The sequence below is a fragment of the Novipirellula caenicola genome (assembly GCF_039545035.1).
GTDB lineage: Bacteria > Planctomycetota > Planctomycetia > Pirellulales > Pirellulaceae > Novipirellula > Novipirellula caenicola.
Genome location: NZ_BAABRO010000004.1, coordinates 115344 through 230686, shown reverse-complemented (window position 1 = coordinate 230686; position 115343 = coordinate 115344). Strand labels below are relative to the sequence as shown.

At 55.5% G+C, this 115343-nt stretch carries 75 protein-coding genes and 1 riboswitch; of the genes, 32 read left to right on the top strand and 43 right to left on the bottom strand.

Going from position 1 to position 115343, the window contains the following annotated elements; translation table 11 throughout:
- Window positions 1–246: 246 nt before the first annotated feature.
- The 3 genes from ABEA92_RS10565 to pdxA all read right to left on the bottom strand — a co-directional run bounded on the left by ABEA92_RS10565 (window position 247) and on the right by pdxA (window position 3689).
- Window positions 247–813, bottom strand: a complete 567-nt coding sequence (locus ABEA92_RS10565; protein WP_345683792.1) for a hypothetical protein — start codon at window positions 811–813, stop codon at window positions 247–249.
- Window positions 814–1011: 198 nt separating this feature from the next.
- Window positions 1012–2676, bottom strand: a complete 1665-nt coding sequence (locus tag ABEA92_RS10560; protein WP_345683791.1) for a DUF6798 domain-containing protein — start codon at window positions 2674–2676, stop codon at window positions 1012–1014.
- 53 nt (window positions 2677–2729) lie between these two features.
- The gene (gene pdxA, locus ABEA92_RS10555; RefSeq protein WP_345683790.1) at window positions 2730–3689 is read right to left on the bottom strand and encodes a 4-hydroxythreonine-4-phosphate dehydrogenase PdxA; all 960 of its coding nucleotides are present in this window, start codon (window positions 3687–3689) and stop codon (window positions 2730–2732) included.
- Between the two features lie 119 nt (window positions 3690–3808).
- Here pdxA and ABEA92_RS10550 point away from each other — a divergent pair, with 119 nt between their 5' ends.
- The 4 genes from ABEA92_RS10550 (at window position 3809) to ABEA92_RS10535 (ending at window position 18346) form a co-directional block, all read left to right on the top strand.
- On the top strand, window positions 3809–5362 hold the full coding sequence (locus ABEA92_RS10550) for a C25 family cysteine peptidase (protein WP_345683789.1): 1554 nt from the start codon (window positions 3809–3811) through the stop codon (window positions 5360–5362).
- A gap of 503 nt (window positions 5363–5865) precedes the next feature.
- Window positions 5866–6894, top strand: coding sequence for a ferrochelatase (locus ABEA92_RS10545; protein WP_345683788.1), 1029 nt, complete (start codon window positions 5866–5868; stop codon window positions 6892–6894).
- A gap of 329 nt (window positions 6895–7223) precedes the next feature.
- Window positions 7224–11918 (top strand): MupA/Atu3671 family FMN-dependent luciferase-like monooxygenase, encoded by a 4695-nt coding sequence (locus tag ABEA92_RS10540; RefSeq protein ID WP_345683787.1) that lies wholly within the window; start codon window positions 7224–7226, stop codon window positions 11916–11918.
- Window positions 11915–18346 (top strand): SDR family NAD(P)-dependent oxidoreductase, encoded by a 6432-nt coding sequence (locus tag ABEA92_RS10535; RefSeq protein ID WP_345683786.1) that lies wholly within the window; start codon window positions 11915–11917, stop codon window positions 18344–18346. The genes ABEA92_RS10540 and ABEA92_RS10535 overlap by 4 nt, the downstream gene beginning before the upstream one ends.
- Before the next feature lie 125 nt (window positions 18347–18471).
- On the opposite strand, the gene ABEA92_RS10530 is transcribed toward ABEA92_RS10535, so the two are convergent.
- The 4 genes from ABEA92_RS10530 to ABEA92_RS10515 all read right to left on the bottom strand — a co-directional run bounded on the left by ABEA92_RS10530 (window position 18472) and on the right by ABEA92_RS10515 (window position 22141).
- Window positions 18472–19158 carry a lysophospholipid acyltransferase family protein gene (locus ABEA92_RS10530; protein ID WP_345683785.1) on the bottom strand — a complete coding sequence of 229 codons (687 nt, stop codon included), beginning with the start codon at window positions 19156–19158 and terminating at the stop codon, window positions 18472–18474.
- 171 nt (window positions 19159–19329) lie between these two features.
- A complete protein-coding gene (locus ABEA92_RS10525) occupies window positions 19330–19617 on the bottom strand; it encodes a hypothetical protein (protein ID WP_345683784.1) in 288 nt (95 codons plus the stop codon).
- Window positions 19618–19718: 101 nt separating this feature from the next.
- Window positions 19719–20726 carry an N-acetyl-gamma-glutamyl-phosphate reductase gene (gene argC / locus ABEA92_RS10520; RefSeq protein ID WP_345683783.1) on the bottom strand — a complete coding sequence of 336 codons (1008 nt, stop codon included), beginning with the start codon at window positions 20724–20726 and terminating at the stop codon, window positions 19719–19721.
- A 116-nt stretch (window positions 20727–20842) separates the two neighbouring features.
- Window positions 20843–22141 carry a putative sugar nucleotidyl transferase gene (locus ABEA92_RS10515; protein ID WP_345683782.1) on the bottom strand — a complete coding sequence of 433 codons (1299 nt, stop codon included), beginning with the start codon at window positions 22139–22141 and terminating at the stop codon, window positions 20843–20845.
- A gap of 134 nt (window positions 22142–22275) precedes the next feature.
- Here ABEA92_RS10515 and ABEA92_RS10510 point away from each other — a divergent pair, with 134 nt between their 5' ends.
- The 5 genes from ABEA92_RS10510 to ABEA92_RS10490 all read left to right on the top strand — a co-directional run bounded on the left by ABEA92_RS10510 (window position 22276) and on the right by ABEA92_RS10490 (window position 27495).
- Window positions 22276–23619, top strand: a complete 1344-nt coding sequence (locus ABEA92_RS10510; protein WP_345683781.1) for a hypothetical protein — start codon at window positions 22276–22278, stop codon at window positions 23617–23619.
- A gap of 343 nt (window positions 23620–23962) precedes the next feature.
- Complete coding sequence (locus tag ABEA92_RS10505) at window positions 23963–25081, top strand: hypothetical protein (RefSeq protein ID WP_345683780.1); 1119 nt, start codon at window positions 23963–23965, stop codon at window positions 25079–25081.
- A 154-nt stretch (window positions 25082–25235) separates the two neighbouring features.
- Window positions 25236–26081, top strand: a complete 846-nt coding sequence (locus ABEA92_RS10500) for a hypothetical protein (protein WP_345683779.1) — start codon at window positions 25236–25238, stop codon at window positions 26079–26081.
- 50 nt (window positions 26082–26131) lie between these two features.
- Complete coding sequence (locus ABEA92_RS10495) at window positions 26132–26887, top strand: SGNH/GDSL hydrolase family protein (protein ID WP_345683778.1); 756 nt, start codon at window positions 26132–26134, stop codon at window positions 26885–26887.
- Window positions 26888–27162: 275 nt separating this feature from the next.
- Entirely contained in the window at window positions 27163–27495 is a 333-nt protein-coding gene (locus ABEA92_RS10490; protein ID WP_345683777.1) for a tetratricopeptide repeat protein, read from the top strand.
- Window positions 27496–27829: 334 nt separating this feature from the next.
- On the opposite strand, the gene ABEA92_RS10485 is transcribed toward ABEA92_RS10490, so the two are convergent.
- A complete protein-coding gene (locus ABEA92_RS10485) occupies window positions 27830–29629 on the bottom strand; it encodes a TolC family protein (protein WP_345683776.1) in 1800 nt (599 codons plus the stop codon).
- A gap of 351 nt (window positions 29630–29980) precedes the next feature.
- Between ABEA92_RS10485 and ABEA92_RS10480 the strand changes: the two genes are divergently transcribed.
- A complete protein-coding gene (locus tag ABEA92_RS10480) occupies window positions 29981–31321 on the top strand; it encodes an efflux RND transporter periplasmic adaptor subunit (protein ID WP_345683775.1) in 1341 nt (446 codons plus the stop codon).
- 123 nt (window positions 31322–31444) lie between these two features.
- A complete protein-coding gene (locus ABEA92_RS10475) occupies window positions 31445–34582 on the top strand; it encodes an efflux RND transporter permease subunit (protein ID WP_345683774.1) in 3138 nt (1045 codons plus the stop codon).
- 265 nt (window positions 34583–34847) lie between these two features.
- Here ABEA92_RS10475 and ppnP read toward each other — a convergent pair whose 3' ends face one another.
- Window positions 34848–35228 carry a pyrimidine/purine nucleoside phosphorylase gene (ppnP, locus tag ABEA92_RS10470; RefSeq protein WP_425572422.1) on the bottom strand — a complete coding sequence of 127 codons (381 nt, stop codon included), beginning with the start codon at window positions 35226–35228 and terminating at the stop codon, window positions 34848–34850.
- A gap of 343 nt (window positions 35229–35571) precedes the next feature.
- On the opposite strand from ppnP, the gene ABEA92_RS10465 reads away from it, so the two are divergent.
- On the top strand, window positions 35572–37863 hold the full coding sequence (locus ABEA92_RS10465) for a glycoside hydrolase family 2 protein (protein ID WP_345684033.1): 2292 nt from the start codon (window positions 35572–35574) through the stop codon (window positions 37861–37863).
- 739 nt (window positions 37864–38602) lie between these two features.
- On the opposite strand, the gene ABEA92_RS10460 is transcribed toward ABEA92_RS10465, so the two are convergent.
- The gene (locus ABEA92_RS10460; protein WP_339936500.1) at window positions 38603–39544 is read right to left on the bottom strand and encodes a putative bifunctional lysylphosphatidylglycerol flippase/synthetase; all 942 of its coding nucleotides are present in this window, start codon (window positions 39542–39544) and stop codon (window positions 38603–38605) included.
- A gap of 308 nt (window positions 39545–39852) precedes the next feature.
- Between ABEA92_RS10460 and lpdA the strand changes: the two genes are divergently transcribed.
- Window positions 39853–41244 (top strand): dihydrolipoyl dehydrogenase, encoded by a 1392-nt coding sequence (gene lpdA, locus ABEA92_RS10455; RefSeq protein ID WP_339936502.1) that lies wholly within the window; start codon window positions 39853–39855, stop codon window positions 41242–41244.
- Between the two features lie 401 nt (window positions 41245–41645).
- Here the strand turns inward: lpdA and ABEA92_RS10450 are convergent, their stop codons facing one another.
- The 3 genes from ABEA92_RS10450 to ABEA92_RS10440 all read right to left on the bottom strand — a co-directional run bounded on the left by ABEA92_RS10450 (window position 41646) and on the right by ABEA92_RS10440 (window position 44888).
- Window positions 41646–41921: a hypothetical protein gene (locus ABEA92_RS10450; RefSeq protein ID WP_345683773.1), complete on the bottom strand. Its 276-nt coding sequence runs from the start codon at window positions 41919–41921 to the stop codon at window positions 41646–41648.
- Window positions 41921–42607: a hypothetical protein gene (locus ABEA92_RS10445; RefSeq protein WP_345683772.1), complete on the bottom strand. Its 687-nt coding sequence runs from the start codon at window positions 42605–42607 to the stop codon at window positions 41921–41923. The genes ABEA92_RS10450 and ABEA92_RS10445 overlap by 1 nt, the downstream gene beginning before the upstream one ends.
- A gap of 457 nt (window positions 42608–43064) precedes the next feature.
- Window positions 43065–44888 (bottom strand): hypothetical protein, encoded by a 1824-nt coding sequence (locus ABEA92_RS10440; RefSeq protein ID WP_345683771.1) that lies wholly within the window; start codon window positions 44886–44888, stop codon window positions 43065–43067.
- 1 nt (window position 44889) lies between these two features.
- Between ABEA92_RS10440 and ABEA92_RS10435 the strand changes: the two genes are divergently transcribed.
- On the top strand, window positions 44890–45072 hold the full coding sequence (locus ABEA92_RS10435; protein WP_345683770.1) for a hypothetical protein: 183 nt from the start codon (window positions 44890–44892) through the stop codon (window positions 45070–45072).
- A 664-nt stretch (window positions 45073–45736) separates the two neighbouring features.
- Here the strand turns inward: ABEA92_RS10435 and ABEA92_RS10430 are convergent.
- From ABEA92_RS10430 to ABEA92_RS10400, 7 genes are all read right to left on the bottom strand, one after another.
- Window positions 45737–48514, bottom strand: coding sequence for a BatD family protein (locus tag ABEA92_RS10430; protein WP_345683769.1), 2778 nt, complete (start codon window positions 48512–48514; stop codon window positions 45737–45739).
- Between the two features lie 3 nt (window positions 48515–48517).
- A complete protein-coding gene (locus tag ABEA92_RS10425) occupies window positions 48518–49645 on the bottom strand; it encodes a prolipoprotein diacylglyceryl transferase (RefSeq protein WP_345683768.1) in 1128 nt (375 codons plus the stop codon).
- Between the two features lie 26 nt (window positions 49646–49671).
- Window positions 49672–50718, bottom strand: coding sequence for a vWA domain-containing protein (locus ABEA92_RS10420; protein WP_345683767.1), 1047 nt, complete (start codon window positions 50716–50718; stop codon window positions 49672–49674).
- Window positions 50719–50744: 26 nt separating this feature from the next.
- Window positions 50745–51833, bottom strand: coding sequence for a vWA domain-containing protein (locus ABEA92_RS10415; protein ID WP_345683766.1), 1089 nt, complete (start codon window positions 51831–51833; stop codon window positions 50745–50747).
- Window positions 51833–52870 carry a hypothetical protein gene (locus ABEA92_RS10410; RefSeq protein ID WP_345683765.1) on the bottom strand — a complete coding sequence of 346 codons (1038 nt, stop codon included), beginning with the start codon at window positions 52868–52870 and terminating at the stop codon, window positions 51833–51835. Before ABEA92_RS10410 ends, ABEA92_RS10415 begins: the two co-directional genes overlap by 1 nt.
- Window positions 52867–53742, bottom strand: coding sequence for a DUF58 domain-containing protein (locus ABEA92_RS10405; RefSeq protein ID WP_345683764.1), 876 nt, complete (start codon window positions 53740–53742; stop codon window positions 52867–52869). Before ABEA92_RS10405 ends, ABEA92_RS10410 begins: the two co-directional genes overlap by 4 nt.
- Before the next feature lie 201 nt (window positions 53743–53943).
- Window positions 53944–54972, bottom strand: coding sequence for an AAA family ATPase (locus tag ABEA92_RS10400; protein ID WP_425572421.1), 1029 nt, complete (start codon window positions 54970–54972; stop codon window positions 53944–53946).
- A gap of 180 nt (window positions 54973–55152) precedes the next feature.
- Here ABEA92_RS10400 and ABEA92_RS10395 point away from each other — a divergent pair, with 180 nt between their 5' ends.
- The 5 genes from ABEA92_RS10395 (at window position 55153) to ABEA92_RS10375 (ending at window position 61868) form a co-directional block, all read left to right on the top strand.
- Window positions 55153–57483, top strand: a complete 2331-nt coding sequence (locus tag ABEA92_RS10395; RefSeq protein ID WP_345683763.1) for an efflux RND transporter periplasmic adaptor subunit — start codon at window positions 55153–55155, stop codon at window positions 57481–57483.
- Window positions 57480–58448, top strand: a complete 969-nt coding sequence (locus tag ABEA92_RS10390) for an HlyD family secretion protein (RefSeq protein ID WP_345683762.1) — start codon at window positions 57480–57482, stop codon at window positions 58446–58448. The genes ABEA92_RS10395 and ABEA92_RS10390 overlap by 4 nt, the downstream gene beginning before the upstream one ends.
- A gap of 199 nt (window positions 58449–58647) precedes the next feature.
- Complete coding sequence (locus ABEA92_RS10385) at window positions 58648–60663, top strand: site-2 protease family protein (RefSeq protein WP_345683761.1); 2016 nt, start codon at window positions 58648–58650, stop codon at window positions 60661–60663.
- Window positions 60650–61252, top strand: coding sequence for a peptide chain release factor family protein (locus ABEA92_RS10380; RefSeq protein WP_345683760.1), 603 nt, complete (start codon window positions 60650–60652; stop codon window positions 61250–61252). The genes ABEA92_RS10385 and ABEA92_RS10380 overlap by 14 nt, the downstream gene beginning before the upstream one ends.
- Before the next feature lie 316 nt (window positions 61253–61568).
- Window positions 61569–61868 carry a hypothetical protein gene (locus ABEA92_RS10375; RefSeq protein WP_345683759.1) on the top strand — a complete coding sequence of 100 codons (300 nt, stop codon included), beginning with the start codon at window positions 61569–61571 and terminating at the stop codon, window positions 61866–61868.
- 116 nt (window positions 61869–61984) lie between these two features.
- Here ABEA92_RS10375 and ABEA92_RS10370 read toward each other — a convergent pair whose 3' ends face one another.
- Window positions 61985–62761, bottom strand: a complete 777-nt coding sequence (locus ABEA92_RS10370; protein WP_345683758.1) for an NRDE family protein — start codon at window positions 62759–62761, stop codon at window positions 61985–61987.
- 300 nt (window positions 62762–63061) lie between these two features.
- On the opposite strand from ABEA92_RS10370, the gene ABEA92_RS10365 reads away from it, so the two are divergent.
- Complete coding sequence (locus ABEA92_RS10365) at window positions 63062–63325, top strand: FliM/FliN family flagellar motor switch protein (RefSeq protein ID WP_345683757.1); 264 nt, start codon at window positions 63062–63064, stop codon at window positions 63323–63325.
- Here the strand turns inward: ABEA92_RS10365 and ABEA92_RS10360 are convergent.
- The 4 genes from ABEA92_RS10360 to ABEA92_RS10345 all read right to left on the bottom strand — a co-directional run bounded on the left by ABEA92_RS10360 (window position 63322) and on the right by ABEA92_RS10345 (window position 68477).
- A complete protein-coding gene (locus tag ABEA92_RS10360) occupies window positions 63322–64137 on the bottom strand; it encodes a TIM barrel protein (RefSeq protein WP_345683756.1) in 816 nt (271 codons plus the stop codon). The two genes, ABEA92_RS10365 and ABEA92_RS10360, sit on opposite strands and share 4 nt — an antisense overlap.
- A 189-nt stretch (window positions 64138–64326) precedes the next feature.
- Window positions 64327–65277, bottom strand: coding sequence for an aldo/keto reductase (locus ABEA92_RS10355; protein ID WP_345684032.1), 951 nt, complete (start codon window positions 65275–65277; stop codon window positions 64327–64329).
- Between the two features lie 222 nt (window positions 65278–65499).
- Window positions 65500–65796, bottom strand: coding sequence for a BON domain-containing protein (locus tag ABEA92_RS10350; protein ID WP_345683755.1), 297 nt, complete (start codon window positions 65794–65796; stop codon window positions 65500–65502).
- Window positions 65797–66086: 290 nt separating this feature from the next.
- Entirely contained in the window at window positions 66087–68477 is a 2391-nt protein-coding gene (locus tag ABEA92_RS10345) for a dienelactone hydrolase family protein (RefSeq protein WP_345683754.1), read from the bottom strand.
- Window positions 68478–69213: 736 nt separating this feature from the next.
- Here ABEA92_RS10345 and ABEA92_RS10340 point away from each other — a divergent pair.
- Entirely contained in the window at window positions 69214–72990 is a 3777-nt protein-coding gene (locus ABEA92_RS10340; RefSeq protein WP_345683753.1) for an efflux RND transporter permease subunit, read from the top strand.
- A 381-nt stretch (window positions 72991–73371) separates the two neighbouring features.
- Window positions 73372–74205, top strand: coding sequence for an HAD-IIA family hydrolase (locus ABEA92_RS10335; RefSeq protein WP_345684031.1), 834 nt, complete (start codon window positions 73372–73374; stop codon window positions 74203–74205).
- A gap of 223 nt (window positions 74206–74428) precedes the next feature.
- Here the strand turns inward: ABEA92_RS10335 and ABEA92_RS10330 are convergent, their stop codons facing one another.
- The 5 genes from ABEA92_RS10330 to ABEA92_RS10310 form a co-directional block, all read right to left on the bottom strand.
- Complete coding sequence (locus ABEA92_RS10330; protein WP_345683752.1) at window positions 74429–75424, bottom strand: DUF6807 domain-containing protein; 996 nt, start codon at window positions 75422–75424, stop codon at window positions 74429–74431.
- Window positions 75425–75587: 163 nt separating this feature from the next.
- Window positions 75588–76463, bottom strand: coding sequence for an EamA/RhaT family transporter (locus ABEA92_RS10325; RefSeq protein WP_345683751.1), 876 nt, complete (start codon window positions 76461–76463; stop codon window positions 75588–75590).
- 48 nt (window positions 76464–76511) lie between these two features.
- Window positions 76512–77558: a glycosyltransferase family 9 protein gene (locus ABEA92_RS10320; RefSeq protein WP_345683750.1), complete on the bottom strand. Its 1047-nt coding sequence runs from the start codon at window positions 77556–77558 to the stop codon at window positions 76512–76514.
- Between the two features lie 279 nt (window positions 77559–77837).
- A complete protein-coding gene (locus tag ABEA92_RS10315) occupies window positions 77838–81593 on the bottom strand; it encodes a serine/threonine-protein kinase (RefSeq protein ID WP_345683749.1) in 3756 nt (1251 codons plus the stop codon).
- A gap of 365 nt (window positions 81594–81958) precedes the next feature.
- Complete coding sequence (locus ABEA92_RS10310) at window positions 81959–83236, bottom strand: HD-GYP domain-containing protein (protein ID WP_345683748.1); 1278 nt, start codon at window positions 83234–83236, stop codon at window positions 81959–81961.
- Between the two features lie 358 nt (window positions 83237–83594).
- Between ABEA92_RS10310 and ABEA92_RS10305 the strand changes: the two genes are divergently transcribed.
- Window positions 83595–84638, top strand: coding sequence for an acyl-CoA desaturase (locus ABEA92_RS10305; protein ID WP_345683747.1), 1044 nt, complete (start codon window positions 83595–83597; stop codon window positions 84636–84638).
- A gap of 171 nt (window positions 84639–84809) precedes the next feature.
- On the opposite strand, the gene ABEA92_RS10300 is transcribed toward ABEA92_RS10305, so the two are convergent.
- Together ABEA92_RS10300 and ABEA92_RS10295 are read right to left on the bottom strand one after the other, a co-directional pair.
- Window positions 84810–85826: a rhomboid family intramembrane serine protease gene (locus ABEA92_RS10300; RefSeq protein ID WP_345683746.1), complete on the bottom strand. Its 1017-nt coding sequence runs from the start codon at window positions 85824–85826 to the stop codon at window positions 84810–84812.
- Window positions 85827–86088: 262 nt separating this feature from the next.
- Entirely contained in the window at window positions 86089–86535 is a 447-nt protein-coding gene (locus tag ABEA92_RS10295; protein ID WP_345683745.1) for a YkgJ family cysteine cluster protein, read from the bottom strand.
- 259 nt (window positions 86536–86794) lie between these two features.
- On the opposite strand from ABEA92_RS10295, the gene ABEA92_RS10290 reads away from it, so the two are divergent.
- The 3 genes from ABEA92_RS10290 (at window position 86795) to ABEA92_RS10280 (ending at window position 90660) form a co-directional block, all read left to right on the top strand.
- Complete coding sequence (locus tag ABEA92_RS10290) at window positions 86795–87721, top strand: SHD1 domain-containing protein (RefSeq protein ID WP_345683744.1); 927 nt, start codon at window positions 86795–86797, stop codon at window positions 87719–87721.
- Window positions 87722–88071: 350 nt separating this feature from the next.
- Window positions 88072–89433: a sigma-54-dependent transcriptional regulator gene (locus ABEA92_RS10285; protein ID WP_345683743.1), complete on the top strand. Its 1362-nt coding sequence runs from the start codon at window positions 88072–88074 to the stop codon at window positions 89431–89433.
- An 81-nt stretch (window positions 89434–89514) separates the two neighbouring features.
- Window positions 89515–90660, top strand: a complete 1146-nt coding sequence (locus ABEA92_RS10280) for an SGNH/GDSL hydrolase family protein (protein WP_345683742.1) — start codon at window positions 89515–89517, stop codon at window positions 90658–90660.
- Here the strand turns inward: ABEA92_RS10280 and ABEA92_RS10275 are convergent.
- From ABEA92_RS10275 to ABEA92_RS10240, 8 genes are all read right to left on the bottom strand, one after another.
- Window positions 90657–92033 (bottom strand): methyltransferase RsmF C-terminal domain-like protein, encoded by a 1377-nt coding sequence (locus tag ABEA92_RS10275; RefSeq protein ID WP_345683741.1) that lies wholly within the window; start codon window positions 92031–92033, stop codon window positions 90657–90659. The genes ABEA92_RS10280 and ABEA92_RS10275 overlap by 4 nt on opposite strands.
- Window positions 92030–92326, bottom strand: coding sequence for a hypothetical protein (locus tag ABEA92_RS10270; protein WP_345683740.1), 297 nt, complete (start codon window positions 92324–92326; stop codon window positions 92030–92032). Before ABEA92_RS10270 ends, ABEA92_RS10275 begins: the two co-directional genes overlap by 4 nt.
- A 198-nt stretch (window positions 92327–92524) precedes the next feature.
- Entirely contained in the window at window positions 92525–93139 is a 615-nt protein-coding gene (locus ABEA92_RS10265; protein WP_345683739.1) for a septation protein SpoVG family protein, read from the bottom strand.
- 110 nt (window positions 93140–93249) lie between these two features.
- Window positions 93250–94284, bottom strand: coding sequence for a 4-(cytidine 5'-diphospho)-2-C-methyl-D-erythritol kinase (locus tag ABEA92_RS10260; protein ID WP_345683738.1), 1035 nt, complete (start codon window positions 94282–94284; stop codon window positions 93250–93252).
- A gap of 235 nt (window positions 94285–94519) precedes the next feature.
- A complete protein-coding gene (locus ABEA92_RS10255; RefSeq protein WP_345683737.1) occupies window positions 94520–95437 on the bottom strand; it encodes an LpxI family protein in 918 nt (305 codons plus the stop codon).
- Between the two features lie 2 nt (window positions 95438–95439).
- Entirely contained in the window at window positions 95440–96540 is a 1101-nt protein-coding gene (gene lpxD / locus ABEA92_RS10250) for a UDP-3-O-(3-hydroxymyristoyl)glucosamine N-acyltransferase (protein ID WP_345683736.1), read from the bottom strand.
- Between the two features lie 508 nt (window positions 96541–97048).
- The gene (locus ABEA92_RS10245; protein ID WP_345683735.1) at window positions 97049–99352 is read right to left on the bottom strand and encodes a SulP family inorganic anion transporter; all 2304 of its coding nucleotides are present in this window, start codon (window positions 99350–99352) and stop codon (window positions 97049–97051) included.
- Window positions 99353–99778: 426 nt separating this feature from the next.
- Complete coding sequence (locus tag ABEA92_RS10240) at window positions 99779–100030, bottom strand: hypothetical protein (RefSeq protein WP_345683734.1); 252 nt, start codon at window positions 100028–100030, stop codon at window positions 99779–99781.
- 614 nt (window positions 100031–100644) lie between these two features.
- Between ABEA92_RS10240 and ABEA92_RS10235 the strand changes: the two genes are divergently transcribed.
- Window positions 100645–102714 (top strand): hypothetical protein, encoded by a 2070-nt coding sequence (locus ABEA92_RS10235; protein ID WP_345683733.1) that lies wholly within the window; start codon window positions 100645–100647, stop codon window positions 102712–102714.
- An 82-nt stretch (window positions 102715–102796) separates the two neighbouring features.
- Here ABEA92_RS10235 and ABEA92_RS10230 read toward each other — a convergent pair whose 3' ends face one another.
- Both ABEA92_RS10230 and ABEA92_RS10225 read right to left on the bottom strand, forming a co-directional pair.
- Window positions 102797–104617, bottom strand: a complete 1821-nt coding sequence (locus ABEA92_RS10230; protein WP_345683732.1) for a hypothetical protein — start codon at window positions 104615–104617, stop codon at window positions 102797–102799.
- Between the two features lie 304 nt (window positions 104618–104921).
- The gene (locus ABEA92_RS10225; RefSeq protein WP_345683731.1) at window positions 104922–106820 is read right to left on the bottom strand and encodes a tetratricopeptide repeat protein; all 1899 of its coding nucleotides are present in this window, start codon (window positions 106818–106820) and stop codon (window positions 104922–104924) included.
- Between the two features lie 391 nt (window positions 106821–107211).
- On the opposite strand from ABEA92_RS10225, the gene lepB reads away from it, so the two are divergent.
- The 4 genes from lepB (at window position 107212) to ABEA92_RS10205 (ending at window position 113681) form a co-directional block, all read left to right on the top strand.
- On the top strand, window positions 107212–109275 hold the full coding sequence (lepB, locus tag ABEA92_RS10220; RefSeq protein ID WP_345683730.1) for a signal peptidase I: 2064 nt from the start codon (window positions 107212–107214) through the stop codon (window positions 109273–109275).
- Window positions 109276–109320: 45 nt separating this feature from the next.
- Complete coding sequence (gene lptB / locus ABEA92_RS10215) at window positions 109321–110202, top strand: LPS export ABC transporter ATP-binding protein (protein ID WP_345683729.1); 882 nt, start codon at window positions 109321–109323, stop codon at window positions 110200–110202.
- Between the two features lie 44 nt (window positions 110203–110246).
- Complete coding sequence (locus ABEA92_RS10210) at window positions 110247–112292, top strand: thioredoxin domain-containing protein (protein ID WP_345683728.1); 2046 nt, start codon at window positions 110247–110249, stop codon at window positions 112290–112292.
- Window positions 112293–112835: 543 nt separating this feature from the next.
- On the top strand, window positions 112836–113681 hold the full coding sequence (locus tag ABEA92_RS10205; RefSeq protein WP_345683727.1) for a zinc ribbon domain-containing protein: 846 nt from the start codon (window positions 112836–112838) through the stop codon (window positions 113679–113681).
- A 144-nt stretch (window positions 113682–113825) separates the two neighbouring features.
- On the opposite strand, the gene ABEA92_RS10200 is transcribed toward ABEA92_RS10205, so the two are convergent.
- Window positions 113826–114194 carry an Hpt domain-containing protein gene (locus ABEA92_RS10200; RefSeq protein WP_345683726.1) on the bottom strand — a complete coding sequence of 123 codons (369 nt, stop codon included), beginning with the start codon at window positions 114192–114194 and terminating at the stop codon, window positions 113826–113828.
- 409 nt (window positions 114195–114603) lie between these two features.
- A riboswitch (cyclic di-GMP riboswitch) is annotated at window positions 114604–114718 on the top strand.
- Window positions 114719–114899: 181 nt separating this feature from the next.
- On the opposite strand from ABEA92_RS10200, the gene ABEA92_RS10195 reads away from it, so the two are divergent.
- Entirely contained in the window at window positions 114900–115085 is a 186-nt protein-coding gene (locus ABEA92_RS10195; protein ID WP_345683725.1) for a Flp family type IVb pilin, read from the top strand.
- Window positions 115086–115343 lie beyond the last annotated feature (258 nt).

The window sequence follows — 115343 nt, the reverse complement described above, 5'->3', positions numbered from 1 at the left end:
CGTTTTTGCCAAAACAAGCACAAAAGTGCCATTCGCTTCGGTTTTTCGTAATCGCGGATTGGACGCTGGCGATTCGCTCGAGCCGATCCCAAGGCAGGTGGCGTCTCTAGCGAGTCGTCGGTCGCCTTAACTGCCGCTCGCTTTTGAAAAGAAGGGCGCCGGTTGCAATTGCGGTTACCGCGACCGAACCGACGCAAACATCACAGCATGGAGCCGCCTCATTGCTGCAGTGAGGCAGTCAATAGACTATTGCTCTGAAGGAAATTCAAGTTTTTTGAGCGAGTGCTTGATCGCTCCTAGCAGCTTCGACGCGTTGATCGAGAAGCGATAGGTGTCCACTTTGTCCTTGGTTTTGTTCTCGAGTTCAATGAATTTTGTTTCTGCCTGCGACTTCGACTTTAGTCCCCAGTCGGGGCCTTGGATCGAAGTTGCGATCGGAACGCGTTGCTGTTTGTCTGTGGATCCTTCGGCAATTTTTCCTTCGATGGCTTTCACCAACGCCTTCGCTTGGTTTGGGGTCATCATCAACATCCCGCCTGCGGCCGGTACTGTTTCGCCCGGCTGCAGCGGCACCATCAGCGAGACCTGCAACGCCGGATCCATGCCTTCGTAATCGGTCGCGTTCACGTACGTGTAACCGGTTCGAGACGATTCCGAGTGGACGAACGGTGATGGATCACCGATCCACGATCGGTCGCCGATCACAACCGATTGAAGATTGGGATCAAACGTATCGTCATTGGGATTCCAATCTTCCGCCAATAACGGGGCTGTGATCATGCAAAGCAGCACGCATGTGATCATCCGATTCACTGAGAGGCCTCATTTAGCTGGGTGTCGAAACGATGTTGTGGATACAAAAACGATAATGTCAAAATTAGCGTGTTTTCGCGGATTTCGCGGGTTATTTGGCAAAATGATGTTGCGATGCCAAACCGACCAGTTTAATCGGATCGCCACCCGAAGAAATGCATTTTCTCGTCAATATTGCGACGTCGAGGGATGCCGCGATCATGGCATCGCGTACGGCAACTCGTAGACCGCGTAAGTTTTGTTCTCGTGCTCTGCGAGCGGATAGACGCGGACCAACGGCATGTGTTGGCCTGTGATCCGTCGATCGACGATGATGTAGTTCACACCATACTTCTTGCGGTAGTCGAGCAACGATTGATAGTGGATCGTGACGCGAATCGTACTGAGCCGCTCCGGATAGATCTCGCGAAAACGCGTGTACCACTGATCCAAGCTTTTCGAATCCTGAGGCACGTCCTTCCAATTCACCACCTCCGCTCGTTCGGCGTACCATTTAAAGCTTTGCTGATGACGCGGCGTCAAAAACACTTCATCACGATCGGTGGCCAAGCGAACCCAATCGCATACCTTTAGCCAATCCTCAAACACTTGCTGTTGTTTGGCGGGCGAGGCGTTGACGTCCCAGCCCAACGTCGCATTGCTGGCCGAAGGTGGGACTGCCAATCTCATTCGTTCGAAACTGCTGATTCCCACCAAAACCAAACAAACCGCCAGTCCTGCGACCCCCGAGATCCAGATCGCTTTTGATTCGCGACGCAGAGCGACACAACGCAACAACAGAAGGGCAAACCACAAAGCGACCACGGCATCGGATAGCCGGAACCAGTAATACCGCAGCAATTTGGCCGCCAGATCGGGGGCGTACGCTTTCAGCCCGCCTAGGAACAATCCGAACACGGCAATCAAAATTGCACCGATCGCAAACGCGCGGAAACGATTCCAGCCTTCGTGGTCACGGGTTTCAGCATGAATGGGCCGACGCGTGATCCAGGCAAGTGTGATGGCGGCGATCAGCAATACCGCGTGCCGCACATACCAATGAAACTGAAAATTCGATGGCAACAAATGATGTGGCAATCGATAGAAGGTATAGATCCGGGCGACTCGCACCGAGTCCACGGCCCCGCCATCCATCGTCAACCACAATGCCGGTAGCACTCCGATCAATGCGATCGCGCCCCCAAGAAATAGTGCGGGGGTAAAAAACGCCTTGCGATCTTCTCGAGCGCGCAGCCGTTCGCAGAACAGCCACGCGATGGCGGCTGCAACAACGGACCATCCGCCCGAGAGCACGTGAAATGCCGAGGCGATTCCCAGCAGGATCCAAACACGGTTCCAGCGTCGGTACACCAATTCTGCGAGCGCTGCCAGGACGAATCCGTACGCGGGCACCTTGGCTTCGATCCCGCCAATCACCCATTCGCCTGCGAGGTTTCCGTACTCGATTGCCGCGATCCACGCGACTGCCACCCCCAGCGTGGCAAATTGCAGCGGAATCAGTGCGGTGGTCAATCGATACAGCCCGATGGCGATCAAGGTCCAACCGACGAAGCGGCCGATCCACGCGGTGGCTTCAAGTGACACAAAGAGCGTCGGCCAACCAAAGGCAAAATAGAAGGTCGTGTGCGCCTTGCCCGATGCCGTAAACAAATCGTTTGCACACCAATCGGGTTGCCAGAAATTCTTGGCCTTCACCAAATAGTGAGCTTCGTTCACCATCGGCGGTGCATCGGCGGCGTAGATGAAAAACAACGCGACCACCGCGATCACTTCGACTGCCGGCCACCAGCTTGCCCGAGGACCTTCGGTCAATGGTTCCGCAGTCGCAATTGTCTCACTTGCCGACTCGTCATCGTCTGGCATTAAATCCGCTACCTCAAAATCAGGTGCCACAAACTCGATATCCCTTGCTCTTTCTAGCCGCTACAAAGATCGGCCGCCATGCGGATCGCCGACATCATGCTGGTATGATTCGCAATCCCTTTCCAAGCCAAGTTCATGGCGGTGCCGTGGTCGACGCTCGTCCGCACGATGGGAAGCCCCAGTGTAACGTTGACGGCATCATCAAATGCGAGCGCCTTCAGCGGTATCAAGCCTTGATCGTGATACATGCAGACGTAGACATCGATCTTGTTTCGCATTGCCGGCGTGAATGCGGTATCCGGGGGCAAGGGGCCGATCACCTCGTGTCCTTCTTGGCGAGCTTGATTGATCGCCGGTTCAATGATCTGCGATTCTTCGCCGTGGCTGAACAATCCGTTCTCGCCGGCGTGCGGATTCAACCCGCACACCGCAATCCGCGGCGGGCGTTTCAATCGTCGCTGCAGTGCGTCGGCCCCCATTCGGATCGCGCGAAGTATCCCTTGACTCGTTAACGACGTGGGCACGTCGGCCAGCGGGATATGGATGGTGGCTAGCACACACGAGATCGCTTCACTGGTCAACATCATCGAAAAATCATGGGTGCCGGTTCGTGCCGCCAGCAATTCGGTGTGTCCCGGAAACTCGATTCCGGCGTCGTGCCAAGCTTCCTTTTGGATCGGGCCGGTGACGATCGCCGCGGTTTGCTGGTCTCGCGTCGCATCGATCGCGGCACACACCGCTTCAAACGACGCGCGTCCGGTATCGGCACTGAATTGCCCCGGGACCAGGGCGTCAAGATTAGCAAGCGGCAGGTCCACCACCGAGGGCATCGGCAAATCAAATTGGTTGGCGGCTCGCTCTAGCACCGCCTTGGGCCCAAACAGGATGGGGGTACAGATAGCAGTGATTTCGGTTGATGAAACGCATTTTAAGGCGATTTCGGGGCCAATTCCGGCAACGTCTCCGACGGTAATGGCGATTTTTTTGCGAGGCGTCGTGACGTCGTCGGACATTGATCTAGCGTAAAAAACTTGGATTCGTTGAGATAAGGACGGCTGTCGCACTTTACAATTGAGCCGTACGACCAGGAACGCAGCTTAGCTGATCTCTATCCCTTTCTAAAATGGCCGGTATGTTCTCTCGAAAAGCCTTTTTTTCACTTTCCGCCTTGCTGCTGGCCCTCGGAAGTGGATTCGCAGAACGACCGGTGTTGATGGCGGCCGATATTTTGGCGGTCTGTCCCCCCACCTATCGCGGTCAATTGCGTGATTGGATCGATCATCGCCAACGCGACGGATTGAGTGTGTCGATCGTTGAAAATCAACCCGATGCCAAGTCGTTGCAGGCGGCGATACAGGCTTCGGCCGATCCGTCGACTCGGTATGTATTGTTGGTGGGGGATGCCCCGTCAATTGGAACCACTTGCAATCCGCTGCTTGAAATTCCGACCACCTACTGCGCGACCACGGTGACCGCCAAATACGGCTCGACCGCGACGTTATCAAGCGACATGCCATTTGGCGATTTTGATGGCGACGGGGTTCCCGAAGCGGTCGTGGGCCGATTTCCAGTCAAAGCGGAATCGGAATTGAAATCGCTTGTCCAGCGGATCATCCGCTATGAACAGAATTCGGACTTTGGGCTATGGCGAGGCAATCTGCAATTGGTCGGTGGCATCGGCGGCTTTGGTGGGATGATTGACACCGCAATCGAATCGGTCACGCGAACGATCCTGACGGGAGTCCTGCCCGCGGAAACTCGCACCACCGTGGCTTACGCCAGCCCCGATCATCGATTCTTTCCGAAAGCCAAATCGTTTACCGAAGCGGTGATCGAAAACTACAACCGCGGCGCTCGGTTTTGGGTGTACGCAGGTCATGGCCAAGTCACTCATCTCGACCGAGTTCCATCCAACGCGGAAGGGCAACCGGTACTCGATTGCGATAGCGTCGGGCAATTGAACTGTGGTGGTGCGGCTTCACCCATTGCATTGTTGTTGGCATGTTACACCGGAGCGATCGACGCCCCTGAGGATTGTTTTGCCGAACGAATGTTGCTGGCCGACGGAGGTCCGATTGCGGTGATTGCAGGGACTCGCGTGACGATGCCGTACGGCAACGCGACGGCCGCGCTGGGATTGATCGATGGCGTCTATCACCAGAAAGAAGCTCGGCTGGGGGACGCGTGGCTGAGAACCCTGGTGCAAATGCAGCGAGAAACATCCAACGATCGATCGGCGACACAAATGATGATCGATTCGCTTGCGGCATTGATTAGCCCTGCGGGAACCGACTTGGTGGATGAACGTCGCGAGCATGTTCGGTTGTACAATTTGCTCGGCGATCCGACGCTGCGTTTGCATCCGCCGGAACCGGTCGATATCAAAGTCGCTCCGGGCTACAACCCCGGTGAAACGATCACGATCGAGTCGACTTGTTCGATCGATGGGGAATTGACCATGACGCTCGATCGACCGTTGGGATCCGCTTCGGGCGACGACGATCCAAACGAAACCTCGATCGCTTCGCTGACGCAGCCGGTCACCGCCAATCAAACGCATCAGTGCGTGTTTGTGCTGCCGACGGACGTTAGCGGCCCGTTGACGGTGCGTTGTTTGGTTGCAGGTGAGCAGACCTGGGCCACGGCGTCGGCGTCGACCATCGTTCGCCAGCCCGCAAAACAATAAGTTGGCTTGCCCGGGCGGCTTTGGTTTGCAGAGGGGAAATTGTGATTCACCCTTATCTGTGGGAGGTCCGAGTCGGCGCCGGCGGGCTTCGGGGTGGGGACGCAGTACGGTTGGGTAGATGGTGCAAGAAAGAAGTAGCCACCCTCCCCGGAAAACTCGCTGAAGGCTCTTTTCCGACCCTCCCGACGCAAGCTGGGAGGGTGAATTGGGAATCCGCTCTTCTTTGGCAAAGTCAAATGTTGGCGCCGGCGGGCTTTGGGTGGGGACGCAGTACGGTTGGGTAGATGGTGCAAGAAAGAAGTAGCCACCCCTCGCCGGAAAACTCGCTGAAGGCTCGTTTTCCGACCCTCCCGACGCAAGCTGGGAGGGGGAATGATGGGGTGGCTGCGTTATCGACACATGCTTGCCAATCTTCTAAAGTTCAGGAGCGATGATCGCCCGATTCGTTTGATCGCCTGTTGCTCCACTCGAAGACTTGCTCCCTCTCGAAGCCTCGCTGCTGTATGTCTGACACAATGCCACCGTATGACTCGTTCTTGCTCGTTTCCTTTGGTGGTCCCGAAGGCCCCGACGACGTCATTCCTTTTTTAGAGAATGTCTTGCGTGGTAAGAATGTGCCGCGGGAACGGATGATGGAAGTCGTCGAGCACTATCAACATTTCGGCGGCGTCAGTCCGATCAACGAACAGAACCGTCAGCTGCTTGCGGCAATCAAGGCCGAATTCGAAGAGAGTGGAATTGACTTGCCGGTCTATTGGGGCAATCGCAATTGGGCTCCGTATTTTGAGCACACGCTGCGGCAGATGCGAGACGACGGCTGCAAACGCTCGCTCGCTTTCTTTACTAGCATGTTTAGTTCCTACAGCGGTTGTCGGCAGTATCGTGAAAACATCATCGCGGCACAGCAAGCGGTCGGCGAAGGTGCGCCGGCGGTCGAAAAAGTGCGAATGGGATTCAACCATCCGCTGTTCATCGAAACGTTGGCCGAAAATCTGCGTGCAGCCGCCCAATCGATTGATGCCGACCTCATGACAACTCAAGTGTTGTTTACGGCTCACAGTATCCCGTATTCGATGTCCGATCATTGTGACTATGAACGCCAGTTGAACGAGGCGTGCTGTTTGGTGGCCGAGATGGCTGGTGCCGACCAGTGGAAATTGGTCTACCAAAGCCGCAGTGGTCCACCCCAGCAACCTTGGCTCGAACCCGACGTGTGTGATGCGATCACGGAACTTGACGATTCATCGCCACTGGGTTCGTTGGTCGTGATGCCGATCGGGTTTGTAAGCGATCATATGGAGGTGCTGTTTGATTTGGACGAAGAAGCTGCGGAACTTTGCAAGTCACGTGGGATCAAGATGGCACGCGCGGCCACGGCCGGAGTGTCGCCAAAGTTTGTCAGCATGATTCGCGAGCTCGTTCAGGAAAGGTTGTCCGACGATCCGATGCGACGCGCCCTCGGCGACCTGGGGCCGTGGCACGATGTGTGTCCGGCGGATTGCTGTTTGTACACACCACAGCGCCGCCCTTAATTCGAACCGTCATAGCACACGATGGACTGGGCTGTCCAAGCGATCAAATGGTTGGATGTCGCGAAAAACACCTTGGGTTTCGCGACGGGGCAGTTGAAATTCACCTATAGGTTTCGCTTCCAGAAAACCTATCACACCTAACTCGGCGAACCGCGAAGGATCGATGTCCGAGATATCCGGCTGCAATTGCATTCTAACTGCCGAAATTGCGTCCAAACCGGATAAATTTGGGCGAAGTCGTTGCAAGGCTTCTATTAGAGAAGAAAACTCTAGTATGCTAATGGGGGGATACGTTTGCCTCCAGAGTTACGCTTGCATCATTGATTCATATGACCCAACCGCACTCGGCTTTTCTATTGGGAGATCGGTTTCTTGTCGTCCAGTGTGCCGAAACGCTTTTGGCACGTGGATTCCAGATTGCGGCGGTCGCGTCATCCCACCCTGATGTGTTGCAATGGGCTCGCGATCAGCGGATCGCGTGTGTGGATCCTCGATCAAATTCCCACGCCCTGGCCGATGCTGCGGTCGAAGCGGCGCCGTTCGATTTTCTGCTCAGCATCACCTACCTGCAGATGATCCCTCGTGACGTGATTGCTTTGGCCAAACGAATGGCCATTAACTTTCATGATTCCTATCTGCCGAGTTATGCCGGGCTGAATTCCACCGCGTGGGCCATCGCGGCGAACGAACCACGACACGGAATCACTTGGCACGTGTTGACCGATCAACCCGACACCGGCGACATCGTTCTGCAAGTTCCGATCGAGATCGCCAAGGATGAAACGTCGCTTACGCTGAACACGAAATGCTTCGAAGCGGCCACCAATTCGTTTGACACATTGATCGATCAGATATTGGATCGATCGTTCTGTCCCACTCCGCAAAATTTGCAGCAGCGAAGTTATTTTTCACGAGACCAACGATTCCCCTGCGAAGGCTGGATCGACACCTCGGCTTCGGCGATCGCTTGCGCCGCCGTCGTACGCGCCTTGGACTTTGGTGATCGCTTCGAGAACCCGCTCGCGCTACCGAAAATCCGCTATCGCGACCAATGGTGGATAACACGCACAGCCGAGGTGTTGAACGAGTCATCGATGGCCACGCCGGGAACCATCGTCGCGGTGGAATCGGATGCAATCGTCGTGGCAACCCAAACGACGAACCTTCGGCTTGGAAACCTCAGCCGATTGGACGAGGCGGGGTCCAATGACAAGCGTGTGGCGGATGCGTTTGTTGCAGGCGAGTTGCTTGATGCGTTAACCGAGTCTCAGCAAAATGCCATCAACGGTGCCGCTGCGTCCGCCGCCAAGCACCAATCATTTTGGATCGAACGACTGGCCAACGTGCGACCGTTAGGCATGTTGCGAGACGCGAGTCAAACCGATCATGAATCAACCGCGGAAACAAAACTGCCGATTTCGGTCCCTGAGGGGTGGGAGATCGACGACATCATTGCTGCGTTCGCTTTGTTTTTAAGTCGTGTCAGCGGCAACAAAAATTTTGACGTCGCGTATGACGATTCGTCGCCGGTTGCCGCAGAGGTGTTTGCGGCGCATCGACCGCTGAAAATCGAGATGAATCCGTATGAATCGTTTGCAAGTCATCGAGAGAACATCCGAACGGAACGCGGATTGATTCAGCGACACGGTTTTTATGCGGTCGATTTGCCACTGCGATATCCCGCAATCCTCGATACTCCATTAGACGATACGGCCAGCGTGCATGTCGTCGATTCGCTCGCCCAAACTTCACGCTGCAATTCGCCACTCTCGTTGTGGGTGACGTCCGATGGCTCCTCCGCTGTGCTTCGCTATCGCCCACAGCAGCTCGACGATCGAAGGGGACAACTGCTGTCTCGTTTGCCACTTTTTATCGCGGGATGCGAACCCGAGAACTCTCAGCCGGTTCGAAACCTCTCGCTACTGAGCAAGCTCGAAACACAGCAAATTTTGCTCGAGCGGAACCGCACGACGCGTGACTATGATCATCGCGAAACGATCGATCGAGCGATTCAGTCGCAGGCACGCCGAACGCCCCTGGCAATCGCGCTGGTCGATGGAACGCAGCAGTGGACCTATCAGCAGCTTGCCGCGGAAGTCGATCGGCTTGCCGCGATCTTTCAGTCCAAGCGGATTGGTGAGGGGGATCTTGTGGGGATCGCCACCACGCGAAGCCTCGGCATGGTGGCGGCGATGATTGCGGTGATGAAGACCGGTGCCGCCTACGTGCCACTCGACCTCGAATTTCCCCCGCGTCGTATTGCATTGATGATTGAAGATGCGGGGTTACGCTGCATCCTGGTCGATCGTCTCAGCCGTGTCCGTGTTCCCCAAGGTCAAACCGAAACGATTGACATTGGGGACGTCGCCGCGTCGCAAGGAGAAATCGAAAACCCAACAACACCGGACTCCGCAAGCAGGTCTTCGGAGCTCGCGTACGTTATCTACACCTCGGGTTCAACCGGTCGGCCCAAAGGGGTGATGGTCACGCACCAGAACGTGATCAATTTTTTCGCTGCCATGGATGAATTGATTCCGCACGATCCTCCGGGCACTTGGCTTGCCGTCACGAGTTTGTCGTTTGACATCTCGGTGTTGGAATTGTTGTGGACGTTGTCGCGCGGGTTCAAGGTTGTCTTGCATGATACGCCCTCGCGTCTGGCTTCAACGGCCAAGCTGCACAGCAACACAAAACCGATTGACTTTGGTTTGTTTTATTTTTCCAGCAGTGCGAACCAGAGCGAGTCGCCCTATCAACTGTTATTAGAAGGGGCTCGTTTTGCGGACGAGCACGATTTTTCATCGGTTTGGACTCCCGAACGTCATTTTCATGATTTTGGTGGATTGTATCCCAACCCCTCCGTGACCAGCGCGGCGGTCGCCGCCATCACGAACCGCATCCAAATTCGTTCGGGCAGCGTTGTGTTGCCACTGCATCATCCGGCTCGCGTGGCCGAAGAATGGTCGGTCGTGGATCAGATCTCGAAGGGACGCGTTGGTATTTCGTTTGCTTCGGGATGGCAGCCCAACGACTTCATTTTTGCTCCGGAAAACTATGCCAACGCCAAAGCCGTCATGTTGGAAAACATCGACGTGGTGCGTCGGTTGTGGCGTGGCGAGACGGTGGAGTTTGATGGACATGATGGCAACAAAGTCGCGATTCAAACGTACCCGCGGCCGTTGCAGAACGAGTTGCCGGTTTGGGTCACCACCGCCGGTAACGAAGCCACGTTCCGGATGGCAGGTTCAATTGGTGCCAACATTCTGACACATCTGCTGGGGCAATCGACCGAAGAATTGGCCTCGCGAATTGATGCGTATCGTGACGCGCGAGCCAAGGCCGGCCACGCGGGACCCGGCGAAGTCACGGTGATGGTGCATACATTTGTCGGCGATTCGAACGACGAAGTCCGCGAACTCGTTCGAAAACCGTTGATCGAATACCTGCGAACGTCGGCAAGTTTGCTAAAAGGATTCTCGCATACCTGGGCCGCGTTCAAAAAACGAACCGATGGGACGACGGTTGCCGAATTGGATCTCGATAAGATCAGCGATGCGGAGATGGACGACTTATTGGCGTTTTCGTTTGAGCGATATTTTCAGTCCAGTGGTCTGTTTGGAACCCCAGAGAAATGTCTCGACTTGGTCCGGCAGTTAAGCGACGCGGGCGTCACCGAGATTGCTTGCTTGATCGATTTCGGAGTCGCTGCGGATGTGGCTTACGACCATCTAAAGGACCTCGACACGCTGCGGCGACGTGCGCAAAGCGAAATTGCGTCACCCTCGGTCGCAACCGAATCGATGCTCGATTTGGTTCGTCAGCATGGTGTCACGCATTTTCAATGCACTCCGTCGATGGCCCAAATGTTGTTCGAAGACGATGATTCGCGTATTGCAATCACTTCGATTCCCCATTTGATGCTTGGCGGCGAAGCACTGCCCGCTCAGCTTGCCGACCAAATCTTCACAGAAACTGCGTCGGCGCGGTTGGTGAACGTCTATGGACCCACCGAAACCACCGTCTGGTCGACCAGCAAAGTGATTGACCGGGACGCCAAGTTTGCCGGTTCGATCGGCAAGCCGATTGCGAATACCTGGATCTACATTCTGGATGAATTTTTGCAGCCGCTGCCCGATGGCGTTGCCGGGAATCTTTGGATTGGCGGAGACGGTGTTGCGGCGGGGTATTTGCGGCAAGACGAACTGACGGCCGAGCGTTTCCGGCCCGATCCTTTTTCGGACGTCGATGGCGGTCGAATGTACAACACCGGTGACCTCGCCCGCTGGAACGCCGAAGGTGAGATTGAATTCCTCGGTCGATCCGATTTCCAGCTGAAAATCCGCGGCCACCGGATCGAATTGGGCGAAATCGAAAACGCAATCGATTCGAATCCCCTTGTTCGTCAAAGCGTTGTGATTGCGGATCCAGATGCGACGCCGGCCGTCGAATTGGTGGCCTACGTGGTGCTTCGCGATAGCAGCGTCAATTCGGCGGTGCCAAGTGAAGAAATAAAAACGACGCTGCGAGACTCGCTTCGTAAAACGCTGCCGTCCCACATGATCCCATCACGCTGGGTTTGTTTGGACGAGTTTCCGCTCACGCCCAATGGTAAAATCGATCGCAAGTCGCTGCCCCGGTCCATTCGCGACGAAGTGCCTTCGTCAGCACGAAAATTGACCGAGGCAGTGAACCTGGACGCGACACAGCAGAAACTTGAAACGATTTGGTGTGAAACGTTGCAACTTGATTCGATCCAACTGGATGACAATTTCTTTGATCTTGGCGGCCATTCGCTGCTGGCCGTCCGGGCCCACCGGATGGTCAAAGACCAAATGAGTGCGTCGATCGTGATCACCGACCTGTTTCGTTTTCCCACGATCCGCACGTTGTCGCGGCACATTGATGCCATGACCACGCGACCGAGCGACGATTCGCCGCCAATGTCGCGTGTTTCGGCCGGACAATCACGAGCGTCACGTCGCAAAGCACTGCTTAGCAAGCGGCGCGGGGAGCGATCCACATGACGCTTCCCGAAAATGCGATCGCCGTCGTCGGCATCGGTCTGCGTTTTCCCGACGCAAACTCGGCTCCAAGCTTTTGGAAGAATCTGCGAGACGGAGTTCGCTCGATTCGCGACTACAGTGCGGATGAGTTGCGGCAAGCTGGTGTTCCACCGAGTGACTTGGACGATCCCCACTACGTTCGCTCGGGGGCGCCGCTTGAGGATATGGATCGCTTTGATGCCGAATTCTTTGGGTTTTCTCCGAAAGAAGCGGCGATCATGGATCCTCAACATCGCAAATTTTTGCAGTGTTGTTGGGAAGCACTCGAGGACAGTACGCATCCGCCTAGCCGATTCGATGGATCGATTGGCGTGTTCGCCGGTTGCGGCATGAACAGCTATTTCATGTTCAATTTGCTGCGGAACTCGGCGATTCGAGATTCCGTCGGCATGTTCTTGCTTCGTCATACCGGCAACGACAAAGATTTCTTGACGACCCGCGTTTCATATTGTTTGAATTTGACCGGACCGAGTGTCAATATTCAAACGGCTTGCTCGACTTCGTTGGTGGCCATCCACAGCGCTGTGCAAAGTTTGTTGGCGGGTGAATGCGAATTGGCGATTGCGGGTGGTTCGACGATCGAACTGCCACATCGTGTGGGGTATCACTATCGCAGCGGAGAAGTGTTGTCACCCGATGGTCATTGCCGAGCGTTTGACCAGAATGCGATGGGCACCGTGTTTGGCAGCGGTGCCGCCGCGGTGGTGCTGCGGCGACTCGAGGACGCGGTCGACGATGGCGATCGCATCTATGCCGTGATCCGCGGTTCAGCAATCAACAATGACGGCGCGAACAAAGCTGGCTATCTTGCACCGAGTGTCGATCAACAATCCGCTGCGGCGTCCGAAGCGTTGGCGATTGCCGAAGTCGATGCAGAATCAATCGGCTATGTCGCGGCTCACGGTACCGGGACTCCGATTGGGGATCCGATTGAAATCGCCGCGCTGTCGGCCGCATTTCGTGAAACCACCGAGCGCCGTGGATTTTGTGCGATCAGTTCGGTCAAACCCAACATCGGGCATCTCGATACCGCTTCGGGGGTGGCCAGTTTTATTGCCGCGGCGATGGCGATTTATCATGGCGAGATTCCGCCGAGCGTTGACTTTGAATCCGCCAATACGGCCATCGATTTCACCAACAGCCCGTTTCGTGTCTCGCAAACTCGAGCGTCTTGGGATGCCCTCGATTCGCCGCGTCGTGCGATGGTCAATTCGCTTGGTGTCGGCGGGACCAATGCGAACGTGATCCTCGAGCAAGCTCCGCCGGCGATCCAAACGACTCCGCCCGAGCGTCCCGAACAAATCATGACGCTCTCGGCTCGCAACCCTCGTTCGCTCGATGAACAATGCGACCGACTTGCCGATCATCTCGAGCAAAACCCTGATCTCGATCTCGCGGATGTCGCCTACACGCTGTGCGTCGGACGCGAAGCGTTTGAACATCGACGCGTTTTCGTTAGTCGAGATCGTCAACAGGCAATCGAGACACTGCGTACCCGCGACACGCGGCATGTTTTCACAAGCCATGCCGATACAAAGCAGAATTCGTACACCTTCATGTTTCCTGGTGGCGGTGCCCAGTACCTGCAAATGGGCCGCGGGTTGTACGATCATGAACCGGTTTTCCGGCAATGGATCGACCGCGGTTGCGATACGCTCGCCCCGTTGATCGGCGTCGACCTGCGGCAGCTGATCTTTGACAGCGACGTTGCCGATACCGACAAAAAACGGCAGCTCGAACAGCCGGGCATCCAATTGCCCGCCATCTTTCTTTGGGAGATCGCGACTGCACAGTTGTGGATCTCTTACGGCGTGAATCCGACGGCGCTAATCGGTCACAGCATGGGCGAAAACACCGCGGCCTGTCTTGCCGGAGTGATCGATTTCGAGGACGCGTTACGATGGGTGGTGCTGCGTGGCCAACTGCTGCAACGTGTCCCCGCCGGAGGCATGATGACGGTGGCGTTGCCTGCATCCGAGGTCACGGAACTAATGGGCGAGTCGCTTGATTTGGCCGTTGAAAATGGGCCGTCGATGTGCGTGGTGTCGGGGACCGATTGTGCCATCGCCGAGTTCGCGGAACGAATCAAAACGCTCGATGTGGAAAGCAAGCGGATTCCCATTCGCATCGCCGCACATTCACGACTGCTTGATCCGGTGCTGCCCGAGTTTCGTGCGTTTCTAGAAACTGTTCGGCTCAGCCCAGCTAAGATTCCGTTTGTTTCGAATCGAACGGGCACGTGGATTACCGACGCCGAAGCGGTCTCGGCCGATTATTGGTGCGAACAACTGCGGCATACCGTTCAGTTTTCCAAGTGTCTCGAAACGGTTGCCAGTGATGCGTCGAGCGTGTTTGTCGAAGTGGGGCCTGGAAAGATTCTGAGTGCGCTAGCGAAACAGCACCCTTCGATCGCACCCAAGCGGACGGTGTTGTCGTCGCTGCGACACGCTGATGAAGTGATCGATGATACCACGTTTTTTCGGTCGACGTACGCTCGGTTGTGGGCTGCGGGTTTGCCAATCGATTTGAAAAGCCAATGGGCAGCAGAGACTCGCAGACGAGTCAGTCTGCCGACTTATGCTTTTCAACAAGATCGTTATTGGATCGATGCGAGCGACGAATCGGTTCCATCTAACAAGCGTGTGCGAAAACCGCTGCAGAAGAACGAAGATTTTCGTCAATGGTTTTACCAACCGAAGTGGCGTGAACGTACCGCTTTACCCCAGGCTGAAGCAAGTTCTTCGGCTAAGTCATGGTTGATCTTTATCGACGATGCGGGCATCGGCCAAGCGATGGTGAACCAACTGCGAGACCGTGGTGACACGGTTGCCGTTGTTCGCCGCGGAGACATCTTTCATTCGGTGTCGCAATCGGAATTTGTGATTGTTCCCGAACTTGGACGCGACCAATACGTTCAACTTGCTGCCGAGCTTTCTCAAAACGATTTTGTTCCCGATCGGATCGTCTACCTATGGCCGATCACTAAGGATTCGAGTTGCCGTCCGGGATCAACGTTTGCCATGCGAATCCAGGAAGAGGGGATCATTGGATTGACGCTGACGATTCAAGCGATGGCAGACATCATCGTGGACGCCCCGTGCTCGCTCGTGATGGTTGCCAACGGCATGCAATCGGTCGATGGGGACGCCATTGAGTATCCCGAGAAAGCGACTGCGATCGGCCCGATTCGCGTTGCCCCACGTGAATACACCCATTTGCAAACGGTGGCGATCGACATTCCGCTGCCGGGATCGGAGCAACAGCGATCGGCGATCGCGGAATTATTGATTCGCGAATCGGCGATGCCATCGTTTGGCGAAGTGCGTGCGATCCGCGGCGGCAAGGTGTTTGAAAAGACACTTGAACCGGTCCGGCTTGATCATCCTTCGCCAAATCTCTTGCTGCGGAAGGGGGGCACGTATTTGATCACGGGCGGATTTGGCGGCATGGGGCGCAGTTTGGCGACGCTGCTTGCCTCGAAATACCAAGCAAATTTGGTGCTGCTGTCTCGGACATCGCTGTCGTCACCGAATGCAAACGGACGTTCGCAAGGGAGCCGACACGAGTCGCGACAACGATTTGTCCAGCAACTCGAGTCGTTCGGTTCCAAAGTCATGGTGGTGACCGCCGACGTTGCTCATCCGGCTGAGATGCAAACCGTGTTGACCGACGTCAAGAAACAGTTTCCAAAAATCTCGGGCATCTTTCACACCGCAGGCGAGTTGGATGATGACTTGATCGCCACCGCCACAGTGGATTCGATCCAAAATGCGATGGCGGCCAAGGTCCACGGTACGCAGTTGCTCGAACCGTTTTTGGATCATGAGTCGCTGGATTTTCTGGTGCTGTGTTCATCGACCAGCACGTATCTCGGCCCGGCAGGCCAATCCGCTTACGTCGGCGCCAACGAATTCTTGAATGCGTTCGCCGAAGCCAAGTCCGCCGAATCAACGGCACCCCGCATTGTCTCGATCAATTGGGGTGTGTGGCGTGACGTCGGAATGGGCGCAGCGGCATTCGACCGGATGCACGGTGGTGGTGATCACCCCAGCGAAGATTCCAGCGCCGCCGCGGCGACGTCTGCGAATCATCCTTTGTTTGACACTCGGCGAGTTGATGAAACCAGCGGGCAAACCGTTTTCAATACGAGGCGATCTGCAGCCCAGCACTGGGAACTCGATGAACATCGGACCGCTAATGGGAAAGCGGTGTTGCCAGGCACAGCGTATTTGGAATTGGTCGTTGCGGCGGCGCGTGAGATCTCGGGTTCCAATTCGGTACACGTCCGCAACATGAATTTCTTGAGTCCCTGCGTCGTCGATGATGATGCCGCAGTCGAGATTCGAGTCCGGATGGACACCTCCGGTTCACCAAACTCGTTTGCCATCGAAAGCCGCTGCCTCACGCAAAGCCAGTGGGATTTAAACGCGATGGGCCAGTGGAATATCGGCGACACCGTTTCGCCGAAATCCGAATCGCTGACCCCCTCGTCGTCATGTTGTTGCTGTGACCAAGCGGCCAACCCACGAAATTCGCCGTCGTCACTGATCACGCGGCAAGCCCAGATGCTTCGCTTTGGCCCGCGATGGGATTGTTACGACTGCTTGCGTTACACGGATGGACAAGCCCATGCGTCGCTATCGATTCCCAGTGAATTTCATGACGATTTAGCAACGCATCCGCTTCATCCCGCGTTGTTGGATATGGCGACGGGATTCGGATTGCCGCTGTCGAGTGACTATCACGCTGAATCCGGTCTCTATGTCCCGATTGGCTACGCCGCAGCCAAGGTGTATGGGAAGCTTCCCGAAACGGTTCGCAGCTACATCACATTATCAGAATCGTCGTTGACGAAATCCGACGTCATTTCACTCGACATTCGTGTGACCGATCCAAACGACAACGTGATCGTCGAAATCGAACGGTTACAGATGCGTCCGGTGGATACCGTTGAGTTCGGAAACGCTGGTTCGGCCGCGACCGTGACCCCCACACAAACTGCGCTGAGTGATTCGGAGGCGATTTTCGACGAATCATACCGGTTAGGAATTCGCCCCGAGGAAGGCCAACTGGTTTGCCAATGGCTGCTAGAAAACAGCGACGTATCGCAAGTAGCGGTGTCGCCAATCGATTTGGAAGAGCTTCGGCATCGAATCAATGATTTGGGCGTGTCCTCGCCAGAATCCGCCATCAAATTTTCACGGCCTACGCTCGAGACAGGGTACACGCCGCCGCAGACACGCACCGAAAAATCGCTGGCAAGCCTGTGGGCGGACCTATTGGGGATTGATCAAATTGGTCGCGATGACAACTTCTTTGATCTCGGGGGACACTCGTTGTTGGCCGTGCGGTTGTTCAGCAAGATTCGCAAATTGCATGGGGTCGAGTTGCCACTAAGCAGTTTGTTCGAGGCGCCGACGATCACCACGCTCGCTACGATGATTGATCAAGCCAGCGGGAATTCGGAAGTTTCCCAAGCCAATACGTGTCAACCAATCTCGTTCCGCTTTCTTGTCCCACTGCATCTGCCGGCCAATGCGGTCAAGCCGCCGCTGTTTGTCGTCGCAGGTATGTTCGGCAACGTGCTGAACCTTCGCTATTTGGCGAATCGGTTGGGCGATGATCAACGCGTTTATGGGATTCAGTCCAAAGGATTGATCGGCGACGATGCGCCTCATGAATCGTTCGCTGAGATGGCGCGTGATTACCTCAACGAGCTTCGTCAAGTGCAACCCACCGGCCCCTACTTTTTGAGTGGGTTTTCCGGAGGAGGCGTCTCGGCCTATGAGATGGCTCAGCAGTTGGTCGCGGCGGGCGAACAGGTCGCGTTTTTGGGTCTACTCGACACGCCGGCGGTGGAACGTCCCTCGCTAACAAGGATGGACAAACTGAAAATCCATCTCGATTTGATCCGGCGACATCGTTGGGGTTACTTCTCGTACCATGCTCAACAACGTTCGCAGTGGCAAGAGAGTTTGTTGCGGCAAGAAGAAGAGCGTTTGGCATTGCAAAACAATCCCAATGATGCGCAATTCCGGTCTGCACTTGTGGGCGATGCGTTTTTGAAGGCAAACGAACGATACACGACCCAACCGTATGCCGGTGACGTCTGTCTGTTCCGACCGCCACTGGAAGTCGCCCATCGATTATGGGGCGGTCGATTGTTGACTCATGATCGACAATTCCGAGACCCACTGAATCACTGGGGACCGCATATTCAAGGCAAGATCGAAGTTTATGAGGTCAGCGGCGATCACGATTCCATGATGCTCGAACCGCATGTCCGAAACTTGGCTGCCAAATTTAAACGCTGTCTTGACCAAGCGAATGAGCGTATCGCCGCGACCGCAGTACCGCTGCCATCAGAAACCTTGCAGCACCAAGCTTAACATGAACTGCTAAAGGCACAGTAGCGACGCTCGCCAATACATCGATAAAGGTTTCCATCGGTTCGGATGGTCGTGTCCACCATCTGGGATTGTAGCTGCAATCGTTCATTTAGCAGCACCGAGCGTCAGGCGGCGCGTTGCTGGGTCGGTTCGTCCCGGACGGCCAGGAATTCTGCTTCGCTAGGATCGTACTTGCGTTCCAAACGGTGTAGTTCGCGTTCGATCCGCAGCGTAAACGCGTCGACGGTTTCGCCCGCCAAAGGATGCATCGGATCGCCAAAGTAGGCGTCGACACGAGTGAATGGCACTGGGAATTGAAGTCGATCCCAAGTGGTCTTCAGAATGTATCGTTGTCGCGGAATGACGATCGACGGCAGTACCGCCGCCGTCGTTTTTGCACTTAACATCGCTGCCCCGCCATGCACTCGGCCGCGAGGCCCATTGGGGCCGTCGACTGCCAACGTCGCAACACGACCCTCGCTGACCAGCCGAATCATTTGATTCAGTGCGGTCGTCCCTCCTTTGCGAGCTCCACCGCTGCTGCCACGCACCGGTTCGTGACCACAAAATCGAAGCAGCGGAACGACAATTTCACCATCGGTTGATCGCGAGACCATTGCGACCGTACCTCGCTCGGCCGCCATCGATCCGGCGATCTGATGGGCATGCAGCGATGCATAGATGTGTCCCACGCCACTGGATCTCAGCGAGTCACGTTGGTCGTTGTGGTAATGAAAACGCAGCGTGAAACGGGTGATGGTGAACAGCAAGCCAATAGCGGTGCCAATCAACCATGCGATTTTTTTGTTCATTGCTAGCATCAAGAGCGAGAAACTCGGGAAATGGATCGCTCAGGTATACGAAATCGAGGCCCTCGGCGTGAAGAGTCATTTCGCAAGAAATGATGCTAGCATCGTACTGATTGCTGAATTGGTGACAGGATGATTTGGTCAGCGACGACGCAGAGTTCAAAATCGCTTTGATTACTCGAACAATCCGTCGACCAGGCTGCTGACGTGCGTGCGGAAGCCGTTCAGCGAGGCGTCTTCGAGTAGATCGGAACGGTTGTTCTTGACCATTGCGGCGGCCAGCGATTTGTGTTCTTGCCAATCGCTCAAGCGGAAATCACGAATGTCGACGTAAACGTTCGATAGGTTGTTGCTGATCTTAGGCACCAGAAACACACCTTCTTTGCCCCGCACGACGTGGTAGTGCATCGCTACAAATAACAAAACCGCTCCGCATACCATGCCGGCCAAAAAACGTGACATCGCTCGAATCCTTGAATGAAATGGAATCACCAAGCGGCTGAAACTACGCAAATCCCCCGTTTGACGCAAGATGAACCAACGGCGTCCGTGGTGCTTGCAGGCTACAGTCCCGCAGTTTGCGGTAGCCCAAACATGACGTTCATGTTTTGGATCGCCGCACCACTGGCCCCTTTGGTCAAATTGTCGATCGCGCACACCAGCACGATGCGATCACCGGCGTCCCGGGCGGTCAATTGAACGTGATTGGTCCCGGCGACATGTTTCGTCGCGGGCAGGTGATCGACGGGAGTGACAAACGGACAATCCGCGTATTGCTCTCTCCAACACTCCATCACTTGTTTTGCATTGCCGCCGCGTGGTCGTACGTAGATCGTCGACAGAATTCCGCGATCCATCGGCGTCAAGTGAGGCGTAAACACGAGCGAAATTTCTTGCCCGCCGATTCGGTGCACCAAGTCGGCCATTTCAGGTTGATGACGATGGCTGCCGACGCCGTATGCCGCAATCGATTCGTTCACTTCGCAGTACAACGTTCCCACTTTGGCGCTTCGGCCGGCACCGCTGACGCCACTCTTACTATCCACGATGATGTCATTCGCTTCGATCAATTGCTTGGCAATCAACGGAGCGAGCGGCAGGATCGCCGAGGTGGGATAACAGCCTGGGTTGGCCACGAGGTCGGCGTCGCGAATTTGCTCGGCATAAAATTCGGGTAATCCGTATACTGTTTTTCCGATTCGTTCGGGCCAAGGATGATCGACGCCGTACCATTTTTCATAAGTTGCCTGGGACGACAAACGAAAATCGGCGCTGAAATCGATCACTCGGACGTTATGGTCGATCAGCTGTTTGCAGGTCTCGGCCGACGCACCATGAGGCAAACAACACATCACGACATCGCATTTTTTCGCCAGTTCGGCGGGATCCAATGTCTCGATCGGCACATCGCAACGACCCGCCAAACTCGGGTGAATTTCCGCGATCGATTTGCCGTCTTCGGCGCGACTTGTTGCTGCCACCAACTCGGCTTCGGGGTGAGCCAACAGCAATCGAGCGACTTCCAGTGCGGTGTAGCCGGTGGCGCCAACGATTCCAACGCGGAGGGTCATATTCGGGTCTCTAATTTGAAAAACGATACGGGTGAATGTTGTAATGGTGCGGGAGGTGTTTGTAGCGCCATCGGATCACTTAATGTGAACCTGCGAAGCAAACGGACAAAACAATCTTACAGAGTGTATTGGTCGGTGGCTTCGCGTTCTGCTTCGGATTGAGCGTACATGTCCAGGATCAATTGCTTGTCGCACTCACGCTGGGTCACGTTACGTCTGGCAAACATGCGTGCTTGCGTGCTGATCATGACATCGGCGGGCAGCAACGCGGTTTGACCAAACAGACGAGCGTAGTTGACGAAGCTGGGGACATTCGAGGTGACAAAACCGTACAACATGCTGCACACCCCGATCACTTTGCCGGTAAAGATACTGGTGTTGATCGCCGATTTTGAATAGTCGCCGATGAAGCAACCGAGGAACTGCATCCCGGTGGCAATTTTGGTTTCACCGTATTCGATGTTGATGGTGCCATAGGTGTTTTTCAGGTCGCTGTTGCAGGTTCCTGCACCGAGATTGATCCAGCTGCCGAGGTAACTGTGTCCTAGAAAACCATGATGCTGTTTGTTGGTGTAAGGTTCGATCACCGAGGCTTCAACTTCGCCGCCGATTTTGACAGTATGCCCGAGCGAGACGCCGTCCTTGATCGCAGAGTGTTCGATCACGCGAGTGCCCTGGCCGGCATACAGCGGGCCTTCGAGGTAGCAGAACGGTCCAACTTTGACATTGTTCTCTAGCAGGATCGGGCCATCGTCGGTGTTGATCGCCGCGTATTGGCCGACCGAGACGCCTTCGCCCACGAACACGCCATCGGCGGTTTGTTTGTAATTGCCATGAGCAATCCGCCACTCGATCGATTCACGCATCTCTTTCATGTGCCACGCGACGACGTCGTGAGGCCAATGGAACGCGGACGCTTCGGCCGATCGCTTGGGAAGCGACAGCGATTGCTCGGTCAGAAATTCCACCACACTTTGTCGTGAATCGGTGGCGTATTCCGCTTGCTTTGCTGCCAAGTCTGCGGCGGTCCAGCGGGCGATCAGCACCGATCCGTCTTCGGGATCGACGACGCAGCACGATTCGGTTTCACCGGCAAGCGTGACCAACACGTCGTCTAGCGCCACCCGAGGGACCATCCGAGCGTTAACGATTAGCAACCCGTCGTCATCACTTGGCCATTTTGAACCACCAAGGGCCTGTTCGACCGATTCGAGCTCGTAGTCCAGTTTTTGGATCAATGTCAAATAAGACCGCACCGAACCTGATAGTGAGCTGCCCTGCAGCGGGCCGGCGACCAGTTGTTTCAATCGATCGACCAACCGCAAACTTGCACACGTCACCGCATAGGCGGGGCGTGCTTGGACGATGGGAACCAACTGGTTCACGCGGGCATCTTCAAAACAAATGATTTGCATGGCTGTTTTCGACGAGAAGGAACGCAGTTCTAAATGTGCCGGTCGTAGAGTTTAACCGAAACCCCCTCGCTGTCTCTGCCCCCACTTCCCGGCGAAACATGCTTGTTTTGCTGGCGGCGAATTAACGTGGAGGCATGGTTGTCGATTCTACCCATCTGCCGCCGCCTGAGATCGCGATGCCCGAGCGAAACGGGAATCGTCGTCGGCGAATCTTTGCGCTGTTGCCCTGCCGGGCCCTCTTAGGGCTGATTGCCGGCGTCGGTACCGCCGCTGCTACGGAAAATCACGCCTTCAAGGGACCCACGGTGATTCTTGCCACGATCCCGATTTCCACCATGATCCGGGCGCTCGATGCGGAAAGTTTCGAGACTCGCCAGCATGCCGCTCTGCGATTGCTCGATGCCGCCACCAACGTCGATTACCCACTACCCCAGCGTCGGGCCGTCCAAGAGCAACTTCGACGCGGGCTGGATCACCCATCGCTAGAGGTGCAAATTCAATCGCTTCGACTGCTGCAGCAAATTGATCAAGCGGCGGTGGACGCTCAGTTCCGACAACTGTTGAATCCCAAAATCAATCCGAGTGACGTCGATCTGGTTGGTTGGCGAGCGTTCTCCGAACTGGTGGGGAATGATTTCGCAAGTCGCCAATTTTATGCCCGGCTTTACCTCGGCCATCAGCGACAAATCGAACATCTGATTCACCAGCAACACCATGTCGCCGGAGGGTTGCGAATGAGGCCAGTGGACGCGAGTGTGTCGCGTTATCCGGCCGCCAATCACGATCTCGATCGCTGGGCTCTCGTTTTGTTTGCCGAATCGATCCTCGAGCCTACGGCGACCGCATATCCGTCGTCGCGGTTGATGATGTCACTTGCGCATTCGGGAGTCGGCCCCTGTCTGGGGAACGATGAAGATGACGAATTGGTCCGGCGGTTGATTCATCATTGGCTGCTCCGGCATCGCGATCTAGGGAGCGTGTGCGATCAATTGCGAATCGCGATGCGTTACCGTTGCGATTCACTGGCAATGGAGCTGTGCCGCTGCATTTTGCACGACCCCGATTCGCCCGCCCCCTGGCAAACCACCGCCATTTTGGCCGCCGGCGTGCTCAGTGCATCCCATCCCCAATTTGCTGACAGCAGTTTGGAAATCGATTCGGTTTTGGCATCGCGACTTGCCGACAAGCGAACCGCGCACGTGTGGCGGATGATCCCCTCGCGGAAAACCAAAATTCGCTCGCAGGTGGGTGATGTCGCGATGGCAATGCTGCTGTATCGTCATCAAATCGATCCACGCACGGTGGGATTCAACGAAATTCAAGCGGATCCGACGTTCATTTACCGAGACGATAGCATTGGATTCGGTGACGAGAATGAACGAGCAACGGCGCACCAAAACGCTCGAAGACGGCTGCGGGAAAGCGGTTACGACGTGCCATCGTTCTCACGCAACGTGAGTCGGTCTCTCGAGGAATGAACGAGCCAAAGTGACCGTCGTTCGGCGGTACACGCCAACGGTTTGGAGCGCCGAGCGACCGTTTTTCCTTAACTTGCCGCCCGTCAATTCTGAATGCAAGCAATTCGTTTGCGCTTCCTCCAGGCCGCTGGCGCCGTGAAACCGACGTTGACCTGAGTGCCGTCTGGCTGTTAATCGAGTTTTGTGGTGGGAGTGCGCCGCGATGGCTGCAGCTCCCGAACTGCCACGATCCCTCCGAAAAACGATTCGAAGAAGTCAGACGACCACTGTGATTTGCCCTGCTGTCCAAACGAAAGATCTCGCTGCGATTGGTCGCTCCAATCCGGCTCGTTTCGTTTGTGTGATGGTTCTCTCGCTTGCGGGGATGACGCTTCTGGCCGGATGCCAAGGCCGAGCGCACAAGGATTTGTATCAGCAGCGGATTGCCAACGAAGTTCGAATCCTCGAAGACCAGCTGTACGAAGCGGACTATGAAAATCGCAAGTTGCGTGACGAACTTGAACGCATGAAGAGCCGGGTTTCGTCTGGTACCGCCGATCCGCATCATCGCAGCAAATCGCAATCCGACTACGGACCGCCGATCCCGAGTCCTGATCCTCTGTCGGATAAGCCCCTATCAAATGGGGCGATGTACGGGCCGCCCGATTCAATCGACTCGTTCGATATGGAATCCGACTTTGGCGATTCGTTGATCGATCCGGGCCAAGCGGTTCCGATGGACCGGTTGAACAATCCGTTTACCGACGAACCGAGTGGCGGTGAACGCCCCCATACTGATGGCCCCATCAGCGATGGATCCTCACGCAGCGGAAACAAGCGGAACCAACCGTTGGTCGATCCCGCCCCGCGGATGTTGCCGCCACCGGTGGGCGTTCCCGAACCGCCAGGAAAATCTGACACCGAAGTTTCACCGATTGAACCTGGCGAAATTTTGCCGCCGCCATCATCCAACGGCAAAGGGAAACCCAAGCCGCCGGGACAAATCATTTTGCCCGATGCGGCCAAGGCAACTCAGGAAGAAATTTCGGCTCCCGAAACGCTCGAGCTGCACACCGGTTTGTCGGGCGGGCATCAATCCGACAACGACCACGAAGTCGACGGACTGTACTTGGTCATCAACGCGCTGGATCATTACGGCAAGACCGTCAATCTCGAGGATTTCGAGATCGATGCAGAAATGTCGATCGTGATTCTCGACCCTGCTCGTGAGCCGTCCGAAGCGAAGATCGGCCGCTGGGAGTTTTCTGCGGAAGAGGTTTCCGAACTGATCCGTTCGCGTCCCTTAAGTGGATTCCATGTCCCCGTGATCTGGCAGGATGTCGAACCGCAAAGTGACGAAGTGATCGTGCACGTGCGGTTGCGATCCGAAGGGGACGAAATGCGTTGCAAGGGACGAGTCAAAGTCGCCGAGTCGGGCGTGATTGCCAAATGGACGCCTCGCGGTGATGCCGAGAAACGTTAACGAACATCGCTCGCATCACTCCCCCCCTCTCCACGTTGCGAAGCATTGCGAACGCATTGGTCGGATAGCCAGACCGTCAGCGACGATACATCGACAACCAATAGCTTCACCCCACAAAACGCTGCGGCTGGCAACATTTTCAGGAACGGAATCGATGAATAGGTCGGGACAATCCAAAGTTGGCGGCGGACTACACTCCATTCGTTTTCTAGCGGTCGCATTGCTGTTGATCCCGCTTGCCGGTTGCAAGGTGCTTGCGCCGATTCCGATTCCGGTCGCCAGCCAACAGATTGCTCCGGAATTGGTGCAAAGCAATGATCCTCAATTCGAAATTGGCCAGCCGCAACCGGTAATCGATGGGATCGGTTGGGTCGTGGGGATTCCGGACAAGATCTTGCTTTGGGACCGCCGCGTGGATCGCCACAAGATTTCGGAAGAGACGATATTGGCGACGGCCGATTACCTCGAGCAAAACAATCTGCCGCATGTGAAGGTGCGTGTGAACCAATACGCACCGCTAAAAGATTGGAAGCGGCTAACGCAGAACAAGACGGTGGCATGGCCATGGCGTTACACGTTGGGCACGTTGTCGGTGGCGGGAGAGACGATTCTGCCTGGACGCATCATCGGGGGTGATCATTTTAACCCGTTCACCCAAACGATTCACCTGTACAGCGACATTCCCGCCGTGGCACTGCATGAAGCGGCTCACGCCAAGGATTTCACACGTCGAACCTATCAAGGCACGTACGCGGCCGCTTATCTGTTCGTTCCGCTATGGCACGAAACGTTGGCATCGCAAGACGTGTTCGCTTATTTGGAGCAGAAACAGGATGTGCCGGCGTTGATCGAAGCGAATCGCATCCTGTATCCGGCGTATGGAACGTACGTGGGCGGCGCCTTGGGGAATTTTGTGCCCAACTATTCGCTGCCGATTTATTACGCTGCCGTGATCGCGGGGCATGCCAACGGACGGATGCTCTCGCAGCAGTTACAATGACGTCCATCTCGGACCTTTCCCCGCTTGATTCCTTCCTCAGAGTTCACACCATGAATACAAAACTAGGTCGTCGTGATTTGATCCGTGCTTCGTTGGCTGCCGCCGGTGCCGGGGCGATGTTGACCGCGTCGCAGCAGACAGTGATGGCGGCAGAATCGACCCCCTCGGTGCCTGAGAACACCACGATCTTGTTCCAAGGCGACTCGATCACCGACGCCGGACGCGATCGCAAAAAACAATCCACCAACAACGCGCGTGGCCTCGGCAACGGGTACCCGGTGTTGATCGCGGGCGAGCTTTTGAGTGCTCATCCCGAATCCAAATTGACCATTCACAATCGAGGAATCAGCGGTCACAAGGTTCCTGATTTGGCGGCCCGTTGGCAAAAGGACTGCTTGGATTTGAAGCCCGATGTGCTCAGTATCCTGATCGGCGTGAATGACATTTGGCACAAGTTGAACGGACGGTACGACGGCACGGTCGCGGATTACGAAACCGGATACGAGGCGCTGCTGCAGCAGACGCAGGCGGCACTGCCAAAGACTCGCATCATCATCTGTGAACCATTCGTATTGCGATGCGGTGCGATCAACGACAAATGGTTCCCCGAGTTCGACGAGCGTCGTGCGGTCGCGAAAAAGTTGGCCGACAATATGAAGCTCGATTTTGTGCCGTTTCAGACGATGTTTGACGAAGCGGTCGACCTGGCTCCGCCCCAGTACTGGGCCGCCGATGGCGTCCATCCGACGCTTGCTGGCCATGCGTTGATGGCGAAAAAGTGGCTTAAAGTGTTCTATCAAGCCTAACGATCGCCACCCGCGATGTTCTGCATTCCGGTTCCGTCGCCCTCTTCTGACAGGCAACGCTGGGAAGCATATTTGGGTAGCTACCTTCGCCAGAAGGTAGCTATTCGCATTTGCGTGGCAACCAACCACGCTCTGGCGAGCGTCGCTACAGAACGAGAATTCCGCCGGGTTCCCCGAGGTGGCGCGAGTCCAAAAAACTGGTAAAACCCCCCTCGCGGTCGAATGTTTTCGTGGCTTTCACACCGCCCACCGAAACCCCTACCAGGAATGCAAATATGTCGGACGTCCATAAAAAGTACAACGAAGTCGAAAAACTGATCGATGATGAAAAGTTCGAAGAAGCCATCGCTGGTTTGACCGAAATCATCAACGAAGACGATACCTTCGTGCTCGCTCATCTCGCCCAGGCCCGCGTTTACACCAAAACAGGCCAGCATGATTTGGCGATCCAGCATGCCGAAAAAGCATGCGAATTGGAGCCCGAAGATCCGTTCAACTTCACCGCGCTGAGCGTCACCTACCAACGCGCATGGGCAGGCACTCAAGAGCAGCAGTACATCACCAAAGCCGAAGATGCGATGGCCCGAGCACGCATGTTGCAAGGCTAGTGCGATCGTGGTAACCGCTGCGTAGCGAAAGTCGCGAAGACTTTCGGCTCCAGCAATGAACCATTTTGAGCAGGCAAATACGGCTTTGTATTTCGTAGCGGAACTCGTCAAGAGTTTCGGGGGGCATACGTCATGGAAACGAAAGTCTTGACGACTTCCGCTACGCCAAATTAGCACAAACCCTAGTAAGGAAAAATGCTTCACAGCGTTGGCCAATACGGCTAACTCGAATCACAGTCTCTTCTTTAAGGGCAAAGTGACTGCGGATTTAGCCTTTAGAAAAGCTAGCCGCCAAGCCCAAAAGTAGAGGGGCCGGAATGGCATTGCGGCTTCTTTACATTCCCATTGCCGTGGGGGCCGGCGCGGTCACCGGCCAACCGAGTGCCCATTGCAATTGAAATTGGGCTTGGTTGTGGTCGATGATCGCTTGCAAGTATGCTCGGCGAGCGGTTTCAAGTGCTTGAACCGACTGCAATACTTCTAGCGGTAACCCTTGACCATCTCGGATCCGTTCCAAGTTTCGATTGTAGGAATCTTCGGCCGATCCAATCGCTCGCTCAGTTACCACGATCTGTTCACGACGGAACTGAATCTGCGAATACGCTTCCGAAATCTCGCGAGCGACTTGATCCATCACCCTCAATTTTTCGAACCTTGCTTGTTGAACGCGTGCGGACGACTCGCGACGAGCCGCTCGCTCGCCGAACCCGAGGTTACGGACTTCCCACGTCATAACGGCGTCCAAATCGTAGCGGCCGTCCACGTTGTCAAGGTTGTTGCCAAGCCCGCCGCCGAAGCCGCCGGTGCTGAAACCTAGCAACACGCTGGGGACAAACGGAGCGTACTTTTCACGGCGATACGCTTCGCAGGCGGCGGCCACAAGCGATTTGGATTCCTTCAGTTCGGGACGCGAATTGAGTCCTGTGCTGATCAGCGACGCCTTGTCCATTTCCAGAGACACCAAATCGATTGGCACCGCCGTCACATCCAACGGTTGGATCGGAGTGGCTCCATCCAGACTGAGTGTTTGCGCCAACCGCGCCGACGCCACCGCGATTCGTTCACGGGCTGCGATCATGCGGTTGTCGACCATCGCCAACTCGGTGTTGATCCGGTCCGCATCGGCTTGCAGTCCTTCCCCCGCCTTGGCAAAGTCGTTGGTGATTTTGAACAGCTCTGCGGTCCGTTGACGCGACGATTCCAGGATGCTGGCATCTTGGTAGGCGTTGACCAATTCGGTGTAGGCGACGGCGGTCGATCGCAATTGTTCGTTCATTGCCGCAGCGGCCGCGTGGTGGCGTGCCGAGACGGTACGTTCAGCGATCTCGGGCAGAAAGATTGCGTCGGCTAGATGGAATTGGGCGACCAATCCGGGACGCGGCGTCGTGCCAGCCCCGGTGGCGCCGGTGCCCAGTCCGTATTGGAACGAGTTACGATTGATGTCAACGATTGTCCCGTCGCTGGCCTGATAATTGCCATCATGACGGTGAAAACCAAAGCCGGCCTGGATCGATGGCAACCACAGCACTTCGGCGCGAGCGAGTTGGGCATAGGCTTCTTGGACCCGCCACTGGGCGAATCCGACCACTGGATGCTGGCCGCCGACCATGGCCAACGCCGATGGCAAATTCAAGTCGATCGAATGAGAGGTTGAGGTCATGGGTTGGCCGGCAAAGTCGCCTTGCGGGATCGCGCCTTCGAAATATTGGACATCCTCGTCGATGGGAAACGCCATTGGTGCAGCGGGTTCGACGGGCACGTTCACGACCGGACCGTCTTCGAAGGCGGTCAACGACAGATCTGCGGTTGCGATCTCGTTCGGCTTCGACTCGACGAGCTTTAGCTCGTATTGACGTCCGTCGATCGTCAAGGTTCCGTGGCGTGACGGATCTTCACCCCCCGATGGCTTCACCGAGACTTTTTGGTGATTGACGGGACGCACCTCCTCTGAAACGGCGGGGACGGATTCAGCCAATCCTGCATCGACCGTTTTGCTGATCGGTGCGACCGGCGCGCTCGTGGCGACGGCATGATCGAGTCGAGTGGGCGTTGGATTTTGCGTCAAGTATTGGTTGCCTGCACAGCCCGTCAGCCCCATCAGGCCCACTAGGCCCATCAGGTCAAGAGTGATCATGAGTCGGGGCATCCTGCCCTCCTTTATCGCTAAGTCCGTAGCCGTATCCACATTCGCGTTGTGCTTGTTACTCCAAACGCAACGGTCACATGGAAAGTGCTTCGGCAAACGAGAGTGCAGATAATGACGGATGACGGCGTTGAACTGCGGGAATCGAAGTTAGCCGCCATCGAAAACACGCGTTGTGCAAACTATGATGAATGATTGCCTCTGCGAAGCTTGTTCGCTGGTACCGGTCGTACCGATTGTGCGGATCGTGACCTGCCAAGCGAGGGGCAAAGAACCGCTTTTGAATGAATCTACACGGTGGCACTCCTTGGGAGTGCGTCGAACTGAAAACGAGAAACTTGAATGAATCACCCTTTCCACCGCTGCTGTTTGGCTTGGCTCGGCGTTATGGGCGTCTTGGTTGTGACCGCGGGCTGTTCGCCTGATTCCAAACCGGGCGTCGCGAAAAAGGACGAAACGCTCCACGTGACCCGAGTCAAGACGGTCGAGGTTGCCCCCACCGAAGTCCAACGCACAACGCTGCAACCCGCATCGGTGCACGCTTACTTTCGAGCCGAGTTGCGGGCCAAAATCTCGGGCTTTGTAAAGGAATTGAAAGCGGACATCGGCGATTACGTCAACGCGGGCGCCGAGCTGGCGACGATCGATGTGCCGGAGATGCAGAAACAACGCGAGGTGATCGAGGCGAGAATCCGGCGGTTGGTCGCAGAGGAACAGCGGGCTCAAGCAGGCATCGATCTGGCCACGGCTCAAGTGCGATCGTCCGAAGCTAAATTGGCCGAAGCCAAGTCACAACTCAATAGTGCCGAAGCTTCGCTGGCGGCGTCGTCAGCGGAGTTCAATCGCACCGAAGATTTGGTCCAGCGTGGATCACTACAAAATCGCATGTTGGATGAAGTGCGACTGAAACGAGATTCGGAACAGGCCCGCAAGGAAGCGGTCATGTCGTCGGTGCAATCCGCCGAAGCCGAAGTCGCGGTGGCGCAGTCGCAAGTGGCATCTGCCAAAGCGGATAGGGAAGCGGCTCGCGCGGAAACCGAAATCACGCGGCGACAACTCGATGAACTCGATGTGTTGTTGTCCTACGCGGTCATCCGAGCTCCCTTTTCCGGCGTGATCACCGACCGCTTTGTCCAGCCTGGCGATCTGGTTCGCGAAGCGAGTGAGGTCGGTAGCGGCAAACCGTTGTTTGTGCTCAGCCAGATCGATAAGGTCCGTATTCGCGTTCCCGTCCCTGAAACCGACGCACCGCTCGTCAATCAAGGCGACGAAATCACATTGACCTTTCCTTCGTTTACGGCGGAATCCCCGATTACGGCGACCGTCACACGACGATCCGGTAGTCTCGACCCAAGCACTCGCACGATGATGGTCGAAGCCGAGATCGACAATCCCGACGGCAAGCTGTTGCCTGGTATGTTCGGCCAAGCCTCGATCCATCTTTCGACTAAAGCGGCCGCCAACATGTTGCCCGCTCGCGCGATTCGTTTTGAAGAGTCGGGCAATGCGTACGTGTACGTGGTGGATCAAGACGAAACGGTTTCGATCGCTCCGATCACGATGGGGATGGACGATGGCAATTCAATCGAGGTGCTGTCGGGGGTCGAAGCAGGCCAACGCGTGATTGATGCCCACCTGAGCCGATTTACAAATGGCCAAAAGGTAAGCGTCCTGACGAACTAGTTTTTCGCTTCATCCCGCAGCTGCGATTGCCGCGACTGCATTCCTTTTTTCTGCATAGACCCTTTGAAAACGGCGTCGAGACGTCTGACGCTCCGCCCGCTTTATCACTTGAGATTTCGCTCCATGGGATTGACTAACTTTTCGCTAAAAAACCGGTTTGCTGTTTTAGCGGCCACGATCGCGTTGTGCGTCCTGGGCGCATCGGTGATTCCGGGAATCACGATCGACATTCTGCCGGACTTCAAAAAGCCCGTCGTCGTCAGCTTCTTTTCCTATCCAGGCTTGCCCACCTTGGACATGGAAAAATCGGTCAGCTCGCGTGTCGAGCGTGCATTGACGTTGGCAGGGAAGATCGAACATCAAGAATCACGCACGGTCCCCGGGGCCGCGGTCATCAAGGTTTTCTTCCAGCCCGGTGCCGACCCCAGTTCGGCGATGAACGACATCGTCAACCTCGAAGCGAGTGACATGTTTCACTTGCCGCCAGGTATCGAGTGGCCGTTCACGCTGCGTAGCGAACCGGCAAACCTGCCCGTCGTGTTGGCGGCCATTGCCGGAGAGGGGCTGAGTGAATCGGAACTGTATACGATCGGCTATTACGCCGTTCGCAATAAAATGGGTGGCCTCAAGGGGGTCCAGATTCCGCATCCGTTTGGCGGCAAATTCCGTCAAATGATGGTCTATGTCGATCCTGCAAAACTGATGGCGTATCACGTCAGCGCGGTCGATGTGGTCGAAGCGATGAAAAAGTCGAACTTGGTGTTGGCGGCGGGAACCGCGCGGATGGGCGGCACCGATTATCAGGTGCAACCACGTAACACGTTGCCAACGACCGAAGAAATCGAAGCAATTCCGATTTCGGTTCGCGAGGGGCGTCCCGTCTTCATTCGCGATGTCGCTCGCGTTGTTGACGACGCGGCGCTGCAATACAACATCGTTCGCGTCAACGGAAAACGCAGTGTCTATTGCCCGCTGCTGCGTGAGCCGGGCGAAAACACGATCGCTGTGGTCGACCGTATTTACGAAGGCATCGCGTCGGAAATTCCGAAGATGAAGGAACGCGGCGACATTCCCGAAGCGACCGAAGTCACGCTGGTTTCGGATCAATCGAGCTACATTCGTAACGCAATGTCGAACTTGATGACGCAGGTTGGCTTGGGAGCCCTGTTGGTTGCGATTGTCGTGTTTGTCTTTCTGCGCCGGATCGTGCCCACGCTGATCATTGTCACCACGATTCTGTTAGCGATCTTGATCGGGGCACTTGGGTTCGCCTTTACCGGTCAAACGATCAACGTGATGACGCTCGGCGGGATTGCGTTGGCGATTGGGACCGTGGTCGATGCCGGGATCGTGGTCGTGGAAAACGTGATCCGGCACCAACGCATGGGCAAATCGCCGATGAAGGCGGCGCGCGAAGGGACCGACGAGGTTTCCGGAGCGATTTTGGCTGGTACCGTGACCACGCTCGCCGTATTTTTGCCCGCGGTCTTTTTGACCGGCATGATCAAGTACCTGTTCACGCCACTTTCGCTTGCGGCAACGTTCACGATCGGGGCATCGTACGTGTTGGCATTGACCGTGGTCCCGGCCTTCTGTGCGACGCTGGTTCGCAATCGCATGCGTGACCGAAATCGTGATTCCTCCGGTGACGAGGACGAAGACAAGCCACACGGTTTGTACGGTCGGTTGCTTGGCATGGCAATGAAGGTGCCTGCAGTGACGTCGTTGGTGATCGTTGTGGGGGTCGGAGCCACGTTCCTGTTGTTGCCGTCAATCGGAACCGAGTTGTTCCCGGCGGTGGATGCAGGCTCGTTTGAAATTCGACTCAAAACGTTGCCAGGCACCGCACTGGATGAAACCGAGAAGTTGGTGGCTCGCATCGAAGAATCGATCAAGCAAACCATTCCCGAAGAACAAATTGAAACGCTGATCTCCAATATCGGGTTGCCGGTTGGAAAGGGAGCGGGGTTCTCGACCGTGCTCAGTTCCAATTCGGGCCCCGACACGGCGTACGTCATCGTCAACTTGAAACAGGACGGTCGTTCCACCAGCACGGACACTTACATCAACGCGTTGCGTGAGAAATTTGTGGATGAATACCCGCTGGAACAATTTCTGTTTGTTTCCGGTGGCATTGTGAACATGGCACTGAACGAAGGCGTGCCGACGCCGATCAGCGTTCAAGTTTCGGCGGGAACATTGGGCCAATGCCGCGAGGCCGCCGAGCGGATTGTCGAAGCGGTCCGGCCGATCGCAGGCACCGCTGACGTGCAGATCGCTCAATCGCTTGACTATCCACAATTTGATGTGCAAGTGGACCGCACGCGAGCAAAGTATTTGGGCGTCGATCAAGAGGAAGTCGCTCAGACGGTTCTGACCGCGCTGGGGTCGAGCGTGGGCTATGCACCGACGATTTGGATCGATCCCAAATCGGGCACCGACTTTTTCATGGGCGTGCAATACGAGTCGAATGATTTTGAATCGCTGGACGACGTTCGCAACATTCCGTTGTCACTGAATACCGCGGATGGGCCGATCACGATTCCATTGTCGAACATCGCCACGGTCAAACGTGTCACCATTCCGGGCGAGATCGCTCATTACAATATCGCTCGCGTCAATGACGTGCACGTCAATGTGTCCGGACGCGATCTGGGCTCGGTCGCCGCGGATATCGAAGCGACATTGGCAGAGATGGAATTCGCCAACGGCGTGTCGGTGACGTTGCGAGGCCCGGTGGAAAAGATGCGATCGGGAATGAGTCTGCTGGGGATGGGATTGGCCGTCGCCGCACTGTTGGTCTATCTCGTGTTGATGGCCCAGTTCCGCTCGTTTCTTGATCCGTTGATCATCATGTTGGCGGTTCCACTAGGGATCGGCGGCGTGTTGGCGGTTCTGTATTTGACAGACACCTACATCAACATTCAATCGTTAATGGGCACGTTGATGATGATCGGCGTGGTCGTCAACAACTCGATTCTGTTGGTCGAGTTTGCTAATCGTCGCCGCGCGGATGGATTGTCGCCGTACGACGCCGCGATGTCGGCTGCGCAAGTGCGACTGCGTCCAATTCTGATGACCTCACTGACTCTGGTTGCATCGATGTTGCCATTGGCATTTCAGCTGTCACCGGGCAACGAAGCGATGATCCCCTTAGCTCGGGCCTTGCTGGGCGGCATGATCGTATCGACGATCCTGACCCTGATCTTGGTCCCCTGTGTCTACACATGGGTGCACCGCAAGTCGCAATTGGCCGTATGACAGCTGAATCGCAGCTGTGAGGCGTGGGCCGTAAGAGAGCGTCCGACTTAGAAAAATCGCTACCCGAAGCGTAAGTTCTGAGGTTCCGAGATTGTATTTAGGGGCAAAGCCCCGGAAGTTTACCTAGCCCAGCCCAACGGGCTGGGACGAAGAAAACCTATGAATGTTAGGGCCAACGGCCCGGTCGTTTGCTCGGATCTACTGAGGGCGACTGGCAAACGGCGGCAACGTTTTGTCACCTCTCTGTTCCCCAGCACCGCCCTGCCTAGCTGTAGAAGCAGAGGTAGGCGGTGGCTTCGTCGACCTTCAACTGAAATTTCTGGTTGGCATCGACGCGGAACTCGCTGCCGGTTTTGTACGATGCAAACTCGCTTGACCCAGGCAGTTTGACTTTCAGTTCGCCTGAGACGACCTTCATCAATTCCTTCTCGCTCGTGCCAAATTCATACTCGCCGACCGCCATCACGCCGGACGTCACGCGGCCTTCGCTGTTCTCGAAACCGATCGATTTGACTTTGCCGTCGAAATATTCGTTGACCTTCATGGGGATGGTGCTTTCTAAAAGTTGATTGGGAAGCGAAAGGAATTCGTGTGGCGGACATGATAGATCCTGCTGTTCGATGAGCAAGCGGGCGGGCGATTTCACGAGAAAAAGCCGCGTTTCTTTGTCCCAATCGCCCTGGATTACTCTCGTTGAACGCCGGTGGCTAAGCTATCTTGCGAGTCGGAAGTCGCAAAATAGCAAATTGCGGAGCAATAAAGCTCATTTACCAATCGGGCGAGTTGAGCTATTTTGTCTGTGTCGTCTGGTTGCGGTTTCTACTGTTTCCGAACGCCCTTCTTCTGAATTCGATCAATCGCCTCCATCCCCAACAAGCGAGGAATTCTCCGTGCTAAATCAATCTTCATTCGGTAGCGGCCGCCTGCCTCAGACGCGTCCACGATGCTCGCTGACAGGTTGGACCATCGCAGCGGTGATGATCTTTGTCATGCTCGGCGGATGGTTTCCGCAGACGCGGTCGCTGGCAGATTCGCCTACCAGCAGTAGCAGCACTCTGCAGGAGACGTCGTGGCGGTTCACCACCAAAAAACCACGAGCTCATTGGTACGAGGTCGGGTTTGATGATTCTCGATGGGCGCAAGGCGTCGGCGGATTCGGAACGCGGTCCACGCCCGGGGCGCGAGTTTCCACCCAGTGGAATACCGATGATATCTGGTTGCGACAATCGGTTGAACTCGATGCGGTTCCCGCGCAGCCCGCGATCTATATGCATCACGACGAAGATGCCGAAGTCTATCTCAACGGCAAAAAAGTGCTGGCCGTGACCGGTTACATCGACCACCACAAAGTGTTTCCGTTGGACGCCGATGCGGCGGCGGTCATCAAAAAAGGCAGCAATCTGATTGCGGTGCACTGCCACCAAACCACGGGCGGCCAATCGATCGACGTGCACTTGATTGATGCCAACCATCTCCCCAAACTCCCCAAGCCAAAACGAAATACGATCCCCTTCAAGTCGGACTTGATCACCAAATGGGGCGAGCAGGTGACCACAGAGAACGCATGGACCGAGTATCCTCGTCCTGCGTTGGCGCGACCCCGATTGCAAAACCCAAGTTGGACCAACTTGAACGGCCACTGGGATTACGCAATCACCGGCGTGGATCAAATCGAAACCCCTCAAAAATGGGACGGCGAGATCCTGGTGCCCTTTGCGATCGAATCACGGTTGTCGGGTGTCCAGCGGTTGCTGAGTGATTCCGAAGCGTTGTGGTACCATCGCACGTTCCAAGCCGATGTGACGCAAGGCGAGCGGTTGAAGCTAAATTTCGAAGCGGTCGATTATCGCTGTGAAGTTTTTGTCAATGGAACCTCGGTGGGTAAACACGTTGGCGGCAGCAACCCATTTTCGCTGGACATCACCGATGCGGCAAAGTCGGGCGAAAATCAGCTGGTCGTTCGTGTCGAAGACGAAACCGAAGGATCGCAAATTCGTGGCAAGCAAGTCATCCATGCGCACGGAATTTGGTACACCCAAGTCTCGGGGATTTGGCAAACCGTGTGGCTCGAAACGGTCGCGCAGCGTCACATTGATGATCTGAAAATTCACTCGGCGATTACCGATTCGCCGGACCAAGCCAAGGTGACCGTCAAGGTCGATTTGGCTGGAAAACCGGTTGCCGGTGAAAAGGTTCGGATTAGTCTCGCCGACGGCGACCAACTGATTTCTTCCAAAACGTTTAATACGGACGGTGTTTTCATCACCGACGTCAGTGACGCAAAACTGTGGTCACCCGATTCGCCGCATTTATATGACCTCAGCGTCGTGGTGCTCGATGCATCTGGTAATGCGATCGACGAAGTTCAATCGTATGTCGGCATCCGCGAAGTGGGACGAACGGTGGATAAGGATGGACATCATCGATTCACACTGAATGGTGAGACTGTTTTTCATCTTGGACCACTTGACCAAGGCTGGTGGCCGGATGGGTTGCTGACACCTCCTTCGGACGAAGGCATGTTGTATGACATCGAAGTTCTCAAGGACTCGGGATTCAACATGATCCGTAAACACATCAAAGTGGAACCCCGGCGTTACTATTACCACTGTGACCGCATTGGCATGATGGTTTGGCAGGATCAACCCAGCGGCGGCAAAGGCCCCCCGTGGACGCGAATGCGGGCAAACCCACAAGATGCCGATTGGTCCGATGCCGATCACGATCAGTACATGAACGAGATTGAGCGGATGATTGACGACCTCGAAAATCACCCCAGCATTGTCGTGTGGGTGCCGTTCAACGAAGCGTGGGGGCAACATCGCACGATGGAGGTCGGCAAGTGGACGGTCAAGCGGGATCCGTCACGTTTGGTCAATATCGCCAGCGGCGGTAACTTTTGGCCGATCGGTGACATTGCGGACCATCATGCCTATCCACATCCCAATTTCCCTTTAGCCGACAAACGATTTGACGATTACATCAAGGTGGTTGGCGAGTTTGGCGGACATGGTTATCCCGTCCAGGGACATCTGTGGGATGCCAATCGCGACAATTGGGGCTACGGTGGATTGCCAAAAACGCTGCAGGAATTCAAGGATCGCTATATCGAATCGATGCGACGACTCGAAGAGTTGGAATCCAACGGAATCGCCGGAGGCGTGTACACGCAAACCACTGATGTGGAAGGCGAGATCAATGGGTTGATGACGTACGACCGCCGGGTTTTAAAAATCCCCGCAAGCGAACTGAGCAAGATTCACGCGAATCTGGTGAAGTAAAAAAATGATTTGGGCGCGTCAGCCGTAGCGGAAGTCGCGGGCGGCTTGTTGTTTTAGTCGTACGATGGACTTCCTAGTCCGTCGAATACGCCATTGACGGACTAGAAAGTCCATCATACACCCATGCCGCAGGAAACTTCATTAAATCAACAGCCCGTCAAGACTTTCGTTCGTTCCTGTTATGGTTCAAACGAAGCGGCGTATTGTTTACGCCGGAGCGGTCCCTGCAAGAGTGATCGTTAGCGGCTTTGGCGCTAGCCACCGTTCCGTTGTTCAACAAAATTTGGTGTCCAACAAAACGCCCCAAGAAACGTACACACCGGATCCGCGGCCAGCGCTGGGCCGCTAAATCTTTGGTGTTGACGTCGGATATTAGGTGGAATTTTTCTTTCGGCCTTTACTTCAGTCACCTCTCCACCGACGAAGTCGGGGGAGAGGTCGAGCACGCCCTAAAGGCGTTGCTCGGGTGAGGGGGCGACCGCGCTATCGCCCGAGCAATTTCGGTGCAAACGGCGTTCTCGTCGCCATCGACTTGCTCGGTCAGCCCCCTCACCCGAACGTCGCTGAAGGCTCCGTTCGACCTCTCCCCCAACGAAGTTGGTGGAGAGGTGGCAGAAAAGCCGCGCAACATCAAATTACGTTAACCCCAAAGTTTTAGCAGTCCAGAGCAAAACCTTCGGTCTCATTGGAACGATTTATACGCTGCAACCGGACCGCTTGCTGCGTTGTTGTTGGCACGTCAGCGGGCTTGCCGTGCTTCTACCGCCCCGCTGAAGATCTCGTGAGCCACCAGCGTGATCATCCCGAAGATCAACGGCAGCACATAGTACAGAATCCGGAAGATCAGCACGGACGCGAGCACCGAATCGCCCACTGTTCCTTTGAGCAGCGTCACCAAAATCACTTCCAACACGCCGAGCCCGCCGGGGACCTGGGTCATCAGCGAGATGGCGATCGCGACCAGGTAGGCGGCTAGGACTTGCGCGAATGGCACTGCCGCGTCGACGGGAAGGACCAGATACAACGCGGTGGCGGAGATCAGCAAATCGACCGCGGCCACCGAAGCTTGCACCGACATCAATCCCAATGCGGGGGGACGCAAATGCAACTCGCCAATCGGCCATGGTTTGTGCCACAGCCAGCACACCAGCGCGTAGCCAAACGCAAGGCAGAGCAAAATGACGCCGAGCGTCCGGGTGCCAAACGGCAATTCGACCGAGGCGGGCAATTCAATTGGCACCGAGACCAGCACGATCCCACCCAAAAACCACAGCCCGCTCCAGAACGTCAAACCACAAATCGAGATCAAAACCACGATTTGACGTGCCGTTAACCCCCATCGGGAATAGAAACGGTAACGAATCGGGGCGCCGGCCATAAAGGTGCCCAAATTGTTGCCAAGCGTGAATCCCATAAACGAGACCAACGCGACACGGCGTAGCGGCAGCGATCGGCAGATGTAACGCAGCGCCAACAAATCGTAGGCGATCAGCAAACCGTAGTTCAGCGCGATCAGAAAGGCTGCGATTCCGAGATAAATTGTCGGGACGCCCGTAAAACCGGCCTTAAAGTCGTCCCAGGTTACCTCATGTGCTTCGCGCCAAAGCAATTTGATCGCCAACAGAAACAGCAGGCATGCAAACGCAGGCCCAGCGATCGCACGGAGTTTTTGTTTGGGCAAGGTGAGGCTCGGCTGAGCAGAACAGGGAATGGGTGGGGACGGTAGTTGCCAATTGTGCCGGTTCAGCCTCGTTCGGCAAGCCCGCTAAGGATCAAGCCTGCTAAGGATAACGGAGCCACTAAGTATAAGGTCCCACAGATCCTAGCGGACCCGCGGCACAAAATGAAAACGCAATGCCCGTTAAGATCCCAAACTTAGCCCGGTAGCCGAACTAGCGTGTTGTTTGCCAAACTGTAGGCCTTGGGAATCTCGATCAATCAACAAAATTCCCTCTAATTTCACTTCAACCTTTGCCTGCAAACAGAAACATGAAAACCGTTCGACATGAATTAGTGGTGCTTGGTGGTGGTCCTGCAGGATACGTCGCCGCAATCCGTGCCGCCCAACTTGGAATCGATGTTGCCTGTATCGACGAGAACGCTCAATTCGGTGGGACGTGTGTGCGGGTCGGATGTATCCCCAGCAAAGCGCTGCTCGAATCGAGCCATCTGTACGAGGATGCCAAACACAAATTCAGCGAACATGGGATCAAAGTCGGCGGACTGGAATTCGACCTCGACGCCATGATGGCTCGCAAGAAAAAGATCGTCGACACGCTGACCGGCGGCATCGACATGCTATTCAAAAAGCGGGGCGTCACTCCCTATCGCGGCCGCGGCAAATTCAAAGACCACGAAACGATTCAAGTCGACGGCGATGAACCGGTTTTGGTGCAAGCCGACCAGGTGCTGATCTGTGCCGGCAGTCGTCCTGCCAAGCTCAGTTTTATCGAAGAGGATGGCGACCGCATCGGCAACAGCACCACCGCACTCTCGTTTCCCGACGTTCCCAAGCGATTGATCGTGATCGGTGGCGGTTACATCGGTTTGGAAATGAGTGCCGTGTGGAATCGGCTAGGCAGCGAAGTGATCGTGCTGGAAGCCTTGGACCGCATCATGCCTGGTATCGACGGCGAGATCGCCCAATTGGCGCATCGCACCTTCAAACGGCAAGGACTCGATATTCGCACCAGCACCTTTGTTGATTCCGCCAAACGCGACGGGGATGAGTGTGTGGTGCAAATCAAAGATGGCGAAGCTCTGCGTGCGGACCGCGTGTTGTTGGCGACCGGACGCACCCCCGCCACCGACAACATCGGACTCGAATCGATCGGATTGGAAACCGACAAGCGAGGCTTCATCAGTGTCAACGAAGAATTCCAAACGTCACTCGAAGGCGTCTATGCGATCGGCGACTGTATTGGTGGCGCGATGTTGGCGCACAAGGCGATGGAAGAAGCGATCGTGTGTGTCGAACGCATGGTTGGCATTAAGAGTCACATTAACTACGACGTGATTCCGGCGATCGTGTATACTCATCCTGAGATCGCGATGGTGGGACAAACCGAAGAGCAGTTGAAGGAAGCTGGCATCGAGTACAAAAAGGGCGTCTGCCCGTTTGGTGCCAACGGACGTGCTCGCACGCTGGGCGAACCCGAAGGCCGCGTCAAGATTCTGGCCGATGCGGCAACCGACCGCGTCCTGGGCGTGCACATCATCGGTGCCCGAGCTGGCGACATGATCGCCGAAGCGGCCACTGCGATGGAGTTCGGAGCGAGCAGCGAAGATATCGCTCGCACCTGCCACGCGCATCCAACGATGTCCGAAATCGTCCACGAAGCCGCATTGGCCGTCGCCGAACGCGCGATTCATACGTTTTAAGTGGACCAGATGGTTTATCGGCGAACGCAGCTTGACGGCCACCTCTGCACCTACTGAATGGCTGCGGACTGAATGGCTGCGGAGAGAAATCCGGCGTATCGCGAGCGTGCTGTCACCTCTCCCAAACGCAGTTTGGGAGAGGTCGAGCAGAGCCTTCAGCGATGCTCGGGTGAGGGCCGACCGAGCAAGTCGAGGCCACTTACACGCAATGTTGCGCGGTCGCCCCCTCACCTGACTTAGTGACTGCTGTTAGTGACTGCTGATTTAGTAACAATGATTACAGTCCGGAGGCCGACACGCCCTCTGCCGGTGGCGTGAGTCACCGGCTAGTGGAGGTGGGGAAACATAGCCCAGCGGGCGACACACTCTCGGTTTGAACCTCGATCGCGTTTGCTACGAAGTTATGAACTCGGGCTTTTGTCAAAGTGTTTGCGAAACAACTCCGCTTTTTCCTTTGGCACACCCTTTTGGAGCTGGAGAGTTTCGGATTCAAGTTCATGAATGATCGTCGATAACCAAAAACTACGCTCCACTTCAGAGCAATTTTGAAGTGCAGCAGTAATTTGCATCAATGCCTTGTACTCGACGTTGATGCGTTTTGTTTGGGCGAACTCATTAACCGCTAAAAAGATCATCGCTGCGCGTCGTGAGCTAGCGGCGACCGGCAATGTGTCCATCAAAGCGTTGCAAACACGCAAGTCATTTCTGGGGCATGCAAATAGATAGGCGCTGCTGGGAAGGTTTGAGGAAAAATCGTCACAAAAGGGTTGGGAATTGCTTTATGAGATGCGTTCTTGATCAGCGTCTCGTACGATTCCCGAGACATTAACGGCGATGTAAAAGTAATTTCATCGGTTGCTTTCAGTGCGTGGTTTCTCCAGTCGGTGACGCCCTCCCTCCCAACATCGCCGTGAATCGTGGTCGAAGCAGTGGCCGTCAGTGTCATTTTCTGTCCGCTCAGCGTCGGATCAAATGGATCAAATGATCCATCGTCGCGATGATCGTTGCCGTATAAGTCCAAACAACGCTCGAATGTGAAACTCTCGTTCGGCGCAATTTCCAGGAAGGTTACGCCACCAGGAATCTCACCATAACTTTCAACATATTCCCTCACATGGGGCGTCGTTGCGACAATGACCAAACACAAAAAATTCCGAATCCGAACAGGAGTGTTTGTAATGTTTTTGATCGAGATTTGTGCATAGAGCATGTCGCCGACAGCGAGCGTGTCCGCTGAATAAGTCACCGTAAATTCAACGTCTTTCGCCTTGGCGATCGGTGGCGCGGCATTTGTTTCTTGCGGCGTAAATGTCGTGACCACCAACAGCCATGCGGATAAGTTGCAGAGTACCGTTTTCATCATTGTCGTGTCTTGAAGATCGCATTCGTGGTCCATCTCATGTTGGTTCTCACGCGTACCAACTCGATGCCTAATCGACATGAGAACCAAATTAAGGGCTCCGATGACTCGTGTCGATTAAAAAGTTTTGAAAAGTTACAGGTGAGCGAGTCTGAGGCCAGCAGCCGTGACTTGATTCTTTAGGCCGGAGGCCGACACATAAACTGCCGTTGGCGTGAGCCAACGGTTTTAAAAGGCGACTTGTCGCCAACAGGCCAGCGGCCGACACAAATTCACGCCGGAGGTGTCGGCCGCTGGCCTTTGTTGGTCAAAAACAACGTAACCGTGGCCTTACGGCTACGGCAGGCAATGTATCGACCTCCGGCCTATCCCAATTACTTCGCTTTCTTCGGCGAGCGGTTGGCCAAATTCCGGCGAGAGGTCAGCGTGCAGCCGGTGCGTGCGAGATAATGTAGAAGAATCATTCGTCTTGATGCTTTGCTTCTTCTTGCTCAGTCGATTGCAGGTACTGTGTTTTCAACTCCTCAAGTGCGATGATGGTTTCAGTGCTCACTCCATCTGTGGAACAAAGCTGATGGTAGAGCGAATCGAATAACCAAGCTCTTTCGATGCGGCTTGATTTTTCAATCAATTTAACCATGCCTTCAAAAACACTGATTGAATCGTTGCTGGGACGATTCAGGTCATCGAATGCTAACGAAACATCAACCAATCGAGCGAGCGTCGATCCGTCCCTCATATTTTCTCGGATTATCTTCCATTGATCGAGCGAATCCAAAGGAAATCGATTCGAATCGAGAAGCCCCGGAACTTTCTCAATTTGCAAAAACTGTTTCTGGAATCCATATCCGATCTTGTATGCACCGTGAATTAGCGCGAACAGATTTTCGTCAATTCTTCTCTGCTCATTATCGTAGGGGAGCTTGACCTTTTGAGCTCTTAAACCTCTGTCAACAGGAACACGTGCCCCCATGCCACTGATTTCACCAACGCTTGTCGCCTCCGTGATCTCAACTTCATCCAGCATGCGGCCAGCTTGGAATTTCATCTTGAAGGCGACTTCCATCAGGTGGAATCGCTGGTCATTTTTTTCGTAGTTTTCACGAGGAAACATGTTGTTGAGTCGAATCATCGCCCGGCGCTTCACTGCCTCTTTTAGCCGCCGGAGCTGAAAGGCTGCAAACTCGTTCACCCCCGGATCACCCCGGTAGTAATTTACGACGGGATTTTCAACGTTTTTTCCAGCGGGAAAGTTGACGATGATTGCATCCTCAATCTTTTGGTTCTTATAGGTGATTTCCTCATCGAGCAAACTGCGCACAGTAATTTCGGCAAGCATCACGTCGCCATCAATAATGCGGTCATCGGCGAGCTGAAAATTGGCTCGGATTTTATCACTGGGCTTCGTTCCTCTCCTACTTGAACCAAAACCCTTCCGCTCACAAAGTGACTGCTTAGCATTCTCGTTTGCAAAAAGTTCTGCGAGCGCCGACTTGCCGCGTTTTTCGAGATCAACTCGCATTTGTTCGTTTAGCCACCATTGTTCGATTGGTGGCGAATCCTGCATGTACCGAGTCAGGATTTGGAAAAACTTCTCCGGCGACAATCCTCTCGTGTTCATGACGTCATACGCGATCGAAAGCGACATCACGCGGAAAAGAACAGTGTCACGGTTCACGTCCCGTTCGCGATAGATTCGCCATCGGTCGAGTTCCGGAAGAGGAAACACCGCTTGGTTAAGCAACCCAGGGAACGGATCCATTTTTTCAGCGCTATACCTATGAAACCAATTGTTGGTTCCGCCGTGGATTTGACCGAACAACCATCCGATTTCATTGTCTTCCGCGAAACGATTTCGGTCGATCGGGGCAAGCAGGTGCCCCGCGATTGGAACTTCGATGATACGTCCCGCAATACGACTGAAGCGTCGTGGCGGTGGTGGGGTGATTTCTGCACGGTTTCTTAAGACCAATCCGCCTCGCTCGTTCGCTGTTGTAGGCTCGAGAATTCGCACCAGAAAGTGCAGGTCGATGGTCGAGTCACGACGATCCCTTTCTAAATCTAATATCCGCACCATCACCACGTGACAGTCGGATTGCTTTGGCTCGAGCCGAGTGTTTCGCCCCCATTTTTCAAACTCGCTTCGCAATTCCTTGTGTCCTACGATCGCATGTGGCTTCCAAATCACATCCTGAGTGTGAACATCGATATGCCGATACGGGTCAAACGACTCCATATCGACCGCTTCATCGCCTGAGTTGTAGAAGGTGATCTTGGCAAACACGATGTCACCATTGATCACCGTCGGTTCGGAAAGCTCGATATCGATCATCACGTCATCCAGTGCCCCGTCCTTTGCCTTGACAATCGGTGGTGCGGCAAATATCTCGTATGGAGTAAATGTCGTGACCACCAACAGCCATGCGGATAACGAGCAGAGTACCGTTTTCATCATTGTCGTGTCTTGAAGATCGCTTTCGTGGTCCATCTCATGTTGGTTCTCGTGCGTACCAACTCGATGTCTAATCGACATGGGTACCAAATTAAGGGATCCATCGACTTGTGTCGATAAAAAGCTTCTGAAAAGTTACAAGTGAGCGAGCCTGGGGCAAGCGGCCGTGACTTGATTCTTTAGGCCGGAGGACGACACAAGTTTGCGTTGGAGGTGTCGGCCGCTGGCCTTTGTTGGTCAAAACAACGTAACCGTGGTCTTACGTTAGGCTGCTACAGCTTAGTATTGTCGGATCCTAGGGGGAGTTTTTCTTCCGGCCTAAACTTGCAGTTACCTCTCCACCGACGAAGTTGGTGGAGAGGTGGCAGAAAAATTGCGCAATCAAAAATCACGACAAGCCCAACGTTTTAACGGTCCAGCCTTACGGTCACGGCAGACAAGGTATCGGCCTCCGGCCTATCCCGACCGCTTGCCGTGCCCCTTAACAATCAAAATGTCAATCGCAGTGTGGGCCGTTAGGCACCGGGTAGTGCGCGGGACCCGGCCGCTCACGCGCGAGCGGCTCATTGATGAACGTTGATGCGAAATGGTTGTGGATGTTTGTGGAGGGATCTTTAGCAAGATCCACTACGCAACAACGAAAGTCTTGACGACTTTCGCGACGGGGGACTCCCAGCCAACTAGCGGATTTCGTCGCTTCGTAGCCATCCGGAACGCTGGTCCATCGAGGTGACTTTGACCCAGTCGCCTCGGCGTTTGCTCACGATCACTTCGCTTGCTTCGGCGAGCGGTCTGCCGACCTCCGGTGAAGTCGCATCGTCGGACAAGTGCATGTTCGCCTTGGCCACCACCACGGTTGCCGCTTGCGGGTTGCGAAGCGTCCAGTCGTGGGCGGCTACCGATCCGGCGAGGACCAGCGAACATAGAATCAATCCCACCGGCCAAGCTCGTCCGATGCGATGATCCCCGAACCATAGTTGCGGAAAACCTCGCTGGACCAGCATCAACCAGGCAACCGCCCAAACGGCAATCCCACTCCACAACACCCAGGACCGTGGCACGTGTGAAAAGAGAATCGTTACGGATTGACGCGTGATGCTTCGCGCGTCGAAGGAGGTTTCAGAGGTGGCATTGGCCGAGTTGATCTCGTGCAGCGTTTGACGAAGTGCTGCTGCAAATACAGGGTTATCCGGAGCGAGCAAAATCGCTTGCCGATAAGAGGCCACCGCCATGCCCTTTGATCCGCTCATGCGATAGCTGTTTCCAAGGTTGTAGAACAGCTTGGCGTTCTGGACCCCTGAATCAACGACGATTTGGTACTTGGCGGCCGCAGCAGCAAAATTCGCATTCGCTTGTTCGGGATCACTCGTGATCGCTTCGGCGGCACGATGGTACAGCCCGTCCGCTTCACTCAAAACGGCATGTTGTTGCTGGCGAGTCATCGACACTGCGCCGGATGACGGGGCATCTTCAGCGGACGCCGATTGTGTCAGTCCGCAGCTCACCACTGCGATTCCGATCAATGAACGCAGCACGGTGCTTGATCGGCCCGCCTGAGCCTGCATCGTTTTCGCAGCCCGATTCGCTTTTCGGTCCACGCATGCTTCAGCGATCTGGCTCGCTTCACGCTTCAAATTCGGCAAACTGCGAGGATCTTCGGTTGCCAACTCGGAAAACAAAACACCGTGCTCGGCTCGCCGACATCGATCAAACCAGCTCTCCAGTCGCACTGCGAGTTCGCGATTTCCATTTCGCCGCAATTGCCCCACCACCACCATTTCGCTGGCTTGATCGAGCTTCCAATACGACGCCAAGAACTCACGCATCGCCAAGCTTAACTCGCGAGGCGAGGTGGCGGCCGCACAGGCGTTTTCGAAATGTTTTAGCGGCATCAGCGAACGAACGCCCGAGGCAACGACGCCTCGGCGTGCGAACAATAACGAAAACGCGAACGCAAACGGAGGCAGCGCAATCGCGGTCAAAACTAATGGATTCCACGTGGTGCGAGTTGATTGCGAATCGAGTAAGTCGTCGGCAGGATAGATGGCTGGGACCATGGCCACCGGATCGTTGTCGGATCGTTCCGCATCGTCGCGGGGTAGATCGGGGTTGGCAACGATTTTGTCAAAAGACAATGTCTCGGCTGCGGAAACCTCGACGGGAATCGGTTTGCTTTGAACGGTGACAAATTTCTCTTTGCGAGGATCGAAAAAGCTGAACTCGATCGCCGGAATCTCGCTCACGGATTCCGAAAGCGGGCGAATCGTGGTGGTAAACAGCTTTTGGTTTCCGTCAACAAATCCCGCCAACGATTCGTCCGCCACTTTGAATTTCTTGGTCAGCGTTTGCTGTTCATTCAGCAGCGGCGGTTGGACACGATCCATGGGGCCATCGCCGCGAATGGCAATATTCAGCGTGATCGGATCGCCTGCGTTTACCGTCGTCGGCGTGGCTTGTGTATAGATTTCATACTCACCGACGGCCCCGCGATAATTCGCCGGACGGCCTTGATTTGGAATGGGTTTGATTTCAATCGGAGAAACGTTTGCATCAACGATCACGGGGCGAACCGACGAAATTGACAGTCGCGGGCCAAACGACGAGAGGGCATCATCGAAAAAGCCGGAGCCTGAAAAGGGAGACTGATCACCAAAAAAATCATCTAGCGGGCTTCGTGAGCGTTTCAGTTCAGTAGGGTAGCGGATGACGATTCGGCAGTTGGACCCATCGATCGATCCTGCGTGTTGCGGATAGATTTCGGCATCAATTTCGTACAAGTAATAAGTCGATGTCGTGCCATCGTCACTTTCACGTTGCACCCGCTCGCCGCCGGGACGCTGGTTGTTGTCCGCCAATTCGTTCATGCGATCGGTGAACGGGCCCCAATCGGTTTGTCGGCTGATCAATCTCCACATATCGCCTTCGGAAAGCGTCACTCGGAAATCTTCGTTTTGATAGGGTTTGATCCAGATTCTAAGCGTCAACTGGATCGGTTCACCCACATAAACACTAGGCCGATCGCCTGTGATTTCGACGAAAGCCAAATCGCCCACTTCGCTTTTGGTCGCCGAAAACCGAACGCTTTCGGTCAATTGTTTGCGGCCATCGTAAGACACCGTCAGTGGCGGAATGACAAACTCACCCGCACGTTCAGGGGTGATGGCGTAGGAATAGGTGAACGATTCGATGATGGATCGACGCCCGTTGATGCGGAAAACTTGAGTGCTTTGCGAGGGAGCCCCCGTGGATTCAATCTTCAGTCCATCGACTTCGGGCAGTTCGGGCGCTTCATGCTTAGCAACATTGCTGAACTCGATCTGCAGTGTCACCGGATACCCGACATAGGTTTCCTGTGCCGAGATCCCGATACGCACGTCGCCAGCGGTGGCATTGCCACTGCATAGCAAGACAAACGCGAGCGATAAACCGATCAATAAAAGAGGTGTAACGTTTTTCATGGCTTACCAATCCTTATCGACAGGGACTTGTCGGCGTCGTTGTTCACGTTCGGTTTGCATGCGTCGCAGCATCTCGCGATCGCGAATCGCTTGCAACATTTTTTGGGCTTCGTCCTTGGTCATGACGCCGATCGCGGTTGGTTTCTGAGGATCATCCTCGCTCGCCGCATCGTTTTCGTTTTGACCGTTGACGGCAGAAAGCTCTCCTTCGGTTTTTGAAGGATCCGATTCAGCCGCCTCGGTCGGTTGCGGTTCCGCGTCACTCGGATCCGCATCGCGGTTGTCATCGGATGCGACATTGTTTTGGGGTTGATGGGGCGACGACTGATCCGGGGCGGGATTTTCCGGAGGGTTGTCGGCACCCGAATCCGCATCCGGCGGCATCGATTGCGAGTCGCCGGACTGGCTTGGGTCGCTGTTTGCGGATTCGGATGTTTCGCTTGGGCCGTCGTCCGCGTCGGATTGTGAAGGATTGTTCTCTGCTGGACCTTGGTTTTCGTCCTGGTTTGGCTGAGCTTCGGAATTTGACTCTGATTCGCCTTCTTGACCCGCTTGCTTGGATTGCTGTGTCTCGGATTTTTCGGACTTCGATTCATCCTGTGAATCCGAGTCGTTGGACTCTGACGACTCTTGTTTCGATTCGGATTGTTTGCTTTCAGACTCAGTTTGTTGTTGCGGATCCTGTTGCGACTTCTGTTTTTCGTTTTGCTGCTGCGACTGCGGTTGCTCGGCTTGCTGTTGCTGTTGCTGTTGCTGTTGCTGTTGAATTTGCGAAATCAACTGCATGGCTAATTCGATATTCGCGCGGGCGTCTTGGTCCGCCGCGTGAATCGCCAACGCACCGCGGTAATGTTTGATCGCCTCTTGTAGCAACCCGACGACCTTGATTCCGTCGTTCCCTTCTTGCTCGAGCTGCTTTAGCGCTTCGACATAGCGGATATTTCCCAAGTTGTAGCGAGACCGGGCCGCAATCTCGTCGTGATCCGATCCACTGAGCTGTAGTAGCGTTTCGCTTGCGCGCTCGGTTTCACCAGCGGCGTACTGTTGTACGGCTTCGTTGTAACGCTGCGCATCCGAAGGGACGGCTTCGTCGGCAAAAGCAATCGTGTTGACCACGGCTGCGATCAACATGATTGGAAGGTAAGTCTTGATCACATTCATATTGCTTGTCCCCCCGCTTGCATTGGGTCATCTGAGGATGTCGGCAACCAATAAGTCATGAAGGCTTCGCACAGGAAGCTGATCAGTGCCAAACCAACAAACCACTGGAATCTGGCTTCGTACTGATTGATCTTGGCGGTTTCAAATCGTTGCTGTTCCACCTTGGCGACGTATTGGTGATAAACACTCGCCATGTCGACTTGTTTGGTTTCGGCGGGAATGAAGGCTCCGTTGGTTTCGGTTGCCACCGCCTGCAGAATTGCCCCATCGAGTTTCGACCAGACTTGTTGTCCGTCGTAAGTCACGTAGTTGGAATCGCCGTTGGTGCCTGCAGGAATCCTCGCACCCTCGCTCATGTTGCCCAATCCAATGGTGAAGATACGAACGCCCTGGTCCTGATGAACTTGTTTGGCAACCTTCAGCGGTTCACTCTCTTGGTCTTCACCGTCGGTCAGAATCACCATCGCTTTATGATCGTTGGTCTTGCTCAAGAATCCTTTGCTGGCCACCCGAATCGCATCCCCTAAACGCGACCCACCTCGGCGGATCGAATGCGTTCCCACCTCTTTCAGCGAGCGACGAAAATCGTCGTAGTGGTTGGTCATCGGCACGACTTGGCGTACTTCGCCGGCAAACACGACCAATCCGACGCGGTCTCCCGCCATCACATCGAGCATGTCGTTGATTTGTTGTTTGGCTCGGCTCAGCCGGTTTGGCGTCGCGTCTTCGGCCAGCATTGAACGAGATACGTCGACCACAAACATGACCTCGATTCCTTTTTGAGGAACCTCTCGCCACACCTTGCCCCAACGAATGTCGACCAGTGCAATCGTGAGAAACAAGAACGTCAACAGCAACAGCACCGTGCGTACGGCAATACGCAATCGATGGTGCGGTGGCAGCAATTGTGAGCTGAAGTTTGCGGTCGCAAAGCGGCGTAATTTCGTTCGCATTCGCACCGCAGTCCAGACGATCACGACGACGCACGCCAGTGCTAGCCACAGCCAGTTCAGTGCGAAAGGGTTGCCATATTGAATTTCCATTGCTTGGATCCTCATGCGTTTTGCCGTTACACCCACGCTCGAATCAGCACATACTTGACCATCACGCTGGCGGCGATCAAACACAATGCACAAAGGGCAATCGGTGGAAATGTGATCGCGTTCCAGGTGAACGGCTGGACCGCCAATTCGCGGTAGTCCGTGAATTGATGCGATTCGATCTTCGTTTTCTCGAGTTCATCGATCGCTTCGTAGATCGCTTCGAGCGACTGAGTGTCGGTGGCCCTGAAGTATTCGGCCCCGGTGGTTTCCGCGATTTTTCGCAGCGTGTCTTCGTCGATGTTGACGTTCATCCACTGCACGGTCGCTTCGCCGGTAAAGGGATGCCGCGACGGAAACGGTGCTCGTCCCTTGGTACCAACCCCGATCGTGTAGATTTTGATTCCCATCGTCTTGGCCAGCTCGGCGGCCTGGATCGGATCAAACTCGCCCGCGGTGTTCTCGCCATCGGTCATCAAGATAATGACTTTGCTTTTAACCGATTCTTTGTCGCCCGTTTCCAATGACTGCAGTTTTTCGACCGCCAAACTGATGGCATCGCCGATCGCGGTCCCATCCTCGCGGCGCTGCGTCACAATCTCGGCTCGATTGAGTTGTTCAAGTAGGAATGCATGATCCAGCGTCGGGGGGGTGATGGCATCGGCAAATCCAGCGAACGTGATCAAGCCAATCAAATCGCTGGCGCGGCCGGCGATTCCATCTTGATCGGCTTCCTCTTCGTCTCCTTTGACAAAGCTTGCGGCCACGTTTTTGATTGCGGTCAAACGATCGACATGGTTTCCATCGATCTTAAAATCCATCGCCTGCATGCTGCCGCTGCGGTCAACGACCATTTCCATCGCGATCCCTTCGGAATCGATCACGGTTTGCTCGCGGCCCACTCGTGGTCGCGCTAAGGCAATGATCATCGCAACCAACGCCAGCAGCGTCAGGAACTCAGGGAGCCACGCCAACCGTTGACGCCACGTTGGCCGAATCCCCGCGATGCTGTGGGTCGAGCTAAATCCAATCGACCACGATTGTCGTCGCCGAAACATGCTCCAGCCAAGCAGCGGTACCAAAGCCAATAACAACAGGAACCAAGGACTTTCAAACATCACACGTCCTCCCTGCTGCCGGACGCGACTGGCGAACCGGACGAATGGTCCAGCAATTCATGCAGGAAATTCGTCGCGTCTTGCACCTTTGGTTTGATTTCATCCGACGCCAACCGATGCGGTGCGAATTTGGTTTGTTCAACGTCCATCAACCATGCGTTCAAACGGTTTTGATGTTCACTGGCAAGCGATGACTTTGTGCTCACGAAGCGAACGACTTCGTCGGTCGTCATCACGGTGGGGTTCATGCCTTCGCGAGCGATGACAAAATCGCGAGCGATCTCGGCAAGTTCGAGGTAGGCCGATCGGTTATCGATTTGTCCTACCTCGTAACGCTGCTTCAGCGAGGCCAAGCGTCGCGATGCCCACTGTTTGGGCGTGACGGGCTTTTGCATCCGCCGTTTGACCAGAAATGCAACGAAGGCAAGGGCTATCAATCCGGCTGCGATCGCGGGCCACCCAATCGGTGTCGATTCGGATTGCGAAGGAATCGGCAACGCGGGTTTCATCGGGCGAAATGCTGTGGGGTTATCCTCGCTCGTTAAGACGCTGTTGATGTGGATCGGAATCGGTGTGCTGCGAACGAGGCCTGATTGCGAGTTGGCGGCATCGCGAAGGACATAACGAATCTCGATCGCAGGAATCGTCTGCTCGCCCACTTCGATCGTTTCCAACTTCATTCGCCGCGTCCAACGTCGCGTTGACGAATCGGCGTCATCCAGCACCGGTATCGACGGCAAATCCTCGACCGCAACGACATCAAATGGCCCCAATGTTTCGGTCGTTGGCGGAAACGTAATCTCCGCGTCCACGGGAGCAGTCACGGTGAGCGTCAACTCGATCGGATCCAGCAGCAATGCCTCGGTTCGATTGACGGTCGCGTTGACGTCAACTTGACGGTCGTGTTCAGCGGCATCGAGGGGCGATGATCCGATCATCAGCGCGATTGCGAACATTGCTACTCGTGCGACCGCAAGCAAGCAAAAACGAGGTTGCCGTTTACGTGTACTGAATTCACGTGCATTCAATCCGTTCACCGCTGTGTCTCCCGATGATAGAAGTACTGTTGCAGTGGATGGACAAAATCGTGTCCGGTTTCGAGATAGATCGCGGGCATTCGCATGCGTCGAAAGGAGGATTCGAGGTTCTCGAAATGCTGCTGTACCGAATCGGTGTAGGCACGTCGCACGCGGGCGCTGCTGGTGTCCATCGTGACCAATTGGCCGGTTTCTAAATCACGCAGCCGGACCAATCCGATATTGGGCATCGTCATTTCACGCTCGTCGCGGACGACGACGGGGATGATCTCGTGACGACGACGAGCGACCTTTAACGTGTTTTCGCAATGAGTGTCTTGGAAATCGCTGATCAGAAAGACGACCATTTTTCGGTGCGACGTGCGGTTGAGATGCTCAATCGCCGACGTCACACTGGTTCCGCTGCCCACGGGGTGGCAATACAGCAGGTCCCGGATCAAACGCAAACAGTGACGAGTGCCTTTGCGAGGTGGAATCGATTTTTCCACGCGATCCGAAAACAGCGTTAAACCAACTTTGTCATTGTTTTTGATCGCAGAAAAGGCCAAGGTCGCGCCGAGTTCGGCAACTAGTTCACGTTTGGTTTGCGATTGCGTTCCAAATCCTTGCGACGGACTGATATCGACCAGCAGCTGGACCGACATCTCTCGTTCTTCGCGAAACAGTTTGACGTAGGGTTGATCCGCCCGCGCCGTGACGTTCCAGTCGATGCTGCGTACGTCGTCGCCGATCGCATACGGCCGGACTTCCTCGAACTCCATACCGGTCCCCTTGAACGCCGAGTGCCATCCGCCGGCCAGCAGATCGTCCACGACGTGGGAGGTTCGGATTTGAATCCGACGAATCTTTTTCAGGATTTCTGGAGGAATCAAGGTTGTTGGGTCTCTTACAAAACAAGTCAACGGAGGGCGAGTTAACCATTGATCCGCGTTGGAACAATCGCTGACGTGGTGGATCTTGCTAAAGATCCTGTCCGCATGATTGATGCAGTGGATCTAGCTGAAGATCCTTTCCGCATGGGATCTTTAGCAAGATCCACTACGGGGTTTATGGCATCGGAAATATCAGCGGGCTTACGGCACCGCAACTGCGTCCAAAATCATTTGTACGATGTGTTCGCTTGTTTTCTCTTCCGCTTCGGCTTCGTAGGTGATCATCACACGGTGCCGCAGCACATCCATCGCAATATCCTTGACGTCCTGAGGCGTGACGTAGGCTCGGCGATGCAAGAACGCGTTCGCTTTGGCGGCCAATGTCAAGTTGATCGTCGCACGTGGCGACGCACCGAACTGGATCCACTGGGTGATCGGCAAACCGTAGGCCTCGCATTTACGTGTCGCCATCACCAAATCGACGATGTACTCGGCAATGCGTCGATCGACAAAGACTTGGTCGACAAGGTCGCGAGCACGGACAATCTCTTCGGGCGTGGTGACCGCTACGACTTCGTCCACACGGCGTGTTCGCGACATCCGGCTGAGAATCTCGAGTTCTTCGTCGCGAGTCGGATAGTCGACGACGACCTTCATCATAAAACGGTCCATCTGAGCTTCGGGCAGCGGGTACGTTCCCTCTTGCTCGACTGGGTTCTGTGTGGCCATCACGAGGAACGGATCAGGCAGCGGGAATGTTTCGCTGCCGATCGTGACTTGGCGATCCTGCATCGCTTCGAGCAGTGCACTTTGCACTTTTGCCGGAGCCCGGTTGATTTCGTCGGCGAGGATCAAATTGGCAAAGATCGGACCTTTTTGGACGACAAATTCTTGTTGTGCCGGTCGATAGACTTGCGTTCCGATCAAGTCGGCCGGAAGCAGGTCGGGGGTGAATTGCAGCCGCTGGAAATTGGCATGGATCGCTTTCGAGAGCGTCGCCACGGCGGTCGTCTTGGCCAGCCCTGGAACGCCTTCGATCAACAAATGACCGCCGGTCAAAAGTCCGACCAACAAACGATGGACGAGCACCTGTTGTCCGACCAGCGTTTTGGCGACCTCGTTGGCCAACCGCTGCATCGGTTCGCCATGCCGCTGGATTTCCTCGACCAGCTGCGAGTCCAATGATGGAGTTCCGCGGTTGGTTTTTTCCGTGGTATCGGCTTCAAACATTGTTTCTCGTTTTTTCCATGAAGGCGGGAAATTTTAGGGACGTTGCGGTAACGCCGTAGCGAAAACGACGCCCCGATTTCAAGACGAATTTTAAGGGTAGCAAATCGGATACCAGCGGCCGCAAGCCGCTCGGTTAGGTGGTTCTACGCCAGCTTTTACGGACTTTCGCGAGATCGGTTCATGATCAGTCCGGGGCAATTTGCCCCACGCGAGTCAGCCCTCCGCAACGAGGATTTGCCGTCAATTCGCAATTCACATTGCTCGATTCGCTTGGTTTTGATACCTGAGTTGTTGTCGATGGATCCCTTGGGACGACATCGTGACGTTTCCCCTTCACCAAACCACCCGTTTACGAACCAAGCCCATCTCGTGAATTCGGCCACGTCGGACGCTCCATTCGTTTTTTCGCCTGCGAGCTCGCCGCTCCGCCCGCATGCGGCTGCGCCTGCGACCAACGGGCCACGGGCCGCCGAATCGCTGGTCGATGAAACGCGACGCGAGATTTCCGAGATGGTTCGCGAGATCGCGTTGGCGGTCCGCAGCGAGCGATCGCGTGCTGAATTTTTGGGCATGTTGGCAGATCGTATCCTACGAGCGATGGCTGCCGAAGGTGTCTTGATATGGCAAATCGATCGCAGTGAACCGGTTGCCGCGCATCACGCCGGGATTGCAGCCGGATCGAACACTCCTGCCGCCGCTGCGACACCCGTTCTTAGCGTCGTTCACCGGATTGGTGAGATCACCGACCGCTCGATTCCGGCGGGCTCGGTGGCGGCCCACGATCGTATGCTGTTGGAAGTCAGCGACGCAGCCCAGCCTGTCGTCGTGCCGGCCACTCCGGCCGCGTCCGATCCCGAGGTGCCCGCCAATCCAACCGACTTTCCCGCCGCCGTGGTTCCGATCCAGTGCGATTCGGCCAACACGGGCGAATCGTACCTACTCGAAGTCTTTCTCGAACAAGAATGTGGCGTTGCAACCCAACGTGGTTATTTGCGTTTTGTCGCTCAGATGGCCGACCTTGCTGGCGAATTTTTACGCAGCGATCAACTTCGCGACTTGCATCGCCGACGACAGCGAAGCGAACAAGTCGATGCCGTGATTGCATCGATCCACGGATTAACGAGTCGTGAAAAGATCGAAGCGAGAGTGGTCGACGCCGCTTCGGATCTATTTGGATTCGATCGCGTCGGGCTCTGTTATCTTCGCAATGACGTGGCCCAACTGAGTGCGGTGAGCTACGTCAATACAATCGACATTCGCGGGGCCGCCGCGAAACAGATGATTGCCACAGCGGAATCGTTTTACACTCCCGAAACCTATGTGGTGTTGGAAGCAGACGATTCTGACGACAAACCCAGCACGCCGCTGCAGCCCCGTGTTGTGGTCGCCGCGGAAGCTTGCGATTCGCTCTGCTTGGTCGGCCTAGCCAACGCGGATTCGACGATCGATTGCCATGGTATGGCCAATGATCTGCAGCGGTTAGCGAAACACGCCGGACTTGCGATTCGCCATCGCAAAAGTATTGAAGCGATCCCGGGTGGCCAATGGTTGGTGTCGTTTGCAAACCAAAGCCGTAGCCAACGCAGCGGAAATTGGTTGGCGCGAGGGTTTGCAATTGCAATGTTGACACTGATTGCCGTCGTCGCACTGCTGCCCGTGCCAATGGTGGTTACCACGCCAGCCACGCTGAGACCCGAAAAAATTCAGTCGCTGTTTGCGTCACGCAGTGCGATTGTCAAACAGATCCATGTTTCCCATGGTGATCGTGTCCGCCGTGGTCAAGCTCTGTTGACGATGCACGATCCTGAACTGGAAAAACAGATCACGACGTTGCTTGGACGACATGCCGTCCTGTTGCAAAAACAAGCTGCCGTCACCACGGCGCTGGTGGATTCAGCATCGCACCGTGATCGCAGCGAACAAATTCAGAGCGAGCGAAGTTTGGTTGCCGAGGAATTGCAAGCGATTGACGATCAATTGCAGATATTGAGGCAAGTCAAAGAATCGTTGGTATTGCGTGCCAGTGAAGATGGCGTGGTCGACAGTTGGCAAATCCGACGTCGTTTGCTCGGTCGGCCCGTCGTGCGAGGCGACAAACTGCTCGAGGTGATCGGCGAGGACACGGCTTGGTTGGTGGACGCTCGCGTTCCGCTCTCACGAATTGCCTCGGTCCGTTCGGCACTGAAATCGGAAACGCTTCGCACCGCCGTTTTGATCGATGGTAGCGAAACGCCCAATCACAACGCCGTGGTCCAGCAATTTGGTCCATCGATGCGTAACGTCAAAGACGACACCGACACCAAAGCGGTGGTGCTGCGTATCGAAAACGGTGACGATATCGGCGCCCTGTTTGGTGCGGGCCCCGTCTCGGGATCGCCGGTGCGAGTCCTGTTTCGCTGTGAAACCAAACCCGCGATCGGAGTGCTGTTCTATGACGCGTTTGAAGCGGTTCGCAGCACGATCGGATTGTATTGGTCGGCCCGTTCCCAACCCACGGAAAACGCAGCATGAAGATCATCACTCTCGTATCACGCTCGCTGTGTCTTTTGACCAGTTTGACATGGCTGGGCAGCAGTTTGGCTGCGGAAAACAGCACGATTGAGGTTACCGATTGTGTCGTCCGTTTCGCCGAGGAAGTGCATGTTCCGAGTGTCGAATCGGGACGTGTGGCGGCGGTCAATGTCAAGCTGAATGAACCAATCGACAGCAATGCCATCATCGCTCGCTTGGATGATCGATCGCTGAAAATTCGGCATCGGGCTTCGACGCTGCGACTCGATCATGCGCGGCGCACCGCGATGGACGATGTTGAACTTCGGTACGCGGAAACGGCATTGGCCGAAGCCGAAGCCGAACTGGATTCCAACCGTTCGATTCAGAAAGATGTTAGTGGCGCGATCCCGCTCAGCCATCTCCGCCGTTTACGTCTTGCAGTAGAACGTGGCGAATTAGAAGTCGCGTTGGCTAAGAAGCGACGTGTCGAAGCCCAAGTCGAAGTTGAGATGCGGGAAGCCGATGTCGCGATGCTTGATGACCAACTTCGCAATCTCGAGATCACCAGCCCGTTGGCTGGGACGGTGCTTGAAATTAGCCGTTCGCCCGGCGAATGGATCGAAAAAGGAGAGGCAATCGCCACCGTCGCTCGTCTGGATCGTCTGCACGTCCATGCACTCGTGCGACTCGATGCGTTGCCGATGGGGCAATGCCAGGGATTGCCGATCAGCGTTCGCTGGGTGGATTCACACAGCGGTGTCGAACGATCTTTACGTGGTTCGGTATTGTCACTCGATCCGCAGGTGTTAGCCGGAGCACGTTATCGGTTGCATGCGGAAGTGATCAATCGGCGGGATGAAAATGATCCGTCGCGATGGCAATTGGTCCCAGGGACCGAAGTGCGGATGACGGTGTTTGTAAACCAGCCTGTTGCAGAAAATGCTTCGGCGCCGATCGTCTACCCGAGTCAACGGTTGCGGTAGGTTTCATGGGATTTTTACTTTGTCGATAATACACAACCCGAAGCGTCGCTTTTTAAGTTGCGCTATTGTCGTTTTTTCAGGCAAATCATAACCCGACGCGTCAGCGAGGGACCGAGTCAAAATAAAGATTCCCTCGCTTACGCGTCGGGTTGTGAAAAACTCGCAACTCATAGTGTCGGAGGCACGACTCTAATCATTCATGTCCAGCACGCCTGCTATCGAAACGCCGCGATTGAGCATTCGCAGCGATCTGGATTCGATTCGGATCGATGAAGGGCAACGCGCTTCGCGGCTGGTCATCGATGATGTCAGCGGCCAATTTTCGAGAATTACCGAGCGAGCATGGCTGCAACTTTGTCGCCGCGATGCGACCGCGACGTTGTGGAAACAGGCCCACCATGCTGGATGGACACGGACACGATCGAGTATCGCAAGTCAACGTTCTTCCTTGCTCGCCATTCGTATCCCGTTGGGATCGATCGACGGGATCGCCAAATGGATGGCGGGATACAGCGGAGTCCTGTTTGCCCCCGTTGCGATCGTGTTCTGGAGTGGATTGATCGCGGCGGCATTGCTACTGGCGCTTTCACGCAGTCCGCAGTGGATTCACGGGCTGCAGAACCTGCCACACTTTTTATCGACCACCAATTCGCTATTGATCGCCGTGACATTCTTGGCGACCAAAACGGTTCACGAATTGTCGCATGCGGTGATGTGTCGGCGGATGGGGGCGAGGAGCAAATCGGTGGGCGTGTTTTTGTTTTGTGGCGTCCCGTCGCCCTATTGTGATGTGACCGACGTGTGGCGACTGCCCTCGGCCATCAGCCGTGCGGCGGTGATGTTAGCGGGGATTTACGTCGAATTGATTATCGCTGCGATTGCAACCTTTGTCTGGTGCGCTGCGAATGATCCCGCTATCCGACTGCTGGCAATGAATTTGATGATTGTCTGTGGGATAAGCACGGTGCTATTTAACGCCAATCCGTTGATGCGGTATGACGGTTATTTCGTGTTGATGGATTGGGTGCGAAGCACGAATTTACGTCGCGAAGCACGCGACTGTTTTCAAGCCACCGTGACCAGCCGAATCGCCGGCAAGGCGTATGGACGATTCCAGCGATGCGGTGTCCGCGGCATCGCGTTGTCAATCTATCACGTGGCGTCGCTGATCTACCGCAGTTTGATTCTAGTGGCGATTGCTACGTTGATTCTTAGCCTAGCCGGAGTGGTACATTTACGGTTCGTTGCCGTTGTGGTGGTTACTTTGGCGGCAGCCGCGATGATCTTGCGTCAAATCAAATCGAGCTTTGGAATCCTACGAGGCGAGGGACATTGGATGAACGTTCGTTTGTGGCGACGTTTCGCCATTGTATTGACGATGATGGGATTTTTGATCGCGGCGCTACTACTGCCCGTGCCTCGCTACCGTCACGTCGAAGGAATCGTCGACTCGGCCGATGCCGTCAACGTGTTCTTGCCGCCGGACAGCCAAATCAATTCGGTCGCGATCGAGGTGGGACAACACGTTCAAGCCGACCAATTGATCGCCACGCTGACCAACGAACACGAACGGATTGAAGCGGCACGGCTTCACGGCGAATTACGATTAGCCAAATTACGGAACAATCTTGCGCGTCGCAACGCACTGGATCGTCCGCAAGTGGCATCGCAATGGACGACGTTACAAGCAGCGGAAACATCGGTGGAAATGTTATTAGACGATGTCCACGGCCGACTTGATCAAACCAACGTCGTCGCTCCGGTGGCGGGGACGGTGTTGCCGCCAAGCCCACGCTACGAATCGGCCAACCCATCATCGTCGATTTGGATGGCGGGCCAAGTCGGCGCCGTCGCTGGTTCACGTGAATCTTGGTGCCGAATCAGTCCTGCGGGGCAGCGGCATGCCGTTTTTCGCATCGATGCTCGTGACCATGACAAAATAAACCAAGGAACCCAAGTCCGCATTCATTTGCAAAACGGGGCGACCGAAGTGTTTTCATCCGAGATCGAATCGGTGTCGGCAATTCAGACCGACTCGCAATCGATCACGCAAGAAGCCAACTACCAAATTTTGTGCCCCTTGCCCCCTTCGAATTCAGCCGAGATGATGGATTCAATTGGCGCCACATGCTCGGGAGTCATTCGATTGCCATCACGTGCGATTGCTGTCGATCTTGTTCAGTGGATCAGCGAGTTTATTCGTGGCCAAATCTAATTCGAACCAGGATCGCCGAACGACGACCGCTCAGATGCCCGAGCCATCGCAGCGATTGCCGATCGATATCCACGCGGGGCTGCACCCCAGTCTGATCACGCCCGAAAAATTGCTTGACGATTGCGAATTGCGGACTCAGCGGCGAAGTGGACCGGGAGGCCAACATCGCAACAAGACCAGCTCGGGGGCATTCCTGTTGCACCGGCCTACGGCAAAGGTTGCTGAGGCGACCGAGAAGCGAAGCCAAGCCCAGAACCGCGATGTCGCACTCGAACGTTTGCGATACCTGTTGGCGATCGAAGTCCGCACGACGTCCGTGTTTGATGGACCCGTGCCGGAGTTCGAATCCGAGTTTCGAGAACGGTTTCTCGGGAACGTCAAACGGATGAACGAACACAATGTCGACAAGCCCGCCGTGTTAGCGCTGCTGCTGAACGATCTTCACGCCACAGGTGGACAGCCGAGCTTGGTCGCCAAGCGGTGGAAATGCAGCACCAGTGCGATTGTCACTATGCTGCAATCGGTGCCCCCGGCGTTCGCTTTGGTCAATCGGATACGTCACCACCACGATCGATTGCCGCTTCGGTAGTAACGGCTAACCCGCATAACCCCGATGATCGTTCGCACGCCGACTGGCGATCTCAACGCGAGTTTGTTGGGGTGCTTCTTGAGGGGCTTACATAAGCTAGGGTTGCGGGCGTCAACATCGCGGCAAGCAATTTACCAATGCCATCTACTTTGGTAGCGGTGCGGCGCGAGCCGCCCGGTTGCAGCGAGGAATGACGTTCGTGTGAGAGCGTCCAGCTTCGGCAAATCCCAACCCGACGCGTCACCGAGGGACCGAGTCAAGATAAAGCGGCGCGGGGATTGCGACAACAAATTTGCTAAGATTGGAGTACAAGAAGATGGGAATTTTAGAAACCTTGTTCGGGCAATCTAACGAGATCCTAGAAAGCACCGGTGGCGAAGGTTGGAACAAGCATGGCTTTGGGACGAAGTATCTGTTGATTACCAGCAACGATTCGCAACCGGTTGCTCGGCTTTATGGCACCGCACGCGACTCGCGACGCGAACTGTTGGACGCGATCGATGTTCTGCTGTGCAACGAAGACAAATGTTTGTTGATCGGCGTCGAGGCAGGTGATGGGATTTCTCGCTTCTTTCGCCTGAATCCAAACGAAGCTCGAGAGCGTCTAGGTGCTTGATTTGCTTGCTTCCGATTTCCACGGTGATGCAAAAACGAAAACGGCTCGCTGTGAACATGTTCACGACGAGCCGTCTTGTTTGATTAAGCAAGTGATGTCCCGCTGAGGGGCAATGTTTAAGTCGCTTTCGCCTTGGTGCGGGCTTCGCGAAGTCCGCGGCTGAGGATATCACGCAGCATTGGCGAGAAGTCTTCGTATTTGGCTTCGTCTGGTGCGCCCTTGCTGAATTGGTAGATCGCATCGCGAGGTTTAACGCCAAGTGCGATCAACGAGCTGCTGACGGTTCCGTATTCTGCATTTCGCATCACCATGCTTGGTCGTCCTTGGCCGACGGGTGCACGGGCGAATACCTTGCTAGCGACGGCCAAGAATTTCACTGGCGAATCGAGCGTCTGCAGCGTCAACAAGCGACGCGCCATCTGGACCCGTTGATCTTCGGGGTCGTTCAAGTTGCGAGCACCGATGATGTTCAATCCATCACGCAGTTCAACCACCTCTTGGCGTTCATCGGCATGAATCGCATACCCATTGCTAGCGTCGGCGATGATGATGTTGCAGCCTTCATAGCGAGTCTTTGCGAACTCGGCATGGGCTTTGTCGAGCGCCTTGTTTGCGGTGGTGCAACGCAGCAGATCCAAAGCAAGCAAACCACGCGATCGTTGGCCAAATAAGGGCATCGACGTTGCACGATTGCACAAGCCGACGAAAACACCGTTTTGGTTAACCCCCAGCCACGTCCCACTTGCTTTCTGGTCAATCCCGCACAAAACCCGGGGCTTGCCAGATTGGATTGAAGGCGGCAAGCTTGAGCGGTTGTAGTATTCTTCGCGATTGGCGGCCACCAAAATTGGACTTTCGGGGACCAAGCGATACTGAACGGCCAGTAAGCACATTTCGCAAGCTTTCTTTTCAAAGATCGGTTGGAGGGAATTCTCGGGCTGACGCCAGCTTCCCAGGACCAAAGCGGTCTGGGGTAACGACTCAGCACAGAACAATGTATCTACGCAACCACCGCCACTACACCCCCTGGTGAGGGGTGTCCGTCAAAAATTAACTTGATTCAGCGAATTCCGCCCTCCGTGCTGGAATTCTGGGCAATCTTTGGCGATCAAAACGGTCGATAAGGATAGGGACGAGGGCGGTTGTGAGCCCTGATTGACGTTTTTTGACCGTTCTATCCCCCTGATCGAAGTATGGCTATCAATACCTCGGCACCACATTCGAAAGCCGTTTTAGCGATTCGCACCAACGTTAGCGTCACTCTGGCCCGGCAAAAAGTGCCGCTTCGCCGAATCGTGGACCTGGTGCAAGGCTCGTTATTGACGTTTGATACTCATTGTGACGAGCCTTTGACGCTCGAAGCAGGGGGCCAGCCGATCGCGATCGGCGAAACCATCAAAATTGGGGACAAATTCGGAATTCGAATTCGCGAGATTCTTCGCAAAGAAGAAGATTAGCTCTGTGTCCAGTATTTAAAAGCTCGCATTGTTTGCCGAGCCGCTTCTTCGGGATTGGGCCACGCGAAGGCTTCGGCACACAGGTATCCCTGGTAATTGATTTGGCGAAGCGCGGCGATAATGCGGCCGTATTGCATGTGGCCGCAGCCCACCGGGCGGCGGTTGCTATCGACAAAGTGAATGTGTCCGACTTTGTCGCCGCCGCTGATCAATGCTTCGGCAATATCTGCTTCTTCGATGTTCATATGGAACAAATCGCAGAGGAGCGTGACGTTTTGGGTCGAGAGTGAATCGAGCAACTTCACCCCGTCGGCGACCGTACAGCACTGGTTCGTCTCGTAACGGTTCAGCGGTTCGTAGATCAGAGGCACGTTGTATTGGGCGGCGTGGTTGCCGCCATCTTCGAGTGCTTCGCACAAGTATTTTCGTGCGGTTGGGGCGTCCACCACCGCATCGGAACGTCCTTGCATCGAACCGATGATCGCGGAAGCGCCGAATTGACCTGCCAGATCGATGACGTCGCGAACGAACTTTTTGGCTTGTTCGCGTTTCGCAGCATCGGCGTCAGCGAGTTGCAGTTTGTGTTTGACCCAACCAGCACCGGTTCCCAGGGCGGCAAGTTTCAAGCCGGCCTTGTCCAGCAGGGTGGACAATTGATCCGCATCGATTGCTTCGGTTCCCGGAGCAAAGATCTCGACGGCGTCGTATCCCAGTTCCCCTGCGAACGCGATCGATTTTTCGAGCCCGTCCCACAAGACAAACGGGCCCCCGCGTGCTTCTTCGACGAGGCTGATGGTGATGCAAGATTTCATAGCGGTTTTATTCGGAACAGAGGAGCACGGATGGAAAACGGGAGCAGCGGAACAACGCGACGAGGATCGTAGTGGACGAGGCAACGAGTCCTTGCCATTTGCCGAGCGTACGGGACTCGTTGCCTCGTCCACTACGGACCTCGTTCGCCGGGCCTCGTTCACTGCCCCAAAATCAGCCTAAACGAAACACTAGGCGGCGGGGCCGTCGTTGTTTTCAGGACGGCCTTCGACGTAGACCCAGTTGTGAATCGGTTTGAGGATCTCGAGCACTTCGGCCACCAAGGTTTCGTCAATCGGTTCGTCGAGCCAATCGCACCACTGTGCGACACGGTCAGGGTTTGCCGAACCGGTCACGCAACTTGCGAATGCTTCGTTTGCGACCGAATACTGAAGCGCCAACTTGGCAATGTCGGTCCCTTGGTCAGCACAATGTGCGGCCGCCTTTGCGGCGACTTCGCGAACCTCAGGCGTGGCTTTGTGCCATTCCGGTAGCGGGGAATTGGTCAGCAAGCGTGCTGAGAACGGCGCCGCGTTGATCAATCCGACGCCTTGTTCTTTACAGGGCTCAACCAACGCCAATGCCATGTCGTTTTGCAGGGTGTAATGATTGTAGGTCAGCACGACATCGAGGTCGGATCGCTTGAGCATCTCAAGGAAAATCTTCATCGGATAGCCGCTGACGCCAATGAAACGCACCTTGCCCTTTTCGACTTCCTTTTTCAACGCGGGAATGGTCTCGTTGACAATTTGGTCCAGGTCGACGAATTCGATGTCGTGACAAAACACCATGTCGATGTGATCGATTCGCATCCGTTCGAGCGAAATGTCAATGCTTTCAGCAACGCGTTTGGCGCTAAAATCAAAGTGCTGCGGTGCAAAGCGGCCCAGCTTGGTGCTCAGCAGATACGAGTCACGTGGCACATCGGGCAATAACCGACCGAGCATGATCTCGCTCATCCCGCGACCGTAGTAGGCCGCGGTGTCGATGTAGTTCATCCCGCGATCCAGTGCGACATGCACGGCTTTGAGTGCTTCGCCCACATCCACTTGGCGAAATTCGGCACCGATTGACGATGCGCCGAAACCGAGGACGGGAAGGGTCAGTCCAGTGTTGCCAAGAGGTCGTCGCTGCATTGCCATCGAATTGGGTTTCAGGTGAGTTTGGGAAGTGACTTGTTCGCCAAACCAACCTAACACATCCACCGCGACTGTGAGGAGTGGCGGTGTGCAGCAAAAAACGCCCTGAAATGTTTCAAATCAGACGCAAACTGTCACAAATAAGACACCGGTCGACTGACGCCCCTTGCTGTTTGCTACGGCGCCCCACCCGAAGCCGTTCAAAGCGTCAGCGAAACAGGATCACTAACACGAGCGGACGGTGATACGATCGGTAACCGTATCGACACCGGGGATCTCGATCGCAGTTTGGTAGGCCATTTGTCGTAGGTAATAGCTCTCGATCTCGCCGCGAAGTTCTACGGCTCCGACGTCACCCACGGTGACATCAATGCCGCGAAGTTGTCGGTAGCTACTCGCTTCGAATTTGCACAAGATGTCGCGACGCAGTTGATCAATCTCGTTGGTCACCGGGTCATTCACTGGCTTTTGCACCACCAACGGTTCCTTCGCAACCGTGGGCTCGCCTGGCAAATGCAGCATGAAATCAGTCCTTTGAATGCGATCAAAAAAAGAGGCAGGCAAGTGGTTGGATTCACTTCCCTGTCACCATCGAATGGAATCGGGCAATGAAGTGGAAGGACGACACGTTGTCGTGTCGGGCGTTGCAAGGAACTGTGCCTCCCAATACCAAGCATGATTCTCACGCACCCACTGGTTTTATGCAATGGTCTGTTTGCGAAAAACAAGTGATTACATCGTGATCGCCTGTGCTTCGCTTTTCCGTAGCGTGAGGGGGGGGATACCAAGGAAGCGATCGTGGTGAATCGAGCTTAGTGAGGTCGCAAAAAATGCGTAAAAAACGCGTAGATCACTTCATTCGATGAATCGTTTGGCGAGTGATCCGGACGGTTCGACATTGCGACACGATCGTGGTGTCCAAGCAGCGCGTTGATCGCAACGCTGTGGTTCAGTGGTTGCCAACGCGACAGCGGATCTTCCGAACCAGCGGACACAAGAAAGGGACGCGGTGCCATCAATGCATGAAGTTCATGCAGATCGTGACCGGCGGCGACCAGCTTGGGATAGAGCCCGCGTGCCGGATTGTCATCACTAATCAATCCTCGCGGCCGCCACGGTTTAGGATGGTACCCGAGGTACCATGGTTCCCAGTAATTCACGCTCGGTCGCGCTTCGTCAAACACAATGCCCGGGTCGGACCACGCGGCACAGGCAAATTTGTCAAACAAACACGAAGCAAACATCGCCCACTTTCCACCAAACGAATGGCCCACGATCCCAATCCGCTGCGAATCCACCTCGGGACGGTTGGCCAGGACGTGCCAAGCGTTCGCCGCGGCGTAGGCCAACATCGATAGCGGCTGGATTTTTGCATCCTCGATGCGGGGGTGATACAGCGAGTACGTTTTGGCCGCAGTCGCCTCGGTCGTTCCGATCGACAACACGACGAATCCGCGGCGAGCAAGCTGCAATGCGAAATCGCGGTTCGGTGTTCCTTGCCCAATTGCCGTTTCAGGTTCATAGAACACCGTGACGACCGCTGGATGAGGACCCTCACCATCGGGTACCAGCAGATACCCGGTCGTCTTTTCGTTTGGTGTCCACTGAAACCGAATCTGGTGCTGAGTGAAATTTTCGCGTCGCTGTGAGTGCAGTGATTCGACATCAGGCTGCGTGATCAGTGGCGGCCATTCGCCCAACATCGATGTCCACTTGGCCAAGATCTGGCTGCGACGTTGTTTCCAGTCCTCGGGAGTTTGCACCCGCGTTCCGTCATCCAGCCTTAGCGGCGAAGCGTAATCGCCAAAGTCATTGACGAACTTTTGCGGTGGCGAAAAGTAGGGAGCGATCGTTTCCCAGGCCTTGCTCGCATTGGTGATTGATTGGGGGCGTGTGTTGCTATCGCCCAGCCATGCTTGATTGGGGCGGTCCCATTTCAGTTTGGCGACGTAGACTCGGTTGTCGCTGCCGTGTTTCTCGACCCCGGCGGGCTGCATCCATTCGGTGACCGTTACCCACGTTTCGGTTGGCGATACTTCGGTCACGCCAAAATTGCCCAGCCGTGCGCCATGCTCGGGGACGACCACTCGTTCGCTGGCACGCCTCACCTGCAAGGATTCCGGGTCGACTTGGCCAATCAACAGCGGTGCGCGATGCCGAAACACGTGGTCGTTGTTCGCGCCCCGCCGCGTGTAGACCAAGAACAATCCGTCGCTGTGCGTTACCCAGTGCTGTTGCGTGTTGTAGTTCCCGAGATCGCTACCATCATCGAACGTCCATCGGCGAGGGGTGTCAAAGTGCAGCCCATCGTCGCTTGTACAGACGTAACCATGGTCGTCATTCCGCATCGTCAAATAGTAGCGGCCACGAAACTGGGTTAACGACGGCTCATACAGACCACGTTTCACAGGAATCGTCAATTCGTCACCGTGTTCAACGTACTGCAACGTATGGCCATCGAAACGACAACGAACGATGGTGACTGAGTACTGTGACTGTGTCGGGTCTCGGAAATAGATCGGCAACAGCACATCGCCACCCGGCAAATCGACTCGTTGGACGCTGCCCGCCCCGGCGTTGTTGAATTTGACCTCTGCCGGCATCTTGACCGTTTGCCAATCGGACCATCGGTTCTTGGAGGAATCGAACACGGCGTAGGCAATGCCGCGAGGCGATGCGTGCATCACTCGATTGTTGCGATACCAAACCGTTTGCCCGATGCCCAGCAATCGCTGGCTGGCGGCATGCCATTTGGGGGTAAAGTCACAAACGGTGGTCTCGTCGCCGGCGCGGACTAACTCGGGAGCAACCGATGCGCCGCCCGGAAGCGTGGCCGATTCATCATTACTGACGCGTTGTCGCTCAAATGCATCCAGTTCGGCGGGGGCGCTCCAGGTTTTTCCGAGGTTGTCCGAGCGAGTTTGGTGAAGCGGATAAAAAACGTCCGATCCGCTGAGCAGTAGTTTTTGCATCGTCATCACGACGGACGGTTGCCCCTCGGGATCGCTCGACGGGATGGCCCCGGCGCGAGCATGCACCCAACATTGGTTACCGTCGTAGCCTTGCATCGCCACCGTGGGTTCAATGGTGAACGACACCGTCGAGGCATCGCCGTGATCGGCGGCAAAAAGCATCGCGGGGCTGGCGAGCATCCAAAACAGCGCGGTCCATGCCAACGGCGGTAGCGTCCAAAACAATTTCATCACAGACGTCTCGTTTGGTGGGGCGGGGCGAGTGGAGGGGGGGCGGTGGGCCGTGGCCGAGCCGAATGCGGTGGCTCGACCCGCACGCGACTGCACCGCGAGGGGGCCTGAGTTTACCGGATTCACGGCAGGGGCGGGGCAACGATCGATAATCTCTCGCACCCCCAGATGAGTGGTCCTCAAATTGAGCGGCGAGCGATTCGCTGATCGGCTGATTAGAATGTCCGTGATCCAATCCGGCGTCGGAGGTGTCTCGAGACATGGCGGGCGAGTGTTCCTGGAACTTGGGATGCCTCGGTAACCCGGGGGATTGATGAAGGATAGTGAGCCGCGGTCGCTACAGATTCCGCGATTGGTACATTCTATTGACCGAGAGAAAACCTTTGAATTCATGACGCTGGGGATCGCCAATGTGAAGTAGACCCCAAGGCTCGTGATCGTTAGCTTAAGTGCGTTATTCGTGCAGTGAGGATTGGCACGATAAAACGAGCGGATAAACGAAACGAGCCGGAATAGAAGCCGGCAAACGAGTGGTTGCGGTAAAAAGCGAGCGTTGATTTCGCCCAAAACCAGAGCGGAATCACGCGGTAGCAAGCAGTGTTCGGCAAAATGCGGGTTTCCGACTTACCGCCGACGCCTTACCGTCCCCCCCGCACGCTCGTTCCGTGAATGCTTTTATCCTTGAAACATCCTTATCCATTTTCGCTTCATCCGAATTTCCGACGCAAACACCATTATGAAACAACCCCTGTTAGAGCGACGCAGCCCGCTGGGGGTCACCTATGCGTTGGCCATCTTGATGGTTTTTTTCTTCGTTTTGCCATCGGTCTTTCGTGCCGCTCGATTGAGTCTGGGCGAGACGCAGAACGAAGTCAAAGATTGGTTGCCGAGTGATTTTCCGGAAACCGCCGAACTGGAATGGTTCGCCGATCACTTTGTGGGCGAAAGTTTTGTGTTGGCGACATGGCCTGGATGCACCAGCGGCGACCAACGTCTGCAGTTGCTAGAACACAAACTGCGTCACGAGTCCGACGAATATGATCCTGCCGTTGATCGGTCTGACGAAGTCCGCGCCGAGTACGCGCGGGCTCGCGAGAAGGGCAAAGAGTTAGGGCTGTTGAACACCGGCCGCAAACATGACAACTGGGGAAATCTGCAAGAGAAATGGGTCCGTTCGGCAGAGGGGGATTGGTACTATATCACCCCCGATGGCAATCTGTATCGCTGGAACGAGGCGATGTCGGGGCCAGCGGCATTGATCCGCGCAATCAAACGCGCGACTGGAAATTACACACTCGAAGGGACCTTCGTTGCCGCCTATGGCGAATCGATCGAAGAGCAAGCGACCAATCCGTTTTACAATGACCCGTCGCTGATCTGTGCGCCGATGTTTCATACGGTTGAAACCGGCGATTCGATCGCGGATGAATTGTCGGCCGAGGGTGGGGCACTATGGCCGATCGATTTGACCGACGAATCGATGCGTGCCACCGTGGCTCGGCGATTGGCGTTGGAACGTTTGACCGGGACCTTGTTTGCCAACGCGGTGCCCTACGGATTTGATTGGGAAATTGAATCGTTTCGCAACGAGATTCCCGCGTCACGACGAGACGCGTTGCCGGAGGATTTTGACGAGCGGGTCAAGCAGAACTTTGAGTCGATTTTGGCAGACCGTTTTGACGGATCGCTTGACCAATTGCGAGCCGCCTCGACCGCCGAACAGGACTACGTCTGGTACGCCGTCTATGACTCGGTCGATGTCACCCCACCGCCACGTTTGACGTGTGTGGTCGTGACCTTGACCGACATTGCCAAAGACAACCTGCCGTACGTCTTGGGGCGTGGAGTTGCCGGCGGACCTCGCGGGCGATTGTTGCAGTTGGCCGAAGAGTCGGGGGTTCGCCCTGCTCCGCCGCCATCGACTGCACCTCCGCCGTTCAATCGTGAACCCGCCGAAACGGTCGCGGGCATGCCGCCACTGCGATTGGGTGGTCCGCCTGTGGACAACGTCGCGATCGACGAAGAGGGAACCGTCACGTTGATCCGTTTGCTTGGCTACAGCCTGGTGATCGGGATCGTATTGTCGTACATCTGTTTTCGCAGTCTGAAGATCACCACGATGGTCTTTGTGGTGGGCGGTAGCGCCGCGATGCTCAGCATGGCGATGGTGTGGTGGACCGGCGGCAAGGTCGATGCGATCTTGATGAGCATGCCTTCGTTGGTCTACGTGCTAGGGCTTTCGGGCGCCATCCATGTGGTCAATTATTATCGTGACGAGGTCCGCGCCGGCGGTGAAGTCGGAGCGGCCGGACGCGCGCTGCGGCATGCGATTTTGCCTTGCACGCTCGCCTCGTTCACCACTGCGATCGGCTTGGCGTCGCTGTTTACCAGCAATTTGGCGCCGATCAGCAACTTTGGTTTGTACTCGGCCATCGGAGTGATGGTCACGCTGGGCATCTTGTTCTCTTACTTGCCCGCCGCGCTGCAAACGTTCTCGCCGGCATCGGACCTAGCTGCCAACGACGAAGAAAAAGCGGCGGCCAAACAGGCGACTCATCGGTCGGCATTGTCCAATGGCAGTCCTCATGACGATGCGCCTGAAGGCTACTTTGCCCAGTGGTGGGCGTCGGTGGGCCGCTGGGTCACGTCGCATCATGCGCTGGTTAGTGTGGGCTGTTTGACGGTGCTGTTTGTGGGCGCACTTGGCTTGCTGCAGATCAAAACATCGGTGCAGTTGTTGAAGTTGTTTGATTCCGAATCGCGGATCATTCGCGATTATGCATGGTTAGAAGACCACTTTGGCAAATTGGTCCCGATGGAGATGATCATACGCGTGCCGTCGTCAGCGATTGCCGAATCCGCTGCAGATGAATCGAGAGACCCTAAAAACTCAGCGGACAGTCTTGAGATTGAACCCCAGCCGCTCAATATGCTCGAGCGCGCCGAGATGGTTACTCGCGTCAGCCAAGTCGTGCGTCGAACACTCGGCGAAACAGGAATGGATGTGGTCGGGCAAACGATGAGTGCCAGTACCTTCATGCCGCCGCTGCCCCCGCCAAGCAAGTCTTCTGGTCTAAGTATCTCGGCATTGCGTCGTTCGACGGCAAAACGCAAGTTGCTTGAGGCCCGTGACCAATTGCTGGAAAGCGATTATGTACGGATTGAAAAAGAGGGGCCTTTTGCCGGTAGCGAATTGTGGCGAATCAGTTTGCGGGTTGGGGCGTTGTCGGACGTCGACTATGGTCGCTTCATCAGCACGCTACGGACCGCGGTCGAGCCCGTGATGCGGGCCTACGATACTCGCGAAGTGTTGTTGAGTTCGCTCAAACGCGATGCGGATGGCAAGCCTCAGAAATTGTCGGGCAAAGAGGTTGTGAGGGTGCTTGGTCGCAAGCGGCCAGAATCACTTGACACTGCTGACTTGCTAATTGATACCGAGACGATTGATACACGTAGCATTTATCTTTCCACGCTTAACGAATTGTTATCGAACGAAATGATTCGAGTCGGCTGGCTCGATCCCAACGCCCCGGAATCTAAACTCGAGATCGGCAGCGAGAAATGGAATCAGATGGTGGCAGCCGCCAGTGCGGTGATTTGGGTGGGCGATGAGCCGGTCGATCCAGCGCTACGCGAATCCGCCCAGCGCTGGATCGATGCAAATGAAGTGGCATCCAAGCCGGTGCAAGCCGCGTTGACGCCGGACCGGTTCCCCAATGTCGAGGGTTCCGGTGCGTTACAAACGATCTACACCGGTGTGATTCCTGTCGTCTACAAGGCTCAGCGGACGTTGCTGTATAGTTTGCTCGAATCGATTGCCCTTGCCTTTGTGCTGATTGCAATCGTGATGGCGATGCTGCTGAACCCCGGTCGATTGCCGTGGTCTTGGGCGAACCCATCGAATTTAGCCAACGGGGTGATGGCCGGCGCGGTCGCGATGATTCCCAACGTGTTCCCTGTCCTGCTTGTGTTTGGCGTGATGTGTCACTTGGACGTCGCAATTGACATTGGCACGATGATGACCGCCTCGGTCGCAATGGGGGTCGCGGTCGATGATACGATTCACTTTTTGTCGTGGTTCCGCACCAATCTCGATCGGGGGATGACCCGTGTCGAAGCGGTGATCGAGACGTATCGCCGCGTCGGCCCCGCGATGACACAAACGACCGTGGTTGGTGGGCTCGGACTGTTTGTCTTTGCACTGTCGACGTTCACGCCAACGCAGCGTTTTGGAACGCTGATGTTGTTGATGTTGGCCACGGCGCTTGTAGGGGACCTTATCTTGTTGCCCGCGTTATTGGCCGGGCCTTTGGGACGTTGGTTCAAACCGCGAATTAGCGATCCGAAACAAAGTGCGGCTGCGACGGCGGAAGCCTCCGTCGATCCGCCGCAGCCGGAACCTCATTTGCCAACGCAAACCGAGGCGGCGAACGAATACGACGACTTGCCGCGATTGAAGGTGCATTTCCCCCCTGAGCGGATTGATCGGCCCCATCGCATGAAGCGAAAATAGGCGGCGAAAAGGCGATCATTTGTGACGCGGATCGCAGTTCCGCTGATCGGGTGGTTGCCTGTTTCCTGAGCGCTTTAGCGGCTGTGTTCGGCGAGACTGCTATCGTTTGCAGCAGTCATCACAGACTCGGGGTGGCACTGCTTGCGTTCACGAAGAATTTATCTTTCTTTTCGTCACGGATCTATTTAACCCAAAGCAGAGCCTAAGGGAGACAATTGGTCCAGCCGTTTCGAGATCGCTGTTTCGCGGTTCAAAAACGGTTCCAGGGGTTCGGCGCGCTGTGCGAATGGGAACAGTTGTTGCGTTGTCCGTGAATTCGATTTGTATTTCGAACCCCCGGAGATAGTGAACGTGACGGATAAACTTGGATTTTTGATCGACATGGATGGTGTCATCTACAAAGGGAGTCAGCTGATTCCCGGCGCAGATGTCTTCATTGATCGACTTAAAAGAGAGGACCATCCTTTCTTGTTCCTGACCAACAACAGTCAGCGAACACGCCGCGACGTGGCGATGAAGCTGAAACGTATGGGGATCGATGTTGGCGAAGAACATATCTTCACCTGCGCAATGGCAACGGCACGGTTTCTCTCGAAGCAGAAGCCTAACGGGACCGCATACGTGATTGGCGAAGGGGGCCTGCTGCAGGCTCTGCACCAAAACGGCTACTCGATTGTCGATAGCGATCCCGACTATGTCGTCGTTGGCGAAGGCCGTACGGTGACTGCCGAGTCGTTGGAAGCCGCGACACGGATGATCTTGTCAGGTGCGAAACTGGTTGCCACCAACATCGATCCGAACTGTCCTACTGCCGGCGGAACTCGCCCCGGTTGTGGTGCGGTTGTTGCCTTTCTCGAAACCGCGACGGGAAAGAAAGCGGCAAGCGTTGGAAAACCGAGTCCCGTGATGATGCGTGCGGCACGCAAACAGTTGGGACTCGCGACGTCCGAGACCGTGGTGATTGGCGATACCATGGAAACGGACATTTTTGGTGGAGTGCAGATGGGGTATCAAACGGTGTTGGCGCTATCGGGCGGCACTCGCTTTGACGATTTGGTCAACTATGCCTTCAGCCCCGATTCGATCATCGATTCGGTCGCGGACCTGGCTTCGCCGGAAGTCAATCTGCGAGAGAAATTTGGTTTGGCCGCAGCCGGCGAAGATTTGATGCCCGCTGTGAATGAATGGGAAGAGATGCGTTTAGCGACGACCTAAGCCGATCACAGCGACCGCTTGGCCCCAATCCTAATCCCGCCCAAGACACTCGTCCTGACAGAAATGTCCGCCAAGCGTCGAGTCAGTTTGATTGGTTGATGAAACGCCGTAGGACTAGGTGCGTTATAGGAAACGCGTCTAGTCCGCGGCCGATCATTGATCGGTTGCACGATACGCTCAAGCGGAGTGCAGCTGACGACCGTCTCGTCCATCCTCCGATGCTTTACTTGGTGAATTCGAGCCAAGCTTGCTGAATGGCTTCGCTATCCGGTGCATCGTCATGCGCGATGTAGCGGTATCGGTTGGTGTAGGTGTCGTTTGGCGCGAGAGTGAACTCGCCATCGACCATCGGGGCGAAACAGAAATAAGGTTTGCTGGGGTGCAAACGAACCGCTTGCGGTGCGCGAAAGTTTTCGCGATGGCCGAGCATCGCGATGCCGCATGGTTTGCCATCGACATGGCCAAACAAATCCACCCACTTCACGTGTGACCCGTTGCCTTCGAATCGACCCTCTCCCTTGCTTGTCAAAAATTGATGGCGGGCAACCTCTATCGCAGGTTCTTCAACATTCTCTCCAGCCTCTTTTGCTTTGAGATATTCATTGATCGCTTTTTCACTTTCGGCGGTGACCCATTGGTTGCTGCCGCGAAATGCCATCCCGCCGTAATGGTAGGGATTGATCGTCAGCGGTGATTCGGCGATGCAAGTGATCGTGGATTGGATATCGACGACAAATCCAGGTTGGGATATGGCATGGATCTGGACATCCCATTGCTCTTTCAGCACCGGCGTGGGCGGATCCGCTGTGGTGAATGCTTCATGGATCAGTTCGACGGTAAACCCGCCGACGTCGTTACCGCTGTGGACCTCGATCACCTTGTGATGCGACACGTTGCCCGTACGTTTGTGCTGATTCCAAAAGTCAACGTGTTTGCCTTGGAAGGTCGTGTTAACGAACGCGCCAAACAATGCGTGTTGATGCGCATGGTCTGGCGCAAAGTCGCCTGTGACGATGTGGCCGTTGGGGGTGTATAGCGGATGGATATAGCCGCTGCGTCGATAGATCGGATCGATGCTCTCGGGTGGTTCTTGGAATGCCTTGTTGTAGGTCAGCACCGGTTTGCCGTGCACTGTGACGTGGATGGCCTGCGGTGTTTCGCTGCACTTGACCGTCGCGGCCGGCTCGGATTGAGCGAACGCGGATGATCGGTCGATCACGACAAGGCTCAATAGAACAAGTGAGCCAATAACGATACGGTGGGATGCTGGCATGTGCGGCGCTCGACGTCGGGGCGGAAAGAGGCGAGAGGGGGGGAATTGCAGACGTCGGACATTATAAGTCGAATCCGCCACCCAAGTGGGGTTTCGCCGCAAGGGCTAACTAATTCTGCGAGAAGATGACCAGGATGACCGCCGCCGTTAGTAGCGCGGCGCCCAGAAGGCGAGTGATCATGGTTTGATGGCCATGGTTCGCTTCGGCCCCGCCCCAGATCTTGGCAGCCGCCCAGGCCAGCGCGACGCCCCAGAGGCCTCGCATCGCATAGACCACGTTGATGCGTGCGGCGTCATTAAAAAGCGCAATGGCGACGGTAATGCTGATGGCCTGCAAAGCCACCAAGGTCGCACCGGGCAACAGATTGGCGCGGACGGTGGCATCTTTGAACTTGGACCACTCGACCCAAGGTGCAAGGCAAAACGAAGCACCCCCGACGATCCAAAACACGATCGGCAACAACCGGCCCGCTCCCCATGCGGGAGCCCACAGTTGGACCAAGCAATCAAATGCCGCGTAAGAAAACGCTGCCGATAGCGCCAAGATAATGGTCATCACCACATCATGCGGTTGACCACGACCAGTCCACTGGATCAATCCAATCCCTGCGGCGGCCAATGCCGCGGCGTACCAGACCGATCGAGGCAAGTGTTCGCCGCCGACAAACGTCAACAGCAACGCGACAAACACGACTTTGATTCCAAAAATGGGCGCCGCAATCGAGACGTCCCCCCGAGCAATGGCCAAAAAGGTCAAAGCCAATCCTTGGATGAACAACCACGCAATCACCACAGGTTGCCAGAACATCGTCCACGCCAGCGTGGTTCCGCCCATCACCCACAGCGACGAAAAGGCGATCGCCGATAATACGTTCGACAAGAAAATGATCGTGAGATTGCTAGCGCCCGCCGCGCCGGATCGTTTGACAAAGATCAAGCCACAGACATACAGGATGCTGGCGAGTAGAGGCAGTAATAGGTGCATGGTGCGAACAGCCTACACGTCGCCGCCGCAGCCGAGAACCGTGCGTGTTCAGGCGGCTTGCAAAAGCATCTGTTTGGCATGCACTTCGTCGATCGCCACACAGACATCGGCGACCGTGATCGCTCGCATCGCCGAATTGTCGGCGTTTCGTCGGTGTCGCCGCGATCCTCGTTCGTACGCCTTTTGAATCGCCACTTGCCCGTACGGTCCCGAATCCCCCGGCCGCGTCGCGCCATAAAGACCGATGGTGGGGGTGCCGACGGCGACCGCGATATGCAGCGGTCCGGTGTCCCCGCTGATAAACAGATTTGCGTGACTGATCAGCGCCGCAAGATGATGAAGGTCGGTGTGAGGCGCCAACACAGCTGCACCCTCGGAATTTGCCACGATCTTGTCGGCCATTTCCCGCTCTTCGTTGGTGCCCCAAACCACGGCGGATCGATAGCCATATTTCTGCTGTAGATAGCGGGCGGTGTGGGCAAAGCGGTCCGCTTCCCACAGTTTTGATTTCCAGGTTCCACCAGGATTGATCACAGCCAATTGCCGAGCGGCGATCGTGCGTCGCCATCGCGAGGCCCAGATGACCGACGCATCCGAAACGGGCAAATCCCACCGCACCGAAGGCGAGTGGAGGCCGAGGGGCGAAAGCAGTTCAAGCGAACGATCGGTCACGTGGCGAAATGCAGGGGCCACACGAACATTGTTCAGCAGCCGGCTGAGTTCACCGCCATGTTTTCCCGCGAATCCAATCCGTTGGTGAGCACCCGAAACCCATCCGGCGAGTGCCGATTTGGTGTTTCCTTGGCAGTCAATCGAAATGTCGAATTGATGGGGCCGCAACAGCGACCGCGCGTTCTGGATTCCGGACGGCGAGACAAACCATTTGCGGTCCAGCTGAATGACCGCGTCGAGAGCTCGGTGGCCCCGCACCATCGGTGCCGCTTTGCGTTCGACCACCCAGCCCAAATAAGCATCGGGGAATTCGGCACGCAGCGCACAGGCAACGGGTAATGTCAAAATCGCATCACCAATCGCACTAAGGCGAGAGATGAGAATTCGAGGTCCACGTCGTTTCTTGAAATTTGAATTGGACATCACGGCGATCCTTCGCTCGAAAAATGGGGCGTCCTCTTACTGTGATTCTAAACGGCTGATCGCGGACGAGGCCAGAGCGATCGGTCAAGATCGCAATCCGAATCCGCTAGCAATTCCGCGGATATCCTCGATCTGCGGCACAGCCGCGTGAATATCGACATTCCGCTCGAAAAAACAACGGGAGATCGGTTCGCAAATCACCGCGGTTCGCTTAAGGGGGCAGAATCGAACGGTGAATTGCAGCGAAGGTGAAAAGAGGGCGATCCCATCGCAATGAGATCAAATCGTATAGAGCCGCAAAAATCGCTCGGCATCAACGATCCCGTGTCGCTCCATTCTCGCTATCAAACGCCCTTCGGATTCGCCATGGTCGATCGTGGCGATCATGTCTTCGGCGGCCAATTGATACGGGCGAAGCCGTTGTTCCTTGCTCATTTCCCAAGCGATGACGAGCTGTTTTCTAGCGTCGGCAAAGTCGGACGTCGACGTCGCGGTCAGGTACAGCAGCAACCCTTCGTAGAAATAAGCGACCGTTTTGGCGAACGCACCATGTTCGCGATGCAATCGCCGGATCGCAGTTTCGACGAACTTGCCCCAACCGCCCGCAGGATCTTTTTTAAGTTGATGCAGCGCGGTCAGAGCAACAAATTGCTCGAGAATCACACGATTGGACTGCAGCATCAGGGCGGACAATTTAATTCGTGAACTACGCAGTTGCTGGATGCGTTGCCACGCTTGTTCGAAGTGCCCCTTGTACAGATCGAGTTGGACGTAGGCAGTCCATTCGAGAAAGTTGAACAGTTGGGCTCCGTCACATGCGGTCAAGCTTTCTGCATTTTTTTCACGTACGCGTTCGCTGTCGGTCACCCGATCTCGCATGAGCCACGTAGAAGCACCGAAACCCGAGCTGACGACGATCCATTGGAATTGGTCGTTTCGCAGCTTGAAATCTTCTAGCATCTGATCACAGGTGCGCATCATCGCAGCCCAGCGGCCGATGTGCCAATGCGCCATCAAGCTAGCCGAGCGAAGATGGCATACTTCCAGCGTCAATACTTCATTGGATGCACTGTAATGGTGCACACACGCATCGAACGATGCCGGCACGCTGCTCCAACGCATCGCCAACGCTTGCGAGAACGTAATGCCCGCCCACACGTCGCCGATCGCTTTGGGATTTCCGGTGGCGATGGCGCGAGGCAGCAAGTCTTGCAGCGCCAATTCGCTGCGAATTCGTTTGGATCCATGATTGTACGAACCGAACACGGCGGCACCGACTTCGACCAGGATTCGATCGATTTCATTGCCATAGCGTGCGGCCAAGTTGGTTGCGGTGACGTTTAATTCCGCCGCGTGAAGGTTATCGTACATCGACAAGGGGCGGGCCACCGACAAACACAACTCGAGTCGTTGACGCTCACGCACGGTGCACTTGTCCGTGGACGCATCGCCGGGCGTGCCAGTGAAGCGAAGGTTCGAGTAAACGCATTTCGCCGTCAGCCGCAACAGGTTGATTTTGCTGAGCCAACGCGGCTTGGTCGAAGGCAGACGCAGCAACCGAGTCAAACGTTGCAGTTGACCGCGTGCTTCGTTGAAATAGCCGCAGCGAATCAACAGCGTGGTGGCTTTTAGTTGGTAGGTGACGCTCTCTTCGTCGCTCAGTTCGGATGCGAGCAGTTGGAAGTATTGGGCGGCGTCGACGGGGCGATCGGCTTCGACAAACGTTTCCGCCGTGACACGAATATGTTCAATGCGTTCCGGGCCGCTGACGTGGTCGATTACTTTGGCGTGCCAGCGTGCGGCTTCGGTTTTGGCGTGATAGCGATCCGCGTTTTCAGCAGCAAGGATCGCATACGAGACGGCTCGATTGGGTTCGTCGGCGTCAAAAAAATGGCGTGCAATGCGGGCAGCCAACTTGCCGCCCGAGTCAAGCCGCGAGAGCAAACGAGCCCACGCGGCATGGCAGTCGCGTTTTTGAGAATCGCTAAGCGTGGTTGCCAAGTTCTCGGCAATGCTGTCGTGGAAAATCGAGATACATTCGCCGCCGGTAACTTCATCACGAACCAATCGTTGTTGGACAAGTTCCGACAGGACCGCGTCAATCGATTCGCCCAATCCGGTCAATTCGCTGAGTTGTTCCGCGGACACCAAATGCCCGGCGGTGACGATGTACGACAACGCGGTCTTGGCTTCGTCACTCAGTCGTGCGACACGCATCTGCCATAATTGGCCGGTGCGAGTGACCACTCGGGTCCCCGAATCGGTTTCTTCGCCGCTGACGGTATGGTGAAGCACACCACCAGGGCGGAGTTCTTCGATAAAGTCGATCAAACGCAGCGGATTGCCTTGAGCCGCTTGAACAAGTTCTTCGACGGCGCTGAAATTCAAACGCGCCGACCAGCGACGGGCAGCGCCGATGATCAATTCTTGTGACGCCGAATCGGATAGTCGGTCAAGTTGGATTTTTAGATCGGGTGGGGAAGCTTGTTGGTCCCCGCCGGGACGCGACACCGTAATGATGCCCAACATGCCACCGGAGACCGCTTGCAAGCGGTCGAGCATATTCACGCTGTCGCGGTCGGCCCACTGCACATCATCAATGATCAAAATCAACGGACCCACCAACCGCAACGCTTCGCTCAGCCGGATGCCCGCTTCCATGGCGTCAAGACGCTTAAACGTTTTGCGGTCCAAATCGATCGACGTACTGGCTTTGACGACGCTCTTGAGCACTGGGAATGCTTCATGCAGAAACTCGACACTCGCGGGATCGAGCTCCATGATGTCGCGATCGTTTTTCATGTAACGCGTCGCAATTGCGTCACAGATTTCATCAAACGCTAACATCGGAAGGTCTTCGCCCGAGCGACATTTCGCTCGAAACAGCTGCCCCCATCGTTTGAGGTGAACGTATTGGGCAAGCTCATCCACAAAACGACTTTTGCCGATGCCCGACGGGCCTTCGATATGCAGCCGTCCCACTTCGCCACCAAAGACGTCGTCAATCCAATCGCAGGCCTGCTCGATTTCGACGTCTCGTCCGAGGATGGGATTGTCGACCCAAAGGAAACAAGGAGATTCACCCGATCCAAGTCGCGACAACGCGGACGCCGTGGGACGGTCCACGGGATCGCTTTGCAACATCTCAGCGCAGGCTTCGCGCAACACGGTGGGGACATCCGAGGACAAATCCTCGACCGCTTCGTTGATCATCTCTTCGTCATCACGGCGGTTGTCTTGCGAACGATTGATGGACAAATGCACATGGTCGACTGCGCGGTCCAAGATGCGAAGGGCGTCCAGCAAAACCAGCCCCAAGCTAAAAATGTCGCTTGCGGGCAAATAGTATTGGTCCCACAGACTTTCCGGTGCGAAGAAGTGTGGCGGCCCGACCAGATAGTCGCGGTAGCCATTGGGATCGCTGTCGAAATCAATGGTTCCGACCAGCCCGTAATCGATCAGCCGGCCGTGCCCCTTGTGATCGATCATTAAGTTCTGAGGCTTGACGTCCCGATGCACCAACCCACGTGAATGCATCAATGCCAATGCCGAGGCGTATTGGCGAATCAACGTCAGCAGTTGTTGATAGGCTCCATCGGGATCCTGTTTACAAAAATCCCAAACCCCCAACGAAAATGTTTTGCCTTTGACCTCCTCCATCGAAAACGCAATGTAATCGTCGAGGTAGTGGATCCGGTCCAGATGGATCAGCCCCGGGTGCCGCAATGGGATCATGCGGCGAAACCCCAGTTTGTTGCGGACGAGGTTTTCACATTTCGCCGGCAGAAGAAGTTTTAACGCGCACAGTCGACCCGTGCTTTCGTCGCGAGCACGATAAACGTATCCGCTGCTTCCTTTGCCCAACAAATTGTGCAGCATGAAATGACCGACTTGGTCACCAGGTTTCCAAGGCGGCGCGATCCGATCACTCGAGGCGTCCGGCAGATGCGTTTCTCGGTCTTCTTGCCCCCGAATTTTTGTGTCCGAAGAAGGATCGGGAGGAAAGAATTCGTCATTGTCACGTAGTCTAGCCATTGAAACTTTACCCCCGTCAAACTCGGACATCCGCTGCAATCAACTCATGCTGCAATGCTTCAGAGTATAGATCATTCGCCTGAAAAGAGCAGGTCAAAAAATGCGGTCAGACGCATGGAGTTGTAGAAAACAAAACGCCAGCAAGTGTGACATCGCCCCCTCAATTTGATGCGGTGACTCCCCGTGTGGTGTGTGCGTCTATGGCGCGCGTTCTTAAAGTCGAAGGCACGTGATGTAAGTCAATAGACTAAATACAACTCGTTTTATTAAGGTTATTGCGTTTCCCCGCCGCAATCCGTTGTCATCGTCCTCCAGAAGGCCATGGGTGGGGTTCGGTAATCAGAAGAATTTGGCAGGGTCACCGATCAAGCCGCCGCCGGAGTGGCAATCGATCGCACGATACGAATGTTTTGATCGTGTTGCAGGTTCAACACCGTGGGGTTGGAGGTGCGATGACGAGAGTCCCACATTTCGATCGTCGGTCGGTCGAAGGTGGGGCCGCCCGAGCGAATCACACGCCCCAGTTTCTCGTTGTTCAGTTCGACGAAGCTGCCCAACGGGTACAACGACGTCAACTCGAGCAATGCCCGTATGACCGTTGGATCAAACTTGCCCTGCTTCATTTGTTCTAACAATTGCACCACCGCGTGATAGCCTTGGATGGCCAAGCGATGGGGCCGCATCGATATCATTCCAATGAAAGCATCCGCAACACAAGCAATCTTTGCGAGCGGGTGAATCGCATCGCCGAAGCGTCCGCGGGGATACCCGCTGCCATCACATCGCTCGTGAATTTGGTAGGACACCATTTTGGAACCGAGCGAAACCTGGTCACCGAAACGACCGATCACTTCGGCGCCGCGGACGGGATGGTCGGCGAGTCGTTTTAGCATTCCGACGCTGAGCGGATGTTTGGAACTGAACATTCCGGTGCCGATCGCCTTCATTCCAATGTCGTGAATCAAGCATCCGACCCCCAATTCGATTAAGAGGGCTTCGTCGAGTCCCATTTGCGATCCGATTGCCATCGACATTGTGGCCAGGTGTACACCGTGCCGCACCGGGTATTCGGTTTCGAACGGAGAGCAAGCCATGCAGACGAGCGCATCGATGTCTTCGGTCATTCGCCGCAAAATATCCTGGCACGTCGCATGCAGCGGGCCGACACTGCCATCGTGTGTCGCCAACGTTTCGTCAAAAATCTCGTTGACCGAATCGATCGAATCGCTCGTCTCAGATGCCCATTGGTTGGTCATGCCGGGTTCATACGAGCAGTTTTGCGGTTTCCGTGTACGGCTGGCAAACGGCAACACGTCCTCGATCACGTGAGCTTGGTCGACGTGCAGCTGTTGATCCAAGATCAAAGTTTGCTCGTTGACCGTGTTGGACTTTTGATAGGTGGGTGGGGGAGGCACCTTCACCGCGCGCCCTTGCGGGGTGAAGGCGTTCAAAATCGCAATGTCCTTCTCGCTTAGCAACAAACTTTTGACCCCGCGCTGCTGCAGCCGCAGGATCAGATCGGCCGTGATCTCCATGCCTTCGCCCAACAAGCGAACGCGAGCATTTTCCGGATCGGGGATAGCGGAGGTGAGTTTGACCCCCGCAACAAGCAGCTTTGCGGAGACTTTGCGGTATTTAGACATGGCAAGCTTCGATGCAAGGCAACGCCGCAGAATCGGATGCGATCGTGTGCGAAAAACTCGGGTTTGGGTGTTTGGCGGGACGCAGCAAGGACTTCGTTTTCAGCGAAGCGGATCCACGGCAAGGTGGCTTCCTCGTGCGAAGGGAACGTTAGATGGATGGAGTACCATCTATCCACCTCTCAGGGCTAGTGCACGTTTGCATCGATCAAAATCAAAGACTTTTACATTCCCGTTACACAGGTTTACATGCTCTGAGACAGACGAGGCTTGCCAGTTCTGTAGAATCTTCGCACATCAGGCAACTTCGTGAGATGTCTGACTGCTTTCCCAAGGACATTCAACGACAGGATTTCATGTTATGGCTTCGGTCATCCCTCCTACCAAAAAAGAAACTCGTCGCCAACGTAAATCGTTGGACCGAGCTCAACCTACAAAAAATAAAAAATCCAATCGCGACGCGAACTCGCCTCATGTCAGCAACGACAAGATTGGTAAGTTGCCTGCAAATGCTCATCCCACCGCTTCAGAGCGACGTCACGTTAGCAATCTGAGCTATTGGGCGATTGGTTGGTTGACCATTGCTCACTTGGTTGTCTTGGCGGCTCCGTTTTACTTTTCGTGGACAGGTTTGGCCGTGATGGTTGGCCTGCACTGGATGACGGGCAGTTTGGGAATTTGTCTCGGCTATCACCGACTATTGACGCACACCGGCATGAAGACTTACTCGTGGGTTCGCTACACGTTTGCCACGATCGGAACGCTGGCGGGAGAAGGTTCGGCATTGGATTGGGTGGCGGACCACCGCAAGCATCACGCACACAGCGATCAAGAAGGTGACCCGCACTCGCCACACGAAGGTGGTTTGTGGGCCCACATCACCTGGCTCGCTTTTCACACGCACAATGGCGACCGTACCGCCTACTTGCAACGCTGGGTCCCCGATTTGTACAAGCAACGCGGAATGCGAATCTTGGACATGTTGTTTTTGCCCCTGCACATCGCCGTGGGCTGTGCGTTGTACGGCATCGGATATGCCATCGGCGGGAACGATTTCGGACTTTCGCTGCTGATTTGGGGAATGTTTGTTCGACTGGTGGGCGTTTTGCATGCGACTTGGATGGTCAACAGTGCTTCGCACATGTGGGGCTACAAGAACTACGAAACCACCGACGACAGTCGTAACAACTGGATCGTCGCGATTGTGGCGTACGGCGAAGGTTGGCACAACAACCATCACGCCTACCCACGGATGGCCAAGCACGGCCACAAGTGGTGGGAATTCGACATTACCTGGCAAGCCATTCGGCTGCTGCGAGCGGTGGGCTTGGTTTGGGATGTGGTCGATTATCGTACCGTTGCTGAGAAGCAAGAACGCGAGAATGTACCGACAACCGCCGCGTAGTTTGTCGGTCGCAATCAGCCTGATCTAGTCGATCAAAAACTAGCTAATTAAAAAAACGCCGCTGGCAGCAAGGTGCCAGCGGCGTTTTTCGTTTGTAGTTCCGCTCGCTATCGCTACCCAAAGTCGATGGCAACTGCCGCGTTTTAGGCGTTCGCTTTTTTTAACGAGGCACTAGCGTTTGGGCGACGTTAGGAATGCCGCGATGACGCCGGCGATCAATCCACCTAGGTGGGCTCCGTTGGCGATCGGGCCGAACATTCCGGTCATGCACAAGACCAACCATCCCAACATCAGCATCACGTTGCCTTGAGACATGCGAATCGGGTACGTGCTATCCGTCTGCGGACGAATCCACAAATAGCCAAACAAACCGTATACGGCGCCCGATGCCCCGATAGCAAACGGAGATCCTGCGACTGCATGCAGAATCGGCGGTAGCGAATCGGCAGCCGGCAGCGAGACCTGCAGCATCATCCCCGCCAACTGGCTAACGAACAGCAAAATGATCAGAAAGATCGAACCATGCAGTCGCTCGATCGCCGACCCGAGCAGAAAGATCCAAATCATATTGAACGCCAAGTGCAGCGGATCGGCGTGCAGCAGCAGTGGTGTGATGAAACGCCAAACTTCGCCTTTTCGCACCGACGCAAACCAATCACCGTCACTTTCGATGTAGTCGCGGCGATCGACGAACGACAACGCATAGTCGACCGATTGTTCGGTCGTCAAAGCGCTGCCGTCACGCGATGGACGTGGTTGTCCAAAGCCACCACTAAAACTGGCGATCACCGACATCGCGATCACCGCGATCACGACCGGAATCCGCTGCTGACGTCCCGGCATTCCGGGGCCGCCAAGGCCCCCCACCGCTCCGCCGCGTGACGCCGGCATCGATCGTTGTAGCTTTCGCTGCTCGGCGATCCGTCGCTGGTGATGGTTCACCCGCTCGTTGCGAATCGCGTCGGCCTTGCTTTTGACTTTGTACGATTCGGATTCAGGCGATTGCTCGAACAACGCAAACTGCTTGCGGGCTTCATCCACATCCTTTTCCTCGCGGATCCAGATGTCCCAGCGGGGATTTTCAGCGTCGCCGTTGGAGTCTGCCGCTGCATCGATCGACAGCGTGACCAAATAATCACAGAACCGATGAGCAAGTGTTTCGTTTTCAACGCTGCCGATTCGCCGCATCAGTTCAAAGCCGTGTTCAATCGAGTAGTGAAGGGGATCAATCGCAGGACCGTATCGTAAAAATTATCCGCGGAAGACTAGTTGTAAGCGGAACGGCGGCAAAACGCACTCCCACGGACGCGGTTGGCCCCCATAACACGAATCCGGCAATGCCATTCGTGGTTTGCCGCACCGGCGTCAGCAAGGCTCTGCAGAGGAGGGCCAACCAAGGTGCCAGCGAATGGGAGTAATGAATGCGGGAAAGCAGTGTGAGTAAAACGAATCACACCGATTTTTGTTTCCGCTGTATTTCGATTTCTTCGAACGTGTATAGTCGCCCGGTTCCCGATCCAGGGCAAACGCTGCACGTTTCTTTCCAGTCCTTCTTACGCTCTAGATTGCTGTCCCAAAACGGCCAAGTCCGGCACTGGATCGGCCGCGCTTCGTAGACGCTGCATTTGCGAGTTTCAGGATCCAGCAGGATGCAGTCTCCGTCGGGGTATTCCTTCAAACTCTTCTCGGCACCGACTTGGCGAACAAATTGGTGCTCGAATGCGTCGACATCCAAGTCCATTTCTTGGGCCAGTTCGGCGATTTCATCTTCGTTGACCCATACAAACCCGGGGGCTCCGCCGCAACAATCTCCGCACTGAGAACACTCAAAGCGAAGACCGTCGGCGTACCATGGCTCGGCCTTTTTCTGCTTTTTTGAATCTTGCTTTTTAGGCATCGTGACGTCAACCGCAGGGGGGCTTTGGACCGGGCTGGAGTGGCGGCGGTCGCTTCGGAACGATTCGTTTTGAAGTTCCCTCGGAGCTTCTTGGAAGCCCACCACTGTATCGTTTTGTTGCGAAATCGTCGACGCGGGCCGTCGTTTTTGCACTGCGGCGGATCGACACTTCCGATTTATCCCCAGCCGGACCCGTGGTAAATTAGAGAGAATGATCCTTGTGGGGGTCTGCGAATCACTTTCTCTGGAGCCAAATTCCATGCGAATGTTTTCTACCCTTTTGGCGTTGGTGGGCAGTTTGGTGGTGGCCACCGCGACCGGGAACGCCCGCGAGTGGTCAAGTTTCGACGGACAATACAAGATCGACGCCGAAGTGGTCGCGTTTAACGACACGACGGTGGTGTTAAAACGAAAGTCCGGGAAATTGGTGGCGGTCGAATTGGCCGAGCTTTCGCAGCAGGATCGAGATTATGTGGCGTCCCAAGAAACGAAGGATGCGTTTCATAAATCCGCCGACCAGATGCAGACGTGGACTTCAGTCGATGGGATGAAGATCCGCGGACGTGTGGTGGCCTATGGCCAAAAGGATCTCGTCGTGCAGCGAAAGCTGGGCAACGTCATGATCAACGGCACTGCCTTCGCCCGCATTGATCCGCTGCATCAAGCGGTCATCTTGAAAATCATCTCTCATCTCGAGGGAACCAAGATCGAAGACGCCTCACAGCTTTCTGCTTGGGCAAGGAAAACGCTGAGTGCGGAACCAAAGACTTATCCGCTCGAAGGCGTGCTGATGGCACTCGAAAGTGGTGACCAGATTAGCGTCCCGTTCTTTTTGTTTGCCAAAGAAGACCTCGCGGTCCTACAGCCGGGGTGGGAACATTGGCTCAGCGAAACCGAAGATGAGGCGGCGCGTGAACGTGAAAGTTTGATGGTGCAGACCTCGGCGATGCAGTATCAGCGTGAAAAGGAACGCGACTACCAAATCGAACGGATGAAACTTGATATGCTTGCGGCGGCAACCGGATTGACCTCGATCTGGGAAGTGCTGCTGAAGCCGCGTCCAGGCGTTTATGGTCGTCGCACCAGTGTGATTGTGACCGCTCGCAACAGTGACATCGCGACCCGTATGGTGACGTCACGCTATCCCGGCTACGCCGTGGTCGGAGTGCGACGGGCGAGCTACTAGGCCAGCCGGAACATGAAACCTAGCCGGATCATGAAACCCAGCCGGATCATGAACCATTCCTGGGGCGAACGTTTGGATGTGGTGCGTTGATCACAACCCGAAGCGTCAGCGAGGGAATCTCGATATTTTCTCAGTCCCTTTTCTGACGCGTCGGGATAGGATTTTTCGGGTAAGAACAACGATAGCGCAGGGTCACGAAGGCCGCAAACGCGGTTGGCAGCGACTGCGGTTGACGCTCAACCGCCGAGCCGGTCTCGAGCCTGTTGGCGTGGAGCAAATGGCATTGGGCAAATGGCATTGGGCAGCTCGGGATCATCGTGAATTTGCAATTGATTAAGAAAGTTTTTTGAATGAGTTCCGAGCCGTTTGCCGTACTGATCGTTGATGACGAGCCCAATATCCGGTCGGGATTGGCAAAGGGGCTCGCCGGCGAAGCTGACGTCGTCAAAACCGCGGGCGATGCCGACGACGCGCTGGACCAATTCACCAAAGGATCGTTCCAATTGGTGATTGCCGATGTGCGACTCAGTAGCAGCATGACGGGCATTGAGCTGTTAGAGAAAATTCGCTACTTGCGTCCGTCCACCGCCGTCATCGTGATTACCGCCCACGGGACCGTCGAGACAGCCGTTGAGGCGATGCGCGCAGGCGCGTTCGATTTTGTCTTGAAGCCGATCGACTTGAATTTGATTCGTCAGCAAGTCCGCAAGGCGCGAGAGTACTATCAGCTGCGAGTCGAGAATCGGCAATTGAGAACGCAGTTGGCTGGAGCCGGGCAAGTTTCCGAGATCATCGGCAACGGTGCCGCGATGCAGGCGGTGTTTCAGCAGATTCGTCAGGTGGCTGCCACCGAAGCGACTGTTTTGGTTCAGGGAGAAAGTGGCACGGGAAAAGAATTGATTGCTCGTGCACTGCATGACCTTAGCGACCGAAGCCGAGGTCCGTTTATCGCCGTGAACCTAGGTGCGATGCCTGAGAATTTGCTTGAAAGCGAGCTGTTTGGTCATGAAAAAGGCTCGTTCAGTGGCGCCTCGCGACAAAAACCAGGATGTTTCGAACAAGCCGCCGGCGGCACTTTGTTTCTGGACGAAGTGACCGAGATGTCGGCCAAAAGCCAAGTCGATCTGCTGCGGGTACTCGAGTCGCGTGTGTTCACCCGAGTCGGAGGCGAAGAACGAATCGAAACCGATGTTCGGATCGTCTCGGCCACCAATCGGTCGGTGCATGAGTTGATCGAAGAAGGGGTTTTTCGCGAGGACCTGTTTTATCGGCTCAACGTGATTCCTATCGAAGTCCCTCCGCTGCGAGCGCGTCGCGAAGACATTCCGTTGCTGGTCGAGCACTTTTTGGAACAATTTTGCAAGCGACATTCACGAGACCCGAAGCAGCTGTCGCCCGCCGCGATGCAAACACTCGTCTCTTCCAATTGGCCTGGCAACGTTCGGCAATTGCGGAACATGATCGAACGGTTGGTCGTGACTCACAGCGGCGACGTGATTCATCACGACGAACTGCCCGCGGAATTGACTCGTGCCCCAAGCCCCGCCAACAAATCGATCGTGCCGTTGGCCGAAGCGGTCGAAGCCTGCGAACGCGAAACGATCGCAGCGGTGTTGAACGCCTACGATCTGCATCGCGACAAAACTGCCAAAGCACTCGGGATTAGCGTGCGGACCCTGCACTACAAAATGAGTCGCTATAATCTTCACTAACGCGACGCTTTAGGCCTCTCGCCACCGTCTCGTTTTCCCTCCCTCCCTACTTTCCTTCCTCTGACGATTCGAGATGAATTGATGGTCACTCTGTTTCCACGTGTTGTTGCTGCCGTGATGGTTCTGCAGGCTTCGTTGTTAATGGCTCAAAATGGGGCGATTGACACGTTGGATCCCGAAATGGCGGTCAGCAAGGAATCGGTCGGAGGAATCGATTGGTATGACGTGACGCAGTGGGGTGTCGAAGGCCGCATCCTGCCGGATCAAGAGCGGCAACGTTGGTTCGACCGATTGCCTGCATCGGCCCAAGAGTCGGTGACGAAGAACGTTTGGAATCTAAGTCGTGACAGCGCCGGGATGATGGTGCGATTCACCACCGATGCCACCGCTATCCACGTTCACTACCAGTTGAAAGACAACGGATTGGCGATGCCGCATATGCCTGCGACCGGCGTCAGCGGCATCGATTTGTACGCCCGTGACGATAACGGTGATTGGCGTTGGGTGCAGGTGGCCAAACCGTCGTCGCAAGAAGTCAAAGTCGAAGTCGTACGGGGATTGGCCGAAGGACAACGTGAATACGCTGCCTACTTGCCGCTCTACAACGGCGTCGATTTTATGAAGATCGGAGTCGAGCAGGGCAGTCATTTTGCAGGACTAAAGCCGCGACAGAACCCGATCGTGTTCTACGGAACCAGCATCACACACGGTGCGTGTGCCAGTCGCCCAGGCATGGTGCACACCGCGATTCTAGGCCGACGCTTTGACATGCCCGTGGTCAATCTGGGGTTTTCGGGCAACGGGCGAATGGATAAAGCGGTCGGCGATTACCTTGTGCAAATCGATGCCGCTGCGTTTGTCATTGATTGTTTGCCCAACATGGGCCCCGAAGCCGTGGAACAGAAGTGCGTTCCGCTGGTCAAACAGATTCGTCAATCGCGGCCTCAAACGCCAATTGTGCTGGTCGAAGATCGTCGCAACACCAACGATTGGATCTTGCCGGCTCGTCAGCAGCATCACACTGAAAATCATGCGGCACTCAAAGCGGCCTACCAAAAACTGGTCGAAGACGGCGTCACCGGTTTGCATTACATCGACGGCGATCATCTATACGGAGACGATGGCGAAGGCGCGACCGATGGTTCGCACGCCAGCGATCTTGGTTTTATGCGACAAGCCGACGTGTTCGAGCCGATCTTGCGTCAAGCCATTCCGTCGCTGAATTAGCGAGGCGTTGCCAATTGGGTGAATCGCGATGCCGTGGGAAGATGGTTTTTTCCCATGCCGCGATCCCCTTTGACCCAGCCCAAGGGACGCCCTTGGTACTGGACCACGGTCCAGCCACGATCCGAGCATGGGATCGGGGCTCCGCTGAGGTACTGCGCTGCCATTTCGTCGTCGACATCCATCGTTTGCCGACTGCTAAGCGATGTACCGCGTCGCAGCGCGGCGGCGTGCGCGGGTTTCCAAACTTTGCCGGTGCGGTGGGCAACCTCTGGGCCCTGCGTGGCAACACGTTCGACCCACACTGGGGCATCGCTTGGAATCGCATAAAGCGATGAGTCGCTGCCGAAATAGCGATCCGGGGCTGCAGGTTCGTTGAACCATTGATTCAGAGAGACCGGACTCTTGTAGGGTTTGTTGCTGCGAAACGTTTTGGCCGACCATGATGTTTCGCCATGGATCAGCGACGCGGCAAAGCTGCCGGCACACTCATCTCGATGTGGCCACAGTCGATAGCAGCCATTGGTGACAGTGGATGCATATGGTTGCAACGAGGGGATGGTTTCGGGGGTGAAATCATGCGAAGCGAGCAAGCCATCGATTTGAGCTTCGTTTTCCGCAGCGGCAAACGTGCAGGTGCTGTAGACCAATTTTCCGCCGGGACGCAGCAATCGGGTTGCCGCGGACAAGATGCGTTGCTGCCGAGATGCGCTGTGCTCGATTTGGTGAGGCGAGAGCGCCGAGATCGATTGACGTTTGCGTGACAATAACGCTTGGCCGCTGCACGGAGCGTCGACCACGACGACATCGAAACAGCCTGTCAACTTCTTTGCCAGATCATCAGGATCCATCTGCGAGATCGCGAAGCGGTCCGAACCGGTGCGAGCCAAATTATGTAGTAACGCGGGAACACGCGAGCGAATGGGTTCGTTAGCCAACAGAAAGCCGGTGTTCTGAAGTGCTTCTAGAATCGCCGTCGCCTTTCCACCGGGGGCGGCACAGAGGTCGCATACGACTTGGTGCTTGAGCACATCGGGCTGATCGGCTTGCAGCGCCGCAAGCGCCAACAGCGAGCCTGCGTCTTGCACGTAATAGTCGCCGGCGGCAAACGCAAGTTCTTTTGATGGACGTGTTTGGTCGGACTCACAGCGATAGCCCAGCGGGTACCACGGTACAGGGACGACCGGAAAGGGCAGCGATTCTGCGGCGACCTCGCGGCGTAGTCGGACAACATTCCGGTGGCGGCGCGACAACGACGTTACAAACGCGTCGAGTTCGTCTGCGGAAAGGTGGATCGGACCAAGTGCTTCGCCAACCAAGTCGTGAAACGAGCCGTCATCGAAGGACTCGTTTTGCGGAGTCGAGTCTGCACTCATGTCTGACGTTCAAACCATCGCCAAGCAGACAATCCCATCGACAACGCTCCGGCAAGCAAAAGGGGTGACGTCAATGTGAACATGATGAACACAATGTGCGGCAGGTGTCCCGCCCCGTCATCGCCACCGGGAACAAAGCGGTTGCCGAGTAGAACCTCGAGATCGGCTTGTACCGCCGGCACCCGAATCGCGTACAGCCCGCCTGCGAAGATGACGGCAAATATCACCATCATGAGCATCATCACCGCAAGGCTGATTTGGGGAAGACGGCGACGACGTGACGATGGAAGCATGCCAGCAGATAGGGGGCGATTCGAATAACAGAGGGGCAAGTAACCGACGAGCAAAAAAACAGCAGGTCAACGAACGAATCCGTGACGCTGCTGGCAACACGATTACTTTAGTCTGTGCGAACCCTGATCGTCAATCAACCGCGACGAACGGCCATCCGTCACGATGAGGTGAGGTGATGCTAAAAGATCCCCACTTGCTTAGAATATCCCAGCCCCGAAATCATCGTCCTCTTGAGGGCTCGCTTTTTCTCGGTTGGGGGTATCCATGAAGTGCGGCCGTTTCGGGCTGCCGCTTTCGGAATCGGGTTCGTCGATCAATGCATCCGCAGCCGAGGACGCCGGGGCGGCGGAGGACCGATTGTCGCTTTTCTCGCGAGCGGGCGAGGCCGACGGTCCCGCGTCGTCATAATCAAAGTCGTCATCGTAACGTGAGCGGTAGCCCGGTTCCCGTGATCGGCTGAGCTCGGCTTCGAATTCTTCGATCACCGCGTTTTGAATCAACTCGCGACAATCGCTGTTGATCGGATGCGCCACGTCGGCATACAGCTTTTGAGGTGAATCGGTGTCGGCATCGACTTGCAGCTTTACGCCGCAATGGTTGCAGTAGGTTGCACGAAGATGGTTTTTGTAACTGCACCGTTGACAATGGCCTGTCAATTTTCGGCTTGGCATTGCCACAAATGGACCGTTGGCACCGTCAATGATTTTCAGGTCGCGAACGACGAAACAGCCATCGATCGTGATCGAGCAAAATGCTCGTAAACGATCCTCGGACCCTTCCATTAGCTTGATGCGTATCTCTGAGATCTGCACTGCGTGACCCTCCCTAACCGCGATGGCATTGGAATGCGGATTGTCCGGAGCCTACAGTGCGTCGAAACATGATCGCGTCTAAACATGATCAGCAACTCTGGACTTTGAATTTACTCAACTTGGATGCCGGCGGGGACAAGCACCGAATTCGCAGCGACAACTCTCGCGGTCGGTAAAGTTTGCCGATCGGCATGTGACCCGTCGCCCCGCTGTTTTATTGCACTATATTGGCTTCGCAATTGTGATGCCAATCGTGATGCTCGGATTGGCGACTCGGCAAGGCCGAAGCAAGCCGATCCGCTGCCTGTTAATTGACACCCCCGCAGCCCGTGATGCCACATTGATTTTAGCATTTCGTCAATTTGCGGGGCTATTTTTGATGCGGGCTCCTGAAGTCGATTACACATATGCGAAGTGATTGACGTCAAATCTCCCGTCTCTAACGCTTCGACGAACGTGTCCGCGAGCTGGGGAACGTCAGAAATTGACGATTCTGAGTAAATTTTTGCAGTTGATAAACTCTGCGGTGGGAACAGAACCACGGTGTTAAGTTGGGTGGACAACGTAACCGGGGTCAGGCGTTCGCCGCGGCCTTGAGCCCGTGCCGCAGTCCATGGCGTGAGCGAATTGCCCAGGAAAAACGGGATATCGCTGCCCAGTTCCGCCGCCAGTACGGCAAGGTCAGGGTGATCATGAGGGACGCCGCTGAGGGTGGCGGCACACAGCAGTGCCGAGGCGGCGTCGCTGCTAGCGCCGCCCATTCCCGCGCCCGCAGGAATGCTTTTTGCTAGGTGGCACGAGAACCCTGTCGTCAATCCGAATCGAGCTGCGAACCGGGTCAACGCTTGATGGACAAGGTTCCGCGAATCATCGGGAATCCCCAGCAGCGATTGTCCTCGCTCGGATTCCGGGTCGACGCCAAGTTCGTCGGCAATGATCTGTAGCGACGGCATCCACTGGACACTCAATTGAACGCCGGCAGTTTCAGTTTGCTGGACACGGAGCTGGTCACGCCAATCGATCGCAACCATGACGGTGTCGATGTCGTGGTAACCGTCGTTGCGTTTGCCGATCAGCTCGAGAAAAAGGTTCAGCTTGGCGGGCGGATGGGTGACCGCGATCGATGACAAGGGAAGCGGTTGCACGGGACGTACTCTGTTCTCTATGTAGATTCATCAAAGCGGGAGAGGGAAGCAACCGCGAGGCATTTTGCCGAAGACGCAAGGCCGCCTATTTTTGAGACGAGTCCGTGTATCTTTATAGCGGAGCGACGCGGAGCCCGCTCGGTCAAAGCTGAATGCTTGGCGCCCTGCGACTGGGCATGTCCGCGTGCCGCAACTCGAATCGATGGTCGTCCGTTTGACGCACGGCAGCGTCGGATCAAGCGACGTGAGATTCGTTGGCCGCGGCGGTTTCATTTTCGATCGTGGCAACGTCGCTTTGCTTCATGGCCACGATGGTGATTCCGAGCCGGCGGGCGTCGGCCACGGTTTGCGTCTGGTCCACGACGATGGTTTTACCCGCTTCGATGGCAATCACGCTTCCGCCCGCCTGGGCGACCCGTTGGACGGTTTGGGGACCGATCGTGGGGACGTCAAACCGCATGTCTTGGTTTGGTTTGCTGACTTTGACCAACGTCCAACCGCCACGGCGGCACAGTTCACCGGTCCGCTCGATGCAGGCATCGGTGCCTTCGATGGCTTCTACCGCAATCACGGTTCCATCTTTGATGGTGATCGATTGTCCGATATCCATGCCGCCCATTTGCCGTGCGACGAGCCAGCCCATTTGAATGTCGCGTTGTGCACGGCTAGTCAGCGGTTTGCCGACGAGGGTTCCATGTTTCACAAGTAGCTCCGGTGCAAAATCGGTAGCGGCACAGATTTCCATCCCACTACGCGTGTAGGTGTTTGTAACGGCCAATAGCAGGCGATCGTCACGCGCATCGCGTTTGCGGCCAAACAACAACGGGCCAAACGTGCGAATCGCGTGCAGGTCGGGCAGGTGTTTTAGCCATACCGATCCTTGGAACAGGATGTCGGACTTGAATAGCTTGCCCGCCATCGTGACTTGTTTCACCCCATGACGGCGAAAGTAACGGATGTGTCCACCGACTTTGCCGACGCCCAGCCAATGAACGTCGCTGCAAATGGACTCTAATTCGCTGCTGGCGTGCCCCTTGATGGCGATGCAGCACACATCACGGCCTTCGCGGACAATGGCTTGGGCGACTTCGATGGGAAAGCTTCCCCATCCTGCGATTATTCCCACTGGCGAATTCAAAGCAGGGTTGGTCATCACTACGCGGCACGTTTTTTGTGGCAACGGATCGAAATCGACTCGGGCGACTTCGCGGTGGACATCGAAGCCTTTCCCGCTTCCTCGCTCTGTTTGATCATGCGATCGATGTCGCGTCGCAAATTCTTGATTTCGCGTCGCATCTCGGGCAGCTTCCGCTCGACGGCCATGATCTGCATCTGTTCTCGTTGAGGCGTTGCGGGGGAACCAAGATAGACTTGGTTGCCTTCGCAATCCTCCATCACGCCTGCCTGAGCACCGACAATCGTTTGGTCGCCCAAGGTGATGTGATCCTTCAAACCGACTTGGCCCGCCAGGATGACGTAATCACCCGTGGTGCAGCTGCCGGCGATGCCGACTTGGCTGCAAATCAAATTGTGGCGACCAATTTTACAGTTGTGGGCGATCATGACTTGGTTGTCGATCTTGGTGCCTTCGCCGATTTGTGTGGTGCCATAGGTGCCGCGGTCGATCGTCACCGAAGCGCCGATTTCGACATCGGATTCGATTTGGACATAGCCCAACTGCGCCGTGGGCACATGACGTCCCGCGACTTGTCGATAGCCAAATCCATTGGCACCAATGATGCTGCCGGCATGAATAATCACGCGGTCGCGAATTTGGGTGTTCTCATAAAGAGTGACGTTACTGTGGATGACACAGTCGTCACCAATCTGCGTGTTCGGCATCACGACGACACCGGGCATGATCCGGGATCGTTGGCCGATCGTTACTCCTGCGCCAATGATCGCCGAAGGATGGACACGCGCCGAATCGGCCAGCGATGCCGAAGGATCAATCCCCCAACCAGGCAGTTCGAGCGAGACGGGGGGCCGGAAACAGGCCACAATTTTGGTAAATGCTTCGCGTGGATCGTCGACTACGATCTGTGCGATCGAAACGTTGGCCAGCGGTTCGGAGCAGACGACAGCGGTCGCCTCGGAATGTTCCAAATCGGCTGCACGCCGTGGATCGTCGATCATCGTGACGTGACCACTTCGCTCTTCGCCTAATGGGAACGCACCATGACATACGGTATCGCCATCACCGTTGATGAGCTTTCCTTCGGCCAGGATGGCCAAGCTGCTTAGTCGTTTTTTCATGGAGCGCATCCTTGCCTCGATGTTAGGAGCCGTATTGGAAAAGCCGCGTCTGCGTCACCCTCCTTGGGACCGCTAGACATTGTTGGCACTGCAGTGGTGCCGCTTCTCTGCTCTTTCTATACCCGCGTCAGCGCGATTCGATCAAGATCGATTTGCGAGCGGATGTGCAGCCGATTCTTCCAATCTTCATTTTGACGGCTCGATTCTTGGCATCGAACGTGCCTGGGAGGATCCGCTCGATTGATCCCCGCTTCTCGACGTGAAAACGACCGCAAACACAAGCATAAAGCGCTGCGGTAGCGGCGGGCAACCCATTCGCCCGACGCCTAAACCGCAGCGTTTGATAGCATTGTGATGGTCGTTGTTCACAGCTTCACTGAACTGGTTTTCGGGCTGTTGATTTAGTCGTACGACGGACTAAGAAGTTCATCCTACACCCCTTGCCGCAGGGAACTTCACTAAATCAACAAGCCGTTTTCGCAGTTCGGATTTGCTGTAAGCTTCCTGCTTACGCGTGCTGGGCCGCCGTGGCCAAGACGGTCCTTTCCTGGCCTTCGTCATCCAGGAAGCGGATGTTACCGCTCGCGACATCATAGATAGCGCCCACGACCATCAATTGCCCCGACGCCACGGCTGCCGCAATGGCCTCGCTTCGATTCACGATCTTAACCACCGTCTGCATCACATTTCGCACGGCGACTTGATCCACAACGGCTTCGACATGCGACGCGCCCTGGGCATTTGCAGCACGGTATTCATCACGATCGACCGACGGTTCGATCTCCGTGATGATCGCGTGGAGATGCGGGCAACCCGTCGCCCGGGTGACGTCCTGGTTTGTGCTCAACAGGTCCGCCGCAGCGGTCACGGCACCACAACGCGTGTGTCCCATCACAAGCACAAGTTTGACGCCAGCGACGGTGACGGCGTATTCGATGCTGCCGAGCGACTTGGTGCCGATCACGTTGCCTGCGACACGAACACTGAAAATGTCGCCAAGCCCCACATCAAGCACCAGTTCGGCCGGCACTCGCGAATCGATACAACTTAGCACGGCTGCCAATGGGGTTTGTCCCGAGGCCGTTGCATTGACTTGACGTCCGAAGTCACGTGACAAGCGATTGCCAGACACAAAACGCCGGTTGCCTTCACGCAAGATCGACAGGACTTGTTCCGGCGTCACGCGGTCCTGCAGTTCTCGTGTCGAGTAGTCGGCAAATTGGATCTCGTCTTGCAGTTGGTATTTGTCGCGAAACCCTTTCAGACTGACGGTGACACCCCGTGCCGGGGCCGTGTTGTTCTTATAGTCGCGAATCAAACTCAGGATATCGGGATCGATATAGTCCGATTCACTCGCGTCGATCAACAGGTGGGTGCCGCGTGGTGATTCGAGCAACAATTTGTGCAGTGCAGCTCGGTTCAAAAAACTGACTTGATTGGCCAGTTCGACGTGCATGATGTCTCCGTCGAGATGCGTTTCAACAACACGTCGAATGGGGCGACGCAAATTGCTGTTCAAAATGAACAGCACGCTGACGGCCAGACCGATCAGGATTCCGATCAGCAAGTCGGTCATCACGATCGCGACCAGCGTGATGATGAAGGGGGCAAACTGATAGCGGCCTTGGTTCCACATCTGTGAAAACAGTTTAGGGCTGGCCAGTTTGAAACCGGTCACGATCAGGATCGCGGCAAGTGCGGACAGCGGGATCATGTTGATGTATTGCGGGAAAAACACAGCACACAACAACAGCAGCACCGCATGGAAAATCGCCGACATTTTCGTTTTGCCGCCCGCATCGACATTGACGCTACTGCGGACGATCACGGACGTCACCGGCAATCCACCGACCAACCCCGCGACAACGTTACCAACCCCTTGGGCAACCAATTCGCGGCTCGGAGGTGAGTTGCGTTGCTGTGGGTCAAGCTTGTCAACCGCTTCCAAGTTCAGCAGCGTTTCCAGCGATGCGACAATCGCAATCGTGACTCCGGCGATGTAGATTGCCGGGTTGGTGAATTGAGAATAATCAGGAGTGGTGAAGAACGAGAAAAACGCCGATGGCGATTCCGCGACCGGGAATTGAACAAGGTGAGTCGAAGTGATCTCCCAAGCTCCGCCCAAGGTCCGCAGATACAGACTGACCGCAACCCCTAGCAAAACGACCACCAATGGTCCTGGAACGACCGAGCGTTTGAGCGGTTTGATCTTCTCCCACATCAATAGCACGAGGATCGAGAGGACGCCGACCACCAAGGCACCCTGGTGGATGTCGCCGGCAAAGGTCGAGAGGAGTTCGGTGAAGGTGTTTTCGTTATCGGGCTGCGAAAACGCCATTTCCCCTTCGGGGTCATTGTCGTGGCCGACGATGTGAGGGATCTGTTTTAGAATCAGGATCACCCCGATCGCAGCCAACAAGCCTTTGATCACACTGGAGGGGAAAAACGCCGACAACGCACCGGCGCGAGCGATCCCCAGTCCAATCTGCAACACGCCGCCGACGATGACGGCCAACAAGAATGCTTCAAAGGAACCGAGCGTAGCAATTTGGGCGGCAACAATCGCGGTCAATCCCGCCGCAGGGCCGCTGACGCTGGTGTGCGATCCGCTCAACGCCCCGACGACAATCCCGCCGATGATGCCTGCCAAAACACCGGCAAACGGAGGTGCGTCCGAGGCGATTGCAATCCCGAGACAAAGCGGAAGTGCTACCAGAAATACCACGATCCCTGACAAAAAGTCCTTGGGGAGCGTTTTCGGAGAAAAGAGAGAGGTTGCTGCACCGGATCGAGGTGGTTGTGAATTCGACATAAACGTGGGGATATCTAATGATGCTGGATAGTGAAGTGAAATGACGTTTCGAAACCGATCGCGGTGGCATTGGCCCAACCCGTGCCGCGGTCACCGCTAGCCGAAGTGGCACTGCGGACGCACGGATTTCGAGTTTCGAGCCGCGACAGATTTCTGATAGCGATCCTTACCTGCAGCAGTGAATCCGCATTAGGTGCAAAGACAATCATTTGCATCGAAGTGCAAACGTCTCACAGGATACGATTGGCAGTCCTCTCGCAAAGCATTGACGAGATGGATCTTTTCGGCCCACGCAATCAGCGAATCCACGAATCATGAAAACGAGATCACTCGTTGATCGTCACGGTCAAGCAAATTCGACCACGACGTCTCCGATGGACGCTCCGATCATTGCGAACTTGAAGCGTGTTCGCAGAAGAGTGGCTGCTAACAGCGGATCGGCGCAAGCACCGCCTCGTTGATGCGATGTCCCACCAAACTGCGTCGGGTGTTTCGCTCACTTACACTAAGACACGCATCGGACCGCAACAGGTCAAACGCGGAGGGATAGGCCTGTTCTCGTCGATTGAGTACTTGCGATTTTCGTTCGCGAGTGTTCTCGGAGATCGGCACGCGTTCCTCGTGCTCTTCCGCAGGCGCTTGTGAATCCGATGCCGTGGCGAGCAGCGATACAGGCACGAAAAACGTGCCGCATGGCAATGCCAAAGCGAATAGCACAAGAGCGAAAAAAGCACCTGAACAACGCGGTTTCATAGATGGTTTTGAGACCCTAAGGGGCGAGAAAGTGAACCGGCGTGGTTACGACTGTAAAATCGGCACATTCCTCAGAATACGATAGAAAATCGAGGAGGTTCGTCAAGGTAAAAATATTCTCTATGCCGAGATGAAGATAGTGTGTTGGTCAGAAGAGAATGCTGGGATTTGCTGAAGTACCGCCGCTCGCTTGCCGCATTTCGCGGTTTACGGGCCATTTCTGCCAAAAAGATTGCCACGCCCCGGTGAAAAAACACAAACCAAAAGTGGATCGGGATACACCGATTTGTGGTTTGGTAAGGGCCCATTACTAGCAAACTTGACTGGATCTGCTCGGCGAAGCGGCGTTTAAGGTTGGTGATCGGCCGCGAAATGGTCATGATAAAACAGGATGGAATCGTTGGAAAAACAGCGTTGACTGGGGTTTCAACGGGACTTTGACCGGTATCGGATGCCGGACACTCTATTTCTTTGGAAGGGGTCGCTTGGCTTTTCAACCTTTTGCAGTCCGTTGCTTGACGTGTTCAAGTCGTTTGCGGGTGACCGATCCATCGTTGGTAGGAACCATCTCGGCCTGTCCCAAATGCGGCTCGATGGTGGAAATCCAGGCCGAAATGCCTGCCGGTCACGTCCCTGAATCCTTCGTCCCTGAATCGCTTCCCAGAAACCCCGACCAGGTTGCCGTGGGAATGGACAGCGTCGATAGCGAAACGATCACACGTGACGCGTTGTCGGCGGGCGGATTCGATGTCGATACTGCGGCTCCCCCCATTGAATCGCATCCAGAACCGTTTCAGGGTACTGAGTCGGTGCCCCCGATCGCAGATCCGGGAATGCCAATTTCGCCCGAGGGATGGCAAAGCGATCGAACACGAAAATCTCGCCAAATGGCGATGATCGTCGCCGTTTCGGTCGCCACCGTGCTGATTGCAACGGTGGTGTTCGTTTGGTTCGTGCGGACATGGAACCGAGGATCCGAGACGGCGTCATCGGCGACCTCCGTGCAGGTTGCCGACGTCGCCGATGCGAATAAGCCGGCCGATGCGAAGGAGACGCCCGATGCGAATGAGACGCCCGATGCGAATGAGACGGCGAACACGGAGGAAATTGCCTCCGAACCCCCGCCCAATGATAAATCGCCCGAGACTAAATCGCCCGAGAGCGCGTCACCGGTGAACGCTGCGAACCCCAGCGGCACCAATGCGAACGCCGCCGCTGCCGACGCGGTGATGGAGGATCCCGCCAATCAAGATCTGGCCAATCAAGATCCAGGCACTGCGAAGCCAATGCCGTCGCAGATTGCAGCGGTCGCATCGCCGAAAGATAGGTCCAACGAGATTCCCAGCGAATTGCTGCCCGTCGATCCGCTGGGTCCGATCTTGGACGTCAACCGAGACACCCCGCCGGCCGTCGTTGACGATGGCATGTCAAAGCTTGATGAAATTCCGCCTGAGCTGCGAAAGTTCACGGTGCTATTGGATCTTGGTCGTGAAGCGAATGAAACCAAACCGACCATCGAAACGCCGCCGACGCTCGATAAGTTGAAGGTCGAAGACGCAGCCGAGGAAACACTCGATCCGATGATGATCGCCACGCCACCTCCGGCGATCGATCTGGATCGGGCATTGGCACTGAAATTTGCTTTGAATTCCAAGGGCTATCCACTAGGCGACTTGGTATTGCTGTTCAGTCAATTGTCGGGCGTTCCGATCCAAATTGATTGGATGTCGTTGGATCTGGCGCAAATCAGTATCCGCAGCGACGTTCCCACCGCACGCGGATTTTTGTCAGCACGCGATCATTTGGAACAGCTTGGTTCGTCGCTCGGCGTCTCGATCCAGTTTGATCAATCGTTTGCGATGATCACGATGGACGAGGTCGAGTTTGCCAAACGTGTCGAGCCGATACTTCAGCTGGATGATTTTGGCGACGATCGTGCTACGGCGATCTCCGTTTTGGGCAAATTCTTACAGAACGATGCCGAGGCACAGCCGGGGACGATCAAGATCGGCAAAACGTTGGCGGAACAGCAACTCGCAGTCCTTGCGTTTGAGTCGTTGCGGCGGATGCGAGGGATCGAAGGAAAACTTCCTGATCCATTCTTGAGCCGCTGGGCTCACGCCGCGATTTCGGATCGCGGCCCATGGCCAATTCTTAACGCCGGAGATTCGGGACCGGCCTTGGATGCTCCGATCACGATTGCCGAACTGTTGCGGCGAGTATCACGCGGAAACCAAGCCACGTGTATGGTGAATTGGTTCGATGCTCGCCGCCGACGTCTGTCTCCCGAGCAGCTTGTGATGCCGTATGTCAAAGACGATGCCGGCGCGATGTTGTCCACGCTGCTGCGACCCTTTGAAATGCAAGTCCGTCGCGTCGACGATACGCTGTGGTGGGTGGGGACCGAAGCGACCTACGATCGCTTGCTGGTGCTGGTGTGGTCCGAACCGCTTGGGGACCAACGCGATACGTTCATCCAGCAGGTTTCCGACGTGATGGCAGGCCGCGCCGACGAAGGCGGGCGAATCACCTATGACGCGGTCAGCGATCGCGTGATGATGTTGCTGCCACGCTACATCGCACGCCAGTTGCCGAAAATTCAAACGTAAACGGCGTGAAGACCAGAGGGTGAACCGCTCCGCATTGCGTCGCTTTTGCAGTGCCGGAAATCAGGGCGGCTGACGCAGACGACTACCGAGTCACAGCCAGTTCGGGGATCGGCTGAGGCGGAAAAGCAAAACGCTCATAGGTCGCAGGACCGACCTCGCAGTTCAACGTTTCGTGTGCGGATCGAAGTCGAGCAAAGGCTCGGCGACTAAGCAAAAAGACTTCGTCCTTTTCATCGTCATCGATCGTAACGATGTTGCTGTCGCGTTTCTCGGACATCTGGATCGCTTGTTGCAGATGTTTGGCCAACATTCCCTTCAGCGGTGTGTCGGGGGCTGATTGAATGACTCCATTTGACGTCATTTCCGCTTGTTCACTTTGGATCACCGATTCGGACACCGTGATGATCGGTAAACCGTCATGCAAGATGCTGGTTAGCCGAATGATGGGATGGGCGTTGTTTTCGCTCACCTCGGCTAGCACGGTGTGATTGCAACCTAACAACAAACCAATGCTCGGGGATGTGGGTGTCTTTTGCATCTTAGCAAAGGCAGGACTTGAAAATCCAAGCTCACTCAGTTGGTCGATGTTTTGCATCGTCAAACTGCCGACGTTATCGTCCATCGCCGCCAACACTGCCGGATCTTGGTAGACCATGGCCGGTCCAGTGTGGGCATCCGAGTTTTCGTTTGTCGATTCGTGCTCGGTGTCGGTTTCAGTGTCGCTTGCGGATGAATTGTAACGCAGGATTGCACTCGGAGACGCCTTGGGCTGCTTCGGCATCGTGACCACTTGAATCGGCTCGGGTTTCGGAGTCCGTGCGTTAACGATTGCCCCCAGCACTGCGGCCAATCCGATACCAATCAAGACAAAGCCGACGGGAAAGTGCAACGAATTGTTTTCAGGTTGGCCAAATCCGCCCAGCAGATAGACTTCGTAGCCGCCGAGCATCAACAGATTGATACCGGCGAAAACGTAGACGAATCGCGTCTTGCTGCCACCGCGTCCGCATCGCAGCGGAATACCGAACAGGCTGACGAGCGACGGTAGCGGCAGAAACAGCCACGACCAAATCGATAGGGAACAGGTGCCGCACAGAACCAATCCCGTGGATACCATTCCTAATGATGCGATCAACAAAAGCGACGAGGTAAGTTTGTCCGGCGGTGATTGCAGGGGCTCGATTCGATAGCTTGGCGGCGAATCGGGAGCAGTTTGGGCGGCCTGTTTGATTGCTGTGAACCATCCGTCGCGACCGACGTTGTCTGCTTGCGGCGTGGCGACCGTATTGCCGATCGCTGTATTGATTAACGCGATCGTTGCGTCGCTGGTGTCGCGGCAAAGGTAGCCACAGATTTCATCGGACGACTCAATTTGTTGTTTGGCGCTAGCCACTTGTTGGCTGTGTCGTGACAGACTGACCCGCGGCGCGGATTCCTGTGGGCCTTCGTTTTTTGAAAACAGTGGAATGCCGCGAAAGGACGCTTCCAAAAGCGAACCAATCGGGGCTTGCCCGAGAATGTCGCTCGCGTCCTGTTTCATCGCCGCGATCTTGGTCTGCATCAGTTCGGGATTTTCGCCCAGTTCGAGCGGGTTTAGACCAGTGGCGACGGACGTGGTGAGCTGTTCGAGCGGACTGGTTGGTGCAGGACGCCTAAAGTCCACATGGGAAAGCCGCACAAAGGCGTTCTCACCAATCCCTTCGGATTGCAGTTGGCTAAAATTCAACTCGCTTGGAAACGATTTCATCGCAAAGGCACGATGGCACTTGGGCAGTCCTGAGGATAAACCCAGCACCATTCCCAGACACAGCAGTGTGAATCCAGAGAGTAGGTAGAAACTGTCGAAACGCCGTGGCGCTGCGGTTGAATTGGGATCCAATTTGCGACGTGAGGACTTCCTCATAACCAAACTTCCAACTGAGATAGGTTTTGCGTGATTGGGTGTGAAACCAACAAAACCTACGTCACTTTTTGTAACAATGAGGCAAACCACGCCAGGGGAGGGGGAATACCTCGTCGATTGCAACGGTTGTAAGGAAAGCAACGAATGTCCGCGAGATGACGGAACGTCAACGGACCGAGCGTCCGCCGCGAAAATACGATCGAATGTCCCCACCGCTTGTATGCGAGAAAGCGTGGGATTGGGGCATGCCGCTACGATCGAGACCGTTTGGTCGAGTTTTTATCCAGACGCTAAACCACGCCTGCTAAGGAGTCTCGGCTGCGAGTTTCGCTTCGAACTCGTTCAATTGGCGGATCATCGGGGGCGAATGCGGTGTCAAACGAACCGCTTTTCGCTGCGTTATTACCGCATTTTTGTAATCGCCCACCGCGAAATAGCATCGTGCGCAGGTATCGAGCAGCGCCGAATCGTTTGGCAGTAGCTCAATCGATTTTTGACTGAACCGGAGGGCTTGTTCGTAGTCACCCTTGGTGTTGCTAACCAGCCACGCATATTGATTCAAGGCCTGAGCCAGCTCGTAACCACGTGGTTGAAACCGAGCCTGCTGCTTCATCATCACCTCGATACTGGCAATCTCTTGTTTTGCGCGTTGAATGTTTTGGGTTAGCAACAAATCGACCGTCTCGCTCCAATTGGGATCGTTTTGATCGAGCCGGAACATCGAGATCAGGATATCAATATTTTCGGGTCTCAGCCGAAACGCTTTGACGAGCAGCGGTTTGGCCGCTTCGATATCTCCTTGCTTGACCTTTAGTAGCCCCGCGTGCCACTGGATATCGCTACGCATATCGTCATAAGAAAACCGCAATGCGTTCAACCGGTTTTTTAGCTGGTCATCGCTCTCGATTCGGTCGATCAGCGGCGTTAACAATTCCACCACATCGTGGTGTCGTTCCAAGTCGGCCAACATGCTGGCCAGCAGATCTCGGGCGCTGACCGACGGCGAAGCGTCCATTTCCAAATGGTCAATGATGGCGCGATATTCCCGTTCGGCCCATTCATACAGTCCACGTTTCTGCAATTCTTGAGCGATCTCGCGATGCGTTTGTGCGATTTCTTCGAGTTCGTTTGGCGAGATCGTTTCCCGTTCTTCCGCGTCGCTTGGAAAGGGTCGGATTTCCATCGCTTGGTCCGCGAGCAACTGTGCTTGCCCGTGATCCCCTTCGGCTTTGATTGCTTCCGCCGCAGAGTACAGCAGCATCGGCTGAGCATCGAACATTTGCCGGTGACGTTTCTGCAGTTCGATGACGATCGGGTGCAAGCCGTTTTCGATGGCCCAACGACATGCCTCGGTGAGATCCCGTGTGGTGGGCGGGATCAAATCAAGATTGGTTTTGGCAAGCGCGAGCGCGTCATCGAACTTGTCGCTTAACCATGCATGCCGGACACAGACGCGGACAAGTTCGAGGACGGAATCACGTGTGGTTTGTTGATTCGACGCGGTGTCCAATTGGCGTCGCTGCTCGCCGACAAGTTCGCTCCATCGCTCGGCATCGTAGCTGCCGTTTTGCAGATCGTCGGCGTACGCACTCAACCAAGTCGCTGCGGCTCGTTCGCTGTGGCCGAGTCCTTCGCGAATCTGCTGGGCCTCTTGTTTTCGTAGATCCGCCACATCAGACGAGTTTTGCTGCATGATCGCCAACGCCGCCACCCGGCTGAGGTCGAGCGAGGTTTCAAAGCGAGTCAGCCGAACCAACGCCCGCAGCCCGGCACGATCGGGCAATTCCGACAAACGGACAATCCGGCTGCGTCGTTCGTCGACGCTCTGTGCACCGTATTCATGCAGGATCTCTCGCACTTCGTCGGGATCGCTTGGCTTGGACCAACTGACCAACAAACTGCTGACCAAGTGACGGGCGGTCATCGCAATTTCGTTGTCGGGATGGTATTGCGCAATGTGCAATTCGTCGAACGCTTGTAATCCCAAACGGGCGAGCGCTTCGCGTGCTCGAACGCGGGTCGCGTAGGTTTCGCTGCCCAATTGTTCGATCAGCCGGTCGACCGCCGCGTGGCTGTTCTCGGTTTGGGAGGTTTGCGACGGATCGTCTCCCGATTCCCCCAAACTGACGCTGGGGGATAATGCAAGCAACACCAGCGATGTCAAAAAAACACCCAAATGGGGGCGAGCTGAGGTTGGGATCATGCAGAAACGCATGCGATTCTCCGGAAAACGATGACAAGCACGGCTTTAAGATTGCCTCGTTATTCTAGAGCAATTGGCGTTTTTGTGCATTGTGAAACCGCGCCACCCCGATCGGGACCGAAGGTTTTCCCGTTGCCAGCGAGCGGGTGGGCAGGTTGAGGCCAAGCGTTTTTCGAGTCAGCCAAGTGGCGAAAGTGGCGTTTCCGCCGGAAAGCCACAAAAAGGTTGGCTGTAAAATTCGAGCGGACTGCCAAGAAAGGTCGCCTGATCCGCGAATGAAATCGAAGTTCCGCAGCTCTCGTAAAACCGCTACTATGCCAAAGCCTGGCAATTTTCCACAATGATTGGGCCTGTTCCCGATTCCGTTGTGACTCTCTGTTGTAAATCATTGATGAAATCAAAAAGCAAGAAAGCCCCGTCTTCGGGAACCGAATCCGCCTCGGAAACCCCATCCGCTGCGAAGCCGGACACGCGTGATCCTGCGGAAATCCGCGCCGAATCGTTTCGTATGGCGGGCCAACGCGAAACGGTCGAAGCGTTTGTGGTCGCATTTATTTTGGCATTACTGTTTCGAGCGTTCTTGGCCGAAGCGTTCGTGATTCCGACCGGATCGATGGCTCCGACCTTGATGGGGGCCCATAAGGACCAAACCTGCGACCGCTGTGGGAATCTGTTCCAAGTCGGTGCTAGTTTAGAGCGTCGCGGAGCTTCGACCGACGAGGTCGTTGTGGCGGGGATTTGTCCAAATTGCCGGCACGTCAATCCGTTGGATTTGGCGGGCGAATCGGATGACGCCACGTTCAATGGCGACCGAATCTTGGTCAGCAAGTTTGCTTACACACTAAGCGAACCGGAGCGTTGGGATGTGATCGTTTTCAAATTTCCGGGAAACCCCAAGCAGAATTACATCAAACGCTTGGTCGGTTTGCCGGGCGAAACGCTGAGAATCCATCACGGCGATGTTTATCGACAACCCATTGCCGAACAAGATGGCAGTGACCAAATCATTCGCAAACCGGCCGACAAACTGTTGGCGATGAGTCAATTGGTTTATGACACCGCATTTCAATCTCCGGATCTGATCGCGGCAAACTATCCAAGCCGCTGGCAACCGTGGACCGACGGCGCGACATCACCGCCGACCGATTCGTGGCAGGTCAAACGGGACGCCGAAGGGTTGACTGCGTCGCTTCCCACCGAAGCGGCGGCTCGGCTGCATTGGCTTCGTTATTACCATCGTTGGCCCGATGAACAGCAATGGGATCGTGCGTCCAAGGGATTGTCGTTGTCGGACGTTGATCCCTATTCGAGTCGCCTGATCACCGACTTCTATGCCTACGGTTCCTACGTCACCGTCGATGCGGATTACGTGTATGACGAACGTCCCACGTTGTTGCCCACGCGGTCGGGCTGGTTTTCACGCATTGCACGGATGCTCAATGGCGGTTATTCGTCGGGCACGTTTAGCCCCTCTTACGAATCCGGCAAGGGACCCGAGCAGTTCGAAGGACGCGCGACGTATGGATCGGCCGATCTGTCTCGCGATGGCGTCCACTGGGTGGGCGATCTGATTCTCGAAACGGACGTGGAAACGTCGGCCGACAGCAAGGAGGTCGTTTTTGAGATCGTGGAAGCCGGCATTCCCTATCGCTGTACGATCGATCTGACGACCGGCGTTGCGGTGCTGAGCATTGGTGAGGATGACTCGCGTGCGTTCACCGCCATCGGCGAAAAACGCAATTTGCATCCCACCGCACAAACGGCATTCACGGCGGGTTCGCGGCACCGAGTGCGGTTCAGTAATTGCGATGACCAAATCGTGTTATGGGTGGATGATTCGGTGGTCGAATTTGACGCGCCCACGACCTATGATTCGCGTCAATTTCTGTCGGATGCCGAGAATCATCCCTACTACGTCAGCGCCGGAAAACCGCTTGACGCGGCACCGGTGGGCGTCGGGGTGCGTGGGGGAACCAGCACGGTTCATCAATTGCGTATCGAGCGTGACAAATATTATATCGCCACCAAGGCCTCCGATGCCGGCATGTATGACTATGAAATCGAAGAGCTGGGCGATCTGAGCAGCGGGCGTTTCAGTTTTCGCAATCAAGAATTGATGCGACGGTTGATGGCTGAGTTTCAACAGGTGATGGCTGACCCCGAGCAGTGGTCCGATTTCGAAGGTTGGCAGACGCGACGCAGTGTCAGTTTTCGTCTCGAAGAAGATCAGTTTTTCCCAATGGGCGACAACAGCCCCGAAAGTTTGGATGCCCGTTGTTGGGCTGGCACGAAGTTGCGTCCGGGGATGACCGCCGAAGCAGATGCATGGGCCCGCGCGGACTTTGTTCCTCGTGATTTGTTGGTGGGCAAGGCACTGTTGGTGTTTTGGCCGCATTCATGGAATCAACCGGTTCCCTTCACTCCGAATTTCCGACGCATGAAGTTGATCCGTTAGATTGACGTTCTCCGCACACCCTCCTTTCCTGAAAGCCGAAACAGCATGGATGCAATTTCCGAAGATCGACCGATTCTGCAGGCCGTCGATTTGCAGAAGACCTATGGGCGTCGCCGCGTCGTTGACGGCGTCAATCTGCACGTGGACAAGGCCGAAATTGTCGGACTGCTCGGTCCAAATGGGGCGGGGAAATCCACCAGTTTCCGTATGATTTGCGGCATGGTCCAGCCCGATCGCGGCAGCGTTTTTCTTGATGGCACCGACGTCACCGATTGGCCGATGTTCCGCCGGGCACGGGACGGCCATATGGGATATTTGCCTCAGGAACCCAGCGTCTTCAAAAAGCTTTCGGTCGAACAAAACATCTCGGCGCTGTTAGAATTGTTAGGGATGGATCGTGCGGCCCGAAAACATCGCACGCAACAATTGCTCGAAGAATTCAATATCACCCATATTCGCAAAAGCCGTGCTGCGGGGCTGAGCGGCGGAGAGCGACGCCGTTTGGAAATTGCGCGCTGCTTGGTTTCCGATCCCAAGATCGTGATGCTCGATGAACCGTTCGCGGGGATCGACCCGGTCACGGTCCAGTCGATTCAAAGTGTGATCAAGCAGCTGCGTGATAGCGGGATCAGCGTGCTGATTACCGATCACGCCGCACGCGAGATTCTCGGCACCGTCGATCGCTGTTATGTGATCTATCAAGGCCAAGTGTTGATCGACGGAAGCCCAGACGAAGTCAAAGAGCACCCCAAGGTGCGCGAAGAATATTTGGGGGATTTGGATGCCGCTGCGAAGAGTCCGCTGCAGCGGGCTGCAATGGCCGAGCAAACGGAAATGCCACTGGAACATCCGTCGGTGCCGCGTCCTCATTTTCGCCCCTCCGGCGAACGATCTCGCAAACCTTCCCGCTCTGTGACGGACGTTTAGTCAACGCGGAACGCTTTTCCACAACAAGCCTAGGGGCCTCACTCATGAACCGTCTTTCATCCTCATTGAGCCCCTACCTGCTACAGCACCAAAACAATCCGGTGGATTGGTATCCATGGGGTGAGGAAGCGTTCGAGAAGGCACGACAAGCGGATCTGCCCGTGTTCTTGTCGGTCGGTTACGCCGCGTGTCACTGGTGCCACGTGATGGAACACGAAAGTTTCGAGAACGCTGCGATCGCCGAATTCCTGAACAAATACTTTGTTTCGATCAAAGTGGATCGCGAGGAGCGTCCCGACATCGATCAAATCTATATGAATTCGGTTCAGCTGATGACCGGCCGCGGCGGTTGGCCGATGAGTGTGTTTCTGAACCACCAAAAACAACCTTTTTACGCCGGGACCTATTGGCCCCCATCGCCTCAGCGAGGCATGCCGGGGTTCGCGCAGATCCTCGATGCGTTGGCGGACGCCTGGCAAAACCGTCGCAGCGAAGTACAGCAGCATGCAGCCCAAGTCACGTCGTCGCTCGGACAATTGGCATTGGGAGTCAGCGAACCCGCAGCGACGATGCCCGGCGATGAAGTGATTCGCGACGCGACGAACCATTTGCTCAAAGTCCTCGATCGAGAACGTGGCGGTTTTGGATCGGCACCAAAATTTCCGCACGCTACCGATCTTGATTTGCTGCTGCGGCGAGGGCAAACCAAGGGCGACAAAACGCTGATCAACGCTGCCGAATTGACGCTCGATGCGATGGCCGCCGGTGGCATCCGTGACCACATTGGCGGTGGATTCGCACGTTACAGTGTTGATGCTCGATGGTTAGTGCCACACTTTGAAAAAATGTTGTACGACAATACGTTGCTCGCCGAAGTGTACGTTCGCGCGTTTCAAGTGACCGGACACGAGCGGCATGCGGATGTGGCCAAAGAGATCCTCGACTACCTTGCCCGCGAGATGTGCGATCCATCGGGTGGTTTTCACTGCAGCGAGGACGCTGATAGTGAAGGTGTCGAAGGCAAGTATTACGTGTGGACCGTTGCCGAAGTGATCTCGGTGTTGGGCAGTGAACGCGGTGGACGGTTTTGTCAGATTTACGACATCACGGAATCAGGCAATTTTGAAGGCAAAAATATTCCCAATCTGCCCAAGTCGATCGCGGATTGGGCAAGCGAACTGGGCGTGCCGGATTTAGCAGCGGAGTTGGCGATCGATCGTGATCGCTTGCGTGAACAGCGTAGCCAACGCGTCCGTCCCGGACGCGATGACAAGATCTTGGCAAGCTGGAATGCACTGGCGATTCGTGCCTTTGCGATCGCTGGTGGCGTGTTTGATCGTCCCGATTACATTGCAACCGCCGAGCGTTCGGCCACCTTCATGCTCGAAAAAATGACGTCCGAGAGCGGGCGTTTGTATCATGCTTTTCGCCAAGGCGATGCCCACCTCGATGCGTACGTCGACGATTATGCCTACACCGCCGAAGCCTTCGTGGCGTTATTCGAAGCGACAGGGCTAGCTCGCTGGGTTGGCCGGGCCAGCAAACTGGCTGATACGATATTAAAACACTTCGAAGACTCTGAAGTGGGCGGTTTCTTCTACACGGCTGATGATGCCGAGGCGTTGATTGCTCGTACCAAAGATTGGCATGACGGCAGTGTGGTTAGCGGAAATGCGTCAGCAACGATGGCCTTATTAGAGCTGTCACGCTTGACCGGGACCGATACCTATCGCGACGCCGCCGAGCGGACGCTTCAGTTGGCGGCACCGATTTTGAAAACGCAAGCCGCCGCCTGTGCCGCGTTATTGTCGTCGCTGGACCGGATGTTGCACGACCACCAGCAATGGGTGCTTGCGGTCCCGGATGGCGAGACCATGGCCGCTTGGCGGAAGCGTTTTCTCGGTCCCTATCGTCCGCATGCTACGTTGTCGTGGGTGATCGGCCAAGCTCCGGAATCGGGCCCAGTTGCTTCGCTGAATCAACACCGCGAAGTGATCGATGGAAAACCGACGCTCTATCGATGTCAGAATTTCAGCTGCGACCGCCCGCTGACCGGCGACGATGTTACAATAGCACTCCGCGGTGATTGACCACCCCATTTCGAATACAAAACGCTTGTTTTAGCATCGCCGTGGCCTTCACGGTGATGAAGTATTCCCCCACCTCCCGACGACTGCGTCGATGTTGCCGAGATCGTTTTCGAAACCGGCATGTCCCAGACTGCAGTTTTCCAAAGTAAAGGCGACATTGTGAACTGCGTCGTTCGTCCGATTTCGTATCCGTATCAAAGAGGCTGGATGGTGATCGGGCGGCACAACGCATACGTGGATCGATTGTCCACGCTCGGCCAACTCGCAACTGCTATCGCAATGGCTTGCGAGGTATACGGCTCGCTTCAATAAACTGGTCGCGCGATTTGATTGTCCAGCTAGGCTAAGCTTGGTTGGCTGTGTTGCAATGGCATGGCGATGATTTCGGACGGCCCAGTGCGTGCAAGATTGCTGGTTTTACACGGCATGCGGTTCTTGTGATTGCCCCTGTTTTAAGGCTCGCGTTTTCTCACCCCTGTCTTCCTGAGACGATACAATGGGACGCAGAATCAATCATGCGAATCCCGTTTCCTGCAGGTCATTATGAGTGCCGAAGTCATCACGGTTGTCTGTCGATGTGGGCAACGTTTCCGCGTCAAGTCGGCCGCCATTGGACGTCAAGTAAAATGTCCAAAATGTAAAACGGCTTGCGACGTGGTGGCGCCGCCCAAGACCGCCACGCCGCAAACGGATTCGGCCGCCGCCGACCCTGCAGAAATTCCGGTGGTCAAAGGAGACAAGCAGCTGCCACCGCGATGGCAAGGCGACGTGCCTGATTTCAGTGGATTGGCAGCGAAAAAAACACCTCCACCGTCGATTTCGACCGATCAAACGTCCGCGGCAAGTACTTCAGCCGATTCCTCTGCTGCCTTGCCAGAGATTGTCGTGTCCGAGGATTCGCCGGACGCCCGCGCGGCTTCGGAATCGAGCAAGGGGACGAGTAAGACGACTGCAGCAGCCGAAACCGAAGATGTCCCCGAGTTTGCTGCCGACGAATTGTCGGTTGAATCTGAGCAGAAAGCTGACCCGGTGACGCCAGCGGTGAATCCCTACACCGCAGCGCAGCCGATGACCAGCACTGCGGGGCCGTCATCGAGTTTGCCTCAGGAACGCAAGTACCCGATGTTAGAGCTGATTCGAAAGTTGTATTTCGCGTTAGCCTGGCTGATTCTCGGATTGGCGGTCCTCTACACGCTGGTCATTCCTGTGATTGCGATGACGCAGGAAGGCATGATGGGATTATTGACTGGTCTACTTACCGCTGTCCCAATTTTGATTGCCTCGGCGGTCTGGTCGGCAACGCTGTTGGCGGGATCCGAGGTGATCAAATTATTCTTGGATATTCAATCCAACACCTTGGCCACGGCCAACGCGGTGCAGTCGCGTTAGCCGCTTTTTGAGACGCCTTGTCCCGCACCGCTACCCAAATCAGGTGGAACGTGACACTGGCCCGCCGGCACGATTCCTATCGATTCAGTGCTGTCGCCCCGCTACTGGCGACACTCTGCTGTCGACACCGTACTGGCAACCTGGTTACATCGAGCGGGCGGTTTCGGCTTTAAGCCGGGACACGCGTTGGCACCAATCTTTGCCCAATTGATCGAGATGATCGATCTGCTGCTGGGTGACTTTGCCCGGCGAATCGGCGTCCTTTTCGACTTGGGCCGCCGCATTGATATCCTCGTCGCTGGCGACATAGCGAAAGCACGACTTGAGCGTATGCGCCGCGGTTCGCAACGTTCGCGAGTCGCCCGAGGCGGCTGCCGCTCGAATTCGCTCGATCAGCATCGGCACTTCTTCAAGAAACGCATCGCTGATCGCAATCAAGGTTTCTTTGTGATCGCCGGCATGTCCGCTCAGCTGAGCCCGCCAATCGTGTGATGGTGATTGTGATTCGTCCATTCCTGGGAATCTCCGCGAGAGTGATTCTGATATTCGCTTGATTGTGGGGAGGGATATCGACGGTGATGACATCGACTGGCAACCCGCGCCAAGGTCTATCTTAGCATTGATGGCGTTGCCCCACTGCATCCGCCGGATAACTCGCGTGACGCAGGGGTGAGTGGAAGGGGGGGAGCAACGAAACGCTCGATGAGGTCTCAAATCGGGGGGTGATTGGCCGCATATCCGTCACGATCGATTCATTTGGCAGTTTTATCCAATCGTTAGGGCTTCGGTGATCGGAGTTTTTTGACTCGGTCGAATCGTATCGTACTTTCAAAGTGTAAAGAGTGAGCGAATCAAAGTTGGTTCGCTGCCAGGATGAAGGTCTGCATGTGTGTGCAGGTCCTCAGATCTGGTCGGCCTTGCTCCGTGACAAAGGCAAACCGTTCGAGAGGGCGGGGCGCAAAACCACGGGTCCGTGAGTGATGCGGTGGATCGATATCCGATTCAATGTATTGCTTCAGGATTGCCAGGTTGCCACGGAAAATCGATTGCACGAGAGCTTGTGCTCTTGGCATTCGGTGCACCAAGGCACGTCAGACGAAAGTCGGAGACGAGGCTGCCCTTACGTTGAACGTGTTCACGTCGAATACGTTCGTATTTAAGCATCGTCGTGAGTCATCTGTTAACGATGATTCACATCTCACTCGCGAGGAGAGAGACATGAAGAATTTCGCTACCAGTATCGTAAACTTCCTGAAAGAAGAAGATGGCCCAACTGCAGTTGAGTACGCAGTTATGTTGGCTTTGATCATCGTCGTTTGTTTGGTTTCGGTCGGTTCGATCGGAACCGCTGCGAACACCAAGTTCGAAGCTGTTGGTACCGCCATCTCGGGCGGTGGATCCTAGTCGATCGCCGAATTCGTTCGGCTAAATCATATTCGTCGCACTGCCCGGCACAGATCGCATGTTCGCGGTCTGTGCTGGCTGCGTCGATTTTTGCTTGATGAAATTCAGCGAGTTGCGAAACGCTTTCGCAACCATTTCAAAGGGCCACGTCTCCTAAAGTCTACGCCCAAACCACATTTTTTCGTTCGCTACCCCGACCCTTTCGGGAGGCTTAATTTTACCGATGAACTACCCACTGATTCCCGCCGATGCGGCTGC

Coding starts and splice junctions, on each gene's coding strand:
- ABEA92_RS10425 (WP_345683768.1), bottom strand. CDS start 49,645: ATGTTGATCGCAGCCGTGGTCAACACGATTGCTTTTGCCGACGAAGCC.
- ABEA92_RS10290 (WP_345683744.1), top strand. CDS start 86,795: ATGCGAATGTTTTCTACCCTTTTGGCGTTGGTGGGCAGTTTGGTGGTG.
- ABEA92_RS10200 (WP_345683726.1), bottom strand. CDS start 114,194: ATGGACGAATCACAATCACCATCACACGATTGGCGGGCTCAGCTGAGC.
- ABEA92_RS10255 (WP_345683737.1), bottom strand. CDS start 95,437: ATGACCAACCCTGCTTTGAATTCGCCAGTGGGAATAATCGCAGGATGG.
- ABEA92_RS10450 (WP_345683773.1), bottom strand. CDS start 41,921: ATGGACACATTGCCGGTCGCCGCTAGCTCACGACGCGCAGCGATGATC.
- argC (WP_345683783.1), bottom strand. CDS start 20,726: ATGACCCTCCGCGTTGGAATCGTTGGCGCCACCGGCTACACCGCACTG.
- ABEA92_RS10390 (WP_345683762.1), top strand. CDS start 57,480: ATGAAGATCATCACTCTCGTATCACGCTCGCTGTGTCTTTTGACCAGT.
- ABEA92_RS10510 (WP_345683781.1), top strand. CDS start 22,276: ATGGTTGTCGATTCTACCCATCTGCCGCCGCCTGAGATCGCGATGCCC.
- ABEA92_RS10400 (WP_425572421.1), bottom strand. CDS start 54,972: ATGTTTGAAGCCGATACCACGGAAAAAACCAACCGCGGAACTCCATCA.
- ABEA92_RS10385 (WP_345683761.1), top strand. CDS start 58,648: ATGTCCAGCACGCCTGCTATCGAAACGCCGCGATTGAGCATTCGCAGC.
- ABEA92_RS10350 (WP_345683755.1), bottom strand. CDS start 65,796: ATGCTGCATTTGCCAGGCGAGCCCACGGTTGCGAAGGAACCGTTGGTG.
- lpdA (WP_339936502.1), top strand. CDS start 39,853: ATGAAAACCGTTCGACATGAATTAGTGGTGCTTGGTGGTGGTCCTGCA.
- ABEA92_RS10480 (WP_345683775.1), top strand. CDS start 29,981: ATGAATCACCCTTTCCACCGCTGCTGTTTGGCTTGGCTCGGCGTTATG.
- ABEA92_RS10340 (WP_345683753.1), top strand. CDS start 69,214: ATGAAACAACCCCTGTTAGAGCGACGCAGCCCGCTGGGGGTCACCTAT.
- ABEA92_RS10530 (WP_345683785.1), bottom strand. CDS start 19,158: ATGAACAAAAAAATCGCATGGTTGATTGGCACCGCTATTGGCTTGCTG.
- ABEA92_RS10275 (WP_345683741.1), bottom strand. CDS start 92,033: ATGAGTGCAGACTCGACTCCGCAAAACGAGTCCTTCGATGACGGCTCG.
- pdxA (WP_345683790.1), bottom strand. CDS start 3,689: ATGTCCGACGACGTCACGACGCCTCGCAAAAAAATCGCCATTACCGTC.
- ABEA92_RS10430 (WP_345683769.1), bottom strand. CDS start 48,514: ATGAAAAACGTTACACCTCTTTTATTGATCGGTTTATCGCTCGCGTTT.
- lepB (WP_345683730.1), top strand. CDS start 107,212: ATGAAATCAAAAAGCAAGAAAGCCCCGTCTTCGGGAACCGAATCCGCC.
- ABEA92_RS10465 (WP_345684033.1), top strand. CDS start 35,572: ATGCTCGGCGGATGGTTTCCGCAGACGCGGTCGCTGGCAGATTCGCCT.
- ABEA92_RS10300 (WP_345683746.1), bottom strand. CDS start 85,826: ATGCGGCGAATCGGCAGCGTTGAAAACGAAACACTTGCTCATCGGTTC.
- ABEA92_RS10245 (WP_345683735.1), bottom strand. CDS start 99,352: ATGTCGAATTCACAACCACCTCGATCCGGTGCAGCAACCTCTCTCTTT.
- ABEA92_RS10335 (WP_345684031.1), top strand. CDS start 73,372: ATGGATGGTGTCATCTACAAAGGGAGTCAGCTGATTCCCGGCGCAGAT.
- ABEA92_RS10365 (WP_345683757.1), top strand. CDS start 63,062: ATGGCTATCAATACCTCGGCACCACATTCGAAAGCCGTTTTAGCGATT.
- ABEA92_RS10295 (WP_345683745.1), bottom strand. CDS start 86,535: ATGCCTAAAAAGCAAGATTCAAAAAAGCAGAAAAAGGCCGAGCCATGG.
- ABEA92_RS10325 (WP_345683751.1), bottom strand. CDS start 76,463: ATGCACCTATTACTGCCTCTACTCGCCAGCATCCTGTATGTCTGTGGC.
- ABEA92_RS10515 (WP_345683782.1), bottom strand. CDS start 22,141: ATGCAAATCATTTGTTTTGAAGATGCCCGCGTGAACCAGTTGGTTCCC.
- ABEA92_RS10280 (WP_345683742.1), top strand. CDS start 89,515: ATGGTCACTCTGTTTCCACGTGTTGTTGCTGCCGTGATGGTTCTGCAG.
- ABEA92_RS10225 (WP_345683731.1), bottom strand. CDS start 106,820: ATGATCCCAACCTCAGCTCGCCCCCATTTGGGTGTTTTTTTGACATCG.
- ABEA92_RS10375 (WP_345683759.1), top strand. CDS start 61,569: ATGGGAATTTTAGAAACCTTGTTCGGGCAATCTAACGAGATCCTAGAA.
- ABEA92_RS10210 (WP_345683728.1), top strand. CDS start 110,247: ATGAACCGTCTTTCATCCTCATTGAGCCCCTACCTGCTACAGCACCAA.
- ABEA92_RS10525 (WP_345683784.1), bottom strand. CDS start 19,617: ATGTCACGTTTTTTGGCCGGCATGGTATGCGGAGCGGTTTTGTTATTT.
- ABEA92_RS10370 (WP_345683758.1), bottom strand. CDS start 62,761: ATGTGCTTACTGGCCGTTCAGTATCGCTTGGTCCCCGAAAGTCCAATT.
- ABEA92_RS10285 (WP_345683743.1), top strand. CDS start 88,072: ATGAGTTCCGAGCCGTTTGCCGTACTGATCGTTGATGACGAGCCCAAT.
- ABEA92_RS10320 (WP_345683750.1), bottom strand. CDS start 77,558: ATGTCCAATTCAAATTTCAAGAAACGACGTGGACCTCGAATTCTCATC.
- ABEA92_RS10310 (WP_345683748.1), bottom strand. CDS start 83,236: ATGTCTAAATACCGCAAAGTCTCCGCAAAGCTGCTTGTTGCGGGGGTC.
- ABEA92_RS10505 (WP_345683780.1), top strand. CDS start 23,963: ATGGTTCTCTCGCTTGCGGGGATGACGCTTCTGGCCGGATGCCAAGGC.
- ABEA92_RS10415 (WP_345683766.1), bottom strand. CDS start 51,833: ATGTTTGAAAGTCCTTGGTTCCTGTTGTTATTGGCTTTGGTACCGCTG.
- ABEA92_RS10360 (WP_345683756.1), bottom strand. CDS start 64,137: ATGAAATCTTGCATCACCATCAGCCTCGTCGAAGAAGCACGCGGGGGC.
- ABEA92_RS10205 (WP_345683727.1), top strand. CDS start 112,836: ATGAGTGCCGAAGTCATCACGGTTGTCTGTCGATGTGGGCAACGTTTC.
- ABEA92_RS10345 (WP_345683754.1), bottom strand. CDS start 68,477: ATGAAATTGTTTTGGACGCTACCGCCGTTGGCATGGACCGCGCTGTTT.
- ABEA92_RS10435 (WP_345683770.1), top strand. CDS start 44,890: ATGTCACCATTGATCACCGTCGGTTCGGAAAGCTCGATATCGATCATC.
- ABEA92_RS10540 (WP_345683787.1), top strand. CDS start 7,224: ATGACCCAACCGCACTCGGCTTTTCTATTGGGAGATCGGTTTCTTGTC.
- ABEA92_RS10535 (WP_345683786.1), top strand. CDS start 11,915: ATGACGCTTCCCGAAAATGCGATCGCCGTCGTCGGCATCGGTCTGCGT.
- ABEA92_RS10355 (WP_345684032.1), bottom strand. CDS start 65,277: ATGGCAATGCAGCGACGACCTCTTGGCAACACTGGACTGACCCTTCCC.
- ABEA92_RS10500 (WP_345683779.1), top strand. CDS start 25,236: ATGAATAGGTCGGGACAATCCAAAGTTGGCGGCGGACTACACTCCATT.
- ABEA92_RS10420 (WP_345683767.1), bottom strand. CDS start 50,718: ATGGAAATTCAATATGGCAACCCTTTCGCACTGAACTGGCTGTGGCTA.
- ABEA92_RS10195 (WP_345683725.1), top strand. CDS start 114,900: ATGAAGAATTTCGCTACCAGTATCGTAAACTTCCTGAAAGAAGAAGAT.
- ABEA92_RS10475 (WP_345683774.1), top strand. CDS start 31,445: ATGGGATTGACTAACTTTTCGCTAAAAAACCGGTTTGCTGTTTTAGCG.
- ABEA92_RS10395 (WP_345683763.1), top strand. CDS start 55,153: ATGATCAGTCCGGGGCAATTTGCCCCACGCGAGTCAGCCCTCCGCAAC.
- ABEA92_RS10550 (WP_345683789.1), top strand. CDS start 3,809: ATGTTCTCTCGAAAAGCCTTTTTTTCACTTTCCGCCTTGCTGCTGGCC.
- ABEA92_RS10560 (WP_345683791.1), bottom strand. CDS start 2,676: ATGCCAGACGATGACGAGTCGGCAAGTGAGACAATTGCGACTGCGGAA.
- ABEA92_RS10445 (WP_345683772.1), bottom strand. CDS start 42,607: ATGATGAAAACGGTACTCTGCAACTTATCCGCATGGCTGTTGGTGGTC.
- lptB (WP_345683729.1), top strand. CDS start 109,321: ATGGATGCAATTTCCGAAGATCGACCGATTCTGCAGGCCGTCGATTTG.
- ABEA92_RS10495 (WP_345683778.1), top strand. CDS start 26,132: ATGAATACAAAACTAGGTCGTCGTGATTTGATCCGTGCTTCGTTGGCT.
- lpxD (WP_345683736.1), bottom strand. CDS start 96,540: ATGAAAAAACGACTAAGCAGCTTGGCCATCCTGGCCGAAGGAAAGCTC.
- ABEA92_RS10315 (WP_345683749.1), bottom strand. CDS start 81,593: ATGGCTAGACTACGTGACAATGACGAATTCTTTCCTCCCGATCCTTCT.
- ABEA92_RS10490 (WP_345683777.1), top strand. CDS start 27,163: ATGTCGGACGTCCATAAAAAGTACAACGAAGTCGAAAAACTGATCGAT.
- ABEA92_RS10270 (WP_345683740.1), bottom strand. CDS start 92,326: ATGCTTCCATCGTCACGTCGTCGCCGTCTTCCCCAAATCAGCCTTGCG.
- ABEA92_RS10485 (WP_345683776.1), bottom strand. CDS start 29,629: ATGATCACTCTTGACCTGATGGGCCTAGTGGGCCTGATGGGGCTGACG.
- ABEA92_RS10545 (WP_345683788.1), top strand. CDS start 5,866: ATGTCTGACACAATGCCACCGTATGACTCGTTCTTGCTCGTTTCCTTT.
- ABEA92_RS10305 (WP_345683747.1), top strand. CDS start 83,595: ATGGCTTCGGTCATCCCTCCTACCAAAAAAGAAACTCGTCGCCAACGT.
- ABEA92_RS10230 (WP_345683732.1), bottom strand. CDS start 104,617: ATGAGGAAGTCCTCACGTCGCAAATTGGATCCCAATTCAACCGCAGCG.